The sequence below is a fragment of the Arenimonas sp. genome, assembly GCF_041913985.1.
Lineage (GTDB): Bacteria > Pseudomonadota > Gammaproteobacteria > Xanthomonadales > Xanthomonadaceae > Arenimonas.
Map to the genome: position 1 here is coordinate 1 of NZ_JAYSEG010000010.1, position 87,145 is coordinate 87,145.

Annotated in this window: 87 protein-coding genes, 4 tRNA genes and 5 pseudogenes; 56 read left to right on the plus strand and 40 right to left on the minus strand. The window is 70.0% G+C overall.

The features are described 5' to 3' along the window. Positions 1–80 precede the first annotated feature (80 nt). Positions 81–935, minus strand: a complete 855-nt coding sequence (nadC, locus tag ACE3Q2_RS04865) for a carboxylating nicotinate-nucleotide diphosphorylase (protein WP_374473200.1) — start codon at positions 933–935, stop codon at positions 81–83. A gap of 1 nt (position 936) precedes the next feature. After that, entirely contained in the window at positions 937–1,203 is a 267-nt protein-coding gene (locus tag ACE3Q2_RS04870; RefSeq protein WP_231697315.1) for a Trm112 family protein, read from the minus strand. Between the two features lie 65 nt (positions 1,204–1,268). Here ACE3Q2_RS04870 and purE point away from each other — a divergent pair, with 65 nt between their 5' ends. Continuing rightward, positions 1,269–1,775 (plus strand): 5-(carboxyamino)imidazole ribonucleotide mutase, encoded by a 507-nt coding sequence (gene purE / locus ACE3Q2_RS04875; protein WP_374473202.1) that lies wholly within the window; start codon positions 1,269–1,271, stop codon positions 1,773–1,775. After that, positions 1,772–2,917, plus strand: a complete 1,146-nt coding sequence (locus ACE3Q2_RS04880) for a 5-(carboxyamino)imidazole ribonucleotide synthase (RefSeq protein ID WP_374473204.1) — start codon at positions 1,772–1,774, stop codon at positions 2,915–2,917. Before purE ends, ACE3Q2_RS04880 begins: the two co-directional genes overlap by 4 nt. An 84-nt stretch (positions 2,918–3,001) precedes the next feature. On the opposite strand, the gene ACE3Q2_RS04885 is transcribed toward ACE3Q2_RS04880, so the two are convergent. Beyond that, positions 3,002–4,048, minus strand: a complete 1,047-nt coding sequence (locus ACE3Q2_RS04885; protein ID WP_231697312.1) for an ABC transporter ATP-binding protein — start codon at positions 4,046–4,048, stop codon at positions 3,002–3,004. After that, a complete protein-coding gene (locus ACE3Q2_RS04890; RefSeq protein ID WP_043801074.1) occupies positions 4,048–4,626 on the minus strand; it encodes a superoxide dismutase in 579 nt (192 codons plus the stop codon). Before ACE3Q2_RS04890 ends, ACE3Q2_RS04885 begins: the two co-directional genes overlap by 1 nt. A gap of 110 nt (positions 4,627–4,736) precedes the next feature. Here ACE3Q2_RS04890 and grxD point away from each other — a divergent pair, with 110 nt between their 5' ends. The 5 genes from grxD (at position 4,737) to ppnN (ending at position 11,381) form a co-directional block, all read left to right on the plus strand. Next, positions 4,737–5,060 (plus strand): Grx4 family monothiol glutaredoxin, encoded by a 324-nt coding sequence (grxD, locus tag ACE3Q2_RS04895; RefSeq protein WP_231697311.1) that lies wholly within the window; start codon positions 4,737–4,739, stop codon positions 5,058–5,060. Continuing rightward, on the plus strand, positions 5,057–5,815 hold the full coding sequence (locus tag ACE3Q2_RS04900) for an SDR family NAD(P)-dependent oxidoreductase (protein ID WP_374473207.1): 759 nt from the start codon (positions 5,057–5,059) through the stop codon (positions 5,813–5,815). Before grxD ends, ACE3Q2_RS04900 begins: the two co-directional genes overlap by 4 nt. Next, the gene (locus tag ACE3Q2_RS04905; RefSeq protein WP_231697309.1) at positions 5,812–6,411 is read left to right on the plus strand and encodes a YhgN family NAAT transporter; all 600 of its coding nucleotides are present in this window, start codon (positions 5,812–5,814) and stop codon (positions 6,409–6,411) included. Before ACE3Q2_RS04900 ends, ACE3Q2_RS04905 begins: the two co-directional genes overlap by 4 nt. Positions 6,412–6,601: 190 nt before the next feature. Then, on the plus strand, positions 6,602–9,877 hold the full coding sequence (locus tag ACE3Q2_RS04910; RefSeq protein ID WP_231697308.1) for a carboxypeptidase regulatory-like domain-containing protein: 3,276 nt from the start codon (positions 6,602–6,604) through the stop codon (positions 9,875–9,877). A gap of 118 nt (positions 9,878–9,995) precedes the next feature. Then, on the plus strand, positions 9,996–11,381 hold the full coding sequence (gene ppnN / locus ACE3Q2_RS04915) for a nucleotide 5'-monophosphate nucleosidase PpnN (RefSeq protein ID WP_231697307.1): 1,386 nt from the start codon (positions 9,996–9,998) through the stop codon (positions 11,379–11,381). Positions 11,382–11,384: 3 nt separating this feature from the next. Here the strand turns inward: ppnN and ACE3Q2_RS04920 are convergent, their stop codons facing one another. Beyond that, a complete protein-coding gene (locus tag ACE3Q2_RS04920) occupies positions 11,385–12,416 on the minus strand; it encodes a sensor histidine kinase (RefSeq protein WP_374473211.1) in 1,032 nt (343 codons plus the stop codon). Positions 12,417–12,577: 161 nt separating this feature from the next. Here ACE3Q2_RS04920 and ACE3Q2_RS04925 point away from each other — a divergent pair, with 161 nt between their 5' ends. From ACE3Q2_RS04925 to ACE3Q2_RS04965, 9 genes and pseudogenes are all read left to right on the plus strand, one after another. After that, a complete protein-coding gene (locus tag ACE3Q2_RS04925; protein ID WP_231697305.1) occupies positions 12,578–13,162 on the plus strand; it encodes a GspH/FimT family pseudopilin in 585 nt (194 codons plus the stop codon). Between the two features lie 11 nt (positions 13,163–13,173). After that, on the plus strand, positions 13,174–13,632 hold the full coding sequence (pilV, locus tag ACE3Q2_RS04930) for a type IV pilus modification protein PilV (protein WP_231697304.1): 459 nt from the start codon (positions 13,174–13,176) through the stop codon (positions 13,630–13,632). Positions 13,633–13,634: 2 nt separating this feature from the next. Beyond that, positions 13,635–14,744, plus strand: a complete 1,110-nt coding sequence (locus ACE3Q2_RS04935) for a PilW family protein (RefSeq protein ID WP_374473214.1) — start codon at positions 13,635–13,637, stop codon at positions 14,742–14,744. After that, on the plus strand, positions 14,741–15,289 hold the full coding sequence (locus tag ACE3Q2_RS04940; RefSeq protein WP_231697302.1) for a PilX N-terminal domain-containing pilus assembly protein: 549 nt from the start codon (positions 14,741–14,743) through the stop codon (positions 15,287–15,289). The genes ACE3Q2_RS04935 and ACE3Q2_RS04940 overlap by 4 nt, the downstream gene beginning before the upstream one ends. A 15-nt stretch (positions 15,290–15,304) precedes the next feature. Further along, positions 15,305–19,165, plus strand: coding sequence for a pilus assembly protein (locus ACE3Q2_RS04945; RefSeq protein ID WP_374473216.1), 3,861 nt, complete (start codon positions 15,305–15,307; stop codon positions 19,163–19,165). A 3-nt stretch (positions 19,166–19,168) separates the two neighbouring features. Further along, entirely contained in the window at positions 19,169–19,588 is a 420-nt protein-coding gene (locus ACE3Q2_RS04950) for a type IV pilin protein (RefSeq protein ID WP_231697300.1), read from the plus strand. A 1,682-nt stretch (positions 19,589–21,270) separates the two neighbouring features. Continuing rightward, a complete protein-coding gene (locus tag ACE3Q2_RS04955; protein WP_374473218.1) occupies positions 21,271–21,855 on the plus strand; it encodes a replication initiation factor domain-containing protein in 585 nt (194 codons plus the stop codon). Continuing rightward, positions 21,852–21,995, plus strand: a pseudogene (locus tag ACE3Q2_RS04960) (helix-turn-helix domain-containing protein); the annotation flags it as partial. The gene ACE3Q2_RS04955 and the pseudogene ACE3Q2_RS04960, both read left to right, overlap by 4 nt. 56 nt (positions 21,996–22,051) lie before the next feature. Continuing rightward, positions 22,052–23,149, plus strand: a complete 1,098-nt coding sequence (locus ACE3Q2_RS04965) for a tyrosine-type recombinase/integrase (RefSeq protein ID WP_374473220.1) — start codon at positions 22,052–22,054, stop codon at positions 23,147–23,149. Here ACE3Q2_RS04965 and ACE3Q2_RS04970 read toward each other — a convergent pair. Continuing rightward, positions 23,112–23,188, minus strand: a tRNA-Asn gene (locus ACE3Q2_RS04970). The genes ACE3Q2_RS04965 and ACE3Q2_RS04970 overlap by 38 nt on opposite strands. 49 nt (positions 23,189–23,237) lie before the next feature. Then, positions 23,238–23,780: a GspH/FimT family pseudopilin gene (locus ACE3Q2_RS04975; RefSeq protein WP_374473222.1), complete on the minus strand. Its 543-nt coding sequence runs from the start codon at positions 23,778–23,780 to the stop codon at positions 23,238–23,240. A gap of 150 nt (positions 23,781–23,930) precedes the next feature. Here ACE3Q2_RS04975 and uvrB point away from each other — a divergent pair, with 150 nt between their 5' ends. From uvrB to ACE3Q2_RS04990, 3 genes are all read left to right on the plus strand, one after another. After that, entirely contained in the window at positions 23,931–25,940 is a 2,010-nt protein-coding gene (gene uvrB, locus ACE3Q2_RS04980; RefSeq protein WP_374473224.1) for an excinuclease ABC subunit UvrB, read from the plus strand. A gap of 131 nt (positions 25,941–26,071) precedes the next feature. Further along, the gene (locus ACE3Q2_RS04985; protein WP_231697294.1) at positions 26,072–26,332 is read left to right on the plus strand and encodes a hypothetical protein; all 261 of its coding nucleotides are present in this window, start codon (positions 26,072–26,074) and stop codon (positions 26,330–26,332) included. Positions 26,333–26,379: 47 nt separating this feature from the next. After that, a tRNA-Val gene (locus tag ACE3Q2_RS04990) sits at positions 26,380–26,454 on the plus strand. A 76-nt stretch (positions 26,455–26,530) separates the two neighbouring features. Here ACE3Q2_RS04990 and ACE3Q2_RS04995 read toward each other — a convergent pair. Both ACE3Q2_RS04995 and ACE3Q2_RS05000 read right to left on the minus strand, forming a co-directional pair. After that, the gene (locus tag ACE3Q2_RS04995; protein WP_231697293.1) at positions 26,531–27,262 is read right to left on the minus strand and encodes an HAD family hydrolase; all 732 of its coding nucleotides are present in this window, start codon (positions 27,260–27,262) and stop codon (positions 26,531–26,533) included. After that, a complete protein-coding gene (locus tag ACE3Q2_RS05000; RefSeq protein ID WP_374473227.1) occupies positions 27,259–28,194 on the minus strand; it encodes an aminotransferase class IV in 936 nt (311 codons plus the stop codon). The genes ACE3Q2_RS04995 and ACE3Q2_RS05000 overlap by 4 nt, the downstream gene beginning before the upstream one ends. Positions 28,195–28,436: 242 nt before the next feature. Between ACE3Q2_RS05000 and thrS the strand changes: the two genes are divergently transcribed. From thrS to ACE3Q2_RS05045, 9 genes are all read left to right on the plus strand, one after another. After that, positions 28,437–30,344 carry a threonine--tRNA ligase gene (thrS, locus tag ACE3Q2_RS05005; RefSeq protein ID WP_231697291.1) on the plus strand — a complete coding sequence of 636 codons (1,908 nt, stop codon included), beginning with the start codon at positions 28,437–28,439 and terminating at the stop codon, positions 30,342–30,344. Between the two features lie 37 nt (positions 30,345–30,381). After that, complete coding sequence (gene infC / locus ACE3Q2_RS05010) at positions 30,382–30,909, plus strand: translation initiation factor IF-3 (RefSeq protein WP_374473286.1); 528 nt, start codon at positions 30,382–30,384, stop codon at positions 30,907–30,909. Between the two features lie 230 nt (positions 30,910–31,139). Continuing rightward, a complete protein-coding gene (gene rpmI / locus ACE3Q2_RS05015) occupies positions 31,140–31,343 on the plus strand; it encodes a 50S ribosomal protein L35 (protein WP_026816738.1) in 204 nt (67 codons plus the stop codon). A 12-nt stretch (positions 31,344–31,355) separates the two neighbouring features. Then, positions 31,356–31,715 (plus strand): 50S ribosomal protein L20, encoded by a 360-nt coding sequence (gene rplT, locus ACE3Q2_RS05020; protein WP_231697289.1) that lies wholly within the window; start codon positions 31,356–31,358, stop codon positions 31,713–31,715. Between the two features lie 103 nt (positions 31,716–31,818). Continuing rightward, positions 31,819–32,814, plus strand: a complete 996-nt coding sequence (gene pheS / locus ACE3Q2_RS05025) for a phenylalanine--tRNA ligase subunit alpha (RefSeq protein WP_374473231.1) — start codon at positions 31,819–31,821, stop codon at positions 32,812–32,814. A gap of 16 nt (positions 32,815–32,830) precedes the next feature. After that, complete coding sequence (gene pheT, locus ACE3Q2_RS05030) at positions 32,831–35,200, plus strand: phenylalanine--tRNA ligase subunit beta (RefSeq protein ID WP_374473233.1); 2,370 nt, start codon at positions 32,831–32,833, stop codon at positions 35,198–35,200. 34 nt (positions 35,201–35,234) lie between these two features. Then, complete coding sequence (locus ACE3Q2_RS05035; RefSeq protein WP_034222882.1) at positions 35,235–35,534, plus strand: integration host factor subunit alpha; 300 nt, start codon at positions 35,235–35,237, stop codon at positions 35,532–35,534. Beyond that, positions 35,515–35,871: a MerR family transcriptional regulator gene (locus tag ACE3Q2_RS05040; RefSeq protein ID WP_034210355.1), complete on the plus strand. Its 357-nt coding sequence runs from the start codon at positions 35,515–35,517 to the stop codon at positions 35,869–35,871. Before ACE3Q2_RS05035 ends, ACE3Q2_RS05040 begins: the two co-directional genes overlap by 20 nt. Positions 35,872–35,917: 46 nt before the next feature. After that, positions 35,918–35,994, plus strand: a tRNA-Pro gene (locus ACE3Q2_RS05045). Between the two features lie 93 nt (positions 35,995–36,087). Here the strand turns inward: ACE3Q2_RS05045 and ACE3Q2_RS05050 are convergent. From ACE3Q2_RS05050 to ACE3Q2_RS05070, 5 genes are all read right to left on the minus strand, one after another. Further along, positions 36,088–37,878, minus strand: a complete 1,791-nt coding sequence (locus ACE3Q2_RS05050) for an acyl-CoA dehydrogenase C-terminal domain-containing protein (protein ID WP_374473237.1) — start codon at positions 37,876–37,878, stop codon at positions 36,088–36,090. A 19-nt stretch (positions 37,879–37,897) separates the two neighbouring features. Next, positions 37,898–38,362, minus strand: coding sequence for a hypothetical protein (locus tag ACE3Q2_RS05055; RefSeq protein WP_374473239.1), 465 nt, complete (start codon positions 38,360–38,362; stop codon positions 37,898–37,900). Between the two features lie 73 nt (positions 38,363–38,435). Then, positions 38,436–38,966 (minus strand): lipocalin family protein, encoded by a 531-nt coding sequence (locus ACE3Q2_RS05060; protein WP_374473241.1) that lies wholly within the window; start codon positions 38,964–38,966, stop codon positions 38,436–38,438. 70 nt (positions 38,967–39,036) lie between these two features. After that, a complete protein-coding gene (locus ACE3Q2_RS05065) occupies positions 39,037–39,372 on the minus strand; it encodes a hypothetical protein (protein WP_374473243.1) in 336 nt (111 codons plus the stop codon). 11 nt (positions 39,373–39,383) lie between these two features. Continuing rightward, a complete protein-coding gene (locus ACE3Q2_RS05070; protein ID WP_374473245.1) occupies positions 39,384–39,932 on the minus strand; it encodes a DUF2058 domain-containing protein in 549 nt (182 codons plus the stop codon). Positions 39,933–40,004: 72 nt separating this feature from the next. Between ACE3Q2_RS05070 and ACE3Q2_RS05075 the strand changes: the two genes are divergently transcribed. From ACE3Q2_RS05075 to ACE3Q2_RS05085, 3 genes and pseudogenes are all read left to right on the plus strand, one after another. After that, entirely contained in the window at positions 40,005–40,151 is a 147-nt protein-coding gene (locus tag ACE3Q2_RS05075; RefSeq protein WP_374473247.1) for a hypothetical protein, read from the plus strand. 34 nt (positions 40,152–40,185) lie between these two features. Next, on the plus strand, positions 40,186–41,094 hold the full coding sequence (locus tag ACE3Q2_RS05080; RefSeq protein ID WP_374473249.1) for a hypothetical protein: 909 nt from the start codon (positions 40,186–40,188) through the stop codon (positions 41,092–41,094). 301 nt (positions 41,095–41,395) lie between these two features. Then, positions 41,396–41,611 (plus strand): annotated as a pseudogene (locus ACE3Q2_RS05085) (tyrosine-type recombinase/integrase); the annotation flags it as partial. Positions 41,612–41,625: 14 nt separating this feature from the next. Here ACE3Q2_RS05085 and ACE3Q2_RS05090 read toward each other — a convergent pair. Next, a tRNA-Phe gene (locus tag ACE3Q2_RS05090) sits at positions 41,626–41,701 on the minus strand. Between the two features lie 191 nt (positions 41,702–41,892). On the opposite strand from ACE3Q2_RS05090, the gene ACE3Q2_RS05095 reads away from it, so the two are divergent. After that, positions 41,893–42,363, plus strand: coding sequence for a DUF6491 family protein (locus ACE3Q2_RS05095; RefSeq protein WP_374473251.1), 471 nt, complete (start codon positions 41,893–41,895; stop codon positions 42,361–42,363). A 6-nt stretch (positions 42,364–42,369) separates the two neighbouring features. Here ACE3Q2_RS05095 and ACE3Q2_RS05100 read toward each other — a convergent pair whose 3' ends face one another. From ACE3Q2_RS05100 to ftsY, 4 genes are read right to left on the minus strand one after another with little or no spacing between them, the layout of a single operon-like run. Then, complete coding sequence (locus tag ACE3Q2_RS05100; RefSeq protein ID WP_374473253.1) at positions 42,370–42,642, minus strand: oxidative damage protection protein; 273 nt, start codon at positions 42,640–42,642, stop codon at positions 42,370–42,372. Further along, on the minus strand, positions 42,639–43,679 hold the full coding sequence (gene mutY, locus ACE3Q2_RS05105; RefSeq protein ID WP_231697276.1) for an A/G-specific adenine glycosylase: 1,041 nt from the start codon (positions 43,677–43,679) through the stop codon (positions 42,639–42,641). The genes ACE3Q2_RS05100 and mutY overlap by 4 nt, the downstream gene beginning before the upstream one ends. After that, positions 43,676–44,827 carry a hypothetical protein gene (locus ACE3Q2_RS05110; protein ID WP_374473255.1) on the minus strand — a complete coding sequence of 384 codons (1,152 nt, stop codon included), beginning with the start codon at positions 44,825–44,827 and terminating at the stop codon, positions 43,676–43,678. The genes mutY and ACE3Q2_RS05110 overlap by 4 nt, the downstream gene beginning before the upstream one ends. After that, positions 44,828–45,901, minus strand: coding sequence for a signal recognition particle-docking protein FtsY (ftsY, locus tag ACE3Q2_RS05115; RefSeq protein ID WP_374473256.1), 1,074 nt, complete (start codon positions 45,899–45,901; stop codon positions 44,828–44,830). Between the two features lie 57 nt (positions 45,902–45,958). Between ftsY and rsmD the strand changes: the two genes are divergently transcribed. The 9 genes from rsmD (at position 45,959) to ACE3Q2_RS05160 (ending at position 52,825) form a co-directional block, all read left to right on the plus strand. Further along, positions 45,959–46,576, plus strand: coding sequence for a 16S rRNA (guanine(966)-N(2))-methyltransferase RsmD (gene rsmD / locus ACE3Q2_RS05120; protein WP_374473257.1), 618 nt, complete (start codon positions 45,959–45,961; stop codon positions 46,574–46,576). Between the two features lie 5 nt (positions 46,577–46,581). Continuing rightward, positions 46,582–47,079 (plus strand): pantetheine-phosphate adenylyltransferase, encoded by a 498-nt coding sequence (gene coaD, locus ACE3Q2_RS05125; protein ID WP_231697272.1) that lies wholly within the window; start codon positions 46,582–46,584, stop codon positions 47,077–47,079. A 26-nt stretch (positions 47,080–47,105) separates the two neighbouring features. Then, positions 47,106–47,612: a hypothetical protein gene (locus tag ACE3Q2_RS05130; RefSeq protein WP_374473258.1), complete on the plus strand. Its 507-nt coding sequence runs from the start codon at positions 47,106–47,108 to the stop codon at positions 47,610–47,612. A gap of 61 nt (positions 47,613–47,673) precedes the next feature. Further along, positions 47,674–47,934 (plus strand): YfhL family 4Fe-4S dicluster ferredoxin, encoded by a 261-nt coding sequence (locus ACE3Q2_RS05135; protein WP_231697270.1) that lies wholly within the window; start codon positions 47,674–47,676, stop codon positions 47,932–47,934. Continuing rightward, positions 47,931–49,631 carry a gamma-glutamyltransferase gene (gene ggt / locus ACE3Q2_RS05140; protein WP_374473259.1) on the plus strand — a complete coding sequence of 567 codons (1,701 nt, stop codon included), beginning with the start codon at positions 47,931–47,933 and terminating at the stop codon, positions 49,629–49,631. Before ACE3Q2_RS05135 ends, ggt begins: the two co-directional genes overlap by 4 nt. Positions 49,632–49,641: 10 nt before the next feature. Further along, positions 49,642–50,532: an MBL fold metallo-hydrolase gene (locus ACE3Q2_RS05145; protein WP_231697268.1), complete on the plus strand. Its 891-nt coding sequence runs from the start codon at positions 49,642–49,644 to the stop codon at positions 50,530–50,532. Positions 50,533–50,544: 12 nt separating this feature from the next. Then, the gene (locus tag ACE3Q2_RS05150; protein ID WP_231697267.1) at positions 50,545–50,973 is read left to right on the plus strand and encodes a DUF4920 domain-containing protein; all 429 of its coding nucleotides are present in this window, start codon (positions 50,545–50,547) and stop codon (positions 50,971–50,973) included. Between the two features lie 46 nt (positions 50,974–51,019). Next, positions 51,020–52,426 carry an alkaline phosphatase PhoX gene (locus tag ACE3Q2_RS05155; RefSeq protein WP_374473260.1) on the plus strand — a complete coding sequence of 469 codons (1,407 nt, stop codon included), beginning with the start codon at positions 51,020–51,022 and terminating at the stop codon, positions 52,424–52,426. 9 nt (positions 52,427–52,435) lie between these two features. Beyond that, positions 52,436–52,825 carry an MAPEG family protein gene (locus tag ACE3Q2_RS05160; protein WP_231697265.1) on the plus strand — a complete coding sequence of 130 codons (390 nt, stop codon included), beginning with the start codon at positions 52,436–52,438 and terminating at the stop codon, positions 52,823–52,825. A gap of 19 nt (positions 52,826–52,844) precedes the next feature. On the opposite strand, the gene ACE3Q2_RS05165 is transcribed toward ACE3Q2_RS05160, so the two are convergent. Genes ACE3Q2_RS05165 through ACE3Q2_RS05185 form a run of 5 tightly spaced genes read right to left on the minus strand, consistent with a single transcriptional unit; the run spans position 52,845 to position 57,158 of the window. After that, entirely contained in the window at positions 52,845–53,165 is a 321-nt protein-coding gene (locus tag ACE3Q2_RS05165; RefSeq protein WP_231697264.1) for an EF-hand domain-containing protein, read from the minus strand. Beyond that, on the minus strand, positions 53,155–54,201 hold the full coding sequence (gene rlmM, locus ACE3Q2_RS05170) for a 23S rRNA (cytidine(2498)-2'-O)-methyltransferase RlmM (protein WP_374473261.1): 1,047 nt from the start codon (positions 54,199–54,201) through the stop codon (positions 53,155–53,157). The genes ACE3Q2_RS05165 and rlmM overlap by 11 nt, the downstream gene beginning before the upstream one ends. Then, the gene (locus tag ACE3Q2_RS05175) at positions 54,191–54,745 is read right to left on the minus strand and encodes a nucleoside deaminase (protein WP_374473262.1); all 555 of its coding nucleotides are present in this window, start codon (positions 54,743–54,745) and stop codon (positions 54,191–54,193) included. The genes rlmM and ACE3Q2_RS05175 overlap by 11 nt, the downstream gene beginning before the upstream one ends. Positions 54,746–54,756: 11 nt before the next feature. Then, positions 54,757–55,407: a type II CAAX prenyl endopeptidase Rce1 family protein gene (locus ACE3Q2_RS05180; RefSeq protein ID WP_374473263.1), complete on the minus strand. Its 651-nt coding sequence runs from the start codon at positions 55,405–55,407 to the stop codon at positions 54,757–54,759. Positions 55,408–55,418: 11 nt separating this feature from the next. Further along, complete coding sequence (locus ACE3Q2_RS05185) at positions 55,419–57,158, minus strand: glutamine--tRNA ligase/YqeY domain fusion protein (RefSeq protein ID WP_374473264.1); 1,740 nt, start codon at positions 57,156–57,158, stop codon at positions 55,419–55,421. A 152-nt stretch (positions 57,159–57,310) separates the two neighbouring features. On the opposite strand from ACE3Q2_RS05185, the gene ACE3Q2_RS05190 reads away from it, so the two are divergent. Genes ACE3Q2_RS05190 through ACE3Q2_RS05200 form a run of 3 tightly spaced genes read left to right on the plus strand, consistent with a single transcriptional unit; the run spans position 57,311 to position 60,671 of the window. Further along, positions 57,311–59,491 carry a GGDEF domain-containing protein gene (locus ACE3Q2_RS05190; RefSeq protein WP_374473265.1) on the plus strand — a complete coding sequence of 727 codons (2,181 nt, stop codon included), beginning with the start codon at positions 57,311–57,313 and terminating at the stop codon, positions 59,489–59,491. A gap of 9 nt (positions 59,492–59,500) precedes the next feature. Beyond that, positions 59,501–60,151, plus strand: coding sequence for a glutathione S-transferase family protein (locus tag ACE3Q2_RS05195; protein WP_231697258.1), 651 nt, complete (start codon positions 59,501–59,503; stop codon positions 60,149–60,151). 4 nt (positions 60,152–60,155) lie between these two features. Beyond that, positions 60,156–60,671 (plus strand): adenine phosphoribosyltransferase, encoded by a 516-nt coding sequence (locus tag ACE3Q2_RS05200; RefSeq protein WP_231697257.1) that lies wholly within the window; start codon positions 60,156–60,158, stop codon positions 60,669–60,671. A gap of 1 nt (position 60,672) precedes the next feature. Here ACE3Q2_RS05200 and ACE3Q2_RS05205 read toward each other — a convergent pair whose 3' ends face one another. The 5 genes from ACE3Q2_RS05205 to ACE3Q2_RS05225 form a co-directional block, all read right to left on the minus strand. Further along, positions 60,673–61,323, minus strand: a complete 651-nt coding sequence (locus ACE3Q2_RS05205) for a hypothetical protein (protein ID WP_231697256.1) — start codon at positions 61,321–61,323, stop codon at positions 60,673–60,675. A 47-nt stretch (positions 61,324–61,370) separates the two neighbouring features. Beyond that, positions 61,371–62,048 carry a DUF3501 family protein gene (locus tag ACE3Q2_RS05210; protein ID WP_374473266.1) on the minus strand — a complete coding sequence of 226 codons (678 nt, stop codon included), beginning with the start codon at positions 62,046–62,048 and terminating at the stop codon, positions 61,371–61,373. A gap of 22 nt (positions 62,049–62,070) precedes the next feature. Then, positions 62,071–62,490 (minus strand): rubrerythrin family protein, encoded by a 420-nt coding sequence (locus ACE3Q2_RS05215; protein ID WP_374473267.1) that lies wholly within the window; start codon positions 62,488–62,490, stop codon positions 62,071–62,073. Between the two features lie 37 nt (positions 62,491–62,527). Further along, complete coding sequence (gene rnk, locus ACE3Q2_RS05220) at positions 62,528–62,941, minus strand: nucleoside diphosphate kinase regulator (RefSeq protein ID WP_231697253.1); 414 nt, start codon at positions 62,939–62,941, stop codon at positions 62,528–62,530. Between the two features lie 96 nt (positions 62,942–63,037). Then, positions 63,038–63,994: a LysR substrate-binding domain-containing protein gene (locus ACE3Q2_RS05225; protein WP_374473268.1), complete on the minus strand. Its 957-nt coding sequence runs from the start codon at positions 63,992–63,994 to the stop codon at positions 63,038–63,040. Between the two features lie 162 nt (positions 63,995–64,156). On the opposite strand from ACE3Q2_RS05225, the gene ahpC reads away from it, so the two are divergent. The 4 genes from ahpC to prmC all read left to right on the plus strand — a co-directional run bounded on the left by ahpC (position 64,157) and on the right by prmC (position 67,925). After that, on the plus strand, positions 64,157–64,720 hold the full coding sequence (gene ahpC, locus ACE3Q2_RS05230) for an alkyl hydroperoxide reductase subunit C (protein WP_043801591.1): 564 nt from the start codon (positions 64,157–64,159) through the stop codon (positions 64,718–64,720). Between the two features lie 140 nt (positions 64,721–64,860). Then, entirely contained in the window at positions 64,861–66,456 is a 1,596-nt protein-coding gene (gene ahpF / locus ACE3Q2_RS05235) for an alkyl hydroperoxide reductase subunit F (RefSeq protein WP_374473269.1), read from the plus strand. A 66-nt stretch (positions 66,457–66,522) separates the two neighbouring features. Next, entirely contained in the window at positions 66,523–67,089 is a 567-nt protein-coding gene (locus ACE3Q2_RS05240; RefSeq protein ID WP_374473270.1) for a Pycsar system effector family protein, read from the plus strand. 2 nt (positions 67,090–67,091) lie between these two features. Further along, complete coding sequence (gene prmC / locus ACE3Q2_RS05245) at positions 67,092–67,925, plus strand: peptide chain release factor N(5)-glutamine methyltransferase (RefSeq protein ID WP_231697249.1); 834 nt, start codon at positions 67,092–67,094, stop codon at positions 67,923–67,925. Here prmC and ACE3Q2_RS05250 read toward each other — a convergent pair whose 3' ends face one another. From ACE3Q2_RS05250 to ACE3Q2_RS05265, 4 genes and pseudogenes are all read right to left on the minus strand, one after another. After that, on the minus strand, positions 67,926–69,728 hold the full coding sequence (locus ACE3Q2_RS05250) for an OmpA family protein (protein WP_374473271.1): 1,803 nt from the start codon (positions 69,726–69,728) through the stop codon (positions 67,926–67,928). 72 nt (positions 69,729–69,800) lie between these two features. Continuing rightward, on the minus strand, positions 69,801–71,702 hold the full coding sequence (dxs, locus tag ACE3Q2_RS05255; protein WP_374473272.1) for a 1-deoxy-D-xylulose-5-phosphate synthase: 1,902 nt from the start codon (positions 71,700–71,702) through the stop codon (positions 69,801–69,803). A 96-nt stretch (positions 71,703–71,798) separates the two neighbouring features. After that, a complete protein-coding gene (locus tag ACE3Q2_RS05260; protein ID WP_374473273.1) occupies positions 71,799–72,830 on the minus strand; it encodes a hypothetical protein in 1,032 nt (343 codons plus the stop codon). A gap of 84 nt (positions 72,831–72,914) precedes the next feature. Then, positions 72,915–73,469: pseudogene (locus tag ACE3Q2_RS05265) on the minus strand (HNH endonuclease); the annotation flags it as partial. 194 nt (positions 73,470–73,663) lie between these two features. On the opposite strand from ACE3Q2_RS05265, the gene pip reads away from it, so the two are divergent. After that, entirely contained in the window at positions 73,664–74,605 is a 942-nt protein-coding gene (pip, locus tag ACE3Q2_RS05270) for a prolyl aminopeptidase (RefSeq protein ID WP_374473274.1), read from the plus strand. A 64-nt stretch (positions 74,606–74,669) separates the two neighbouring features. Here pip and ACE3Q2_RS05275 read toward each other — a convergent pair whose 3' ends face one another. The 3 genes from ACE3Q2_RS05275 to ACE3Q2_RS05285 are packed head-to-tail and all read right to left on the minus strand — an operon-like array spanning position 74,670 to position 76,671. Continuing rightward, on the minus strand, positions 74,670–75,206 hold the full coding sequence (locus ACE3Q2_RS05275) for an NUDIX hydrolase (protein WP_374473275.1): 537 nt from the start codon (positions 75,204–75,206) through the stop codon (positions 74,670–74,672). A gap of 20 nt (positions 75,207–75,226) precedes the next feature. Continuing rightward, complete coding sequence (locus ACE3Q2_RS05280) at positions 75,227–76,108, minus strand: 5'-3' exonuclease H3TH domain-containing protein (RefSeq protein WP_374473276.1); 882 nt, start codon at positions 76,106–76,108, stop codon at positions 75,227–75,229. After that, on the minus strand, positions 76,105–76,671 hold the full coding sequence (locus ACE3Q2_RS05285; RefSeq protein WP_374473277.1) for a nitroreductase: 567 nt from the start codon (positions 76,669–76,671) through the stop codon (positions 76,105–76,107). Before ACE3Q2_RS05285 ends, ACE3Q2_RS05280 begins: the two co-directional genes overlap by 4 nt. A gap of 131 nt (positions 76,672–76,802) precedes the next feature. On the opposite strand from ACE3Q2_RS05285, the gene ACE3Q2_RS05290 reads away from it, so the two are divergent. Both ACE3Q2_RS05290 and ACE3Q2_RS05295 read left to right on the plus strand, forming a co-directional pair. Then, on the plus strand, positions 76,803–79,064 hold the full coding sequence (locus tag ACE3Q2_RS05290; RefSeq protein WP_374473278.1) for a DUF1631 family protein: 2,262 nt from the start codon (positions 76,803–76,805) through the stop codon (positions 79,062–79,064). A gap of 65 nt (positions 79,065–79,129) precedes the next feature. Continuing rightward, positions 79,130–80,227 carry an NAD(P) transhydrogenase subunit alpha gene (locus tag ACE3Q2_RS05295; RefSeq protein WP_374473279.1) on the plus strand — a complete coding sequence of 366 codons (1,098 nt, stop codon included), beginning with the start codon at positions 79,130–79,132 and terminating at the stop codon, positions 80,225–80,227. Here the strand turns inward: ACE3Q2_RS05295 and ACE3Q2_RS05300 are convergent, their stop codons facing one another. The 3 genes from ACE3Q2_RS05300 to ACE3Q2_RS05310 are packed head-to-tail and all read right to left on the minus strand — an operon-like array spanning position 80,228 to position 81,605. Next, positions 80,228–80,716, minus strand: a complete 489-nt coding sequence (locus ACE3Q2_RS05300) for a DUF3106 domain-containing protein (protein WP_374473280.1) — start codon at positions 80,714–80,716, stop codon at positions 80,228–80,230. Then, positions 80,713–81,057: a hypothetical protein gene (locus ACE3Q2_RS05305; RefSeq protein WP_374473281.1), complete on the minus strand. Its 345-nt coding sequence runs from the start codon at positions 81,055–81,057 to the stop codon at positions 80,713–80,715. Before ACE3Q2_RS05305 ends, ACE3Q2_RS05300 begins: the two co-directional genes overlap by 4 nt. Beyond that, the gene (locus ACE3Q2_RS05310) at positions 81,054–81,605 is read right to left on the minus strand and encodes an RNA polymerase sigma factor (protein ID WP_374473287.1); all 552 of its coding nucleotides are present in this window, start codon (positions 81,603–81,605) and stop codon (positions 81,054–81,056) included. The genes ACE3Q2_RS05305 and ACE3Q2_RS05310 overlap by 4 nt, the downstream gene beginning before the upstream one ends. 141 nt (positions 81,606–81,746) lie before the next feature. Here ACE3Q2_RS05310 and ACE3Q2_RS05315 point away from each other — a divergent pair, with 141 nt between their 5' ends. Then, positions 81,747–82,040, plus strand: coding sequence for an NAD(P) transhydrogenase subunit alpha (locus ACE3Q2_RS05315; protein ID WP_374473282.1), 294 nt, complete (start codon positions 81,747–81,749; stop codon positions 82,038–82,040). Next, positions 82,037–83,425: an NAD(P)(+) transhydrogenase (Re/Si-specific) subunit beta gene (locus tag ACE3Q2_RS05320; protein ID WP_374473283.1), complete on the plus strand. Its 1,389-nt coding sequence runs from the start codon at positions 82,037–82,039 to the stop codon at positions 83,423–83,425. The genes ACE3Q2_RS05315 and ACE3Q2_RS05320 overlap by 4 nt, the downstream gene beginning before the upstream one ends. A 15-nt stretch (positions 83,426–83,440) precedes the next feature. Here the strand turns inward: ACE3Q2_RS05320 and ACE3Q2_RS05325 are convergent, their stop codons facing one another. After that, positions 83,441–83,863 (minus strand): hypothetical protein, encoded by a 423-nt coding sequence (locus tag ACE3Q2_RS05325; protein WP_374473284.1) that lies wholly within the window; start codon positions 83,861–83,863, stop codon positions 83,441–83,443. A 61-nt stretch (positions 83,864–83,924) separates the two neighbouring features. Between ACE3Q2_RS05325 and sufT the strand changes: the two genes are divergently transcribed. From sufT to ACE3Q2_RS05340, 3 genes and pseudogenes are all read left to right on the plus strand, one after another. After that, positions 83,925–84,479 (plus strand): putative Fe-S cluster assembly protein SufT, encoded by a 555-nt coding sequence (gene sufT / locus ACE3Q2_RS05330; RefSeq protein ID WP_374473285.1) that lies wholly within the window; start codon positions 83,925–83,927, stop codon positions 84,477–84,479. A gap of 317 nt (positions 84,480–84,796) precedes the next feature. After that, a pseudogene (locus ACE3Q2_RS05335) lies at positions 84,797–86,560 on the plus strand (S8 family peptidase); the annotation flags it as partial. A gap of 147 nt (positions 86,561–86,707) precedes the next feature. Further along, a pseudogene (locus tag ACE3Q2_RS05340) lies at positions 86,708–86,935 on the plus strand (proprotein convertase P-domain-containing protein); the annotation flags it as partial. Between the last annotated feature and the right edge of the window lie 210 nt (positions 86,936–87,145).

Sequence of the window (87,145 nt, forward strand, 5' to 3'; positions counted from 1 at the left end):
CGGGGGTGTTCGGCGGGGGCCCCGCCGCCTGCTCCCCGCCGGCCGGGGCGGGGCGCTCCCCCCGCTCCTACAATGGCCCTTCAAGCCGGCGGGTCGCCCAGGCGCATCGAGAGGTCGAGCGCCTGCACGTGCTTGGTCAGGGCGCCGATCGAAACGCAGTCCACGCCGATTTCGGCAATGGCGCGCAGGCGTTCCAGCGTCACGCCGCCGGAAACTTCCAGCGGCGTGCGGCCGGCGGCGCGGCGCACGGCCTCGCGCAGGTCGGCTTCGCTGAAGTCGTCCACCAGGATGCGGTCGCAGCCGGTGGCCAGGGCCTGGTCCAGTTCGTCCAACGACTCCACTTCGATGATCAGCGGCAGCGCCGGGTGGCGGGCGCGCGCGGCCGCGGCCGCCGCGGCGATCGAGCCGGCGGCGTGGATGTGGTTTTCCTTCAGCATCACCGCGTCGTAAAGGCCCATGCGGTGGTTGCTGCCGCCGCCTGCGCGCACCGCGTATTTCTGGGCCTGGCGCAGGCCGGGCAGGGTCTTGCGGGTATCGAGCACGCGGGTGCGGCTGCCGGCCACCGCGGCCACGCATTCGGCGGTGCGGCTGGCGGTGGCGGAGAGCGTCTGCAGGAAGTTCAGGGCCGGGCGCTCGGCGCTCACCAGCGCGCGCGACCGGCCCGAAATCGTCACCAGGACGGTGCCCGCGGCCACGTGCTGGCCTTCGGCGACGCGCCAGTCGAGCTTCGCCGCCGGGTCCAGCGACCGGAAGCAGGCGTCGAACCAGGGCCGGCCGGCGATGACGCCCGCCTCCTTGGCGATGACGTAGGCGCGGGCGGGTTCGTCGGGCAGCAACTCGGCGGTGGCGTCGCCCGGGCCGATGTCCTCGGCCAGGGCGCGCGCAACGTCGGCGGCGACCACGTCCGCCGGCGGCGGGATCAGCGGCCCGGCCATGTCAGCGCGGGAAATCGGCGACCTGGGCGGTCGCGATGGCCTCGTCGGCCAGCAGCACGGGGATGCCGTCGTCGATGCGGTAGGCGGTGCGGCGGTCGCGCGTCACCAGGCCCTCGGCCAGCGGCTCGGACTGCGGGCTGCCGTCGGCCCGGGTGACGCCGCCGGCGGCGATGGCCCGGTTCAGGGCCTCGAGGTCGGCCGCGGCCAGCAGGGCCAGGGGCTGTTTGCTGGCCGGGCAGCAGAGGATGTCGAGCAGTTTGCGGTCCATGGGAAACGCCGGTGTCCGGGCTGGGAGCTTGGGTCTAGAATAGCCTTTTGCCGAAGCCGCCCGCCATGAACCAAGCCGCCGTAGCCCCGCTGGTCGGGGTCGTCATGGGTTCCCGGTCCGACTGGGAGACGATGCAGCACGCCGTCGCCAGGCTCGAGAAGCTGGGTGTGCCGCACGAGGTGCGCGTGGTCTCCGCGCACCGCACGCCCGACCTGCTCTGCGAATACGCCAAGGCCGCCGAGGGCCGCGGGCTGCGCGCGATCATCGCGGGCGCCGGCGGCGCCGCGCACCTGCCGGGCATGATCGCCGCCATGACGCCGGTGCCGGTGCTGGGCGTGCCGGTGCAGAGCAAGGCGCTCAGCGGCCTCGATTCGCTGCTGTCCATCGTGCAGATGCCGGCCGGCGTGCCGGTGGCCACCTTCGCCATCGGCGTCGCGGGCGCGGCCAATGCCGGCCTGTTCGCCGCCGCGCTGCTGGCAGCCGAGCTTCCGGCGGTGCGCGAGGCGCTGGCGCGCTTCCGCGCCGAGCAGACCCGCGACGTGCTCGAGCACGCGGACCCGCGCCTGCCATGACCACCGTCGGCATCCTCGGTGGCGGGCAGCTGGCCCGCATGATGGCGCTTTCCGGCGCGCCGCTGGGCCTGCGCTTCCTGGTGCTCGATTCCACCGCCGACGCCTGCGCCGCGCAGTTCGCGCCGCTGCTTCAGGCCGACTACCGCGACGAGGCCGGCCTGGCCGAATTCGCCCGCCGCGTGGACGTGGCCACCTTCGACTTCGAGAACGTGCCCGCCGAAAGCGCGCGCTGGCTGGCCGAACGCGTGCCGGTGTTCCCGAACCCGCGCGCGCTGGCCGTGGCGCAGGACCGGCTGGCCGAGAAGACGCTGTTCCAGGAACTCGGCATCCCGGTGCCGGAGTTCGCCGCCATCGATTCGCGCGAGGGGCTCGACGCCGCGCTCGCGCGCATCGGCACGCCCTGCATCCTCAAGACCCGGCGCCTGGGTTACGACGGCAAGGGCCAGTTCCGCCTGCGCACGCCGGCCGACGCCGAAGCCGCCTGGGCGGCGCTGGGCGCGCAGGCGGCCACGGTGGGACTGATCCTCGAAGGCTTCGTGGCCTTCCAGCGCGAGCTGTCGGTGGTGGCCGTGCGCGGCCGCGACGGCGAACTGCGCACCTGGCCGCTCACCGAGAACTGGCATGAAGAGGGCATCCTCTCCGCCAGCCTCGCGCCGGCCAGCGCCGGGGCGGCCCTGGAAGCGCAGGCGCTCGACACCGCGCGCCGCGTGGCCGAGGCGCTCGACTACGTCGGCGTGTTCGCGCTCGAGCTGTTCCTCAAGGACGGCGTGCTGATGGCCAACGAGATGGCGCCGCGCGTGCACAACTCCGGCCACTGGACCATCGAAGGCGCCGAAACCTCGCAGTTCCAGAACCACCTGCGCGCCGTGCTGGGCCTGCCGCTGGGCAGCACCCGCGCCATCGGCCACAGCGTGATGCTCAACTGGATCGGCGCCATGCCCGAGGCCGCGCCCTTGCTGGCCGAAGCCGGCGGCCACTGGCACGACTACGGCAAGTCGCCGCGCGAAGGCCGCAAGGTGGGCCACGCCACGCTGCGGGCGGACAGCCCGGCCGAACTGGCGGCGGCGCTGGCGCGCGTGGGCAAGGCCCTGGGCCGCGAGTCGCAAGTCGCGCCGCCCATCGCCCGCCTGCAAGGCGCTTGATCCCGGCTCCCCTGTAGGAGCGGCTTCAGCCGCGAAGCTTTTCGCGAAGAACTTCCCGGCTGAAGCCGCTCCTACAAGAGCGGTTCACGCCTCGGGCGGGAAGACCACCACGTGGGCCAGGTCGGGCCGGATGCGCACGCGCGCGCCGGGCTCGCGCTGCTGGTGGCTGGGGAACAGGGCGCTGAGCGTGGTGCCGTCGGCCAGCACCAGCGTGTGCAGCGATTCGGCGCCGCGGAAGGCCACCGCGCCGACTTCGGCTTCCATGCCTTCGCCCTCGCCGGGGCGCAGGTCGTCGGGGCGCAGCAGCACGCGCACCGCGCTGCCCACCGGGTAGTCCAGGCCGCCCGCCACGTCGAGTTCGCCGAGCGCGGTGGCCACGCGGCCGCCGGGCAGCACGCGCGCCGGCAGGAAGCGGCCTTCGCCCACGAACGAAGCCACGAACGGCGTGGCGGGGCGGTGGTAGAGCTCGAAGCCCGGCGCCCACTGCAGCAGGCGGCCGGCCTGCATCACGCCCACGGTGTCGGCGAAGGCGAAGGCCTCCTCCTGGTCGTGGGTGACCAGCAGCGCGGCGATGCCGAGTTGCCGCAGCAGCGCGCGCAGGTCGTCGCGCAGGCGGCCGCGCAGGTCGGCGTCGAGGCTGGAGAAGGGTTCGTCGAGCAGCAGCAGGTCGGGGCGGGGCGCCAGCGAACGCGCCAGCGCCACGCGCTGCTGCTGGCCGCCGGAAAGTTCATGCGGGTAACGCGCGGCGAAACCGTCGAGCCCGAGCAGGGCCAGCGTTTCCAGCGCACGCGCCCGGCGTTCGCCGCGGGGCAGCCGGTGCAGGCCGAAGGCCACGTTGTCCTCGACCGTGAGGTGCGGGAACAGCGCCAGGTCCTGGAACACGAAGCCCAGGCCGCGGCGCTCGGGCGGCAGGCGCAGCGCGTCGGCGCCGCGCAGCCGCAGCTGGCCCGAATCCGGCGCGTGGAAGCCGGCGATCGCGCGCAGCAGGGTGGTCTTGCCGCAGCCGCTGGGCCCGAGCAGGCAGCCCAGCTCGCCGGGGCGCAGCGCCAGGCTGAGCGAAACGACCGCCGGCTGCCCTGCGTGCGAGCAGGACAGCCGGTCGACCTCGAGCAGCGGCGCCGCGTCGGGCATCAGGCCATCTGGCCGGCGACGAAGTCCCAGTTCACCAGGTTCCAGAACGACTCGACGTACTTGGCGCGGGCGTTGCGGTAGTCGATGTAGTACGCGTGCTCCCAGACGTCGCAGGTGAGCAGCGGCTTGTCGGCGCCGGTGAGCGGGGTGGCGGCGTTGGGCGTGCTGACCAGGGCCAGCGAGCCGTCCGGGCGCTGCACCAGCCAGGCCCAGCCGGAACCGAAGGTGGTCAGCGCGGTCTGGGTGAACTGCTCCTTGAACGCCGCGAAGCTGCCGAAGGCCTTGTTGATGGCTTCGGCCAGCGCGCCGGTGGGCTCGCCGCCGCCGTTGGGCTTGAGGCAGTTCCAGTAGAAGGTGTGGTTCCACACCTGCGCGGCGTTGTTGAACATGCCGCCCTGCGACTTGCGCACGATGGCTTCCAGGTCCAGGGACTCGAACTCGGTGCCCTTGATCTGGTTGTTGAGGTTGGTGACGTAGGTCTGGTGGTGCTTGCCGTAGTGGAAATCGATGGTTTCGGCCGAGATGTGCGGCTCGAGGGCGGCGCGGTCGTAGGGCAGGGCGGGCAGTTCGATGGCCATGGGGCTCTCCTTTCGGGTGGGGTGGGGCGCCGGCGGGCGGCGTCCAAGCCGTATAATTCTAGCCCCAACGCGGCCCTTCCCCCCGGGCCGCCATCGCAACGGAGCTTCACATGAGCGTCATGGACCGCATCAAGGCCGAAGTCGAAGGCCACCCGATCGTGCTCTTCATGAAGGGCACGCCGCAGTTCCCGATGTGCGGCTTCTCCAGCCGCGCGGTGCAGGCGCTCAAGGGCGCCGGCGCCACCAGCTTCCACAGCGTGAACGTGCTCGAGGACCCGGAAATCCGCGCCAACCTGCCGCGTTATTCCGACTGGCCGACCTTCCCGCAGCTCTTCATCAACGGCGAACTGATCGGCGGCTGCGACATCACGGTCGACCTGCTGCAGAGCGGCGAGCTGGCCCGCATGGTGGCCGAGGCGCAGAAGGCGGCATGAGCACCGCGCCGGCGCCGCTGCCCCTGGTCGCGCCCGACGCGCTGGCCGGCCGGGTGGTCCTGGTCACGGGCGCGCACGGCGGCCTCGGCGCCGAGGCCGCCAAGGCCTGCGCGCGCGCCGGCGCCACCGTGGTGTTGGCCGGGCGCAAGGTGCCCAAGCTCAACCGGGTCTACGACGCGGTGAAGGCCCTGGGTCCGGAGCCGGCCATCTACCCGCTGGACCTCGCCGGCGCCGACCCGGCCGACTACGCCGCCCTGGCCGAAAAGGTCGCCACCGGGCTGGGCGGCCTGCACGGCCTGCTGCACTGTGCGGCCGAATTCAGCGGCCTGGCCCCGCTCGAGGCCACCGACCCCGAGGCCTTCGTGCGCACCCTGCACGTGAACCTCACCGCCCCCTGGCTGCTGACCCAGGCCTGCCTGCCCTGGATGCGCCGCCATGACGACGCCGCGGTGGTCTTCGTCACCGACGACCCGGCCCGCGTGGGCAAGGCCTACTGGGGCGCCTACGGCCTGGCCAAGCAGGGCCTGGCCGCCCTGGTGCGCCAGCTCAGCGCGGAAACCGACGCCACTTCCGTGCGCGTCGCCGGCCTGGAGCCGGGCCCCATGCGCACCGACCTGCGCGCCCGCGCCTATGCCGACGAGGCCCAGCTGCGGGTGCCCGCCCCGGCGGCCTACTCCCCGGCCTGCGTGCACCTGCTTTCCCCGGCCGGCGCCCCGCTGCGCGGCCAGGTCTGGGCGCCCCGGGTGCCGGCATGACCACGCTTTCCGCCGCCCTGCTGTTGTTCCTGATCCTGGACCCGCTGGGCAACATCCCGGTCTTCCTGGGCCTGCTCAAGCCCCTGCCGCCCGCCCGCCGGCGGGTGGTGCTGGCCCGCGAGCTGCTGATCGCCCTGGCGGTGCTGTTTGCCTTCCTCTGGGGCGGCAAGTACGTGCTCGAGGCCATGCACCTGCGCCAGGAGTCGGTCTCCATCGCCGGCGGCATCGTGCTGTTCCTGATCGGCCTGAAGATGATCTTCCCCAGCGCCGAGGGCATGTTCGGCGAGGTCCCGGACGGCGAGCCCTTCATCGTGCCCATGGCCATCCCGCTGGTGGCCGGTCCCTCGGGCATGGCCGCGGTGATGCTGCTGGCGGCCCAGGAGCCCCACCGCATGGCCGACTGGAGCCTGGCCCTGACCCTGGCCTGGCTGGGCACGGCCGCCCTGCTGTTCTCGGCCACCTACCTCTACAAGGTGCTGGGCATGCGGGTCCTGACCGCCGTGGAGCGCCTGATGGGCATGCTCCTGGTGGCCATTTCCGTGCAGATGCTGCTCGACGGCGTCGCGGCCTACCTGCGGGTGGGCCTGGCGGGGTGACGGCCGTCCCGGCGCCGTAACCTGAATGACATCTAAGCCGGTTAGCGTGTTAAACTCTTGTTATTGCTAAGGGGCCCAGGGGACACCCTCCCGGCAATTCATCAAGGAATAGCCGTGCCTGGCCCGTCAGGCACCGCGGCGGGACGCCGCAGTCTCTTTTTCGCCACTCCTAAAATCAGGGTTAACCACCATGACCAATCGCAACCGGGTTCGGCTTTCGCAGCTCTCCCTCGGCCTCGCCATCGCGCTCGCGGCGGCTCCGGCTTTCGCGCAGAACACCACCGCCGCCGTCGGCGGTCGCATCGTCGGCAATGACGAGCAGCCGGTGGCCGGCGCCCAGGTGACCATCGTCCACACCCCGTCGGGCACCGTCAGCAACGCCATGACCGGCGCCGACGGCCGCTACTCCGCGCGCGGCCTGCGCGTCGGCGGCCCGTACACGATCACCATCGTGAAGGACGGCGTGTCCGAGGTCCGCGAGGGCGTGTACCTGCAGCTGGCCGAAACCACCTCGGTGGACGCCACCCTGGGCGAAGACGTCGCCACCCTGGCTGCCGTCGAAGTGACCGGCTCGGCCGTCATGTCGGAAGTGTTCGCCGCCGACAAGATGGGCACCGGCACCAACGTCAACCGCGGCCAGATCGAGGCGCTGCCCTCGGCCAACCGCAACATCCAGGACTACATCCGCCTGGACCCGCGCATCGCCCAGACCAGCAAGGCCGACGGCGCCATCTCGGCCGGTGGCCAGAACACCCGCTACAACCTGATCAAGATCGACGGCGTCAGCAGCTCCGACCCGTTCGGCCTGGAGTCGAACAACCTGCCGACCGAGCGCCAGCCGGTCTCGATCGACGCGATCGAAGAAATCAACATCGACCTGGCCAACTACGACACCACCATCTCCGGCGGCACCGGCGCGGTGGTGAACGCGGTCACCAAGTCGGGCACCAACGAGTTCCACGGCTCGCTGTACTACACCCTGCGCGACGGTGACTGGGTCCGCCAGGACCTCAACGGCGTCGAGTTCAACGGCTTCGAGTCCGAGGACACCTACGGCGGCACCTTCGGTGGTCCGCTGGTCAAGGACCGCCTGTTCTTCTTCGTGAACTACGAGAACTACGTGCGCACCGCGCCGGCCACCGGCTTCGGCGCCACCCCGTACGGTTCGGGCCAGATCACCGACGCCGACATCTCGGCGGTGCAGGCCGCCGCCGCGGCCTATGGCTTCGACGCCGGTGGCGTGGACGGCCTGAACGCCGACACCGAGATCGAGGAATACGCGGTCAAGCTCGACTGGAACATCACCGAGAGCCACCGCGCCGCGCTGCGCTACAGCTTCCTCGAGCAGGGCGTGCTGCGCTTCCCGCAGGTGGACAACAACTCCATCTCGCTCGACACCTTCTGGTACAACTACGCGAAGGAATTCGAGTCGACCGTGTTCGAGCTGTTCAGCGACTGGACCGACAGCTTCTCGACCGAGTTCAAGGTGTCCCGCCGCGACTACGTCGCCGTGCGCGAGACCAACTCGAACCTGCCCCAGATCGAAATCCGCGGCTTCGGCACCGGCAACAACTCGATCTACCTCGGCACCGAGCAGAACAGCCACGTCAACCTGATCGACACCGAGCAGACCTCGATGTTCCTGGCCGGCAACCTCTTCGTGGGCGACCACGAGATGAAGTTCGGCGCGGACTACGAGAAGAACGACGTCATCAACTTCTACGGCCGCGACCTGAACGGTACCTACCAGTTCAACAACCTGGCCGACTTCATCGCCGGCAACCCGGCCACCTACGTCGTGCGCGCCCCGCGCCCGAACGGCGGCAGCTACGACGACATCCCGGCGGCCTACACCCAGAGCAACACGGGCCTGTTCATCCAGGACACCTGGTCGGTCAACTACAACCTGACCCTGATGTTCGGCCTGCGCTACGACGCCCCGGACTTCGACGAGCAGAAGCTGTACAACGAGTACGTCTCGAACATCTACGGCTACGACAACTCGAACACCGTCGACGTCTCGATCCTGCAGCCGCGCGTCGGCTTCAACTACACCTTCGACAGCGAGCGCCCGACCCAGGTCCGCGGCGGCCTCGGCCTGTTCCAGGGTGCCTCGCCGAACGTCTGGCTGGCCGGCGCCTACCAGAACACCGGCCTGAACTACGTGCAGTACGAAGAGCGCAACGGCGGCAACTTCGAGCCGGGCGTGCCCCCGTACATCCCGGGCACCGGCCTGAACCCGGCCTGCAACCCGGTGCCGACCCTGGCCAACTGCCCGCGCCAGAACGTCGACATCATCGCGCCCGACTTCGCGCTGCCGTCGGTCTGGAAGGCCAACGTCGCGTTCGACCACGAGCTGCCGTGGCACGGCATCGTGTTCAGCGCCGAGGCCCTGGTCACCAACGTCAAGGACGGCCTGTTCATCCAGCGCCTGGATCCGTTCAACGCCTCGGGCGCCGGCGTCACCGCCATCGGCCCGGACGGCCGCGAGCTGTTCTGGAACGCCAACGGCCTGAACCCGGACCGCCGCGGCAACTTCGGCATCGCCAACGGCACCAACGGCGCCTTCAACCGCGCCCTGCGCCCGAACGGCGTTGGCGACGTGTTCCTGATCAGCAACACCGACAAGGGCGAGAGCACCCAGCTGACCTTCGGCCTCGACAAGCCGCTGGTCGACACTTGGGGCTGGAGCCTGTACTACACCTACACCGAGGCGACCGACGTCAGCCCGATGACCAGCTCGACCAACTCGTCGAACTGGGGCGGCACGCTGATCGGCTCGATGAACGAGGACGTGGCCTATGACTCGCGCTACGCGATCAAGGACCGCATCACCGGCACGGTGACCTGGCGCCACAACTTCTTCGAGAACTACGAGACCCGCGTCTCCATGTTCTACGAAGGCCGTTCGGGCCGTCCGTTCAGCTACATCTTCCGCAACGACGCCAACGGCGACAACGGTGGCTTCAACGACCTGTTCTACGTGCCGAACGGCCCGGGCGACGTGGTCTTCACCGGCGGCGCGGCGATGGAAGCCTCGTTCTTCGCTTGGCTCGAGCAGAACCCGGAGCTGGCGGCCTACCAGGGCCAGATCGCCCCGGCCAACGCCTTCCGCACCGAGTGGGTGAACAGCTTCGACGTTCGCATCACCCAGGAGCTGCCGGGCTTCGCCAAGGGCCACAAGTCGATCCTGGCCCTCGACATCATGAACATCGGCAACCTCCTGAACAAGGAATGGGGCCTGATCGAGGACTACGGCTTCAACTCGACCCAGCAGCTGGCCAACTACGCCGGCATCTGCGGCCCGACCACCGTCCTGGCCGCCTGCGCGGGCAACGAGGGTCGTTACGTGTACCACTGGACTGGCCCGGGCACCGGCGCGCAGATCCAGGAAAACAACAACGACAAGGGCAACACCGCGGTCTCGCGCTGGTCGGTCATGCTGAGCTTCAAGTACCAGTTCTGATCGAAGCACCTTGAGTCACCTGGACGGCCGGCGGGAAACCGCCGGCCGTTTTCTTTTCCGCGACCCGGGCGGTGATAGAGTTCCGGGCTCGACAACGACAGACAGAAAAGCAGAGAAGATGAGCGAGACCCCCAAGGCTTCGGCCACCGTCAACGCCCGCATTTCCCCACGCGGCGGCCTGGACATCCTTTCCCGCGACGAGGTGGCCCGCCTCGCCGACGCCTCCACCGGCGGCCAGCGCGACCTGCTGCGCCGCTGCGCGCTGGCGGTGCTCACCAGCGGCAGCGATTCCGACGACCCGCGCGCCGCCGCGCAGCGTTTCCCCGACTTCGACATCGAGGTGCACCAGCAGGACCGCGGCATCAAGATCGAGCTGCGCAACGCGCCGGGCGAGGCCTTCGTCGAAGGCGAGATCATCCGCGGCATCGCCGAGAACCTGTTCGCGGTGGTGCGCGACATCGTCTACAACGCCAACGAGGTGGCCGGCAGCGGCCGCATCGACCTCAACACCGGCCCGGGCATGACCGAGGCGGTGTTCGAGATCCTGCGCAACGCGCGGGTGATGAAGAGCTACCAGGAGCCGAACCTGGTGGTGTGCTGGGGCGGCCACTCGATCAACCGCGACGAGTACCTCTACACCAAGAAGGTGGGCTACGAGCTGGGCCTGCGCGGCCTCGACATCTGCACCGGCTGCGGCCCGGGCGCCATGAAGGGCCCGATGAAGGGCGCCACCATCGCCCACGCCAAGCAGCGGCACTGGAAGCCGCGCTACATCGGCATCACCGAGCCGGGAATCATCGCGGCCGAATCGCCGAACCCGATCGTCAACCACCTGGTGATCATGCCGGACATCGAGAAGCGCCTGGAGGCCTTCGTGCGCCTGGGCCACGGCATCATCGTGTTCCCGGGCGGCGTGGGCACGGCAGAGGAAATCCTGTACATGCTGGGCCTGCTGCTGCACCCGGCCAACGAGGACCTGCCGTTCCCGCTGATCCTCACCGGGCCGAAGGCCTCGGCGGCCTACTTCGAGCAGATCGACCAGTTCCTGCAGCTCACCCTGGGCGAGCGCGGCCGCAGCCGCTACCGCATCATCGTGGACGACCCGGCGGCGGTGGCCAAGGAAATGCGCGCCGGCCTGAAGAAGGTGCGCGAGCACCGCCTGGGCGAGCACGACGCCTTCTTCTTCAACTGGTCGCTCACCATTCCCTTCGAGTTCCAGCAGCCGTTCGCGCCCACCCACCGCGCCATGGCCGAGCTGAACCTGCGCCGCGACCAGCCCCTGCACCTGCTGGCCGCCGACCTGCGCCGAGCCTTCTCGGGCATCGTCGCCGGCAACGTGAAGGAAGAGGGCATGCGCGAGATCGAAAAGCACGGCCCGTTCCGCATCGACGGCGACCGGGACATCATGCGGGCGCTCGACGCCCTGCTGCGCGCCTTCGTCGAACAGCGCCGCATGAAGATCGCCGGCACCTACGAACCCTGCTACCAGGTCGTCGGCGACTGAGGTTCAGGGCGCGTCGGGCAGGGTGATGGTGGCCACGTAGCGGCCGCCCTCGACCTTCGTCTCCAGCCGCCCGCGCCCCTCGCTCAGGGCCTCGATGCGTTCGCGCGCCGAGGCCAGGCCCACCTGGTGGCCGGCGGCCGGGCGCATGCCCGGGCCGGGCAGGTCGTTGCTCACCACCACCCGCACTTCGCCCTTGCCCCGGCTCACCCGCACGTCCAGCCGGCCGCCGGTGGGCGAGGGCTCGATGCCGTGGCGGATGGCGTTCTCCACCAGTGGCTGGATGGAAAGCGTGGGCACCTGCACCTCGGGCAGCGGTTCGGGCAGGTCCCAGGCCACGGCCAGGCGGTCGCCGAAACGCAGGCGTTCGATCTCCAGGTAGCGCCGGGCCAGGCCCAGTTCCTCCCGCAGCGGCAATTCCGAGGGGCCCGACAGCGCCGCCCGGAACAGGTCGGCCAGGTCCAGCAGCAGCTGCTCGGCCTCCTCGGGCCGGGCATGCACCAGGGCCGCGCCGGTGTTGAGCGTGTTGAACAGGAAATGCGGCCGGATGCGCGCCTGCAGCGCCTCCAGCTCCGCCTGCTTGGCGCGCACGGCCGCCAGCCGCCCCTTCCAGTGGTTGTGGAAGGCGGCCAGGCCCAGCAGGCCCACCGTGAGGGTGATGCCCGACACATGCCAGGCCAGGCCCAGCCAGTCGACGGGCCGGGCCGGGTCGCCGGGGCCCAGGTAGGTGCGCACCACCAGCGTGATCAGCCAGCACATGGCCAGGCCGATCGCCAGCGCGATGGCCGCCACCTGCGGCGGCCGCAGCCGGTTGAGCGGGCGCCGCAGCAGGTAGAGCACGGCCAGGGTGAGCAGGGCCGTCCACTGCACCCACAGCGAGGCCAGCCCGAAGTAGACCAGGCGTTCGCCTTCCAGCCCCGGGGCCAGCGCCAGCACCGCGGCCAGGCCTTCGCCGCCCAGGATCACCCAGATGATGGCCGTGGCCTGCCACAGCACGTCCAGCGGTCGGGAGGGGGTGGGAGCGGGCGGTGCGCGCATCGGGGCCGGGCAGGGGCGGAGAACCCCCATGATGCCCAGAAACGCCGCCGGCGTGGCGTCCCGCCGCCTGTTCGGACCGGCGGCCCGTTCGTCGGGGGCCGTTGGCCTTGGGGTCGGGCTTGGGGATAACTTTGTGCCATCAGCCTCCACAGGAAGGGACCATGGGGCGTTTCGCTAGCAACCAGGCACGCACGGCGGTCGGGGCGGGGAGCCCGCGGCCTTCCGGGTTCACGCTGCTCGAGCTGGTCATCACGGTGGCCGTGCTGGCCGTCGCGCTGGGCATCGCGATCCCGAGCTTCCAGGGCATCACCAACCGCAACCGGCTCACCTCGGTGGCCAACGAGGTGGTCGCGGCCATGCAGCTCGCGCGCATGGAAGCCATCCGCCGCAACCAGCGCGTGGTGATGTGCCCCAGCACCGACGGCAGCACCTGCAGCGGTGCCAACTGGCTTCGCATGGTCGTCCGCGAGGCCGACGCAGCCGGCGAGGTCATCCGCGAGTTCCAGTTCACGGGGCGTGGCCTGGCCATCAAGTCCAGCTCCAACGTGGACGACAACAACCAGATCGCCTTCACCTCCTCGGGCTTCGCGCGGGTGGGTGGAACCACCAATGCCTCCGGAGGCCTGTCCGTGTGCTCGTCGGTGCTGCCGGCGGCGGAAAACACCCGTGACGTGATGGTTGCCGTGAGCCGCATCAGCGTCGTCACCCGCAACGGCACCGCGGCCTGCACCGCGGCGACTGACTGAGGCCCCCGACCATGCAAGCAAGCATCGCCCCCCGTGGCCGCGCCACCCGCCAGTCCGGCGCCAGCCTGCTGGAAGTGCTGGTGTCCGTGCTCATCCTGGCCATCGGCCTGCTGGGCATCGCCGCCCTGCAGTCGATCACCCTCAAGAACACCCAGAGCTCGTCCGAGCGCACCGCCGCCATCATCCAGAGCTACGCCATGCTCGACATGATGCGCGCCAACCGCGACCAGGCACGCGCAGGCAACTACAACACAGGCCTGCTGTGCGAGGCGCCGGAAGACCCGGCGGCGTCCCGCGTGGCCGGCGACCAGGACCGTTGGATCGCCCAGCTCAAGCAGAGCATGGGCGACTCCGCCTGCGGCAGCATCAACTGCGGAGCCGTGGCTTGCTCGGTCACCGTGCAGTGGGACGACAGCCGCGCCAGTGACGGCGACGCCGAGCAGACGATCACGACCACGACCAGGCTCTGACCATGCGTACCTACCAGACCATTCGCAGCGGTTCCCGGGCCCTCCAGGCCGGCTTTTCGCTCATCGAGCTGATGATCGCCATGCTGCTCGGCCTGCTGGTGGTGGCGGCCGCGGGCGGCGTGTTCATCTCGAACAAGCGCATCTACAACGCCACCGAAACGCTGGGCCGCATCCAGGAGAACACCCGCGTCGGCTTCGAACTGATGTCGCGCGACCTGCGCGAGGCCGGCGGCAACCCTTGCTCCAGCGCCTCGGCCATCGTCAACCAGATGTCCAGCGGCGGCAACGACTGGTGGGCCGACTGGGGCAACGGCATCCAGGGTTACGACGGCGACGACGCCATGGCGGGCACCGTGGCCGGCATGGGCGTGTTCGGCACCGGCGTTGGCCAGCGTGTCGCCGGCACCGACGCCGTGGAAATCAACTCCGCGCTCGGCGGCGGCATCCGCGTGGTGGACCATGCCCAGCCCAGTGCCGTGGTCGAAGTCAGCGACCAGGGCGACATCGTCACCAATGACGTGCTGGTCATTTGCAACATGGACTATGCCTTCATCTTCCAGGTGACCCAGCTGCCGGGCGCGAACAAGCTCCAGCACAATGCAGGCACCAGCCTCAATTGCGCCCAGGAGTTCCAGTACGACGAGCCCTGCACCGGCAGCGGCGCCAGCGGCGCCTTCGGCTACTGCTTCGTGCCGGGTGCCACGCCCAGTGCCCAGTGCGTAGGCAGCAGCACCTCGCCGGCCTACGTGGCACGCGTCGGTTCGTTGCGCTGGTTCGTGGGCAACAATGCCCGCGGCGGCACGTCGCTTTACCGGGCGACGGTCACCAATCGCAGCAACACTGTCAATCCCGACACCCTGCTCGAGAACATCGAAGTGGTGGAAGGCGTGGAGGACATGACGGTGACTTACCTGGAACAGGGCGAGAATGCCTACACCGGCCCCGGCGACGTGGCCGATTGGTCGCGCGTGGTCGCAACCCGTGTTGAGCTGGTCATGCAGGGCACGCAGGGTGCGCTGACCGGCCGCGAGATCGAAGGAACCGACGGCGAGGCGCTGGCACGCACGCTCACCCACGTCGTGGCGCTGCGCAACCGGGAGGGCACCCTGTGAAGCCGAGCATCCATTCCCCGCGCGGCAAGCAGCGCGGCATCACCCTGGTGGTCGTGCTGCTCCTGCTGGTCATCGTCACGCTGCTGGGCCTGGCCGCCATGCGTGGCACGGTGATGCAGGAGCGCATGAGCGGCAACGCCGCCGCCCGGAGCATCGCCTTCCAGGCGGCCGAGGCGTTGCTGCGAGAGGCTGAGTTCTGGGCCTCCGGCAAGCCCACCGTGCCGTCCAGCGGCTGCAGTGGCGGCATCTGCGCCATGCCGGTCGCCGGCGCCGCCTCGGCCTGGGAGGCCGATGGTTTCTGGACCACCGCCGGCGGCTACCGTGTTTCCGCCCTCGAAGCCGACAACATCGAAGCGGCCCGTTACGTCGTCGAGTTCATGGGGCAGGGCATCGCGGGCCCCTCGGAGTGCACGAGTGACATCGACCTTTCCGCGCCGACCTGCACGTCCACGGGTGGCGGCGCCAACAACTATCGCATCACCGCCTTCGTCCGGATGGACAACGGCGCGCAGGTGATGCTCCAGTCTGCTTACCAGGTGCCGTAAAGGCAGGTGACCCGCATGAACACGCAAACCGCCCCGCAGTTCCGCAAGCGCTCCCTGCCCACGTTGGCTGCCTTCGCAGCCACGTTGCTGGCCTTGCCGGTGTCCTCGGCCCTGGCGCAGAGCTTCCCGTCCTACCCGCTGCAGACCGGCGCGGGCGACGTGGAGCCGAACATCATGTTCCTGCTCGACGACTCCGGTTCCATGGCCTTCGAGGAAATGCCGAATCCGGACGTGCCCCGCATCTGCCGCTGGACCAGCAACAGCAACTGCGCCAACAACACCACCGTCACCGACTTCAGCTACGTCGGCAACACGGTGTACTACAACCCGGCGGTCAACTACCTGCCCTGGCAGAACTCCGACGGTACCCGCATGACCGGCGGCACCACCCTGGGCTCGGTGTTTGGCTCGTACAACTTCGCCGGCCCGGGCACGGGCGGCGAGTACGACACCATCGACCTGACCAACAGCGGCGACTGCGAAGACTACGACCGCAACGGCAACAGTTCGACCGTCTGTGGCGGCACCCAGACCTTCTACGTCCCCAAGGACGTCACGCAGACTTCGGCCACCTACCTGCGCGAGCTGACGAACTACTACCGCTACCAGATCCGGCAGTACAACGGCGCCACCCGCATGATCCGCAGCGAGTTCGTGCAGGGCGGCGGTTATGGCGATTTCCCGCCGGTCGTCACCACCGAGCCGGTGGTCAACGAGCGCATCGCGGAGTGGGACAACGAGGATTTCGGCCGCAACGCCTCCCGCAACTTCCCGTTCACCATCAGTTTCACTGCAACGACACTTCGTGCCACGACGCGTGGCGATGACCCCAATGCGCAGTTGTTCCTCCAGCAGCGAACCGGCAACAACAGCTGGACCACCGTCTGCCAAGGCACGAACTCGACGAGCACCCGTACCAGTAACGAGGAATGCTCGGTCAACAACATGCCGCCGGGCGATTACCGCGTCCAGGTCACTACGCCCAACGGCCGGGACCCGGACGATTCAGCCAATGACGTGGATATCGACGTCTACGCCAGCTACAACCGCGAAACCTCAACGCCGCAGGACGTGGGCTGTTCCGTCGTGGGCGCCACCACCTACGCCTGGGGCAACTGCACCTTCGCCGTGCCGACGGCCGCGCGTAGCAGCGAGGCCGACGAGTTCACCAACTTCGCCACCTGGTTCTCCTACCACCGCACCCGCATGAAGACCGCGAAGGCGGGCGCCAGCCAGGCCTTCAACGAACTCGGCGACAACGTGCGAGTGGGCTACCGCACCATCTGGAACCGCAGCAACTACAACATCCCGGTCGAAGACGGCAACAACGGCGTCTTCGAGGGGACCGCGCGCACCACCTGGTTCAGTCGCCTGTTCGGCGCGCGTGGCCAGAACGGCACGCCGCTGCGCGCCGCGCTGTACGACACCGGCGAGTACTTCTCGCTCGACACCGCGAGCGGCCCCTATGGTCCGGCTGCCACGGCGGACCAGCTCGAGTGCCGCCAGAACTTCGCCATCCTGACCACGGACGGCTTCTGGAACGGCGATATCGGCAGCCGCACCATCGGCGACCAGGACGGCACCAGCGGCCTGGCCATCCTGAACCCGGATGACAACAGCAACACGGTGCGCTACACCCGCGTCCACCCGTACCGCGACACCAACAGCACCACGAACTACAGCAACACCCTGGCCGACGTGGCCATGAAGTACTGGAAGACCGACCTGCGCCCGGACCAGGACAACATCATCCCGACCGGCGCCAACAACCCGGCTTTCTGGCAGCACATGGTGACCTTCGGCATATCCATCGGCCTCAAGGGCACGGTGGACCAGGGTTCCGTGGCCGAAATCCTCCGCGACGGCCGCCCGCGCATCAACGGCTCGGCGGTGGACTGGCCGGATCCGACCGATACGGAGAACAACGAGCGCATCGACGACCTGCTGCATGCCGCGGTCAACGGCCACGGCGAGTTCATCGCCGCCAACAACGCCGAGACCTTCAGCACCGCGCTGACCGGCGTGCTGGGCATCATCCAGTCGCGCCTGGCCTCCGGTTCGAACGTGGCCACCAACAGCACGACCTTCCAGTCCGATACCCGCATGTACCAGGCGACCTACCGCTCGGGCGTGTGGACGGGCGACCTGGTGGCGCGCGACGTGACGGCGTCGGGTGGCATTTCCAACACCGAAGCCTGGCGGGTGACCACCCGGATCGACGTCAGCTACGACAACAACCAGACTGGCGACGACTACCACCGCCGTCCCGTGCTGACCTGGAGCGGAACCGGCGGCGCCGCCTTCCCGACGACCGCGCAGGCGACCGCCCTGGCCCGAAGCACGGGTCCGGCCATCGTCACCGGCGCCAACAACGCGGCCTACATCAAGGGCGACCAGGCCCAGGAAATCGCCGCTGGCGGCGTGCTGCGCAATCGCACCACGGTGTTCGGCGACATCATCAACTCCTCGCCGTTCTACATCCGCGACTCGGAGCACATCTTCGTCGGCGCCAATGACGGCATGCTGCACGCCATCGACGCGCTCACCGGCGACGTGACTTTCTCCTACGTGCCGGCGGGCCTGAACTGGAGCAAGCTGGCCAGCATCAGCGACCCGGCCTATACCCACGGCTTCTTCGTGGACGGCCCGGTGGCGGTGTCGAGCTACCGCCTGGTCTCGGGCACCAACTACCTGGTGGGCACGCTGGGCCGCGGCGGCAAGGGCGCCTTCGCGCTCGACGTCTCCGACCCGGATTCCATCGCCAACGCCGACGTGCTCTGGGACAAGACGGCGGCCAACGACGCCGACATGGGCTACGTCACCGGCCTGCCGCTGATCGTCAAGGGCAACAACGACGAGATCCTCGCCGTCGTTCCCAATGGCATCGACAGCACCAACGGCCACGCCGTGCTCTACATCTACGACGTGACCGACGGCACCCAGATCGCCAAGATCGACACCGGCGCCGGCAGCGGCAACGGCCTGTCGTCGCCGCGCGCGGCCGACATGAACGCCGATGGCAAGGCCGACTACATCTATGCCGGCGACCTCAAGGGCAACGTCTGGAAGTTCGACGTCACCTCGGCCGATGACGCGGACTGGGCGGTGGCCCTGGGTGGCCAGCCGTTGTTCACCGCTACCGACGCCGATGGCAATGCCCAGCCGATCACCGGTGGCCTTGCCCTGGCGCGCGAGTCCGCCAACCCGCGCATCTGGATCACCTTCGGCACCGGCCGCCTGATCTCGATCAGCGACCTGTCCTCGACGGATGTCCAGACCTGGTACGGCATCATCGACAACAACAGCACCACGATCGAGGGTCGCGACGACCTCACCGAGCGCGAGATCGCGATCGTCGGCACCAATGCGCAGGGCCGCAGCGTCCGCGCCTTCGAGGCCTACGATCCGCTCCCGGTGGGTTCGCGTGGCTGGTACGTCGACCTCGACGAGCCGACCCCGGGCGAGCGCGTGGTCAGCGGTGCCCGCGTCAACGGGCGCGCCGCGTTCATCTCCAGCGTCATTCCCTCGGAAGGCAATGGCTGCGAAGCGGGCGGCAGTGGCTACCTCAATGCCATCGACATCTTCACGGGCACCAGCCCGGAGGGCGCGGACGGCGGCGGCACCTCCTCGTCGTTCTTCGACATCGATGGCAGTGGTTCCGGCTCCAACGACACGGTCACCGAGGGCGAAACCACGCTTCCGGTGGGCTCCGTGGACCTGGGCGTCGGCATGCCGACCGAGTCGAGCCAGATCGACGACCTGGTGCTGGTCTGCGGTTCGGACGGCACCTGCGAAGAAGTGCCCGCCGCGCCGCAGGTGGGCGGGCCGGGTTCGCCGCGCCGCATGTCCTGGCGTGAACTGTACGGAGAGGATTGACCGATGACCCTGCACCAGAACAAGGAACGCGGTTTCACGCTGATCGAGCTGATGATCGCCGTGGCGATCGTCGCGGTGCTCGCCGGTATCGCCTATCCGTCCTACGTGAACTACGTCACCAACACCCGCCGCGCGGCCGCGGCGGCGTGCCTGACGGAGATGTCGCAGTTCATGGAGCGCTACTACACGACCAACATGGACTATGAGGATGCCAGCATCCCCGAGCGGGATTGCGAGGCGAACCTCGCGGACTTCTACACCATCGGGTTGTCGGGGGAGCCCACCAAGTCTGCCTATACCCTGACGGCCGTGCCCAAGGGGGCCCAGCTTTCCCGCGACACCAAGTGCGGCACGCTGGGCCTCGACCAGACCGGCGACAGGACCGAGACCGGTACTGCCGAGGATGCCTCCGAGTGCTGGTAGCGGGCGGGCCTGCGAACAGGTCGCGCAAAAAGAAAAAGGCTCGCATCGCTGCGAGCCTTTTTCATTTCATCTGGCGCCCGAAGTTGGACTCGAACCAACGACCCCCTGATTAACAGCTGTCCCGGACAACCTTACAACCCGCACTCTGCAAGGCTCGCCAGTAGTCCGGGGCCGCCAAATTCAGGGCAAACCAGCCACTGCTGGCTACGATCTGGCTACGTCAGCTCCTGTCGCAGACCACTCGATTGACGCCAGTCTCTGGTAAGAAAAATTCTCAAGGTGGCTGAATGGATGGGCCGACGCTCTCCGGCATTGATTTCGATTGGGTGTATAACCAGACCACGGCATCCGCAAGCGCGGGCGTCGGGCTTTAAAGTACAGCGGTGCCGGATTTTCCGTTTTGCCAACCCGCGCGAACCTGTCGCGTGCAACCATCGGAGGTCTGTATGTTTTCAGTTCTTCTTTCATTGGCGCTCGCAGCCGCTCAACCTGCGTCCTCTGCGACCGATCACCTTCCGCCAATGCCCGAGACGAGGGCCAGCGACGTAGCGGCATCTCTGAACGCGATTCTCAAGAAGGAAACCGGTAATGCGTCGGATGTCACAGACGGCACGTGGTTGGTTCTTTTCGGGTCCGAGAAAATCAGCCCTGAGCGTCTGTCGGCTATCAACTTGACGAAAGTCACTTCCATCGATGTGCTCACCCGACGCAATGGAAGCTTCCAGGGAACAGTTGTTCTGTCTGTATCCGAATAATTTCGGTTTAACACCCTGCTGGCATATTCAGACCGGCCAAGCTCTGTCGTAAGACTTGTGTATTGCGTTATCCACGGGCGACGCAGCCCGAAGCCCGCGCGGCGGTTCGGCGGTTACGTCGAACCGAACCGCTGCGCGGGTTGCTTCGCGGAGCGAAGCAAGGCTGTGGAGGCGGTGGGTAACGCACGCTTGACGGCCACATTTCCTCTGTGGCAGCTTAACGGCACACAAGCAGCTATATCGCATAGACAGTCTCCGGCGCGTTGGACGATGGCGTCGGGACGGCCCCACAAGGGTCGTTGAATAGCGGGACCACCGGCTCAGGCCGATGTGGAGCTACCGCAGCCCAGACAGTACGGATCGGAAATAGGCAGGATCCGTGGCCAGAGGCAAAGAACATTCCAGACCGGGCCTGCCCCCTCCTTGTGATTTCCCGCAGACATGCGGCGGAGTCATTTGGGCGCCCAATCGCGTAGCCGTGACTCCTCCGCGCCGACCGGAGTCACGCATATGCAAACAGAATCACCCCATACCGCGCAGGCATCCGCTGCCTGTGCAGACGCGCGGGCGACGCGCGGCAGCTCAGGCGGCGGCGCAGCGCCGGCTGAGTGCGAGCCCCGTCCAGTAACACGGGGCGAAAGTCACACGGGAATCGCGCACGTCGATTGGTTCGCTTGCACCTTTCTGCCGGGGGCAGGGGGCTTTGCCGCGATCATTGAGTCCGTTTTGCTGATCCCTCGGGACCAGTGGGTCTCCCGGCCCGGTGGCTGGCAGGGGTACGAGGTCCGCATTGACCTTGGGGGGCTTGGGTTGCTCGCCTACGGGGGCGAGCACCAGCGGGGAACTGTCCACTTGGAGCTCAACGCCCACGGCTGTGCTCGGGTTCGGGACTGGAACGCCGTACGAGTCTGGTGCGAGGCCTGCGGGGTGAAGATCACCCGCATCGACCTCGCTCACGACGACTTCAGTGGGCGCACCGTCAGCGTCCAGCAGGCCCGGAAGTGGTTCGCTGAGGGCCAGTTCATCACCAGTGGGCGGGCGCCGCTGGCCCGTCTTCTGGACGATCTCGGCTCCGGCAGGGGGAAGACCCTTTACGTCGGGCAACGCCAGAACGGGAAGCTCTGCCGAATCTACGAGAAGGGCAAGCAGCTGGGCGACCCCAGCAGCCCTTGGTGCCGCGTCGAAGTCGAGTTTCGGGCTAAGTCGCGGGTCATCCCGCCGGATGTGTTGGTGAAAGCGAGCAGCTACCTCGCGGGCGCTTATCCCTGCCTTGCCTACCTCTCTGAGCGCCAAGACAAGGTGCGTACCCTCAAGAAGTCCGCTGAGATCGAATACGCCCGCATGGTTGATTGCCTCCGCACCCAGTATGGGCCGGCGCTCAACGTGATGCTGAGGGCTGAGGGCGGCGATCCCTTTGCAGTTCTCTATCAGGCGATGCGCCCTGGGGTGCCGAAACGGCTGGTCCACCTTCCGCTGCCTGGAATGCCGCGGCGGGAAGGCTGCGGCCAGTGAAAACGCTCACCCTGCAAGAAGCCGCGCAAGTGCTGAAGCTGCATCCAGTTACGGTGGCAGAGCGGGCATCCGATGGACGTATCCCAGCCGCCAAGATCGGGCGGCGCTGGGTCTTTGTCGAAGATGACCTGATCGCCTACGTTCGGGCACACTACACGCGGCGAGCCTTGCAGGGTGGCAGCTCGGAGATTTCAGAATGTCACTCTACAAGCGCAAGGACTCACCGTATTGGTGGGTCAAACTCACGGTCAGCGGTCTTCGCGTGTCGGAAAGCACTGGGACTGCCAACAAGCGGCAAGCTCAGGAATACCACGACAAACGACGGGCTGAACTGTGGGAGCAGCAACGACTCGGCGTAAAGCCGCGTCGCTCGTGGGATGAAGCAGTACTTCGGTACTTGGGCGAGGAGGTGAAGAAGAAGTCTGTCGGCGATGACAAGCTGCATCTTCGTTGGTGGCAGCCTCGGCTCGAAGGCATGGACCTGACCCAGATCACCCGTGATGTGGTGGACAGGTACAAGCAGGAAAGCCAGCGCAGCGGCGTCAGTGATGCAACCACGAACCGTCGTCTTCAGGTCTTGCGTGCAATTCTCAGGCGTGCGGCTCTGGAGTGGGATTGGCTCGACAAGCTGCCTCGCTTCCGGTTGCTCAAGGAACCGCAAGGCCGCGTTCGTTACCTAACGCGCGAGGAGGCCGGGCGGTTGCTGGCTGAACTGCCGGAGCACTTGCGGGCCATGGCGCGTTTCTCGTTGGCAACGGGTCTGCGCCAAGGCAACGTCAAGGGGCTGCGTTGGGCGAAGGTCGATCTGGAGCGTTGCTCTGCGTGGGTCGAAGCATCGGAGGCAAAGGGCAAGCGGGCCATTCCCGTTCCCCTGAACGCCGAGGCGATGCGGGTCCTCGAAGAACAGCGCGGGAAGCATCCCGAGTGGGTCTTCACGTTCCGGGGCCGGCCCTTCGAGTTCAAGACCAGCACGAAGGCTTGGAGGAGGGCGCTAAAGCGGGCAGGGATCGAGAACTTCCGCTGGCACGATCTTCGGCATACCTGGGCAAGCTGGCACGCCCAGGGCGGGACGCCGATGCACGTGCTACAGAAGCTCGGCGGGTGGCAGACCCCGGCCATGGTCCAACGCTACGCGCACCTAGGCATGGATGACCTGAAGCGCTACGCAGAACAGGTTCGAATAGAGGAGGGCTACGATTTGGCTACGCCAGAAATGAAGAAGGGCCGCCGAAGCGACCCTAAATCATTGAATGCTATGGCGCCCGAAGTTGGACTCGAACCAACGACCCCCTGATTAACAGTCAAGTGCTCTAACCGGCTGAGCTATTCGGGCGGGGACGGGCATTTTAAACGACACGGCCCCCCGGTCAAGCCCTCGTGGCTCACGGAGCATAGGGGCAGGGCGTGTTTTGGCCTTCCCGGGCCCATTCCACGCGGGCGCGGCCGCCCACGTTGACCACCACCGCGCCCAGCAGGCGCGCGCCGCGCAGGCTGCAGGCGCGCAGGCTCAGGTTGTTGCCGCCGGAGAACCCGCTGGGCTGGTAGCGCACCCGGTGCCGGCCCACCGAGCTGCGCACCGCCACGGGGCCCGGCGCGCGCAGTTCCACCCACAGGATGGCGCCGGCGTCGGCGGGCTGGGGCGTCCGGCCCGGATCCCGGTACACGATCCAGCCCTGGTCCCAGCGCAGGTCGAGGCGGCAGGTGAGCCCATCGGCGCTCGGGCAGAGGGTGACGGGGCGCCCGTGGGTGATGGCGGCCATGCGCGCCGTCATCAGTGCCGTGGTGAGTGCGTGGAAGGTGTTCATGGCTGCGAAGCGCTCGCGCAGGGCCCCGAACGCCGGCAGGGCCACCGCCAGGGCGATGGCCAGCACCAGCACCGTCACCACCAGTTCCACCAGCGTGAAACCCTTGTGCCGCCTGGCCATGCGCGCCACCCCCGGGAAGCCGGCCGTCAGTGTCGCCGCCACCCGTCGCCGCTTGAACCGGAGGTCCCCGCGTCCCCATGTAGGCAGCACGCCCGGGCGCCCGTCGGCGCGCCGCTATACTGCTCGTTTGCCCCCGCGAGGACGTCCCCCGTGTCCGACCGCTTCCAGCTCGTCGCCCCCTACCAGCCCGCCGGCGACCAGCCGCAGGCCATCCGCCGCCTGGTGGACGGGTTCGAGGCGGGCCTGGCGCACCAGACCCTGCTGGGCGTCACCGGCTCGGGCAAGACCTACACCATCGCCAACGTCGTCGAGGCGGTGCAGAAGCCCACCCTGGTGCTGGCGCCGAACAAGACCCTGGCCGCCCAGCTTTACGGCGAGTTCAAGTCCTTCTTCCCGAACAACGCCGTCGAGTATTTCGTCAGCTACTACGACTACTACCAGCCCGAGGCCTACATCCCGAGCACGGACACCTTCATCGAGAAGGACAGCAACATCAACGAACACATCGAGCAGATGCGCCTGTCGGCCACCAAGGCCCTGCTCGAGCGCCGCGACGCCATCGTCGTGGCCAGCGTCTCGGCCATCTACGGCCTGGGCGACCCGAACGAGTATTTCCGCATGGTTCTGCACCTGGTGAAGGGCGACCGCATCGACCAGCGCGAGCTGATCCGCCGCCTCACCGAGATGCAGTACAGCCGCAACGAGACCGAACTGGTGCGCGGCGCCTTCCGCGTGCGCGGCGAGGTGGTGGACGTGCACCCGGCCGAATCCGAGATCGAGGCCCTGCGCATCGAGCTCTTCGACGGCGAGATCGAGAATCTGTCGCTGTTCGACCCGCTCACCGGCCACGTCACCCGCAAGCTGCCGCGCTACACGCTGTACCCGAAGTCGCACTACGTCACCACCCGCCGCACCGTGCTCGAGGCCATCGAGACCATCAAGGCCGAGTTCACCGAGCGCATGGAGGTGCTGTACAAGGCCAACAAGCTGCTCGAGGCCCAGCGCCTGCAGCAGCGCACCATGTACGACATCGAGATGATGGCCGAGGTGGGCTTCTGCTCGGGCATCGAGAACTACAGCCGGCACCTGACCGGGCAGATGCCGGGCGAGCCGCCGCCCTGCCTGTTCGACTACCTGCCGCCGGACGCGCTGCTGGTGGTGGACGAGTCGCACGTGACCATCCCGCAGATCGGCGCCATGTACAAGGGCGACCGCTCGCGCAAGGAAACCCTGGTGGAGTTCGGCTTCCGCCTGCCCTCGGCGCTGGACAACCGCCCGCTGAAGTTCGAGGAGTGGGAGCGCCGCTCGCCGCGCGCCATCTTCGTGTCCGCCACGCCCGGCAAGTACGAGCTGGAGAAGTCGGGCGACCAGGTCATCGAGCTGGTGGTGCGCCCGACCGGCCTGATCGACCCGGAGGTGGAGATCCGCCCGGTCGCCACCCAGGTGGACGACGTGCTGTCCGAGATCCACGTGCGGGTGAAGCAGGGCGACCGCGTGCTGATCACCACGCTCACCAAGAAGATGGCCGAGAACCTCACCGACTACCTGGCCGAGCACGACGTGAAGGTGCGCTACCTGCACAGCGACGTGGACACGGTGGAGCGCGTCGAGATCATCCGCGACCTGCGCCTGGGCGTATTCGACGTGCTGGTGGGCATCAACCTGCTGCGCGAGGGCCTGGACATGCCCGAGGTGTCGCTGGTGGCCATCCTCGACGCCGACAAGGAAGGCTTCCTGCGCTCCACCGGTTCGCTGATCCAGACCATCGGCCGCGCCGCCCGCAACCTGCGCGGCAAGGCCATCCTCTACGCCGACCGCGTCACCAACTCCATGAAGGCCGCGATCGACGAAACCGACCGCCGCCGCCAGAAGCAGGTCGAGTACAACCTGGCCCACGGCATCACCCCCAAGTCGGTGGTGCGCGCGGTGATGGACGTGATGGAAGGCGCCCGCAGCGAGCCCGAGGACGTGCGCGGCCGCGGCCGCAAGGTGGCCGACCAGGGCGCCGACTACGCCCTGCTCGACCCGGCCCAGCTCGCCGCCCGCCTCAAGCAGTTGGAGGCGAAGATGCACCAGCACGCCCGCGACCTGGAATTCGAGGAGGCGGCCCGCGTGCGCGACGAAATCCACCGCCTGCGCACCCAGGGGCTGATGGCCTGACCGGGCCGTTGCATTACTTCCGGCAGGGGGGTAGAAAGAACCTCGGGGGCGGGTAGGGGATCCGCCCCGGACGGTGACCCGCCCGGACCGGAGCGTCCGCAGAGGCCGGCCCGCGTGCTGGAGTCGAACCCATGGGGACCTTGGGTTTCAGGGGGCTGCTTGCCAGCCTGTTCGCCATGTCGCTGGGCCTGTTGGCCGGCGCCAGCCACGGCGCGTCCGCGCCGGGCGGCATCGAGCCAGGGCCCGTATTCGAGGCGCCCGCGCCGGGCCTGCTGGCCCGCGCCAAGGCCAAGGCCTGCGAGCTCAGCCACGCCGCCACCGGCCACGCCGACCAGCGCGCCGTGGCCGACCGCAAGGTCGAATGCGCCCGCCGCCACGGCCTGGGCCGCTGACGCCGTTGTCCTCCCGCGGGTCGCTTGTTATACTTCGCGGCCCTTGCGGGCGGTTAGCTCAGCGGTAGAGCACTACCTTGACATGGTAGGGGTCACAGGTTCGAAACCTGTACCGCCCACCATCCCTTCGAACCGGGATGGCACGCATCGGAACAGCCTTCGAAGCCGCCTCCGGGCGGCTTCTGTTTTTTCCGGCCCTCAGGGCCGCATCCGGTGGGCGCGCAGCCGCTCGTAGACCGGCCGGCAGGCCTCCGCCACGGCCTGGCCCCGCGCATCCAGCGCCACGGCCTTCGGGGCCGGCGCCTCGAACCCCGTCGAACGCCAGACCGCCTCGTACCAGTGCGGCGCCCACACGCCGTCGCTGTCGCGCGGGCCGGCGGGCCAGTGCAGCATCCGCTCGGTGAAGGCCAGGCCGAGCTCGGCGCACAGGGCGCGCAGGTGCGCCTCCGGCGCGGCCAGGAAATCGCCGGCGTCGATCACGGTGGGCGCGCGGCCGCTGGCCTCGGCGAGTTCGTCGAACAGCTCGCCCTGCTGCAGCAGCCCGATGTCGGCCGGCTCCACCGTGGCGCGCGAGCGCAGGTAGGAGGCCACCACTTCGGCCGGGTCGCGCACCAGGAAGACGTTGTGCAGGCCGTGGATCCAGCCGCGGTCCATGCCCGGCAGCAGGTGGTGGCTCATGTGCTTCTGGTACCAGACCGGCCGCCCGCCGGGCACCGGCCCGAGCAGGGCGTCGGCCACCTTGCGCCAGTCGGTCTCGCCGGCGGCGATCACCTCGTCGCGGCCGGGATGGTCGGCGCCGGTCATGGCCAGGTAGGCGGCGTACAGCGGCTCGTCGCTCACCGCGCAGTCCGGGCGGTTCTCCCAGGCCCGCATCATCGCCGTGGAAATGTTGCGCGGGCCGCTCCACATGGCGATCCGCAGCGGGCTCACGCCAGCTTCTCCCCGGCGCGCACCAGCACGTCGCGCTGCACCAGCTCGCGGTAAAGCCCCTGCAGGCGCGCCACCATCGGCCCCGGCCGGCCGTCGCCAAGGGTGCGGCCGTCGATCTCGCGCACCGGCACCACGCCGGCGAAGGTGCCGGTGCAGAAGGCCTCCTCGGCCGAATAGACCTCGGTAAGGCTGAAGTTCTTTTCGCGGGCCGGGATGCCGGCCTCGCGGCACACGTGCAGCACGTTGGCGCGGGTGATGCCACCCAGGCAGTAGTCGCCGGTCGAGGTCCACACCTCGCCCTTGCGCACGATGAAGAAGTGGGTGGAGTTGCAGGTGGCCACGAAGCCGTGCGGGTCGAGCATGAGCGCCTCGTCGGCGCCGGCGGCGGTGGCCTGGATGCAGGCGGTGATGCAGTTGAGCTTGCTGTGGCTGTTGAGCTTGGGGTCCTGCACGTCCGGGAAGCCGCGGCGCACGTGCACGGTGAACAGCTTCAGGCCGGTGGAGAGGGTTTCGGGCTTGGGGGTTTTGTGCTCGGGGATGATCACCACCGTGGCCGGGCCGATGGTGACGCGCGGGTCCTGGTAGGGCGTGCGCTTCACGCCGCGGGTCACCATCAGGCGCAGGTGCACGCCGTCGTGCATGTCGTTGGCGGCGAGGGTCTCGCGGATGGCGCGCTCCAGGCCGCGGCGGTCGAGGCCGATGTCGAGCGCGATGGCCTTCGCGCCCTCGAACAGCCGGTCGAGGTGCGCGTCCAGGAACACCGGTTGGCCGCCCACCACCCGCAGCCCCTCCCAGACGCCGTCGCCCAGCACGAAGCCGCTGTCGAACACCGACACCGTGGCCTCGGCCCGGGGCACCAGCCGGCCGTTGATCCAGACCCGGATGGCGGCGTTGCGGGGGTCGTCGTGGAAGTCGTGGATGCTCTGGGCCATGCGCGGGTCTCCCTGGAAAGCCCCGAGTCTAGCCCGGAAAGGCCTGTTTTCATTGACTTTCAGGCCCCCGGGGCCTACCTTTGGAGCCGTCAACGGCTGAGACAAGGTGGCTCCGGGAAACCGGCGTCGAGCGTGCGACATGAGCACTACCAGCACCCAGTAGACGACCTGCCAGGCTTCGCATCCGCGAGGGCGCCTGGCGCCCTTTTTTCTTGCCCGCGACCTCCAGCCCAAGACCCGAAATGATCAACATCACGCTCCCCGACGGCAGCCGCCGCCCGTTCGAACATCCCGTCACCGTCGCCGAGGTGGCCGCCTCCATCGGCGCCGGCCTGGCCAAGGCCGCGCTCGGCGGCAAGGTGGACGGCAGGCTGGTGGACGCCAGCTTCCGCATCGAGAACGACGCCTCGCTCGAGATCGTCACCGACAAGCACCCGGACGCGCTGGACGTGCTGCGCCACTCCACCGCCCACCTGCTGGCCCAGGCCGTGCAGCGCCTGTTCCCCGGCGCGCAGGTCACCATCGGCCCGGTGATCGACAACGGCTTCTACTACGACTTCGCCTACGAGCGCCCGTTCACGCCGGAAGACCTGCCGGCGATCGAGGCGGAGATGCAGAAGATCGTCAAGGAAGCGCTGCCGGTCACCCGCAGCGTCAAGAGCCGCGACGAGGCCGTGGCCTTCTTCAAGGGCCTGGGCGAGCACTACAAGGCCGAGATCATCGAATCGATCCCGGCCAACGAAGACCTGTCGCTGTACACCCAGGGCGAGTTCACCGACCTGTGCCGCGGCCCGCACGTGCCGGGCACCGACAAGCTGCGCGCGTTCAAGCTGATGAAGGTGGCCGGCGCCTACTGGCGCGGCGACAGCAACAACCAGATGCTCAGCCGCATCTACGGCACCGCCTGGCTCAACGACAAGGACCTCAAGGCCTACCTCACCCAGCTCGAGGAGGCCGAGAAGCGCGACCACCGCAAGATCGCCAGGCAGCTCGACCTGTTCCACATCCAGGAAGAGGCCCCGGGCCTGGTGTTCTGGCACCCGAAGGGCTGGCAGCTGTGGCAGGTGGTGGAGCAGTACATGCGCCGCGTCTACCGCGCCTCGGGCTACCAGGAAGTGCGCTGCCCGCAGATCCTCGACGTTTCCCTGTGGAAGAAGTCCGGCCACTGGGACAACTACAAGGAAAACATGTTCTTCACCGAGTCGGAGAAGCGCACCTACGCGCTCAAGCCGATGAACTGCCCGGGCCACGTGCAGGTGTTCAACCAGGGCCTGCACAGCTACCGCGACCTGCCGATCCGCTACGGCGAGTTCGGCGCCTGCCATCGCAACGAGCCTTCGGGCGCGCTGCACGGCATCCTGCGCGTGCGCGGCTTCACCCAGGACGACGGCCACGTGTTCTGCACCGAGGACCAGATCGAGTCCGAGGTCACCGCCTTCCACCGCCAAGCCCTGCGGGTCTACGCCGACTTCGGCTTCAGCGACGTTCAGATCAAGATCGCCCTGCGCCCGGACAACCGCCTGGGCGACGACGCCACCTGGGACAAGGCCGAGCACGCCCTGCGCGCCGCCCTGTCGGCCTGCGGCGTGGCCTGGGAGGAGCTGCCGGGCGAGGGCGCCTTCTACGGCCCGAAGATCGAATACCACCTCAAGGACGCCATCGGCCGCACCTGGCAGCTTGGCACCATGCAGGTGGACTTCATGATGCCGGGCCGCCTGGGCGCCGAGTACGTGGACGAGAGCTCGACCAAGCGGCACCCGGTCATGCTGCACCGCGCCATCGTCGGCTCCATGGAGCGCTTCATCGGCATCCTGGTCGAGAACCACGCCGGCGCCTTCCCGGCCTGGCTGGCCCCGGTCCAGGCGGTGGTGATGAACATCACCGACGCCCAGGCCGACTGGGCCGAGTCGGTCCGGAAAACCCTTGTGAATCAAGGCTTCCGGGTCCAGTCCGATTTGCGGAACGAGAAGATCGGCTATAAGATTCGCGAACACACCCTGCAAAAAGTCCCCTACCTGCTGGTCGTTGGCGACCGCGAGAAGGAAAATGGGATGATTGCGGTGCGCACGCGGTCAGGCGAGGACCTCGGGACCCTTTCGGTCGACGACTTCCTGGCCAGGCTGCGCGAAGAGAACGGCCCGGTCGCCTGAGGGCGGCCGGTTCAAACCACGAACAAGGAACACGCGAATCAATACTTCATCTTCCGACAAGGGCAACCGCAAGAACCTCGAGATCCGGGTCCCGCGCGTGCGCGTGATCGGCCTGGACGGCGAGATGATCGGCGTCCTGTCCCGCGACGAAGCGCTTGCGCTCGCCGAAGAATCCGGCGTCGACCTGGTGGAGATCCAGCCCACCGCGGATCCGCCGGTCTGCCGCATCATGGATTACGGCAAGTACAAGTTCGACCTGCAGAAGAAGGCGAACGCCGCCAAGAAGAAGCAGAAGATCGTCGAGATCAAGGAACTCAAGTTCCGCCCGACCACCGACGACGGCGACTACAACATCAAGCTGCGCAACCTCCGCCGGTTCCTGGAGGAGGGCGACAAGGTCAAGGTCAACATCCGCTTCAAGGGCCGCGAGATGGCCCACCAGGAGCTGGGCCTCGAGATGGCCAAGCGCATCGAGGCCGACCTGGGCGACGAGGTGATCATCGAGCAGCGTCCCCGCCTCGAGGGTCGCCAGATGATCATGATGGTCGCGCCCAAGAAGAAGTAACCGGGCGGGTCCTACCCAAAGCCTTGGTTTTGTTGCATAATTCGCGGCTCGCCGGGTTTCCGGCGGGCTCCCGGTGCGGCATCCGGGCCCAGTCCATCGGGCGAAGTCGTCATGGACCTGCCATTGGTTCCCTTGGGAATCAATGGCTTACAAGCCGGCACGGGCAGGAAGGAAAGCGTGGCATCCGCCACCGCCCAGGCCAGTAACCAATAAATCCCAAAGGGACTCCCATGGCCAAGATCAAGATCAAGACCAATCGGGCGGCGGCCAAGCGCTTCCGGAAGACCGCTTCCGGCAAGTACAAGGCTGGCCACGCGAACCGTAGCCACATCCTCACCAAGAAGGCGACCAAGCGGAAGCGCAACCTCCGGCAGACGAACCACGTTCGTGCCGAGGACGCGGGCCGTCTGGACCGCATGCTGCCGTACCTCTGAGGAGAATAAGAAATGGCACGAGTCAAGCGTGGTGTCACGGCGCGCCGCCGTCACAAGAAGATCATCAAGCTCGCGAAGGGCTACTACAACGCCCGCCGCAAGGTTTTCCGCGTTGCCAAGCAGGCCGTCACCAAGGCCCAGCAGTACGCGTACATCGGCCGCAAGCAGAAGAAGCGCCAGTTCCGCAGCCTGTGGATCGTGCGCATCAACGCCGCGGCCCGCATGCACGGCCTGAGCTACAGCCGCTTCATGAATGGCCTGCTGAAGGCGAACATCACCATGGACCGCAAGTCCCTGGCTGACATCGCCATCCACGATCCCGCCGCCTTCGGCGCGATCGCCGAGCAGGCCAAGCGCGCTCTCGCGGCGTAAGGCCACTGCCTGCGGCGGTTCGCCGCACGCAGGCAAGACCGAAGTGGGGAAGGGCGAGAGTCCTTCCCCATTTTGTTTTCTGGACCCGGAAGACGAGCCGAGAATGTCCGACATCGAATCCCTGACCCGCTCGGCCCTGGCCGAGGTCGAAGCCGCCGCCAGCCTCGAATCGCTGGACGCCCTGCGCGTCTCGCTGCTCGGCAAGAGCGGCACCATCACCGGCCAGCTCAAGCAGCTCGGCGCCCTGGCCCCGGAGCAGCGCAAGCTGGCCGGCGAAGCGGTGAACCGCGCCAAGGACGCGCTGTCGGCGGCCATCGCCACGCGCAAGTCGGCGCTGGAGGAAGCCGCGCTGGCGCAGCGCCTGGCCAGCGAGCGAATCGACGTGACCCTGCCGGGCTGCGGCGCTGCCGTGGGCAACCTGCACCCGGTGTCGCGCACGCTCGAGCGCATCACCGACATCTTCGCGCGCCTGGGCTACCAGCTGGCCGACGGCCCGGAGATCGAGGACGACTTCCACAACTTCGAGGCGCTGAACTTCCCGCCGCACCATCCGGCGCGCGCCATGCACGACACCTTCTACTGCCCGGACGGCCGCCTGCTGCGCACCCACACCTCGGGCGTGCAGGTGCGCTTCATGCAGGGGAACAAGCCGCCGCTGCGCATGATCGCCGCCGGCAAAGTCTACCGCAGCGACAGCGACCAGACCCACACGCCCATGTTCCACCAGGTCGAAGGCCTGCTGGTGGACGAGACCTCCAGCTTCGCCGACCTCAAGGGCACGCTGGCCGAATTCGTGCGCGCCTTCTTCGAGCGCGACTTCGAGATGCGCTTCCGCCCCAGCTACTTCCCCTTCACCGAGCCCTCGGCCGAAGTTGACATCGCCTGGCAGCAGCCGGACGGCAGCACGCGCTGGCTCGAGGTGCTGGGCTGCGGCATGGTGCACCCGAACGTGCTGCGCGCCTGCGGCATCGACCCGGAGAAGTACACCGGCTTCGCCTTCGGCCTGGGCGTCGAGCGCTTCGCCATGCTGCGCTACGGCGTGAACGACCTGCGCAGCTTCTTCGAGAACGACGGCCGCTTCCTGCGGCAGTTCGCCTGAGCCAAGGAGGGCAGAAATGAAATTCCCCGAAAGCTGGCTGCGCGAACACGTCGCCACCGCCGCCCCCCGCGAGGAGCTGTCCGCGCGCCTCACCGCCATCGGCCTGGAGGTCGAGGACCTGCAGGTGCTGGGCGAAGGCCTGGGCGGCGTGCTCGTGGCCGAGATCCTTTCCTGCGAAAAACACCCCGAGGCCGACCGCCTGCAGGTGTGCCAGGTCGCCACCGGCGCCGGCACCGTGCAGATCGTCTGCGGCGCGCCGAACGCGCGCCCGGGCCTGAAGGCGCCGCTGGCCACCGTGGGCGCGACGCTGCCCGGTGGCATCGCCATCAAGGCCGCCAAGCTGCGCGGCGTGGATTCGCAGGGCATGCTGTGTTCGGCCAAGGAGCTGGGCATCGACGCCGACGCCTCCGGCCTGCTCGAGCTGCCGGCGAATGCGCCGGTAGGCGAACCCATCGCCGCGTTCCTGGGCCTGCCCGACGCCAGTTTCGAGCTCAAGCTCACCCCGAATCGCGCCGACTGCTTCAGCGTGCGCGGCATCGCCTTCGACGTGGCCGCCGCCATGGGCGCCCAGGTCAGTCCGATGGCCATTCCCGAAGCCGTCGTCACCAGCCCCGCCGCGTTCGACGTGGTGCTGGGCGCCGGCGCCGACTGCCCGCGCTATTGCGGCCGCGTCGTCGAGGGCGTGGACGCGAAGGCGGCCTCGCCGCTGTGGATGACCGAGCGCCTCAAGCGCGCCGGCCTGCGCCCGATCAGCCCGCTGGTGGACATCACCAACTACGTGATGCTCGAACTGGGCCAGCCCATGCATGCCTTCGACGCCGCCACCCTGGCCGGCCCGGTGGGCGTGCGCCGCGCCCGCAAGGGCGAAACGCTGAACCTGCTCGACGAGCGCGAGGTTCCGCTCGATGAAGGTTTCCTGGCCATCACCGACGGCGACCGCCCGGTGGCGCTGGCCGGCGTGATGGGTGGCTTCGACACCCGCGTCACCGACGCCACCACCCGCGTCTTCCTCGAGAGCGCGCACTTCGCGCCCGACGCCATCATCGGCCGCGCCCGCAAGCTGGGCCTGCACACCGACGCCTCGCACCGCTTCGAGCGCGGCGTGGACCCGGAACTGCCGCGCCTGGCGCTCGAGCGCGCCACCGCGCTGGTGCTGGAGATCATGGGCGGCCAGGCCGGTGCCATCACCGAGGCCGTGCTGCCGGAATTCCTGCCCCAGCCCAAGCCCGTGGCCCTGCGCCGCGCGCGCCTGAAGCGCGTGCTGGGCGTGGCCGTGGCCGACGCCGAGGTCGAGCGCATCCTGCGCGCGCTGGGCATGCAGGTCAGCGCCACCGCCGACGGCTGGTCGGTGCTGCCGCCGAGCCGCCGCTTCGACATCGCCATCGAAGAGGACCTGGTCGAGGAAATCGCCCGCATCCACGGCTACGAGACCATCCCGACCACCACGCCCACCGGCGAGGTGCGGCTGGTGGCTCCGAGCGAGACCCGCGTGGCCGACGCCGTGCTGCGCCGGCAGATGACCGGCCGCGATTTCGTCGAGGCCATCAACTACGCCTTCCTCGACGCCGCCACGCTCGCCACCTGGCAGCTCGACGCCGGCGCCGTGGCCCTGGCCAACCCGCTCACCGCCGAGCTCGGCGTGATGCGCACGGCGCTGCTGCCCGGCCTGGTCGCGGCCCTGGGCCGCAACCGCGCGCGCCAGCAGCCGCGCGTGCGCCTGTTCGAGCTGGGCAAGGTGTTCCACCTGGCCGACGGCGCGCCGCGCGAGACCCCGCGCATCGCCGCCGTGGCCTGCGGCCCGCAGTCGGCCGAGCAGTGGGCGCTGGACGACCGCGAGGTGGACTTCTTCGACCTCAAGGCCGAGGTCGAGGGCCTGCTGGCCCTGGCCGGCGCCCGCGCCGAATTCCGCCCGGACGGCAGCCCCTGGGGCCACCCCGGCCGCAGCGCCTCGGTCTGGCGCGACGGCCAGCGCATCGGCTGGGTCGGCCACCTGCACCCGCGCCTGGCGAAGGCCCTGGACCTGGACGGCGAGGTGGTGGGCTTCGAGCTCGACCTGGCCCCGCTGGCCACCCGCGACGTGCCCCGGGCCGGCGAGTTGTCCCGCTTCCCGTCCGTCCGCCGGGACATCGCGCTCGTCGTCCCGGAAACCACCCCCTGGGCGGGCCTGGAAGCCAGCCTGCAGGCGGCCCTGGGCGGCCTGCTGCGCGAGGTGGTGCTGTTCGACCGCTACGTCGGGCCGGGCCTAGAGAGCGGCTCAAAGAGTCTGGCTATGGGCTTGATTCTGCAGGACGTTTCACGCACCCTAACTGACCGCGACGCCGACCAGGCCGTCGCCACCGCCCTCGAGGCGCTGGCCAGGGACTGCGGCGCGCGGTTGCGGTCATGATGGCCGCCGGCAACGGCGGGTTACAGGGGATGTTATGGCACTGACCAAGGCCGAGATGGCCGAGCGCCTGTTCGAGGAAGTTGGCTTGAACAAGCGCGAGGCCAAGGAATTCGTGGACTCCTTCTTCGATGCGCTGCGGGAGGCGCTGGAGCGTGGGCAGCAGGTCAAGCTGTCGGGCTTCGGCAACTTCGACCTGCGCCAGAAGAACCAGCGTCCGGGCCGGAACCCCAAGACCGGGGAGGAGATTCCCATCTCCGCCCGCACCGTGGTGACCTTCCGTCCGGGACAGAAGCTGAAGGAGCGAGTGGAAGCCTATGCTGGATCCAGGCAGTAACCGGGAACTCCCGCCGATCCCGGCCAAGCGCTACTTCACCATCGGTGAGGTGAGCGAGCTCTGCGACGTCAAGCCGCACGTGCTGCGCTACTGGGAAACCGAGTTCACCAGCCTCAAGCCGGTGAAGCGGCGCGGCAACCGCCGCTACTACCAGCGCCACGACGTGCTGATGATCCGCCAGATCCGCGGCCTGCTGTACGAGCAGGGCTACACCATCTCCGGTGCGCGCCAGCGCCTGGAAGGCGAGGCCGGCCGGGTCGAGACGAGCATGTCGGCCCAGATCGTCAAGCAGGTGCGCATGGAGCTGGAAGAAGTCCTGCAGCTCCTCCGCCGCTGAGGTTTCGCGTATACTTCGCAGCCCGGCCCCCGGCCGGGACACGAATCGGGGCGTAGCGCAGCCTGGTAGCGCACTAGCATGGGGTGCTAGGGGTCGTGAGTTCGAATCTCACCGTCCCGACCAATTCGTGAAGCCTGGCCCGTTCCCCGGGGCCGGCGAAAGAAGAAGCCCGCCAATCGGCGGGCTTCGTCGTTTCCGGGCAGGGAAAAGCCGCGGTCAGCTGTCGAACAGCGCCGCGTCCAGGCCCAGCAGGTTGCCGGCGCCGCTGCGCATCGCGGCCGCATGGGCCTGGGTGCGCGGCAGCAGGCGGGCGAAGTAGAAGCGGGCGGTTTCGCGCTTGGCCGCCTTGAAGCCGGCCGGGTGGTCGCCGGCTTCCGCCACCGCCACCGCCTTGGCCCACCAGAAGGCCAGGGCCACGTAGCCCGAGTAGAACAGGTAGTCCACCGAGGCCGCGCCCACTTCGTCGGCGTTGGCCATGGCCTTCTTGCCCACCTCCATGGTCAGTTCGCCCCACTGCTTGGCCACTTCGGCCAGCGGCAGCACGAACTCGGTGAGCGAGGCGTCCTTGGCGTGCTCGGTGCAGAACTCCTGGATCATCTTCAGGAACATCTGCAGGCCGGCGCCCTGCAGCTGCATGGTCTTGCGGCCCAGCAGGTCGAGCGCCTGGATGCCGGTGGTGCCTTCGTAGATGGTGGTGATGCGGGCGTCGCGCGCCAGCTGCTCCATGCCCCATTCGCGCACGTATCCGTGGCCGCCGAAGCACTGCAGCGCGTGATAGGCGCACTCATTGCCCCACTCGGTGAGCATGCCCTTCACGATGGGGGTGAGGAAGCCGAGCAGGGTGTCGGCATCCTTGCGCTCGGTTTCATCCTTCGAGCGTTCGAGCACGTCCACCAGGGTGGCGGCGTGCAGGGCCAGCATGCGCCCGCCCTCGGCCAGCGCCTTGCAGGTGAGCAGCATGCGGCGGATGTCCGGGTGCACGATGAGCGGGTCGGCCGGCTTCTCGGGGTTCTTGGCGCCGGAAAGCGAACGGCCCTGCAGGCGGTCGCGTGAGTAGGCCAGCGCGTTCTGGTAGCTGCGGTCGATCAGGGCCAGGCCCTGCAGGCCCACGGCCAGGCGCGCGGTGTTCATCATGGTGAACATCGCATTGAGGCCCTTGTTCGGCTGGCCGATCAGGTAGCCCTGGGCGCCGTCGAAGTTCATCACGCAGGTGGCCGAGCCGTGGATGCCCATCTTGTGTTCGATGGAGCCGCAGCGCACCGCGTTGCGTTCGCCCACGGTGCCGTCGCGCGCGGTGCGCAGCTTGGGCACGATGAACAGCGAGATGCCCTTGGTGCCCGCCGGCGCGTCCGGCAGGCGCGCCAGCACCAGGTGCACGATGTTCTCGGTGAAGTCGTGCTCGCCGCCGGTGATGAAGATCTTGGTGCCGGTGACGGCGTAGCTGCCGTCGGCCTGCGGTTCGGCCTTCGTCTTGAGCAGGCCCAGGTCGGAGCCGCAGTGCGGCTCGGTCAGGCACATGGTGCCGGTCCACTGGCCGCTGATGATGGGCTTGAGGAAGACTTCCTGCTGCCAGGCCTCGCCGTGGTGCTTGAGCGCCTCGGTGGCGCCGTGCGAGAGCAGCGGGTAGTTGCCCCAGCTCAGGCAGGCGGCGTCGATCATTTCCTTCAGCGCGGCGCCGAAGCTTTCCGGCAGCTCCTGGCCGCCGAAGCGCTCGGGCGCGGTGAGCGCGCTCCAGCCGCCTTCCACGAACTGCGCGTAGGCCTCCTTGTAGCCCGGCGGGGTCTTCACGCTGCCGGTGGCCTTGTCGAACTCGCAGCCGTGTTCGTCGCCGACGGCGTTGAGCGGCGCCAGCACGGTTTCGTTGAAGCGCGCGGCTTCCTCCATCACGGCGTCGAGCAGGTCGCGCTGGGCGTGTTCGATGCCGAGCTTCGCGTACAGCTTGTCGGCGCCGATGACGTCGTAGAGCGCGAACTTCATGTCGCGCACGGGGGCGGTGTAGCGGTTCATGCGTGGGGTCCTCGGTAAGTCAGCGCAGTACGCCCTCGAGCCCCGGGACGGGGTCGAGCGCGCTCTGGTATTCGAAGGGGTCGTCGGTGCCGGGGTCGGAGCTGGCCAGGCGGCCTTCCAGCGCGTAACGCACGCTGCGGCGGCTGGCCAGGGCGGCCTCCACGGCGGCCTTGGGGCCGGCGGCGGGGGCGAAGGCCTGCTCGATGATTTCGGTGGAGCCGGGGCCGACGCTCAGGCCCGGGTCGAAGTCGAAGCGGGTGGCTTCCGCGCCGCCCACCGTGAGCGTGGCCTGCAGGCGCGAGAAGCGCATGGGCACCGTGCTGAAGTTCTGGATGCGGATGCGGGCCAGCCAGCGGCCGTCTTCCTGCACGCGCAGCTCCTGCAGGCTGGCCTGGGGCGGGTAGACCCGCTTGGGCGGGCCGCCGGCGCATCCGGCGAGCAGGGCAAGCAGCAGCAGGGAGAGGGCGACGCTCAGTTTCCGCATGGCAGGCTCCGGTCCGGTCAGGGCAACCCCCGGAGCATACCAGTCCGTACGTTTCCGGCGCGTGCGGCCCGGCTCAGCGCGGCGGGTTCGCCACCACCAGTTCGTCCAGGTCGTAGCCCAGGGCGCGGGCACGGGCCTTGAGCGACTCGAAGGTGGCGGTGTCCACGGTGGGTTCGCGGGTGAGGAACCACAGGTAGTCGCGGTCGGGCTCGCCGACGATGGCCCACTGGTAGTCGCGGTCGATGGCGATGACCCAGTAGTCGGCCCAGACGAAGGGCAGGAAGGACAGCCAGGCCGGGGCGAAGCGCACTTCCAGTTCGGCGGCCCGCTCGCCGCTGCGGCGGGCCATGCCGTCCACCGACTGGCGGCTGCCATCGGCCTTGCGGCAGGCGTTCACCACGCGCATGCGGCCGTCTTCGAGCGGCGTGTAGGTGGCGGTGATGTCGCCGGCGCAGCGGTCTTCGAAGCGGTTGGGCAGGCGGGCGATCTCGTGCCAGGTGCCGGCGTAGCGCTGCAGGTCGAGTTCGGGCACGGCGCGGAGCGACTGCGCCGAGGCCAGCGAGGCGGCCAGCAGGCCGGTGAGCAGGACGAGGGTGCGGACCATGGCGCGCTCCTGGGGAAACCTGCCCCGAGGCTACGTCCGCGCTTGCCGCCAGGCCGTGAATTCGGCGCGATCAGGCGCCCGGCGTTGCCTGCGCGTTCATTTCCGCGGCCAGCTTTTCCTGGAACTGGTCGAAATCCAGGCCCTGCGCGGCGGCTTCCTGGTGCGCCGCGGCGCGCAGCGTGGCGGAAAACACCAGCGTGGCCTCGCGGCCCTCGGCGCGGGCCAGCGCGGCGGCGCGCTTGAGGATGGCCAGCACGTGCGCGGCGCTGTGCGATTCGCCCACGATCTTTCCGTCCAGGCCCAGCACCCACTGGCCGTCCTTGAACACGATGCCGCCGAGCAGCTTGCCCTGGGCGTCGCGCAGTTGCGCGTGCGGTTCGCCGAGTTTTTCCGCCGGGATGGCCATGGGGTTTCCTTTCACCAGATGAGGTCGTCGGGCACCTTGAACTGCGCGTAGTAGGCGTCGTCCTCGGAGCTCGTGGGGTCGGGGTCGCTGGCCTGGCCGTGGTCGAGCACCACCAGGCTGGCGTCGCGTTCGCGCACTTTTTCGCCGGCGGCGCGCGGCAGCAGTTCGTAGCGGTCGCCGGCGCGAACGATCACCACCGTGCCGGCGGCCAGGCGCTTGCGCTGGTCGTCGTCCACCAGCACGGTGCGGATGGCGCCGTCGGCGGGGAAGCGGTATTCGCTCTCACCCGTGCGCGGCAGCTTCTTGTCCTGGATGATCTGGCGGGCCTGCGCCGCCAGTTCGGCGGTGCGCGCCCTGGCCTTGCGCTCGGCTTCCAGGGCGCGGTCGCGTTCCACCTTCTCCAGGCGCGCGCGCTCGGCCTCGCGCTGGATTTCCGCGGAATCGGACGGCGCCTTGCCCAGCCGCGCCTTCTGCTGCTCGCGTGCCACCTCGGCCACCTTCGATTTCTTGGCCAGGCCGGCCTTGAGCAGCTGTTCCTGGAGGGGGTTGGGCTTGGCCATTTCGCTGTCGTGCCGGGGAATTCCGCGACATCATAGCCTCCGCCCGCCGCCGACGCCCCGCCCACGCCGCCCATGACCGCCCTGAAGTACCTTGCCGGTTACCCCGAGCCGCTGCTGGCGAAGGTGCGCGCGCTGCTGGGCGAAGGCCGGCTGGGGCCGATGCTGGCGGAAAAGTACCCGCAGGCCCACGCCGTGCGCAGCGACCCAATGATGAGCTGAACTCGGGTTCTTGCGGGTCCTCTCGGAGGAAGGTATGGCAAATGAGGAGCGAGCCAGAATGCCAAGATCGGCAACTAGTAATTCGGGCCGCCGAACGCAGCTCCCCGAGTGGCTTGAGAAGCACAGGGGGACCTATGGAAGCGCTTGGCCGAGATTCTTCCATCGACAGCCCAATGTCATTAAGTTCTGGACGAGCCTGGCTTCCCATATTGAAGACTTCGATAGCCACACCGCCCTTAGGTTGTTCGGTGCGATCGAAGAAGGGCTGAGACTGTCAGGATCAAAAGTTCAGACTTCGTCCCAGCGACGTCTTGTAGGCAGGAAAATTGCGAGCAAGGCTTCTGAGCTGGCGGAGCTAATTCGTCCAACGGACGTCCCCGGGTACTTGCCGGGTTTCGCGATCAATGACCCTCTGCAGAGGGTAATCCATGAACCATTTCAGCAACTTATGGATCGATTTCTCGATCAGATCGTTGAAGGTGGATGGATAAGCCCAAAGCCCGAGGGAAGAGAAGGCCTGATGTTGAGGGCAGGTGCTCGGTACGCAGTCTGGCATCTGCATAGCGCGATTGAGTCGCTCGCAACGGCTGGACGTCAGTGGGCGGAGACGCCCCCGATGCAAGGCCAACTTAAAGGGCCTCGGGCTCTTCGGCGCAGTGTGCTGTTTGAAGTATCAAAGTACATGATCTCGTTTACCGGGAGTCGACGCCCTGCACTTGAGGCGGCGACAGTAAACATTCTTTTCCAAGATGAAGGGTTCGAACCTCTCGGATCTCGACGCAGGGATGTGGACGAAGCCATGTCCAAGATTCACCGTAGAAAGCTTGACGCTGCGCAGGCTTCAAAGCTGAAGATGGAGAGGGATCGCGCCGAATGGCTGAAAAATCCAGAAAACGCTGCGTACCTCGAGAGAGTTATGAGTGGGGTAAAAAGTCGAGGGTGAGTGTCATTTACCCCCCTCTCGTCATATGGCGGGCCTTGAGCAACATCCTTCCTGAAGTCTGGTCGGGTTGATCGGACAAGGCAGGAAGGAGTGCTCTTGGTAAGTCAGTCGGGAAAGAGAAAATTTGGGCCGTGTCCCACGTGCAGGCGCAATCGTAGGATTGGTCATCAAGCCTCGCGATGGCCTATGCATGGGCGATGGGAAGATGTTCTGACTCTAGTGTTGCAATTGATCCGCATCATCGTTGCTCTTGGGAGCTTACTCGGTTGAGTTGCCGGACTTTCTTAAGCTCACTGCGGGCTTTCGTTGGCACGACCTGCGGCACACCTGGGCGTCTTGGCACGTCCAGAACGGAACGCCGCTGCAAGAGCTGATGGAGTTGGGTGGGTGGGCGAGCTACGAGATGGTGCTTCGGTACGCGCATTTGGCGGCCGATCACCTGCGGGGCGCGGCCAGCCGCATCGATGGCACGTTTTTGACACACAAACAAAAGCCGCAACTAGTGCGGCTTTCGTAAGTGCTTGAAGAATATGGTGGCCGAGGACGGAATCGAACCGCCGACACGGGGATTTTCAATCCCCTGCTCTACCAACTGAGCTACTCGGCCAGGAGTCTGGCGACGCGCGGGGCAGGGCCCGGGCGAGCGCGAGATCATAGCCGAGGCGGGCGGGCCGAGGCAAGCCGGGGGAGGCCGTAAATGCGTACTGAATGCCCGGCGGGCCGTGTCTGGGCGCTTCACGCGGGCGGGAGTAGGGTTGGGCGCATGGCCCTGCACGGCCATCGCCCAAGGAGACCGCCATGAACGCCCGCCTCGCCCTCTCTTCGCTCGCCTTCGCCCTGTCCCTCGGCCTGGCCCTGCCGGCCGCAGCCGCCGAGCCGCCCACCGAACCCGCCACCGCCGCGGCGCCGGCCGCCCCGGCCAGCAAGGCCGACAAGCGCCTGGAGCTGCTGCGCGCCAACGCCGGCGAATCGGTGGCGCGCGTGCGCTTCCTGGTGCCGATGCACGGTTACGAAGTGGTCGGCCCGCTGGAACTGCTGGTCTGGGAAACCCCGTTCAAGGCCTGGCTGGTCACCGTGCGCGACTCCCCGGCCTGCAACCGCCTGGAAAAGGAGTGGAAGCTGGGCTTCGACGTGCTCAACGACACGCTCAACACCAGCAACGGCTACGTGGTGGGTGACAACGGCCTGCGCTGCCGCATCGACGACCTGCGCGAGGTCAACGTGAAGGCCTGGCGCCAGGCCGAGCGCGACGCCGGCATCTCGGAATAATTCGCTTCAGCCCGCCGGCGGCACGTAGCCGGCGGGTTTTTCGGCGCCGTCGCCGAACAGGAACTTTTCCATCTCCGCCTCCAGGAAGGCCCGGTGCTTCGGGTCCATCGGCGAGAGGCGGTTCTCGTTGATCAGCATGGTCTGGTGCGCCAGCCACTGCTGCCAGGCCTCGCGGCCGATGTTCTCGAACACGCGCTTGCCCAGCGGGCCGGGCCAGGGCACGAAGGGCAGGCCCTCGGCCTCGGCCTGGGTCTTTTGGCAGAACACGGTGCGGCTCATGGCAGGTTTCCCAGCAGTTTCTTGACGGGGGCCGGCAGGCCCAGTTCGTGCAGCCGCTCGCGCGGCTGCCAGCGCAGTTCGTTATTGTCGCCGGTTTCAGCGGCGCTGTCGGCCACGCGCCAGCGCAGCGGTTCGATGTGCAGGCGGTAGTGGCTGAACACGTGTTCGATCAGCGGCAGCGCTTCGCCGGCATCGAAGGCGGCCGGCGCGTGCCTGGACAGGAACGCGCGCGCCTCGTCGTGGCTTTCGGCCTCCGGCAGCGACCACAGCCCCGACCACACGCCCTTGGCCGGGCGCCGCGCCAGCAGGATTCGGTCGGCGTCGTCGTGCACCAGCAGCATCAGCGTGCGCCGTTCGGGCAGGGGCTTGCCGGGCTTGGCCTCGGGCAGCTGTTCCACGCGGCCCTCGCGGCGCGCCACGCAGTCGTCCTGCAGCGGGCAGAGCATGCAGGCCGGGTCGTGGCGCGTGCACAGCGTGGCGCCGAAATCCATGATGGCCTGGGTGTAGTCGGCCAGCCGCGTTTCCGGCAGGTGGTTTTCGGCCAGCTCCCACATCGCCTTTTCCACGGCCGAGGCGCCGGGCCAGCCGCCGATGCCGTGGAAGCGCGCCAGCGTGCGCTTCACGTTGCCGTCGAGGATGGGGAAACGCAGGCCGTGCGCCTGCGCCAGGATGGCGCCGGCGGTGCTGCGGCCGATGCCGGGCAGGGCGGCCAGCTTGTCGAACTCAGCCGGCAGGTCGCCGCCGTGTTCGGCCACGCACACCTGCGCGGCCTTGTGCAGGTTGCGGGCTCGGGCGTAGTAGCCCAGGCCCGCCCACAGCGCCAGCACGCGGTCGGTGTCGGCGGCGGCCAGGTCGGGCAGGGTGGGCAGCGCGTCCAGGAAGCGCGCGTAGTAGGGAATCACGGTCTGCACCTGGGTCTGCTGCAGCATGATTTCCGACAGCCACACCCGGTAGGGCGTGCGCGGGTGCTGCCAGGGCAGGTCGTGGCGGCCGTCGCGGTCGAACCACTGCAGCAGGCGGTGCGCGAACTGGCTCATTCTTCGGAAGCGGCGTCTTCGGCGGGCTCGGAGAGCCTTACTTCTACGCCCTCGAGCGTGAAGCCCTCGACCACCAGCGCGGGCGTGGAGAGCGTGCCCTGCAGCGGCGGGAGCGGATTGCCGCCGTCGTTTTCCAGCCAGGCCAGCAGGCCGGTGAGCGAAAAGCGCGAATCCAGGCGCGTGTCTTCGCGCGACACGAGCAGCTTGAGCGGCGTGGAGAAATCGGTGGCACCGCCGTAGGTCAGTTCGTAGTCCAAAGGCATTGGCGTGGACGCAAAGGACTCCGGCAGCGGCGGCCAGTCGGCCGGCCAGTTCGCCAATTGGCCGGCCAGTTCCAGCAGCAGTTCGTCTCCGAGCGCGAGGCGGCCCCTGGCGTCGAGCTCCGGCAGCGGCGATTCGCCCTTGAAAGCGAGCGCGTCGATTTCGAGCACGCTGGCGGCACCGGTCAGGTCCATGCGGCCCGCGAGCGTGGCCGACCAGCGCGCGTCCAGTTCGCCGCTGCGCAGCTTGCCGCCGCCCTCGAAACGCAGCGGCGAATCGAGCCCGGCGGTTGCCAGGGCCAGCGGGCCGGTGAAGAGCAGGGTGGTGTCGCCTTGCACGAATTCGCCGGAAACGTCGGCTTTCGCGGCCTTGCCCGGCGCCAGCGCCGGCAGGTCCACCGACAGCGCCTGCAGGCGCCAGCCATCGCCCTGCACGGTGCCGGCCGTAAGGTGAAGGCCGCGGGTGAGCGTGGGCATTTCGGCCGGCCCGGTGTCGGGGCGCGTGGACAGCCAGGCGTCGAGCGCCGCCAGGTCGAGCGCGGGCTGCTGAAGTTCGATGCGGGTGATGACCACCGGGCCTTCGCCCAGCACCGTGTCCCAGGGCAAGGAGACTTCGGCGCGGGCGGCGGTGAGCAGCGGCGCGGCGGCACCGGGCTGGCGCACCACCACGCCTTCCAGCAGCAGGCGTGGCTCGGGGCGTAGCGCGTATTCGGGCGTGCCGGTGAAGCTGATCTCCAGGCCCTGCGACTCACCCACGCTGGCCAGCACGGTGGCGGCCAGGTGCTGCGGTTCGAGCGCGCGGTTCACCCACCAGGCGCCCAGCAGCAACGCCACGGCCAGCACCGCGAGGCAGAGCGGCCAGCGGCGCTTGCGCGGCGCCGTGCCCATTCAGGCCCCGAGCGTGCCGGGCAGCAGCGCGTCGACGAATCCTTCCGGGTCGAACACGCGCAGGTCCTCGGGCTTCTCGCCCAGGCCGATGAAGCGGATCGGCAGGCCGAATTCACGCGCCAGCGCGAACACCACGCCGCCCTTGGCGGTGCCGTCGAGCTTGGTCACCACCAGGCCGGTCACGCGCACGGCGGCGTGGAACTGGCGCAGCTGGTTGAGCGCGTTCTGGCCGGTGGTGCCGTCGATCACCAGCAGCACCTCGTGCGGCGCGCGTTCGTCGAGCTTGGCCAGCACGCGGCGGATCTTGCCCAGCTCGGCCATCAGGCCCTGCTGGGTGTGCAGGCGGCCGGCGGTGTCGGCGATCAGGATGTCCATGCCGCGCGCCTTGGCGGCCTGCAGGCCGTCGAAGGCCACCGAGGCCGGGTCGGCATCCTGGCCCTGGGCGATCACGGCCACGTTGTTGCGTTCGCCCCAGATCTTGAGCTGTTCCACCGCGGCGGCGCGGAAGGTGTCGCCGGCGGCCAGCATCAGGCTGTGGCCGTCGAGCTGGAAGCGCCGCGCCAGCTTGCCGATGGTGGTGGTCTTGCCGACGCCGTTCACGCCCACGGTGAGGATGACGAAGGGCTTGGCGGCCGGGTCGATCTCGAGCGGCTTGGCCACCGGCTTGAGCATGGCCAGCAGGTCGTTGCGCAGGGCGGTGAGCAGGGCCTGGGCGTCGGCGAAGTCGCGCGCCTTCATGCGCTTGCGCATGCGCTCGACGATCTCGGTGGTGGCGGTCACGCCCACGTCGGCGCCGATCAGGGCGGTTTCGATCTCGTCGAGCAGGTCCTCGTCGAGCCTTGGGTTGCGCGAGAACAGCCCGCCCAGGCTGCGCGCGAACAGGCTGCCGCCCAGCACGCCCTTCATGGCCTCGCGACCCTCGGCGCGCTCGGCTTCGGCGCGGGCGGCCTTTTCCTCCTGGTGCACGGTGAAGGCGCGGGCCAGGTCGTCGGGGCTGAAACCGGAGCGTGCGGGGGCCGCGGCGGGCTTGGCCGGCTCGGGTTTCTCGGGCTTCTTCTTCAGGAAATCGAACATCGCGCTGCTTTCGCGGACAATGGCCGGAATCTTACCACCCGGCCCCTTGCCTCCCCGATGAACCCGCGCCCTCCCGGCACCGTCCGGATCATCGCCGGCCAGCTGCGCGGCTCGAAGCTGCCCGTGCCCGACCGGCCGGGCCTGCGCCCCACCTCGGACCGGGTGCGCGAGACCCTGTTCAACTGGCTGCAGCCGAAGCTGCCGGGGGCGCGGGTGCTGGACCTGTTCGCGGGCACCGGCGCGCTGGGCTTCGAGGCCGCCTCGCGCGGCGCGGCCACGGTGCGGCTGGTCGAACGCGACCCCGGCCTGGCCCAGGCCCTTCGCGACAGCGCCACCCGGCTCAAGGCCACCCGCGTGGCCGTGGACACCGCCGACGCCCTGGCCTGGCTGCGGCGCAGCCCGGACCAGGCCTTCGACCTGGTCTTCCTGGACCCGCCCTTCGAGGCCGGCCTGTGGGAATCCGCGGCCGCCGCGCTGGGCCCGTGGCTGGCGCCCGGGGCGTGGATCTACGTCGAAACGCCGCAGAACGTGGCGCCTTCGCTGCCCCCGGGCTGGCTGCCGCACCGCGAGGGCCGCACCCGCGAGGTGCGATATGCGCTGTTGCGGGCGGAAGGGGGGCCGGCGCCGGATTCCGCTGCTACACTTCAGGCCGAATCCACCCCGCAGGGCGACTGATCGGCATGAGCCTGGCCCGAACCCGCGTCGCGGTTTATCCCGGCACGTTCGATCCCATCACCAACGGACACATCGACCTGGTCGCCCGGGCCGCGCCGCTGTTCGACAAGGTGATCGTGGGCATCGCCGAAAGCCCCGGCAAGGGCCCGGCCCTGCCGCTGGAGCAGCGCGTCGAGCTGGCGCGCATCGCCCTGGATGGCCACGCCAACGTCGAGGTGGTCGGCTTCCATTCGCTGCTGGCCCACTTCGTCCATGACATGGGCGCCGGCGTGCTGCTGCGCGGCCTGCGCGCGGTGTCCGACTTCGAATACGAATTCCAGATGGCCAGCATGAACCGCCACCTGATCCCGGACGTCGAAACGCTGTTCCTGACGCCCGCCGAACAACACAGCTTCATTTCTTCCAGCCTGGTGCGCGAGGTTGCGCGGCTCGGCGGCGACGTCTCCGGGTTCGTGCACCCGGCCGTCGCGCAGGCCCTGGCCGCCCGGTGGAAGCGTTCCTAAGCCCAACACACAAAAGAGGTACCGCCATGACCCGTGCTCTCGCTCCCGCCGCCCTGCTGCTCTCCGCCCTGCTGCTTTCCGCCTGCCAGAAGGCCGAGGAAGCCAAGCCCGCCGAACCCGCCGCGCTGGTGGCGCCGGCCGGCTCCGACGACATGGCCTGGAAGGACTACCTCGGCCAGGTCGTGGCCCGCAACCAGGCCGGCGTGACCGACCGCGTCTTCCCGTACTACCTGCCGATGAACGCCAGCACCCCGGCCGAAGGCGACCAGGACGGCAAGACCATGTACGACCGCCAGCTCGAGAACGTGGCCGCCGTCGTGCAGCGCACCGTGCTGCCGGGCAACATGCTGGCCTTCGGCTCGCCCGACAGCGCCAAGATGGCCGACCTGATCGTCACCGCCTTCACCGGCGCCGAGCCGAACGCCCTCAAGGGTTCGCAGGTGCTGTTCATCGGCGCCGCCGCCGACAACGAGCGCGTGAAGGCCGCCGTCGAGGCCGCCGGCGCCAAGTACATCTTCGTCGAGGCCAAGTAAGCCTGGCCCGCCGGGAACCCGCCCCCGCGGCGGGTTCCCGCGAACGGCCGGGACGCCCGCCATGTCCCTGCTGATCAACACCCTCTGCATCAACTGCGACGTCTGCGCCCCGGCCTGTCCGAACACCGCGATCAGCCAGGGCGAGACCATCTACGAAATCGACCCGAACCTGTGCACCGAGTGCGTGGGTCATTTCGACGAACCCCAGTGCGTGGTCGTCTGCCCGGTGGAGTGCATCGACCTCGACCCCGGCAACCCGGAAACGCGCGAGCAGCTGCTCGCCAAGTACCACGCGCTCACCCGAGGACAATCCGCCGCATGACCCGCCTGCTGTTGATCGGCCTGCTGCTGCTCGCGCCGCTGGCCCACGCCGACGCGCCCGCGCGCGCCGAACGCCCGGCCCAGGCCGGCATCGCCAGCGCCAACGCCTACGCCACCGACGCCGGCATGGAAGTGCTGGCCATGGGCGGCAACGCCTTCGACGCCGCCATCGCGGTCAGCGCCACGCTGGGCCTGGTGGAGCCGGAAAGCTCGGGCCTGGGCGGCGGCGGCTTCCTGCTGCTGCACGTGGCGAAGGACGGCCGCGACGTGTTCGTGGACGCCCGCGAACGCGCGCCGCTGGCCGCCACCCGCGACATGTACCTCGACGCCGCCGGCAACGCCGACCGCGACAAGTCGGTGAATGGCGCCCTGGCCGCGGCCATTCCCGGCATGCCCGCGGCGCTGGACCACCTGGCGGCGAAGTACGGCCGCCTGCCGCTGTCGAAATCACTGGCGCCGGCCATCCGACTGGCCCGCGAGGGCTGGCGCTTCGGCCCGAAGAACGCCGCCATGCTCGGCTGGCGCCGCGACGTGCTGGCGCGCAGCCCGGCCGCCGCGAAGCTCTTCCTGCGCAACGGCCAGGTGCCCGCCGAGGGCACGCTGATGCGCAACGAGGACTACGCCCGCACGCTCGAGCTGCTGGCGTCGCAGGGCGCGCGCGGCTTCTACCATGGTGCGTACGCGCGGAAGCTGGCGAAGGGCGTGCGCGCCGCCGGCGGCATCTGGAGCGAACGCGACCTGGCCGGATACGCCGTGGTCGAACGCGCGCCGCTGCGCCTGAGCCACCGCGGCCACGACATCGTCACCGCGCCGCCGCCGTCCTCGGGTGGCGTGGCCCTGGCCACCATCCTCAACGTGCTCGAAGGCTACGACTACCCGCGCCTGGGCAAGGTCGAACGCACCCACCTCACCGTGGAAGCCATGCGCCGCGCCTACCGCGACCGCGCGCTCTACCTGGGCGACCCGGACTTCGTGCAGGCGCCGGTGGCCATGCTCACCGGCAAGGACTACGCCGCCGGCCTGCGCGCCTCGATCCACCCGGACAAGGCCACGCCCAGCGACCTGCTGCCCGGCGTCAACGCCACGCCGCTGCGCCCCGACACCACGCACTTCTCCATCGTCGACGCCGAGGGCAACCTGGCCGCCGTCACCCAGACCGTGAACCTGCCCTACGGCAACGCGGTGGTGGTGCCGGGCACCGGCTTCCTGCTCAACAACGAGATGGACGACTTCTCGGTGAAGCCGGGCGTGCCCAACGCCTTCGGCCTGGTGGGCGAGGACGCCAACGCCATCGCGCCGGGCAAGCGGCCGCTGTCGTCGATGACCCCGACCTTCGTGATCGGCCCGGAGCGCACCGCGGTGCTCGGCACGCCGGGTGGCAGCCGCATCACCACCATGGTCCTGCTGGGCGTGCTGGAACTGCTCGACGGCAAGGGCGCGCAGGCCACCGCCGACGCCCCGCGCTACCACCACCAGTACCTGCCCGATGCGATCTCGGCCGAGCCGGGCGCCTTCACCGAATCCGAAATCGAGGCGCTCAAGGCGCGCGGCCATGCCATCGAGCTGGCCGACCGCCCCTGGGGCAACATGCAGGTGGTGCTGTGGAACCGCGCCACCGGCGAAGTGGAAGCCGGCACCGACCCGCGCTGGAAGGGCGTGGGCAAGGGTTCGTCCAGCGAAGCCTCGGTCTACCGATAAGGAGCCCGCCATGAAGCTCTGGTCCATCCTCGGCAACTCGCAGCGCCTCGACGGCGGCGCCATGTTCGGCAACGCGCCGCGCGCCATGTGGGCGCAGTGGTCGCCGCCCGACGACGCCAACCGCATCGACCTGGCCTGCCGCGCGCTGCTCGCCAGCCCGCTCAACGGCAAGACGGTGCTGTTCGAAACCGGCATCGGCGCGTTCTTCGAGCCGAAGCTGCGCGAACGCTACGGCGTGGTGGAGTCGCGCCACGTGCTGCTCGATTCGCTGGCCGAGGCCGGCTTCTCGCACGAGGACGTGGACGTGGTGGTGCTCAGCCACCTGCACTTCGACCACGCCGGCGGCCTGCTGGCGCCCTGGCGCGAAGGCCATGGCCCCGAGCTGCTGTTCCCGAACGCCACCTTCGTGGTGGGCGCCGAGCACTGGCAGCGCGCGCTCAACCCGCACCCGCGCGACCGCGCCAGCTTCATTCCCGAACTCACCGGCCTGCTCGAAGCCAGCGGCCGGCTGGAGCTGGTGTCGGGAGACCGCTGCGCGGCGCTCGGCGACAGCGTGCGCTTCCACTTCAGCCAGGGCCACACGCCCGGCCTGATGCTGGCCGAGATCTGCGGCGCGCCCGGCGCCGACGGCCAGGCGCACGGCGGCCTGGTGTTCTGCGCCGACCTGATCCCCGGCCGGCCCTGGGTGCACGTGCCCATCACCATGGGCTACGACCGCTTCCCGGAAATGCTCATCGACGAAAAGCGCGTGTTCCTGGAAGACAAGCTGGCGCGCAACGTGCACCTTTATTTCACCCACGACCCCGGCTGCGCCCTGGCCCAGCTGGCGAAGGACGCGAAAGGCAAGTTCACCACCACCCACGAGGTCGCCGCGCTGGCGGCCCGTTCCCTGGCCGCCTGAGGACCCGACACCATGCGCCTGCTGCTTCCGACCCTGCTGTTCCTGAGCCCGCTGGCCCTGGCCGCCGACTACGGCGAGCCCATGCCGGAAGGCGAGGCCGTGGCCATCGCCACCGCCGCCGCGAACCCGGCCGACTACGCCGGCAAGCCCGGCAAGTTCAGCGGCCGCATCACCGAGGTCTGCCAGAAGCAGGGCTGCTGGGTGGTGATGGAGCAGGACGGCCACAGCGCCCGCGTGATGGCCAAGGACCATGGCTTCGCGGTGCCGAAGGATGCCAGCGGCCCGGCCATTGCCTATGGCGTGCTCGAGGAAGAGCCCATCACCGAGGAGCACGCCCGGCACCTGGTCGAGGACGATGGCGCCAAGGCGCCGGCCGCGCGCGAGCTGCGCATCGTCGCCACCTCCATCAGCCTGCCTGGCGCCGCGCCGTCACAGGAGTGATACAGGCGGCTGCTGTAATCAGCGGTCGTCCATGCCAGGCAAGACCATGAGTTTCCATGACGACACGCCGCTGATTTCCCGCCGCCGCCTGCTGCAGGGCTGCCTTGGCCTCGGGGCCGCCGCGCTTGGCCTGAGCCCGGTGGGCCGGCTGCTCGCGCAGGCCGGCCACACGTCGCTGGAGCACCCGGGTTATGGCCCGCTGGCGCCGGTGAAGGACCAGGCCACCGGGCTGCCGCTGCTGCAGCTGCCGCAGGGATTCAGCTACACCACGTTCGGCTGGGAAGGCCAGGCGCTGTCCGACGGCCGGCCCTGCCCGGGCAAGCACGACGGCATGGGCGTGCTGGGCGCCGAGGGCGGCGTGGTCACCCTGGTGCGCAACCACGAGGTGAAGTACCAGCAGGTCGGCAGCTTCGCGCCGGCCGAGGCCACCTACGACCCGGACTGCGCCGGCGGCACGGTCACCCTTCGCTTCGACACCGCGCGCGGCGAATTGCTCGAGGCGCGGCCTTCGCTCTCGGGCACGCTGGTGAACTGCGCCGGCGGCACCACGCCCTGGGGCAGCTGGCTGTCGTGCGAGGAAATCGTTTCCGACGCCGGCGACCGCGTGCGCTTCGGCGACAACGCCTTCCGCCGGCTGGCGCGCAGCCACGGCTTCGTGTTCGAAGTGCCCGCGCACGGACTGGCGAGGCCCGAGCCGCTGCTGGGCCTGGGCCAGATGAAGCACGAGGCGGCCTCGGTCGACCCCGCCACCGGCATCGTCTACCTCACCGAAGACCACGAGCCCGAGGCCGGCTTCTACCGCTTCCTGCCCGCGAAGCCGGGCGAACTGCTGCGCGGCGGGCGGTTGCAGATGCTCAGGGCCGAGGGCGTGCCCGACCTGCGCACCGGCCGCCGGATGGGCGAGGTGTTCAAGGTGCGCTGGGTGGACATCGAACACCCGGAGCAGGGACGGGATTCGCAGGGCGGCCCGGCCGGCCTGTCGCGCCAGGGCGTGGCCAACGGCGCCTCGCTGTTCACGCGCCTCGAAGGCGTCATCGTCGGCGATGGCCGCGTGTTCTTCACCTCCACCAGCGGCGGCAACGCGGGCTGCGGCCAGCTGTGGTGCTACCGCCCGGGCGAGGAGACGCTGGAGCTGGTGTTCGAATCGCCCTCGCGCAAGGTGCTCGACTACCCCGACAACATCATCCTCAGCCCGCGCGGCGGGCTGGTGATCTGCGAGGACTCGGAGCAGCCGGTGCAGCGTCTGTACGGCATGACCGGCGACGGCGGGCTGTTCGAGTTCTGCCGCAACAACGTGGTGCTCGACGGCTTCCGCGGCTTCGACGGCGATTTCCGCGAGGAAGAATGGGCTGGCGCCTGCTTCTCGCCCGACGGACAATGGCTGTTCGCCAACGTCTACGAGCCGGGTTTCACCGTGGCCATCACCGGCCCCTGGAAACCCGGCCTCATCTGAGGAACGCCGATGATCACCCTGCTGTACGCCGCGCTCTGCACCCTGCTGGTCCTGGTACTGGCCGGGCGTGTCATGGCCTACCGGGTGAAGTTCAAGGTGGGCCTGGGCGACGGCGGCCACGGCGAACTCAACCGCCGCGTCCGCGCGCACGCCAATGCGGTGGAATACCTGCCGCTGGCGCTGCTGCTGCTCGGCGGCATGGAGCTCAATGGTTATCCCGACCCGGTCATCCACGGCTTCGGCGCCACCCTGCTGGTGTCGCGCCTGCTGCACGCCTGGGGCCTGAGCCGCAGCGCCGGCAGCAGCCCGGGCCGTTTCATCGGCACGCTGCTCACGCTGCTGCTGATGGTGGCGATGTCGATCTTCGCCATCGTCGGTTACCTGCAGCCGCTGCTCTGATTTACCTGTAGGAGCGGCTTCAGCGGCGGGGCGGGGCGAGCAGTTCGGCGCGGCTGAGGTAGCCGTCGCCGTCGGCGTCCTGGCGCCGGAACTGCGCGCCGAAGCGCTCGTGGTGCTGGGCAAGCGTGATCGTGCCGGCGTCGGGCAGGTGCTGCTCGTGCGGCTCCAGCACGTCGTCGCCATTGGCGTCCATCTGCCGGAAGGCGAAGCTCATGCGCTCGAGGAATTCGTGTCGCGACACGCGGCCGTCGCCGTCCAGGTCGACGCGCGCGAAATAATCGCCGGCCTGCGCCGCGGCCAGGCCCGGGGCCAGCAGCAGCGCGAGCAGGCTAGCCCGCATAGACCGTGATTTCCTCGCGGTCGTGGTAGAGCTGCTTGGCGCGCAGCGTCAGCGGCCGGCCGGCGTGGTCGACGAAGTGCTGCAGGCAGTCGCGGGTCTCGTCCCAGCGCTTCTTCATCGGCAGCTTGAGGTTGAAGATGGCGCGCTTGCACCAGCCCTCGCGGAACCAGGTGGCCATGCGGTCGGCCACCTTGGCCGGCGACTCGACCATGTCGCAGACCATCCAGTCCAGCGGCTTCGGCGGCTGCCAGCGGAAGCCGTCGGCGCGGATGTGTTCGATCACGCCGGTGTCGAGCGCGCTCTGCGCCAGCGGGCCGTTGTCGATGGCGGCCACGCGGATGTGCCGGCGCGCCAGCACCCAGCTCCAGCCGCCCGGCGCGGCGCCCAGGTCGGCGGCGTTCATGCCGGGCTGCAGGAATTCCTCGCGCTCCTGCGGCGTGAGCAGGCACATCAGCGCCTCCTCGAGCTTGAGCGCGGAGCGGCTGGGCGCGTCGGCGTGGGCGCGCAGGCGCGGAACGCCCAGCGGCCAGGGCGAGGCGTCCTTCGGGTCGGCGCTGCCGAGCAGGGCGTGGTTGCCGGCCAGCAGCAGCACGTGCAGGCGGGGCAGGCGCGGGTCGTCCTTGTCGGTCACCATGCCGCGCTGGCGCAGCGCCGGGCGCAGGGCGTTGCCCAGCGCGCGGGCCAGGCCGGCCAGCTGCTTGCCTTCGTCGGAATCGGGGTGCTCCACCCACACCTCGCCGTGGCGGCCGCGGCCGCCCAGCGCGTCCATGATCGGCGCGATGCGGTCCTTCGGGTCCAGGCCGGGCAGGTCGGCGAACAGGCGCAGCTTCTGCCGCGCGAAGATCAGCGTCGACCAGGGCAGGGCGCGCGACAGCGCGGCGCCGTCCTCCACGCCCAGGAACTGCACGTAGCCGGTGTTGCGCTCGGCGCGCGCGTAGCCGTGGAAGCCGGCCGCGGCGGCGCGTTCGCCCAGCTCGGCGGCGAGTTCGGGCTCGAAGCCCGGGCGGCAATAGGCCAGCAGGCCCTCAGTAGACAACGCCGCTCTCCCCGTAGTCGCGCAGCACGTCGCGGGCGTGGTCCCGCATCAGGTCGGTGTGCACGGCGATGCCGCGCTTCTCGAGTTCGCCCTTCCAGTCGGCGGGCAGCGGGCCTTCGTCGAAGCCGGCCAGGTCCTGCACGTCGTCGGCGCGGGCGGCGATGAGCAATTCGTCGATGCCGGCCCACACCACCGCGCCGTAGCACATCGAGCACGGCTGGGCCGAGGTGGCCAGGGTGATGCGCTCGCCGGCCTGGTTGAGGCGGTAGCTCTGCAGACGCTGCTGGCTGGTGGCCAGCGCCATCACCTCGGCGTGCGCGGCCGAGCAGTTGTGCGGCACCACGCGGTTCACGCCCACGCCCACCAGCCGGTCGCCACTGAACACGGCCGCGCCGAAGGGGCCGCCGCTGCGGTGGTCGACGTTGCGGCGCGAGAGCTGGATGGCCAGCGCCACCTTTTCTTCCGTGCCCGGGTAGCTGCGGCTGGCGTCCACTTCGTCGTGGATCCAGGCGGGCAGGGTGAGGTGGAGCTGGGCGTAGATCATCGAAGTCACCGTCAGGCGTACCAGGAAAGGCCGCCGGTGTAGGCCAGGAGCAGGAACAGCGTATCCACCAGCCCGTGCGCGCCGATGGTGACCCACAGGTTCCGGCCGGAAAGCAGGAAGACGCCGGCGAAGGCCAGGCCGAAGGCGAACGTGACCAGCAGGCCCGACAGCCCCTGGTAGGCGTGCGGCGCGGCGAACAGAAGGGCGCCGCCCAGCACCGCCACCGGCGCGCGTGCCGCGGCCGGCAGGCGGTCGGCCAGCAGGAAGACCTGGCCGCGGTAGTACAGCTCCTCGGCCAGCGCGGCGCTGAGCCACATGCCGGCGAGGTAGCGCAGCGTGGTGGGCGTGTTGCCCTGCAGCGCCGCGAACGCGGAGTAGTCGGTGGGCTCGCCGGTGGCGGCGGCGATGCCGGGCTGCACCAGCAGGTCCATCACCAGTTCTAGCACCACGAACGCGCCGAGCATCCAGGCCAGCGTGCGCCGCGGCCAGGGCCAGGCCAGGCCCAGCGGGCCCAGGCTGCGGTATTCGGCCCAGGTGGCGGCCAGCACCGCCAGCGCCACCAGGCCGCCGCGCCAGGGAAAGGACAGCCCCGGCACCAGCCACAGCGCGCCGATGGCGGCGAAGGCCAGCAGGGCCAGTGGCCACGGCCAGCGCGCGCGCATGGCCGCATCGGTCACTTGCCGCCCCAGGTGTCGCGCAGGGTGACGGTGCGGTTGAACACCGGCGCGCCGGGCGCGTGGTCGCGGCGGTCGGCGGTGAAATAACCGAGGCGCTCGAACTGCACGCTGTCCTCCGGCGCCAGCGCGGCGGCCGAGGGTTCCACCCAGCCGCGCACGACGCGCACGGAGGCCGGGTTGAGGTAGTCGCGGTAGGTCTTGCCGGCTTCGTCCTTGTCCGGGTCGGGCACCGAGAACAGGCGGTCGTACAGGCGCACCTCGGCGGCCACCGCGTGCGCGGCGCTGACCCAGTGGATGGTGCCCTTCACCTTGCGGTCGGCGCCCGGCAGGCCGGGGCGGGTGTCGGGGTCGAGCGTGCAGCGCACTTCCAGCACGGCATCGCCGTCCTTCACCACCTCGTCGCACTTCACGATGCCGACGCCGCGCAGGCGCACTTCGCCGCCAGGCACCAGGCGGTGGAAGCCCTTGGGCGGCACTTCCATGAAGTCCTCACGCTCGATCCACAGCTCGCGCGAGAACGGCACTTCGCGCTCGCCGAAGCTGGCGTCCTTGGGATGGTTGGCGAATCGCAGCGCTTCGGCATGGCCTTCCGGCAGGTTGGTGATGACGAGCCTGAGCGGCTCGACCACCGCCATGCGGCGCGGGCTGGCGGAATCCATCACTTCGCGGATGCAGCCTTCGAGCACCGAGAAGTCGATGAGCGAGTTCTGCTTGCTGATGCCGATGCGGTCGGCCAGCAGGCGCAGCGCCGCCGGCGGGCAGCCGCGGCGGCGCAGGCCCTGCAGGGTGGGCATGCGCGGGTCGTCCCAGCCGGCCACCAGGCCTTCCTGCACCAGCGCCAGCAGCTTGCGCTTGCTCATCACGGTGTAGTTGATGTTCAGGCGCGAGAATTCGATCTGGCGCGGCTTGGCGGCGGGCACGCTGAAGCCGGCGTCCACCAGCGGCTGGTACAGGTGCGGGTTGCGCACCAGGTCCACGTGGTCCACGAACCAGTCGTACAGCGGGCGGTGGTCCTCGAACTCGAGCGTGCACAGCGAATGGGTGATGCCCTCGAGCGCGTCCGACAGGCAGTGCGCGTAGTCGTACATCGGGTAGATCGGCCAGGCGTCGCCGGTGTTCTGGTGCGGCACGTGCTTGATGCGGTAGATGGCCGGGTCGCGCAGGTTGATGTTGCCGCTGGCCATGTCGATCCTGGCGCGCAGGGTGCGGGCGCCGTCCGGGAACTCGCCGGCGCGCATGCGCCGGAACAGGTCGAGGTTCTCTTCGACGCTGCGCTCGCGGAAGGGCGAATTGCGGCCCGGCTCGGTGAGCGTGCCGCGGTAGGCGCGCACCTGCTCGGCGTCGAGGTCGCAGACATAGGCCTTGCCGTCCTCCACCAGCTTGAGCGCGGCGCGGTAGAACACCTCGAAGTAGTCGGAGGCGTGGCGCAGCTCGGCCCATTCGAAGCCCAGCCAGCGCACGTCCTCCTTGATGGCCTCGACGTACTCGGGGTCTTCCTTGGCCGGGTTGGTGTCGTCGAAGCGCAGGTTCACGGGGCCGCCGAACTCGCGGCCGATGCCGAAGTTCAGGCAGATCGACTTGGCGTGGCCGATGTGCAGGTAGCCGTTGGGCTCGGGCGGGAACCGGGTGCGGATGGACGCATGCTTGCCGGAGGCCAGGTCCTCGCGGACGATCTGGCGGATGAAGTCGTTCTTTTCCGGCGCGGTGGCGTCGGCGGGGGCGGGGGTGGCGGTCATGCGTCCGGAGGGGCGTGGGAAGGCCGTTAGTTTACCGGCTCGGGGCGCCGGCGCGGCCCCGGCTGATTCCGGGCCGCGGCCGGGGTTAGAATCGGCCGGCAGGGGGCTGCATGCACAAACGGGGAGAGTGGCACTTGCGAACCGCATGGGCCTTGACCACGGGTATCGGCGCCATCGTCCTGGCCGCCGCCTTCTTGCTTGCCGGCCAGGCCGCGAGCGCCCAGGCGCCGGCCGACGAGCCTGTGCTCGACCTGGCGGTGATGGAGACGCCGGTCCTCACCACCCTCGACGACATCCTCAGTGGCCGCGCCCAGCCCGGCTTCACGCCGGTGCTCACCCCGGGCTTCCCGTTCACGGCCCGCGAGGGCCACGTGCTCTGGGTCCGCATCCGCACCGAACTGCCCGCCGACGGCCGCCAGTGGCGCCTGGGCGTGGCGCGGGTGCCGGTCGACCAGCTGCGCCTGCGGGTGCACCCACCGGGCGAGGTGGTGGCCCGGGACGGCTTCTTCCGCCGCACCAGCGAACGCGCGCCCTGGCCCGCCACCTTCGAGCTGGCGTTGCCCGAGGGCACGTCGGGCCCCACCGAGCTCTACCTCGAGCTCGAGGGCCAGGTGATGGGCGGCCTGCACCTGCGCCTGCGCGACACCGAGGCGGCGCGGGCGGAAAACGACAGCGCACGCTTCTGGTTCCGCGTGACCTACCTGCTGCTCCTGCTGGTGGCGGTGCTTTCGCTGGTGCGCCACGCCGAGGATTCCCGCGCCGGCGCGCTGGCCGTCGGCGGCGCGTCGTTCTGCGCCTGGCTGGCCTGCCTGGGCATCAACGGGCACCTGTATTCGCTGCCCGAGGTGGCGCTGCTGTCGGGCCTGGGCGCGGTGGTGCCGCAGGCGCTGTTCCTGCTCGGCGCCGGGCCGGTGGTGCTGGCCACGCGGCATTACAGCGGCCTGGCCAAGTCGGCGCCGCAGCTGGTGGGCTGGATGCGCGGCCTGGGCTGGGTGCTGGTGGCGGGCGCGCTGTTCGCGCTCACGCTGCCCGCCGCGGCCGCCACGACCCTGCAGTGGGTCGCCTGGTTCAGCTACCCGGTGGCCCTGGTGGCCTGCCTGTTCATGCTGGTGCTCGATCCACGCAGCACGCGCTGGGCGCCGCTGCTGACCCTGCTGGCGATGGCCGGCGCGGTGCTGGTGAACGTGCTGGCCGACCACCAGGTGCTGGCGGCGAACTGGTGGACGCTGCACGGCTGGCAGCTGCTGCTGGCCCTGGTGATGGTGCAGTACCTGGCGCTGCCCTGGGTGCGCGCCCGCCTGCAGCGCTGGGCCATCCAGCGCCGCGCCACGCCGCCCGAGCCCAGCACCGAGGAAAAGATCACCGCCGCGCGCGAGAAGCTCATCAAGAGCCTGCAGCACGGCCTCGAGCACGCCGACGACGACGATGTTTCCTGGATCGCCTACCGGCGCCTGCTCGACGGCCTCAAGGCCGTGTTGCCGCAGGATTCCTCCGCCGTGGTGGGCGAGCACGCCGACGGCGAGGAGCTGCTGCAGGTGGAGCCCAAGTCGGCCGAGCCGCGTTACCGCGACCTGCTGCGCGACCGCACCACGCTGCTGCGCAACCTCAGCAAGCTCAAGGCGCCCCAGCAGGTGGGCATGGACTTCGACGGCCCCGAGGGCCCGCTGGAAAAAGTGCAGCTGGCGGTGATCCCGCTGCCCATCCCCAAGCCGGGCTGGGGCGCGCTGCTGGTGGAACGCCCCGACGGCGTGACCTACAGCGATTCGGAACTCGCGCTCTGCGCCGAATTCGCCGCGGTGGCCGTGGTGGCCGGCGAGGAGGCTTCGGTCACGGTCAGCGCCCAGCGACAGGCGGAAACCGACCCGGGCACCGGCGTGTTCCGCGAGGAGCCGCTGCGCGAGCGCCTGCAGCAGATGATGGACATCGCCCGCCTGAAGCAGACGCCGTTCTGCCTGCTTTACGTGGTGGTCGACCAGCTGCCCGCGCTGCGCGAATCCGGCGGCGAAGTGGCGGCCGTGGCGGCCCTGCGCCCCGTGGCCGGGATGCTGCGCGAGGAGCTGAGCCACGGCGACCTGATCGGCCGCAGCGGCCCCGAGGGCTTCATGGTGCTGGCACCGGGCAAGAAGCTGCTGCAGGCGCGCGAATACGCCGACCGCCTGCGCGAGGCCGTCTCGCACATGGTGGTGGACCCGCGCGTCGCGCCGATGCTTTCCATCAGCGTCGGCATCGCCCAGGCCAGCCCGGACGAGCGCGACGTGCCCGGCCTGGTGGCACGCGCCGCCAACGCCGCGCGGGTGGCGTCGAAGAACGGCGGCAACCAGATCTTCAGCTGAGAAGGACGCATGGCAACCACGCTGGTCATCGGCAACAAGAACTACTCCTCCTGGTCGCTGCGGCCCTGGCTGCTGCTGCGTCATTTCGGCGTCGCCTTCGACGAGGTGAGGCTGCCGCTGGACACGCCCGAGTTCCACGAAAAGGTGTGGCAGTGGTCGCCCACCGGGCGCGTGCCGGCGCTGCGCGACGGCGGGCTGGCGGTGTGGGATTCGCTGGCGATCTGCGAATACGCCAACGAGCGCTGGCTCGACGGCCGCGGCTGGCCGGCCGACCCGGCCCGGCGCGCCCTGGCGCGCTGCGCCGCGGCGGAAATGCACTCGGGCTTCGGCGCACTGCGTGGCCAGCTGCCCATGAACGTGCGCCGGGTGCCGCGCGAACGCCACTGGGACGAGGCCGCCCAGCGCGACATCGACCGCGTGCAGGCGCTTTGGCGCGAACTGCGCGGCGCCGCGGCCGGGCAGGGCGACTACCTGTTCGGCGACTTCGGCATCGCCGACGCCATGTTCGCGCCGGTGTGCGTGCGCTTCCGCGGCTACGGCGTGCCCATGGACGCGACGGTGCAGGCCTACGTGGACGCCATCTACGCGCTGCCGGCCATGCGCGAATGGGTGGCCGCCGCGCTGGCCGAAACCGAGCGCGTCGGCGCGGACGAGGCCTGAGGGCATGGATTTCGCCGCCCTGATCCGCGAGATCCCCGACTTCCCCAAACCCGGCATCCGCTTCAAGGACTTCAGCCCGCTGCTGGCCAACGGCGCCGCCTTCGCCTCGGCGGTGGCGGCCATGGCCGCGCCCTGGCGCGAGGCCGGGCTGCAGGCCGCCGCCGGCATCGAGGCGCGCGGATTCATCCTGGGCGCGGCGGTGGCGCGCGAACTGGGCATCGGGTTCGTTCCGCTGCGCAAGCCGGGCAAATTGCCGGGCGCGGTGCACGAGGTGAGCTACGCGCTCGAATATGGCCAGGACCGCCTGCAGGCGCAGTCCGACGCGTTGCCCGGCGGCGCCCGCGTGCTGATCGTGGACGACGTGCTCGCCACCGGCGGCACCCTGGCCGCGGCCGCCGAACTGGTGGAAGGCCTGGGCGCCACGCTGGCCGGCGCGGCCGTGCTGCTGGAACTCACCGCGCTCGAGGGGCGCGCGCGCTGGCGGCGGGAGTCGCCGCTGCTGGCGACGCTGCGCTACTGAATCACTCGGCCGACAGCTCGCAGACGTAGATCAGTTCGCAGGCACCGTCGCCGGTGTCGTTGCGGCTGAGCGAACTGCGCCAGACGCTGCCGTCCTGGCCCTGCACCTCCACCAGCCAGCCGCGCAGGCGCACGCGCTGGTCGGGCTCGATGCGCGACAGCGCCGAAGCCACCGTGCTGTTGGCCGGCACCAGGTGCATGTTCGCGCTGGAGCGGACGATCTCTTCTTCGGGCAGCGGCGGGCCTTCGTTGCCCCAGCGGTAGCGGTACCAGCGGCCGGACTGCCAGAGGTCGAGCCGCGAGTAGAACGCCGGGTCGGACATGCGGCCCCAGCCCAGCGCCAGGTCGGTGGGCGAAATCGCGGCGCCGCGGTCGAAGCGGTAGTCCTCGCGCCCCAGTACCCGTGCCTGCAGGCTGAAGCCGGCCAGCGGGCGCACGCGGTAATCGCCCAGCTGGAAGTCGCCCACGCCCTCGGGCACCGGCCCCTGCAGGGGCGGCTCGAGTTCGGACGCGGGCAGCGGCCCCGGCAGGCGGCAGTCGAACGCGGGCAGGCCGGGCGCCGCCGAGGGCGACGCGACGTCCGGGTGGCGGCCCGCCGCCCAGAGCAGGGCGGCCAGGGCGCCGGCGATCAGCAGCCAGGTCCAGCGGTTCATGCCACGAGCCTAGCCGCCGGCCGGCGCGCCGAACAGACCCGCGGTGTTCAGGCGAAGTCGGCCAGCAGGGCCTGGCGGGTCGCCTCGGGTACGGCGAGCTGCACCGGCAGGCGCGCGTCGTCGATGCCGAAGGCCAGCCCGGCGCCGGCGCGCAGGGCCATGACGGCCGTGGGCGAAAATTCGAAGCGCAGGAAATGCACCGCCGCCGACTTGCCGGCCTCGCTGCGCTCGAGGTCCTCGTCGGCGACGGCCAGCACGCGGGCCAGGCCCTGCACCTGCGCGTACACGCGGTGCTCGATGCCGCACAGGCGCGCCAGCTCGCGCTTGCGTTCGCCGGGGTCGGGGAACTCGAGCAGCATCGTCGCCTTGAGGTTGGCGCCGTCGGGCACCAGCGGGTTGTAGGCGTCGAGCTCGTCCTGGATGGCGCGCGGCTCGAAGATGCGCTCGATGCGCAGCATTTCCTGCACCTGGTACTGCACCGTCAGCCGGTCCTCGAACAGCAGGTTGACGTTCGCGCCCAGCGGCACGCGCCGGGCCTGCTTGTGCGCGATCACGCGGGCGCGGAATTCGTCGCGCGCTTCGGCGTAGGCCTCGAGCGTGAACAGGTCGGCGCGCCTGAGCTTGTCCATCCTGCGGGTCCTCGTGGAATCGTCGGAGTGCACCAGCGCCAGGTGGCGGCGGGCGCGCAGCGCCTCGCGCCGGGCCGGGAAGGTGTCGTCGCGCATCGCCGGCGGACCCGGGCGTGGTTCAGGCCGCCAGGTCGTCCAGGGCTTTCTGGAAGCGGTTGGCGTGCGAGCGTTCGGCCTTGGCCAGGGTCTCGAACCAGTCGGCGATCTCGTCGAAGCCCTCGTCGCGCGCGACCTTGGCCATGCCGGGGTAGAGGTCGGCGTATTCGTGCGTCTCGCCGGCGATGGCCGAGCGCAGGTTGCTGGCGGTGTCGCCGATCGGTAGTCCGGTGGCGGGGTCGCCGCAGGCCTCGAGGTATTCCAGGTGGCCCAGGGCGTGGCCGGTTTCGCCCTCGGCGGTGGAGCGGAACACCGCGGCGATGTCGGCCAGGCCCTCGACGTCGGCCTTCTGCGCGAAGTACAGGTAGCGACGGTTGGCCTGCGCCTCGCTGGAGAAGGCGGCCTTGAGGTTGGCTTCGGTGCGGGAGCCTTTCAGTTCCATGGCGACGTCTTCCTCGTGCGGCGCGGGCCCCGCCAGCTTAGCGCTGCGGGTGGCCCGAGGCCTCGGGCTGGTAGCTGATGCCGGTGACGCGCACCCGCAGGGCGCGGCCGCCCGGCGCGGTCCAGTCGATGGACTGGCCGACCGACAGGCCCAGCAGGGCGCTGCCCACCGGGGCGAGCACCGACACTTTCTGCTGCAGCACGTCGGCGTCGTGTGGATAGACCAGGGTGATGCGGTGGGTCTCGCCGCTGAGCTCGTCCACGCAGGTGACGGTGGAGTTCATGGTGACCACGTCGGCCGGCATGTCGGCGGGCTCGACCACGGTGGCGCGCTCGAGTTCCGCCGCCAGGGCCTCGGCCGCCGGCAGGTGGCGCAGGGCCGGGGAGTCGAGCATCGCCTCGAGGCGGGCGAGGTCGCGGCTGGACACGGTGATCGGCGGCGGCAGGGACACGGCAGGCTCCAAAAAAGTGAACGGGCGGCACGCTTGGCGAGCCGCCCGGGGATCAACAGGTTGTGGCCACCACCATAGCCCGCGGCGGCCGGGGCTTCAAGCCTTGGCCCGTGGCCGGGGCGCCCTGGCGGCAGGGGCTTCGGCGGCGGCGGGCAGGTCCAGCAGGCCGGCCGGCAGGTCGCGCAGTTCGCCGGCCAGCTCGCGAAGGAAAGCGGCCATGGCCGAGCTGCGGCGCCAGACCAGGGCCAGGCGCCGGCTCGGGGGCGGGTTGCGGAAGGGCAGCAGGCGCAGGTTCGCCGAGGGCGGCACCGGCGGCTTCACGGCCAGCACCGGCAGCAGGGTGACGCCGACGCCGGCGGCCACCATCTGGCGCAGGGTTTCCAGGCTGGTGGCGCGGAAGCCTTCCTTTTCGCCGGCGCCGGCCAGGCCGCAGACCTCCAGGGCCTGGTCGCGCAGGCAGTGGCCTTCCTCGAGCAGCAGCAGGTGCTGGTCGCCCAGGTCGGCCAGGGTCAGGTCGTGCCGGCCCGAGAGCGGGTGGCCTTCGGGTACGGCGAGCAGGAAGGGCTCCTCGAACAGGAACTCGCTGTCGGCCCAGTCCTCGTGCAGCGGCAGCGCCAGCACGGCGGCGTCGAGCTTGCCGTCGCGCAGCATGTGCAGGAGGGTCTCGGTCTTCTCCTCGACCAGCAGCAGCTCCAGCCGCGGGAAACGCCGGCGGATGCGCGGCACCACGTGCGGCAGCAGGTAGGGGCCCAGGGTGGGGAACAGGCCCAGGCGCACGCTGCCAGCCTCGGGGTCGGCGGTCCGGCGGGCGGTTTCGCGCATCTGCTCCACCTCGGCCAGCACGCGCCGGGCGCGCAGGGCGATGTCCTGGCCCGCCGGCGTGAGCATCACGTGCCGGGGCGCGCGCTCGACCAGGGACACGCCCAGCTCCTCCTCGAGCTTGCGGATCTGGGTGGACAGCGTCGGCTGGCTGACGTGGCAGGCCTCGGCCGCCCGGCCGAAGTGGCGCAGGTCGGCCAGGGCCACCAGGTAACGCAGGTCGCGAAGGTTCATGGTGATGGCTATAGCCTATGGAATAGTCGATAGCAATATGCAGCGCAAAAATGATAGGCGCAGGCTATCGCGCCGATTGAGCAAAACGATTTCACACGACGATAGGTTTTGCCTAACATTATCTCAACTTCGATTCACCCTCCCCACCAAACGGAGCTTCACATGTCCCTCATCAACACCGAAATCAAGCCGTTCAAGGCCCAGGCCTTCCACAACGGCAAGTTCGTCGAAGTGACCGACGCCTCCCTGAAGGGCAAGTGGTCGGTGGTCGTGTTCATGCCGGCCGCCTTTACCTTCAACTGCCCGACCGAGGTCGAGGACGCCGCCGCGAACTACCCGGAGTTCCAGGCCGCCGGCGCCGAGATCTACATCGTCACCACCGACACCCACTTCTCGCACAAGGTCTGGCACGAGACCTCGCCGGCCGTGGGCAAGGCGAAGTTCCCGCTGGTCGGCGACCCGACCCACGCCCTGACCCGCGCCTTCGGCGTGCACATCGAGGAAGAGGGCCTGGCCCTGCGCGGCACCTTCGTGATCAACCCGAACGGCGTGATCAAGACCATGGAAGTCCATGACAACGCCATCGCCCGCGACATGAGCGAGACCCTGCGCAAGCTCAAGGCCGCCCAGTTCGTCGCCGCCAACCCGAACCAGGTCTGCCCGGCCAAGTGGAAGGAAGGCGAGAAGACCCTGGCTCCGTCGCTGGACCTGGTCGGCAAGATCTAAACCGTCCCGCGGTGCTTCCAACGCCCGGGCGGACCCACCGCCCGGGCGTTTTCACACCCACGCCCGGAACCTTGCGCCTGCCGCCACCGCGGGCCGCAGTCGCAAGCGCCCTTTCCCCTTTCGTTTCCAGGAGCCACGCCATGCTCGACGAGAACCTCAAGACCCAGCTCGCCGCCTACCTGCAGAAGCTGGTGATGCCGATCGAACTGGTCGCCTCGCTCGACGGCGGCGAGAAGTCGCGGGAGCTGCAGGCCCTGCTGGGCGACATCGCCGCGCTCTCGGACAAGATCAGCCTGCGCCTGGACGGCGACGACGCCCGCAAGCCCTCGTTCGCCATCGTGCGCACGGGCACCGACGTGCAGGTGCGCTTCGCCGGCCTGCCCATGGGCCATGAATTCACCTCGCTGGTGCTGGCCCTGCTGCAGGTGGGCGGCCACCCGTCGAAGGAGTCGCAGGAGCTGCTGGCGCAGGTCGCCGCGCTCGAGGGCGAGTTCGAATTCGAATCCTACTTCTCGCTCTCGTGCCAGAACTGCCCGGACGTGGTGCAGGCGCTGAACCTGATGGCGGTGGTGAACCCGCGCATCCGCCACGTGGCCATCGACGGCGCGCTGTTCCAGGACGAGGTGGAGCGCCGCGAGGTGATGGCGGTGCCGACCGTGTTCCTCAACGGCCAGGTGTTCGAGCAGGGCCGCGTCGACCTGGCGCAGATCGTCGCCAAGCTCGACACCAATTCGGCCGCGCGCGAAGCCGACAAGATCCGCGCCAAGGCCCCGTACGACGTGCTGGTGGTCGGCGGTGGCCCCGCCGGCGCGGCCGCGGCCATCTACGCCGCGCGCAAGGGCATCCGCACCGGCGTGGCGGCCGAGCGTTTCGGCGGCCAGGTGCTCGACACCATGGGCATCGAGAACCTGATCGCCGTGGACCACACCGAGGGCCCGAAGCTGGCTTCCGCGCTGGAAGCCAACGTGCGCGCCAACGACGTGGACGTGATGAACCTGCAGCGCGCCGAGGCCCTGGTGCCGGCCGCCGAGCCGGGCGGCCTGGTCGAGGTGAAGCTGGCCAACGGCGCCAGCCTGTTCTCGCGCAGCGTGATCCTGTCCACCGGCGCCCGCTGGCGGCAGATGGGCGTGCCCGGCGAGGACGAGTACCGCAACAAGGGCGTGGCCTACTGCCCGCACTGCGACGGCCCGCTGTTCAAGGGCAAGCGCGTGGCGGTGATCGGCGGCGGCAACTCCGGCGTCGAGGCGGCCATCGACCTGGCCGGCATCGTCGCCCACGTCACCCTGGTGGAGTTCGACGTGAAGCTGCGCGCCGACGAGGTGCTGCAGCGCAAGCTGCGCAGCCTGCCGAACGTGGAGATCGTGCTCAACGGCCAGAGCACCGAGGTGCTGGGCGACGGCCGCAAGGTGACCGGCCTGGCCCTGCGCGACCGCGCCAGCGGCGAAGAGCGCCGGATCGAGCTCGAGGGCATCTTCGTGCAGATCGGCCTGCTGCCCAACACCGAGTGGCTCCGGGACGTGGTCGAACTCAGCCCGCGCGGCGAGGTGGTGGTGGACGCCCACGGCCGCACCTCGGTGCCGGGCGTGTTCGCCGCCGGCGACGCCACCACCGTGCCCTACAAGCAGATCGTGATCGCGATGGGCGCGGGCGCCACCGCCAGCCTGGCCGCCTTCGACTACCTGATCCGCCACGCCGCGCCGGCCCCGGCGGCCACCGCGGCAGTCGCGGCGGTCTGAGCCCCGGCCCGGCGCCGGCCCCCGGGCCGGCGCGGTATCATGGCGCGGCCCCCCGAGGACCGCGCCATGCCCCCTGCAGAACAAGGCGCCGCGAACGACATCGATCGCCTGTTCGCGGCCATCCCCGAACGCAACACCAGCGACTGCCTGCTGCGCACGATGCAGCAGCACCACGTTTCGCTGTCGACCATGGCCGACACCAAGGCCAACATCATCATCACCATGTCGTCGATCACGCTGACGCTGGTGCTGGGCCGCATCAGCGACCCGATGCTGCGCAACGCCTCGATCACGCTCGCCGCCTTCACCATGCTGGCGCTGCTGCTGGCCGTGCTGGCGGTGCTGCCCAAGTACCGGCCGCTCAAGCTCCAGGACGGGCAGATCCCGCCGCAGTTCAACCTGATGTTCTTCGGCCACTTCGCCGAGCTCTCGCGCGAACGCTTCCTGAGCGAGATCGCCGGCGCGCTCAAGTCCGACGGCTCGGTGTACGAAACCATGGCGCGCGACACCTACGCCCTGGGCTGGTACCTGGCCCACCACAAGTACCGCTACCTGCGCCTGTCCTACCTGTTCTTCCTGGGCGGCTTCCTGCTGGCCTGCTTCGTCCAGGGCTGGCAGCTGCTGGCCGCCTGACGGTGACCACGCTCGCCAACGCCATCCGCGACGCCGCCACGCGCCTGCCCGGCGACGAGGCGCGGTTGGAAGCCGAGCTGCTGCTGGCGCACGCGCTGCAGCGGCCGCGCAGCTGGTTCTACGCGCATTCCGGCGACGTGCTCGACCCCGGCGAGGCGCGCGCCTTCGACGCCCTGCTGCGCCGGCGCGAGGGCGGCGAACCGGTGGCGCAGATCACCGGCCACCGCGGCTTCTGGTCGCTGGAACTGGCGGTCACCCGCGACACCCTGATCCCGCGCCCGGAAACCGAGCTGCTGGTCGAACTGGCGCTCGAGCGCCTGCCGGTGAACGAAATGGGCCAGGTGCTCGATCTGGGCACCGGCACCGGCGCCGTGGCCCTGGCCATCGCCAGCGAGCGCCCGCTGGTGGACGTGAGCGCGGTGGACGTAAGCGCCGCGGCGCTCGAGGTGGCGCGCGCGAATTCCGAGGACGCCGGCCTGCCGCTGCGCCTGCTGCATGGCAGCTGGTTCGAGCCGGTGGCGGGCGACGTGTACCGCATGATCGTTTCCAACCCGCCCTACATTGCCGACGCCGACCCGCACCTGGAGCAGGGCGACCTGCGCTACGAGCCGCGTTCGGCGCTGGCCTCGGGCCCCGACGGCCTGGACGCCATCCGCACCATCGCCGCCGGCGCGCCCAACCACCTGCTGCCCGGCGGCTGGCTGCTGGTCGAGCACGGGCACGAGCAGGGCGCCGCGGTGCGTTCGCTGTTCCAGGCCCAGGGCTTCGCCCACGTGGCCAGCGCCCGCGACCTGGAGCGCCGCGAGCGCGTCACGCTGGGCCAGTGGCTGGGCTGATCAGTCCGCCAGCCGCACCTCGACGCGGCGGTTGAGCGCGCGCCCGGCCTCGCTGGCGTTGTCGGCCACCGGCCGCGATTCGCCCAGGCCTTCCGAAGACAGCCGTTCGGACGCGATGCCCTTGCCGGTGAGCCAGGCCACCACCGCCGCGGCGCGGCGTTCCGAGAGCGACTGGTTGTAGGCGTCACCGCCCTCGCTGTCGGTGTGGCCGGCGATGACCAGGCGCAGCGGCGGGTCGGCCTCGAGCACGCCCAGCACCTGCTGCAGCGTGGCCTCCGATTCCGGCTTGAGCGTGGCCTTGGCGGTGTCGAAGTAGATGCCGTACAGGTCCACCTTGCGCTCGCGCTCGAGCTGTTCGGCCAGCGAGCTGCTGTCGGTCCCGAGCGGTTCGAGCTCCAGCACCAGGTCTAGCGTTTCGCCGGCGAGCAGGTCTTCGGCCTCGCTGTCGGGCGCGTAGCCGGGCTTGCTGCCGGTGGTCACCACCAGGCCCGCGGGCACCTCTTCCAGCGTGAAGCGGCCCTGCGCGTCGGTCTGCGCCTGGCGCACGTTCGAGGCCGACACCAGCACGCCGGCCAGCGGCTTGCCGGCGCCGGTGTCCACGGCGATGCCGCGCACGGTGCCGGTGTACTTGTAGCCCTTGGGGTTGATCAGCAGGCGCGCGAAGTCGAAGGCGTAGCCGTCGCCGGCGTCGTTGTCGGGGTCGTCGATGCGCACCACCAGCTTGCCGTCGCGCACCAGGTCGAGGTACTCGGGCAGCAGCTGCAGGGTGAGCAGCTTGCCGATCGGGCCGGTCTGGTCGAGCGCATTCAGCGTGACCGCCAGGTCGCCCGCCTCGGTGTCGTCGAGCCAGGCGCGGAAGCGGCTGCCCATGCGCTTCGATTGGAAGTCGTCCACGAACAGCTGCAGCGCCACGGTCTTCACTTCGATGCCGCCGGCGTCGAACTCGAAGGTGAGCGGCTGCGGCTGGTTGGCCGGCCGCTGGGTTTCGTAGGTGTAGCCGTCGCGGTGGGCGCCGTCGCCACCGGTGTAGCCGCTGACCACCATGATGCGGTCGGTGCCGGGCGGGTCGTCGGCTTCCGGCAGGTAGGGGAAGCGGTGCACCGGCGTGGACTTGCCGTTGAACGGGTCGAAGCCGCTGGGCCAGCCGAAGCCGAGGTTGTCGATGTCGCCCACCTGCACCAGCAACTCGGCCTCGGGGCCGTCGCGTTCGGTGCGGAAGGTTTGTTTCCACTGCCCGGGCAGGTTCTCGAGTTTGGCGGCGCGGCGGTCGGAGTCGGCCTGCAGGCGGGCGTCGCGCACGGCGCGCTGCGAGGCCTTGACGCGCTCCATGGCGGCTTCGCGCTTTTCCGGGTCGCTGCCGGCGGCGGCGAGCGCCTGCATGGCGGCCATCACTTCGGCCATGCGTGCCTTCTGGGCTTCGAGTTCGGCGCTGGCGTCGGCCAGTTCGGCCTGCGGGTCGCCGGGGGCGGGGCCCACTTCCTGCCGCGGGCTGTCGGGGCTGAATTCCTCCTCGCCGGCGGCGCGCGCCGCGTCGGCGATGGCCTGGCCGAAGGGCAGGTCGGCGATGTCGTCGAGGTCGGCGGCGCCTTCGGTGGGCAGGGCGTCGGCTTCTTCGAAGCCTTCATGGGCCGGGGCCGCTGCGGTGTCGTCGTCGGCGACGAGCGGCCCGGCGTCCGTGATTTCGGGCGGGGCGACTTCGGCGGAGGCTTCCGGGGCGGCGGGACCGGCCGGGGCGGGTTCACCCCCGCAGGCCGACAGCAGCGCGCCCAGGACCAGGGCGGGAACGACGCGGGCAAGGCGCATGGGCACTCACTCCGGCAACCGGGGGGTGGCCCACTCTAACAAAGCGGGGGCGCGCCGGAAGGCGCGCCCGGCTCAGCTCCCGGTGGCGCGGTTCGGGCCGGCGGCCAGGGCCGGCCAGCGCGCCAGCACGGCGCGGCGGATGCCGTCGACGTCCAGGCCGGCTTCGGCCAGCAGCTGCTCGCGGCTGGCGTGTTCCTGCCAGGCGTCGGGCAGGCCCAGGTGCAGCACCGGCAGCACCACGCCCTCGGCGGCCAGCAGTTCGGCCACGCCGCTGCCGGCGCCGCCCATGACCACGTTGTCCTCGAGCGTGACGAAGCCTTCGTGGGTCTTCGCCAGCTCCAGCAGCAGCGCGCGGTCGAGCGGCTTCACGAAGCGCATGTTCACGACGGTGAGGCCCAGCTCGGCGGCGACCTTCTCGGCCGCCGGCAGCACCGCGCCGAAGGCCAGCAGGGCGACGCGGCCGCCGCGCTGGCGCAGCTCGGCCTTGCCGATGGGCAGGACGTCGAGCGAGGGCTGCACGGCCACGCCCGGGCCGGTGCCGCGCGGGTAGCGCACGGCGGCGGGGCCGGGGTGGCGGTAGCCGGTGCTGAGCATCTGCCGGCATTCGTTTTCGTCGGCCGGCGCCATCACCACCATGTCGGGCACGCAGCGCAGGAAGCTCAGGTCGAAGCTGCCGGCGTGGGTGGCGCCGTCGGGGCCGACCACGCCGCCGCGGTCGATGGCGAACAGCACGTCGAGCTGCTGCAGCGCCACGTCGTGCACCAGCTGGTCGTAACCACGCTGCAGGAAGGTGGAGTAGATGGCGACGACCGGCTTGGCACCCTCGCAGGCCATGCCCGCGGCGAGCGTGACCGCGTGCTGCTCGGCGATGGCGACGTCGAAGTAGCGCTCCGGGAATTCCTTGCTGAAACGCACCAGGCCGGAACCTTCGCGCATGGCCGGGGTGATGCCCATCAGCAGCGGGTCGGCGGCGGCCATGTCGCAGAGCCAGTCGCCGAACACCTGGGTGTAGGTGGGCTTGGCCGGGCCGGCCTTCTTCACCACGCCCACGCTGGGGTCGAAGGGGCCGACCGCGTGGTACTCGATCTGGTCGCCCTCGGCGAGCTCGTAGCCCTTGCCCTTGGTGGTGATCACGTGCAGCAGCTGCGGACCCTTGAGGCCGCGCAGGGTGCGCAGGGTGGACACCAGGGCCGGCACGTCGTGGCCGTCGATGGGGCCGGTGTAGTGGAAGCCCATTTCCTCGAACAGGGTGGAGGGCACGAACATGCCCTTCCAGTGCTCTTCCCAGCGGCGCACGAACTTCGCGGCGGGGCGGTTCTTGTCGCCGAGCAGCTTCTTGCCGCCTTCGCGCAGGGCGTTGAGCGTCTTGCTGCCGGACATGCGGCCGAGCATCTTGGTCAGGCCGCCGACGTTTTCGGAAATGGACATCCGGTTGTCGTTGAGGATGACCAGCAGGTTCGGTTCCGGGTCCATGCCGCCGGCGTGGTTCAGGGCCTCGAAGGCCATGCCGGCGGTCATCGCGCCGTCGCCGATCACGGCCACCACCCGGCGGTCGTCGCCCTTGGCCTGGGCGGCGATGGCCATGCCCAGCGCGGCCGAGATGGAGGTGGAGCTGTGGCCGACGCCGAAGGTGTCGTATTCGCTTTCGTCGCGCTTGGGGAAAGGCGCCACGCCGTCCTTCTGCTTCACCGTGTGGATGGTGTCGCGGCGGCCGGTGAGGATCTTGTGCGGGTAGCACTGGTGGCCCACGTCCCAGACCAGGCGGTCTTCCGGCGTTTCGTACAGGTAGTGCAGGGCGACGGTGAGCTCGATCACGCCCAGGCCGGCGCCGAAGTGCCCGCCCGACTGGCTGACCGCCTCGATCAGGTAGGCGCGCAGCTCGTCGGCGATGGCGGGCAGCTCCGCTTCGGGGAACTGGCGCAGGTCGGCCGGGACGGCAATGCGGGAGAGGCGCGGGTAGCGCTGGGAGTCCATTCGGAAGTCGTGCGTGGGGGCAGGCGCCAATTGTCCGGCACCCTTCCGATGGGGGCAAGGCGAAGCGGACCGGCGTTCAGCCGGTCCACACGCGCGTCAGCGGCGGAAACGCCCCAGAAGGCCGCCCTTGGCGGCGTCCGGTGGCGGCGCCACGGCCACGTCCGGTTCGGCCACGCCGACCGCGAGGCTGGCGTTGACGAAGTCGATGACCTCGGCCAGCTCGGCGCCGCTGAGCTCGGCGATCTCGGTGAGCAGGGCCGGGCCCTTCATCATCACGGTGGCGATTCGGAAGTGGCGCGGGAACTCGCGCTCGGTCTGCGGCCACTTGAGCAGCTTGTAGCGGTCGTTCGGGTTGTAGCCCGCCGCCAGGCTGCCGTTGCCGCCGCCCAGCGCGCAGATCCAGGCCAGGCGCGCGAACGGGTGGCTGCCGCCAAGCTGGGTGGCGAGCGCCGGCAGTTCGGCCGGGTCCACCGGGGTGAAGTCGGCCGGGTGCACGATGGCCGTGCAGTAGGGCAGCAGCGGCTTGAGCGCGGCGCCGCCGAGGTAGGCCTGCTTGCCCGGGTCGAGCACCAGCAGGGGCGCGTCGGGCAACTGCAGCTTCACCGGGCCAGGCAGGGCGCCGGGGCGCAGGTAGTCGGCCAGGCGCGGGTCGGCGGGCGGCGCGGCGGCCACGACCGGCTGCGGTTCGGGTTCGGGGGTCGGCGCGGGGGCCGGTTCCGGCGGCGCTGCCGGGGCGGCCACGGCGGCCGGGGCGGGCGCGGGTTCGGGCGCGGCCGGCGCCGGGACCTCGGCCACGGGCGCCGGCGCGGGGGTCGCCGGGGCCTGGGCTTCGATCTGGGACAGCAGCGCGGACACGCCTTCGGCGGTGACCGGGCGGGCCAGTTGGTAGTCGGCGTCCACGCGGCCGCCGGCGGTGAGCGCCACCACGACCTTGCCGTTGCTCAGGGCCTTCATCAGGCTCATCTGGCCGTACATGGAGTCCATGTCCACGACCACCACGGCGGCTTCGTTCTCGTTCGCCAGCGACCAGCGGTTGCCATGCTGGGTATTGGCCTGCCTGAAGGCGGCCTCGATCCCGGCCTGCTCATCACGCGGCAGGCCGGCAAAACAGATGCTCTGCGTCGTCATTCCCTGTGTTCCCCCTGGTCACGCGGCGGTTGCCGCGTGAAGGCCGGCAGTGTCGGGCGCTGGGCGGGGCGGCGTCAAATGCCCTCAGGCAGGGCGGCCGCTGCGCCTGGGCAGGTGGCTTTTCAGGAAGGCCATCTGGTCGGCCAGGATGTGCCGGTTGGAAAGGATCAGGTGCTCCACCCAGCTTGGCCGGTAGGGCACGGCCAGCAGCGGCATGCCGGCCTGCTGCGGGGTGCGGTTGCCCTTGCGGGAATTGCAGTGGAAGCAGGCGCAGACCACGTTTTCCCAGACGTCCCGGCCGCCGCGCGACACCGGCATCACGTGGTCGCGGGTGAGCGAGTGCCGGCTGAACTCCTGGCCGCAGTACAGGCACAGGTTGGCGTCGCGGGCGAACAGGGCGGTGTTGGTGAGCGCGGGCGAGGGATCGAGCGCCTTGCCGTTGGCGTGGCTGCGGCCGGCGACGATGGGGTGCAGGGCGATGCTGCTCTGCAGTCCGGTCCGGCGGTTGGTGCCGCCGCGCACGGTGAGGCAGGGCTCGCCCAGGGTCCAGGCGACGGCGCCGCGCACGTACAGGCAGACCGCGTCCTGCCAGTGCATCCAGTCCAGGATGCGGCCGTGCGCGTCGAGCGAGAGCACGCGCGGCAGGGCGGTTTCGTGGGAAGACGGGGCCCCGGCCGGGTGGGTAGGCTTCCCGGTGCCCACCAGACTCAAACGGGTCGGCGGTGTTCCCATCTGGAACCGAGCATACACCTCGTCCATGACAGTTCAAGCCTTGGGGCAGGGGGCGTCGCGCGGGCTAGAATCGGGGCCCCCACCCCGGCACCGAGGCGAGCATGCGCGGCCTGTACCCCGAGATCGAACCCTACGACAGCGGCTTCCTGCAGGTGGACGCGCGGCACCGGCTCTACTACGAACAGTGCGGCAACCCGGACGGCAAGCCGGTGGTGCTGCTGCACGGCGGCCCGGGCGCGGGCTGCGGCGCCAAGATGCGCCGTTTCCACGACCCGGCGCGCTACCGGATCATCCTGTTCGACCAGCGCGGCTCCGGCCGCTCCACGCCGCACGCCGACCTCGTGGACAACACCACCTGGGACCTGGTGGCCGACATCGAGAAACTGCGCCGGCACCTGGGCATCAACCGCTGGCAGGTGTTCGGCGGCAGCTGGGGTTCGACCCTGGCGCTGGCCTATGCCGAGGCGCACCCCGGCCAGGTGACCGAACTGGTGCTTCGCGGCATCTTCATGCTGCGCCGCTGGGAGCTCGAATGGTTCTACCAGGAAGGCGCCTCGCGCCTGTTCCCCGAGGCCTGGCAGCGCTACCTCGAGCCCATCCCCGAAGTGGAGCGCCACGACCTGATGAGCGCCTACCACCGCCGCCTGACCTCGCACGACGAGGCGGTGCGGCTGTCGGCCGCGCGCGCCTGGTCGGTGTGGGAGGCCAGCACCAGCTTCCTGCGCCAGGACGAGGCCTTCATCGACAGCCACGAGGACGCGCACTTCGCGCTCAGCTTCGCGCGCATCGAGTGCCACTACTTCGTCAACGGCGGCTTCTTCGACGCCGACGACCAGCTGCTGCGCGACGCGCACCGCCTCAAGGGCATCCCGGGCGTGATCGCGCACGGTCGCTACGACGTGGTGTGCCCGGTGCAGAACGCCTGGGACCTGAAGCAGGCGTGGCCGGAGGCGAAGCTGGAGATCGCGCCGACCGCCGGGCACTCGGCCTTCGAGGAAGAGCTCACCGACATCCTGGTGCGCGCCACCGACTCGTTCCGCTGAGCACCAGGGTAGGAGGGCCTTCAGGCCCGACAGGCGGGTCGGGCCTGAAGGCCCTCCCACACAATCAGGCGGGGGACCCGTCCGGGTTGCGTTCCAAGAGCCACAGCCCCGCCCAGAGCTTGGGGTCCATGGAATAGCCCTCGGCCATCTTGGCCGAGAGCCAGCGCGGGGCGTCGTCCACCGGCACCTCGTGCACGGTGATGTCCTCGGTCTCGTCGCCGCCGCCGGCGTGCACGCGGGTGAGGCCGCGGGCGCGCACGAAGGCGATCAGCTCGTTGCTCATGCCCGAGCTGGTGGGCCCGACCATCAGCACCTTCACCTCGGACGCGAGCCAGCCGGTTTCCTCCAGCAGCTCGCGGCGCGCGGCGTCTTCCATGGTGTCGTGGGCGTCGAGGTCGCCGACCAGGCCGGCCGGCATCTCGATGGTGGGCGCGCCCAGCGGGATGCGGAACTGCTCGACGAACAGGAGCTTGCGCTCCGGCGTGACCGCGATGACGATCACCGCGCTGCCGGCGTTGGTCCGCTCGGCATATTCCCAGTGCCCGCGCTTCACCAGCCGCAGGTACTTGCCCTCGCACATCGTCTCGGCGTCGTCGCTCATGCGCCGATCCTAGCGCGGCTTCAGGCCGACATCAGCCGGCGGCGGGTCATGGGGCCGAAGCGCAGGTCTTCGCACAGGGCGTCGAGCGCGGCGGCATCGGGGGCGCGGCGCTCGGCCGTGCCCAGGTCGGGCGGCAGCGGCGCGGCCACGTCGATGGTGGCCAGGCGGCGCGAGAGCAGGGCGATGTCGCGGTGTTCACGCAGCCGGGCCGCGTGCTGGGCGCTGCCGCGCAGGCGCAGGTAGGGCACTTCGTCCAGGCGCTGGTAGATCTCGTCCAGGCTGCCGAAGTGGCCGAGCAGGGTGGCCGCGGTCTTGGGGCCGATGCCGGGCACGCCGGGGATGTTGTCGATGGCGTCGCCGGTGAGGCCCAGGTAGTCGGCCACCTGGTGCGCGTGCACGCCGTAGCGCGCCTTCACGCCGTCGGCGCGCCAGCGTTCGTTGCGGGCGTAGTCCCACTGTTCGTCGTCGGCGTCGAGCAGCTGCGACAGGTCCTTGTCGGCCGAAATGATCAGGCCGGCGTGGCCGGCGCGGCGTACCTGGCCGAGCGCGCTGCCGATCAGGTCGTCGGCCTCGTAGCGGCCGTCGGCCAGTACCGGCAGGCCCAGGGCCCGGCAGACGCGCTGGCAGTGCGCGAACTGGCGCTTGAGTTCCTCGGGCGCCGGCTCGCGGTTGGCCTTGTAGGCCGGGTAGATCTCGTTGCGGAAGTTGGTGTCGAGCGACTCGTCGAAGGCCACCGCGATGCGCGCGGGGCGCTGGCGTTCGAGCAGCTCGAGCAGGAAGCGGGTGAAGCCGTGCACGGCGTTCACCGGCCAGCCGTCGCGGTCTTCGAACTCGGGCGGCATGGAGTGCCAGGCCCGGAACACGTACAGGCTGGCGTCGACCAGGTGGACGGGGCCGCTCATGGCGCCCAGTCGGAAAGCAGGGCGTCCGGGTCGGGGCGCTGGCGCTCGGGGACTTCGCCCGAGGGCGTGCCCACGTGGATGAAGCCCAGCACCACCTCGTTCGCCTGCAGGCCCAGGCGCGCCGTCACCACCGGGTCGTAGGCGGCCCAGCCGGTGAGCCACTGCGCGCCGAAACCCAGGGCCTGGGCCGCCTGCAGCAGGGCGAAGCAGGCGGCGCCGCCCGAGAGCAGCTGCTCCTGCTCGGGCACCTTGTGGCCGGGGGTGAGCCGGCCGACCACCGCCAGCACCAGCGGCGCGTGCGAGAAGCGCAGCCGGTCCTTTTCCACCGCGGCGGCGGGCGCGGCCGGGTCGCGCTCGAGCGCGCGCGCGGCCAGGAGTTCGCCCAGGGCGTGGCGGGCGTCGCCGCGGATGGCCAGGAAGCGCCAGGGCGCGAGCTTGCCGTGGTCGGGCACGCGCACGGCCTCGGCCAGCATGGCGCGGAGCTGGGCGGCGTCGGGGCCGGGTTCGCCCAGCTGGCGGGAGGGCACCGAGCGGCGCCGGCGCAGGAAATGCAGGTCGTTCATCCCGCCAAGCCTACCATCCGTCCGCGGGTGCCCCTGGGGTCGTTTTCTGGGAATGAAGTCACAGTTATCTGTGGCAGGATTGGCCACAATCACCCCAAAGCGCGTAGTCCCCCCGACGTGCAGAGGATCCCATGAGCGACTTCCCCCTCCCAGGCAGCGAGCGTGCAGGCACCCCGCCGACGGCCAGGGACCTGGTTGCCGGCATGCATCGCCGCAGCACCGAACACCTTCAGTCCGTTCTGGCGCGCGTGTTCGCCCGCGCCGACGACTGGCTGTTCGACCTGGCCAAGAAGGACGGCGTGCCCGACGGTTCGCCCTACCTGTTCGCCATGCGCGCGCTGCGCACCTCGCGCGCGCCGATCGAGCGCGGTTTCCGCGAACACCTCGACCAGGGCTTCGCCAAGCTCGGCCGCCAGGCCGCGCCGGGCGCCACCGATGGCGCGCCCGAGCTGAGCCTGCTGGAGGAGAGCGAACTCGAGCAGCAGCTGGCCACCAACCTCACCGCCGAAGCCATCACCCGCATCCACGGCGCCCAGCTCGACGAGCTGTCGGCGCGCCTGGCCCGCATGGTCGGCGTGGCCAAGCTCGAAGCCGACGCCAACCCGCTCAGCGCCCACAGCCTGGCCGCCGCCATCAGCGACGCCCACCGCGGCGTCGACCTGCCGGCCGACGTGCGCATGGTGCTGTTCAAGTACTACGAGCGCGAGCTCATCCACGACCTGCGCGACCTGCTGGCCGACCTCAACGCCCGCCTCGAAGCCGCCGGCTTCCGCGCCGACGTGGCCGCCGCCAAGCCGGCCCCGCGCCCGGCCGCCCGGCCCGAGATGGCGCCGCCGCCGGCCACCGCCGACGGTTACGCTCCGGCTGCTTCCGCCTACCCGAACGCCGGCTTCGCCGCCGACCCGGGCGCCGGCGCGGCCGAGGACCGCGTCGTGTTCGATGCGCTGCGCCAACTGCTGCACGCCTGGCGCCCGGCCAACCAGTCGCAGCCCCAGGGCGGTCGCCAGACCGGCCGCGGTGGCCAGCGGCCGCTGCAGGCCGCCGAGATGATGTCGGTGCTGTCGCTGATGCAGAGCCAGGTGCCGGAGTCGGTGAACGAGGCGCTCGAGCGCCCCGAGGTGTCGCTGGCGGCCCTGCTCAAGAACGAGCTGCTGCGCGGCGCCGGCCAGATCGGCCTGCCGCCCGAGCAGGTCAGCATCAGCCAGGACGACGAGGACGCGGTCGACCTGGTCGGCATGCTGTTCGACGTGATGTTCGACGAGCGCGACTTCGAGCAGGCCGCGCGCAAGATGATCTCGCGCCTGGTGGTGCCGTTCGTGAAGGCCGCGGTGATGGACCGCCGCCTGTTCCTGTACAAGACCCACCCGGCGCGCCGCCTGCTCAACTCGCTGGCCGAGGCCGTCGAGGGCAACCGCGGCGAAGGCCCGCAGGAGCGCGAGCTGCTGCAGAAGGCCGAGTCCACCGTGGACCGCCTGATCGCCGAGTTCAACGAAGACCTGGCCATCTTCGAGACGCTGGAGCAGGAGCTTCGCCAGTTCCTCGAGCAGCACCGCCGCCGCGTCGAGCTGGCCGAGCGCCGCGCCGCCGAGGCCCAGCGCGGCCAGGAGCGCCTGGAGCAGGCCCGCGACCTGGCCAAGGTGGAGCTCGAGCAGCGCACCCGCGGCCTCGACCCGACCCCGGCCATGCGCGATTTCCTCGAGCGCAACTGGACCCACCACCTTTCCATGATCGCGCTGCGCGAAGGCCCGGACAGCGGTTCCTGGCAGTCGGCGCTGACCGTCGCCGACCGCCTGCTGGCGCTGCTGCCCAAGCCGGGCGATGGCGCCGGGCAGGTCGCGCCGGCGCTCAACGCCATGCGCGAGCCGATCGAAACCGTGCTCGCCAGCTCCGGCATCATCGGCGAGGCGGCGCAGGACGTGATGCGCGGCCTGGCCGACAGCCTCGAGCGCCGCGCCCGCGGCCTGGCCCCGGTGCCCGCGCCCGCGGCCGCCGCCGCGCCGGCCGAGGACAACGTGGTGCCGCTGCCCGGCCGCCGTTCGCCGGTGAACGACCTGCTGGGCGACCTCAAGCCGCGCCTGGAAGTGGTGGGCGGCAAGGCCAACCTCGACGTCAGCGACAGCGACGTGGAGCAGATGCGCCAGCTGAAGGTGGGCACCTGGATCCACATCGCCGGCGACGACGGCAAGCACCACCCGGTGAAGCTGTCGTGGGTGAGCCCGATCTCCTCGCGACTGATGTTCACCAACCGCCGCGGCGTGCGCGTGCTGGTCGCCTCGGTCGAGGAACTGGCGGCGATGAAGCAGGCCGGCAACCTGCTGGTGCGCGAGCAGGAGCAGGTGTTCGACCAGGTGCTGCACCGGGTCATGGGCAAGCTGCGCGAAGACCTGGCCTGAGGCCCCTGCCGCCCCGGCGGCGCTTCCGGTAGCATCCCCCGCATACCCAGCGGGGAGTGCTGCGCATGTCGGTCTGCATCGTGTTCGTCCGTGAGACCGCCGCCGGCGAGCGGCGCGTGGCGCTGACGCCCGAAACCGTGAAGAAGCTCGTCGCGCTCGGCGCGCGCGTGCTGCTGCAGCGCGGCGCCGGCGAACCGGCGTTTTTCCCCGACGCGGCCTACGCCGGCGCCGACTTCACCGACGACGCCGACGGCGCGCTGGCGCAGGCCGACGTGCTGGTGTGCGTGCAGCCGCCCTCGAACGAACGCCTGCGCAGGCTCAAGCCCGGCGCCGTGGTCATCGGCCTGCTGGCGCCGCACGCCGACCCGGCGCGGGTGGAGGCCTTCGTCGCCGGCAAGCTCACCGCCTTCCCGCTGGAAAAGCTGCCGCGCACCACGCGTGCGCAGGCCATGGACGTGCTGTCCTCGCAGGCCGGCATGGCCGGCTACAAGGCGGTGCTGCTGGCCGCGCAGCTGGCGCCGCGTTATTTCCCGATGCTCACCACCGCCGCGGGCACCATCCGCCCCTCGAAGGTGCTGGTGGTGGGCGCCGGCGTGGCCGGCCTGCAGGCCATCGCCACCGCGCGCCGGCTGGGCGCGCAGGTGGAAGGCTTCGACGTGCGCCCGGAAACGCGCGAGCAAATCGAATCGCTGGGCGGCAAGTTCCTCGACCTCGGCGTCAGCGCCGCGGGCGAAGGCGGCTATGCGCGCGAGCTCACCGCCGAAGAGCGCGCCGAACAGCAGCGCCGCCTCGGCGAGCACCTCAAGTCGGTGGACGTGGTGGTCACCACCGCCGCCGTGCCGGGCCGCCCGGCGCCGAAGATCATCACCGCCGCCATGGTGGCCGGCATGAAGCCCGGCAGCGTGGTGGTGGACCTGGCCGCGGAAACCGGCGGCAACTGCGAGGCCACGCGCCCGGGCGAAACCTACGAGCAGGGTGGCGTCACCTTCGCCGGCCCGCTCCACCTGGCCAGCCAGGGCGCCATGCACGCCAGCGAGATGTACGCGCGCAACGTGTTCAACTTCCTGGCGCTGTCGCTCAAGGGCGGCGCGCTGTCTCTGGACTGGGACGACGAGCTCATCGCCCGCACCTGCCTTGCCCACGCGGGCGAGAAGCGCGCCTGATCAGTCCACGCGCACCGGCACGGGTTCCGGCGCCACGCCGGGGCCGCCCACTTCCAGCCAGGCGCGGCGCTGCTGCGGGCTGAGCTGGCGCCAGCGCTCGCGCAGGGCCTTGCGTTCGGCGTCCGGCAGCGCGCGCACGGCGCGCATCGATTCCCGCATCTTCTCGCGCAGCGGCGGCGGCAGGTCGCGGTAGTTGCGCATGCCTTCGCGCATGCGCTCGCGCTGCCCGGGCGTCATCGCTTCCCAGCGCGCGCGTCGTTCGGCGCGTTCCAGCGCCACCACGCGGCGCGAGGCCGGCAGCGTGTCCCAGCTCTCGCGCAGCGGCGCCAGCGCCTGCTGCTGCGCCGGCGTGAGCTGCGCCCAGTCGGGCACCGACACGCCTTCGGGCACGGCCGCCTGGTGGTGCCGCGGGCCGTCGCCGCGGCCGTGCGCCGCGGCCGGGCTGGCCAGCGCGGCGGCCAGCAGGGCGAGGGCGAGCAGGCGCCTCACCGGCGCACCTCGGCCACGGCCACCGGGGCTTCGGCCAGCCAGGCGTAGAGGTCGGGGTCTTCTTCCAGCACCAGCGCGTCGACCTCGCTGGCGGCGAGCGGATCGGCGGGCCGTGCTTCGCCGGCCGGGCGCTGCGGCAGCCACCAGGCCAGGCCGAGCGCGAGCACGGCGGCGGCGAAGGCACCGGCCGGCAGCAGCCGCTGGCCGGCGTGCGTGCGCGCCGGCTGCTGCGCGGCCTGGCGGGCGCGGCGCAGGCGGAAGGCCATGCCGTGGTCGAGGCGGTCGCTGGCGCGGTCGAACAGGTCGCGCGGGTGCGGGGTGGTCGGGTCGGGGCGGCTCATCGCCAGTCCTCCAGGTGTTTGCGCAGGGCGGCCATCGCCCGCGACAGGTGGGTCTTCACGGAGCCTTCGGAGCAGCCCATCGCGGCCGCGGTCTCGCGCACGTCCAGGCCCTGCAGCTCGCGCAGCAGGTAGGCCTCGCGCTGGCGCCGCGGCAGCGCGCGCACGGCCCTGCCCAGGGCCGACCAGGCGGCGGCGTCGGCGAGCCGGCGCTCCGGGTCCTCGTTCGGGTCGGGCAGCATTTCCAGCGGGTCTTCGCGCTCCTCGCCGGCCATGCCCAGCACCGACAGCACGCGCCGGCGGACGGCGTTGCGGCGGTGCCGGTCGGTCACCTGGCGGCGCAGGATGGACCAGAACAGCGGGGTCCATTCCGCCGGCGGCCGGTCGCGGTAGCCGACCAGCCTGATCATGGCTTCCTGCACCGCGTCGAGCGCGTCCTCGCGGTGGCCCAGCGCCAGCTCGGCCATGCGGAAGCCGCGGCGCTCCACGGAGGCCAGGAAGGCGTCCAGGGTCGGGGCGTCGTTCGCGGCCGGGGCGGCGTCGAAGGGCATCACGGGCGGGCGGCGGGGCCGGTCATGCCGCCTTATAACGCATCGCCGCCGGGGCGGTTGACCGTGGCGGGGAACCGGCTGGCCGGCGCCCACGCTGCGGTTATGATGCCCCGGGAGCGCGCCTTCGCGCGGGGAGGGGACATGGACGGTTTCGTCGCGCTGTACATCTTCATGCTGGCGGCCTTCACGGGCTACGAAATCATCGGCCGCGTGCCGGTGATCCTGCACACGCCGCTGATGTCGGGTTCGAACTTCGTGCACGGCATCGTGCTGGTCGGCGCGATGGTGGTGCTGGGCCACGCCGACACCACGGCCGAGAAGGTCATCGGCTTCATCGCGGTGCTGATGGGCGCGGGCAACGCCGCCGGCGGCTACGTGGTGACCGAGCGCATGCTCGAGATGTTCAAGTCCTCGAAGAAGGGGGGCAGCGCATGAGCTGGCTGCCGATGCTGGTGAAGGCCAGCTATTTCGCTGCGGCGCTGCTGTTCATCCTGGGCATCAAGCGCATGGCCTCGCCGGTGACCGCGCGCAGCGGCATCCAGTGGGCCGGCGCCGGCATGGTGGTGGCCACGCTCGCCACCTTCGGCACGGCGGGCATGCACAACATCGCGCTCATCGTCGCCGCGCTCGTGCTTGGCACCGTGGTGGCCTGGTGGTCGGGCAAGCGCGTGGCCATGACCGACATGCCGCAGATGGTGGCCCTGTACAACGGCCTGGGCGGCGGCTCGGCGGCGGCGATCGGCGCGGTGGAACTGCTGAAGTTCGCCGACGCGGGCACCGCGCCCTCGCAGACGGCGCTGGTGCTGGGCGTGGTCGGCGCGCTCATCGGCTCGATCTCGCTCACCGGTTCGGTGATCGCCTGGGCCAAGCTCGACGGCCGGCTCGACAAGCGCTTCACCTTCCCCGGCCAGCAGGCCTTCAACGCCCTCGTCTTCCTGGTGGCCGTGGCACTCGGCGTGCTCACGGTGGTTGGCCTGCAGCAGCCGGTGATCATCGGTTTCTTCGTGGCCGCGCTGGCGGTGGGCGTGCTGATGACGCTGCCGATCGGCGGCGCCGACATGCCGGTGGTGATCTCGCTCTACAACGCGCTTACCGGCCTGGCCGTGGCCTTCGAAGGCTACGTGCTGCAGAACGAGGCGCTCATCATCGCCGGCATGGTGGTGGGCGCGGCCGGCACCATGCTCACCCAGCTGATGGCCAAGGCCATGAACCGTTCCATCGCCAGCGTGCTGTTCGGCAGCTTCGGCGCCGGCGGCGAGGCGAAGGAAATCACCGGCGCGCAGAAGCCCATCGAGGCCGGCGACGTGGCGGCGATGATGGCCTACGCCGAGCGCGTGGTGATCGTGCCCGGCTACGGCATGGCCGTGGCCCAGGCCCAGCACAAGGTCTGGGAGCTCACGCAGGCGCTGCTCAAGCGCGGCGTGAAGGTGAAGTTCGCCATCCACCCGGTGGCGGGCCGCATGCCCGGGCACATGAACGTGCTGCTGGCGGAGGCGGGCGTGCCCTACGACCTGATCGCCGACATGGACGACATCAACCCGGAATTCCCGACCACCGACGTCTCCCTGGTGATCGGCGCCAACGACGTGGTCAACCCGGTGGCGAAGACCGACCCGGCCTCGCCGATCTACGGCATGCCCATCCTGGACGTGGCCGACTCGAAGAACACCATCGTCATCAAGCGCGGCAAGGGCACCGGCTTCGCCGGCATCGAGAACGCGCTCTTCTACGCCGACAACACCCGCATGCTCTATGGCGACGGCGCAGCGGCCGTGGCGCAGCTGGTGGCCGAACTCAAGGCGGTGGACGGCGGGCACTGAGCCCGCCGGGCAGCCTCAGCGCGACAGGCGCCAGGCCAGGGGCAGGGCCAGCAGGGCCCAGGCCAGGTCCCAGCCGCTGGTGGCATGGCGCAGCAGTTCGCCGGCCAGCACCGGGCCCATCCGCAGGGCCGAATCCAGCGGTCGCAGGCCCAGGCTCAGGCCCATCAGGCTGGCGGCATAGATCCAGTAGCTGGCCGTGATCGCCAGCGTGGTGCCCGCCACCGCCGCCAGCGCCCGCGCGCGCCCCGGCGGGGTCGCGGCCAGCCGCAGCATCAGCGCCAGGTCGGCGGCGGCCACCAGGGCCAACCAGCCGGCCGGGCTGCGCAGCGCCAGCGACACCGCCAGCCAGGCCGCCACCATGCCCAGCACGCCCGCGGCCCAGGCCAGTGCCGGCAGCAGCCATCGCAACGCGGGGGTGGAACGGTCCGTTGGATGCAAGGCGGTTTCCCGGGGGCAGGGCGGGCTAAAATAGCCGCGTTTCCGCCCAGGCGATACCCGAGTGAGTTATTCCCGTACCAGCGAGCCGGTGAAGTTCGAACGCGACTGCGAGGCCGTGATGGTGCCGCAGGGCGAAGAGGTGAACCTGCCGGCCGGCACCACCGGCTACATCACCCAGGCGCTGGGCGGCTCGTTCACGGTGTTCGTGGACGGCAACCTGTTCCGCATCGCCGGCCGCGACGCCGACGCCATCGGCAAGACCGCGCCGGCGCCGCTGGTGCTGCCCGAGGGCGCGGGCGACGCCGAGGTCGAGAAACTGGTGTGGGACCAGCTGCGCACCTGCTTCGACCCGGAAATCCCGGTCAACATCGTCGAGCTGGGCCTGGTGTACGACTGCGACCTGGGCCGCAACGCCGAGGGCGAGCGCACCGTCGCCATCCGCATGACCCTCACCGCCCCCGGCTGCGGCATGGGCGACATCCTGGTGCAGGACGTGCGCGACAAGGTGGAGCAGGTGCCCACCATCGCCGAGGCCGACGTCGAGCTGGTGTTCGACCCGCCCTGGAACCAGAGCATGATGTCGGACGCCGCGCGCCTCGAGACCGGCATGTTCTGAACGCCGGCAGGCAGCGGCCCTGTCCCTGCCGCCGCTTTGTAGTGGTGCTCTAACCAATTCGCCCGCTGGCCGACGAACGGTCGGCAAAAACCCGGCTTGGCCCGTTGACCCGTGACTTTCGTCACGTTAGCGTCGGTTGGGTGTGATGCAGGCGTGAACTGCGTCACACATCCGGGTGGTAGAACTCCCCCCACGTTCATTCGAGGCCCATGAGGGCCCGGTGGGGAGGGGTTGTTCCAGGGGACCCGGGGCATGGATGCAAACACGGCCGCCCAGCGGCCCTCGTTGTCACCATCTTTTTCGGGGATCCAACCACCGTGAGCAATAACTCTCGCAAGCTCCGCCTGCGCGGCATCGTCGTGGCCACTTCGCTGGCCCTCGCCGGTACGTCCGCCTTCGCCGCCCAGGTCCAGACCGCCGGCCTCGAGCCGGGCCAGCAGTACGACCGTTTCATCGTGAAGTTCCGCGACAACGCGCCGGAAGCGCAGAACCCGGCCGCCGTGCAGCGCGCGCTGGAGACCGCCGCGGTGGGTGCGAACCAGGCCATCCAGGCCGCGCGCCTGCAGCGTGGCGAGCGCGCCGCCAAGTCGGCCAAGCCGCTGGCTGCCCGCCACATGCGCCGCATGTCGCTGGGCGCCGACGTGTTCTCGGTGTCGCAGAAGCTGGGCCGCGCCGAGGCCGAGGCGCTGATGCAGGAGATCGCCGCGAACCCGAACGTCGAGTTCGTGCAGGTCGACCGCCTGATGAAGCACACCCTGGTGCCGAACGACACCAACTACAGCCAGCAGTGGGGCTACAACGACGCCGACGCCGGCATCCGCGCCGACCAGGCCTGGGACATCGCCAACGGCAGCGGCATCATCGTGGCCGTGCTCGACACCGGCATCACCAACCACAGCGACCTCAACGCCAATGTCGTGGCCGGCTATGACTTCATCGCCGACACCGCCGTGGCCGCCGACGGCAACGGCCGCGACGCCGACGCCAGCGACCCGGGCGACGCCGACGGCGGCTACCCGTCCAGCTGGCACGGCACGCACGTGGCCGGCACCGTGGCCGCGGTGACCAACAACGCCAAGGGCGTGGCCGGTACCGCGTGGGGCGCCAAGGTCATGCCGGTGCGCGTGCTGGGCAAGGGCGGCGGCTACACCTCCGACATCGCCGACGCCATCACCTGGGCTTCGGGCGGCACCGTCTCCGGCGTGCCGAGCCTGTCGGCCGCCAACGTCGCCGACGTGATCAACATGTCGCTCGGCGGCAGCGGCAGCTGCGACACGCTGACCCAGAACGCCATCAACGGCGCCGTCAGCCGCGGCACCACCGTGGTGGTGGCCGCCGGCAACAGCAACGCCAACGTGTCCGGCTTCTCGCCGGCGAGCTGCAACAACGTGGTCGCGGTCGCCTCGGTGACCAACGCCTCGGCGCGTTCCAGCTTCTCCAACTACGGCACGCTGATCGACGTCTCGGCCCCGGGCTCGAACATCCTCTCGACCCTCAACGCCGGCACCGCGGGCCCGACCACCGAGAACTACGCCTCGTACAACGGCACCTCGATGGCCTCGCCGCACGTGGCCGGCGCCGTGGCGCTGGCGCAGAGCCGCCGCCTCGCCCTGGGCCAGGCCCTGTGGACCCCGTCCGAGGTCGAGGCCCAGCTCAAGGCCACCGCGTACGCGCTCGCCGGCGCCTGCTCGGGCGGCTGCGGCGCGGGCATCATCAACGCCAAGGCCCTTGTCGACGCCGCCGGTGGCAGCACCCCGCCGCCGCCGCCGCCGACCGGCGGCACCCTGACCAAGGGCGTCGCGGTCACCGGCCTCACCGCCACCACCGGCAACTCGCTCAACTACACGATGGCCGTCCCGGCCGGCGCCACCAACCTGACCTTCACCATGTCGGGCGGCACCGGTGACGCCGACCTTTACGTGCAGTTCGGCAGCGCGCCGACCGACACCTCGTACGTCTGCCGCCCGTACCTGAGCGGCAACGCCGAGACCTGCACCATCGCGGCCCCGTCGGCCGGCACCTACTACGTGCGCGTGAAGGCCTACTCGAGCTTCAGCGGCGTGAGCCTGGTGGGCAACTACACCGAGGGTGGCGGTGGCGGCGGCGGCACGACCCCGCAGACCTACAGCAACACCGCGGACTACACCATCAGCGACAACGCCACGGTGGACAGCCCGATCACGGTCTCCGGCCGCAGTGGCAACGCCCCGAGCAGCGCCTCGATCTCGGTCAACATCGTGCACACCTACAAGGGCGACCTGAAGGTGGACCTGGTGGCTCCGGACGGCACGCTGTACAACATCCACAACCGCAGCGGTGGTAGCGCCAACAACATCGTCGGCACCTACACCAAGAACCTGTCCAGCGAAGCCCTGAACGGCACCTGGAAGCTGCGCGTCAACGACAACGCCGGTGGTGACACCGGTTACATCAACAGCTGGTCGATCACCTTCTGATCCAGCGGTTGAAGCAACACCCCCTGACCCCGGCCTCGCGCCGGGGTCTTTTTTTGGTTCTTGTCCCAAGTTCGGGATGGTTTGGTCGGTTCTTCGCTGGCCAGCGATCTGGCGCCGGCCCCACCGCGAAGGCGAGGGTCGATTCCCGCTCAGTAGAGCGGCGGTCTCAACCGGTCGACGCAACACACTCGCTCAGCCGATAGGCTGGCG

Excerpts from the sequence above, each read along its gene's own strand:
- nadC (WP_374473200.1), bottom strand. The coding sequence starts at position 935 with ATGGCCGGGCCGCTGATCCCGCCGCCGGCGGACGTGGTCGCCGCCGAC.
- ACE3Q2_RS04870 (WP_231697315.1), bottom strand. The coding sequence starts at position 1,203 with ATGGACCGCAAACTGCTCGACATCCTCTGCTGCCCGGCCAGCAAACAG.
- purE (WP_374473202.1), top strand. The coding sequence starts at position 1,269 with ATGAACCAAGCCGCCGTAGCCCCGCTGGTCGGGGTCGTCATGGGTTCC.
- ACE3Q2_RS04880 (WP_374473204.1), top strand. The coding sequence starts at position 1,772 with ATGACCACCGTCGGCATCCTCGGTGGCGGGCAGCTGGCCCGCATGATG.
- ACE3Q2_RS04885 (WP_231697312.1), bottom strand. The coding sequence starts at position 4,048 with ATGCCCGACGCGGCGCCGCTGCTCGAGGTCGACCGGCTGTCCTGCTCG.
- ACE3Q2_RS04890 (WP_043801074.1), bottom strand. The coding sequence starts at position 4,626 with ATGGCCATCGAACTGCCCGCCCTGCCCTACGACCGCGCCGCCCTCGAG.
- grxD (WP_231697311.1), top strand. The coding sequence starts at position 4,737 with ATGAGCGTCATGGACCGCATCAAGGCCGAAGTCGAAGGCCACCCGATC.
- ACE3Q2_RS04900 (WP_374473207.1), top strand. The coding sequence starts at position 5,057 with ATGAGCACCGCGCCGGCGCCGCTGCCCCTGGTCGCGCCCGACGCGCTG.
- ACE3Q2_RS04905 (WP_231697309.1), top strand. The coding sequence starts at position 5,812 with ATGACCACGCTTTCCGCCGCCCTGCTGTTGTTCCTGATCCTGGACCCG.
- ACE3Q2_RS04910 (WP_231697308.1), top strand. The coding sequence starts at position 6,602 with ATGACCAATCGCAACCGGGTTCGGCTTTCGCAGCTCTCCCTCGGCCTC.
- ppnN (WP_231697307.1), top strand. The coding sequence starts at position 9,996 with ATGAGCGAGACCCCCAAGGCTTCGGCCACCGTCAACGCCCGCATTTCC.
- ACE3Q2_RS04920 (WP_374473211.1), bottom strand. The coding sequence starts at position 12,416 with ATGCGCGCACCGCCCGCTCCCACCCCCTCCCGACCGCTGGACGTGCTG.
- ACE3Q2_RS04925 (WP_231697305.1), top strand. The coding sequence starts at position 12,578 with ATGGGGCGTTTCGCTAGCAACCAGGCACGCACGGCGGTCGGGGCGGGG.
- pilV (WP_231697304.1), top strand. The coding sequence starts at position 13,174 with ATGCAAGCAAGCATCGCCCCCCGTGGCCGCGCCACCCGCCAGTCCGGC.
- ACE3Q2_RS04935 (WP_374473214.1), top strand. The coding sequence starts at position 13,635 with ATGCGTACCTACCAGACCATTCGCAGCGGTTCCCGGGCCCTCCAGGCC.
- ACE3Q2_RS04945 (WP_374473216.1), top strand. The coding sequence starts at position 15,305 with ATGAACACGCAAACCGCCCCGCAGTTCCGCAAGCGCTCCCTGCCCACG.
- ACE3Q2_RS04950 (WP_231697300.1), top strand. The coding sequence starts at position 19,169 with ATGACCCTGCACCAGAACAAGGAACGCGGTTTCACGCTGATCGAGCTG.
- ACE3Q2_RS04965 (WP_374473220.1), top strand. The coding sequence starts at position 22,052 with ATGTCACTCTACAAGCGCAAGGACTCACCGTATTGGTGGGTCAAACTC.
- ACE3Q2_RS04975 (WP_374473222.1), bottom strand. The coding sequence starts at position 23,780 with ATGGCCAGGCGGCACAAGGGTTTCACGCTGGTGGAACTGGTGGTGACG.
- ACE3Q2_RS04985 (WP_231697294.1), top strand. The coding sequence starts at position 26,072 with ATGGGGACCTTGGGTTTCAGGGGGCTGCTTGCCAGCCTGTTCGCCATG.
- ACE3Q2_RS05000 (WP_374473227.1), bottom strand. The coding sequence starts at position 28,194 with ATGGCCCAGAGCATCCACGACTTCCACGACGACCCCCGCAACGCCGCC.
- thrS (WP_231697291.1), top strand. The coding sequence starts at position 28,437 with ATGATCAACATCACGCTCCCCGACGGCAGCCGCCGCCCGTTCGAACAT.
- rpmI (WP_026816738.1), top strand. The coding sequence starts at position 31,140 with ATGGCCAAGATCAAGATCAAGACCAATCGGGCGGCGGCCAAGCGCTTC.
- rplT (WP_231697289.1), top strand. The coding sequence starts at position 31,356 with ATGGCACGAGTCAAGCGTGGTGTCACGGCGCGCCGCCGTCACAAGAAG.
- pheS (WP_374473231.1), top strand. The coding sequence starts at position 31,819 with ATGTCCGACATCGAATCCCTGACCCGCTCGGCCCTGGCCGAGGTCGAA.
- pheT (WP_374473233.1), top strand. The coding sequence starts at position 32,831 with ATGAAATTCCCCGAAAGCTGGCTGCGCGAACACGTCGCCACCGCCGCC.
- ACE3Q2_RS05035 (WP_034222882.1), top strand. The coding sequence starts at position 35,235 with ATGGCACTGACCAAGGCCGAGATGGCCGAGCGCCTGTTCGAGGAAGTT.
- ACE3Q2_RS05040 (WP_034210355.1), top strand. The coding sequence starts at position 35,515 with ATGCTGGATCCAGGCAGTAACCGGGAACTCCCGCCGATCCCGGCCAAG.
- ACE3Q2_RS05050 (WP_374473237.1), bottom strand. The coding sequence starts at position 37,878 with ATGAACCGCTACACCGCCCCCGTGCGCGACATGAAGTTCGCGCTCTAC.
- ACE3Q2_RS05055 (WP_374473239.1), bottom strand. The coding sequence starts at position 38,362 with ATGCGGAAACTGAGCGTCGCCCTCTCCCTGCTGCTGCTTGCCCTGCTC.
- ACE3Q2_RS05060 (WP_374473241.1), bottom strand. The coding sequence starts at position 38,966 with ATGGTCCGCACCCTCGTCCTGCTCACCGGCCTGCTGGCCGCCTCGCTG.
- ACE3Q2_RS05065 (WP_374473243.1), bottom strand. The coding sequence starts at position 39,372 with ATGGCCATCCCGGCGGAAAAACTCGGCGAACCGCACGCGCAACTGCGC.
- ACE3Q2_RS05070 (WP_374473245.1), bottom strand. The coding sequence starts at position 39,932 with ATGGCCAAGCCCAACCCCCTCCAGGAACAGCTGCTCAAGGCCGGCCTG.
- ACE3Q2_RS05075 (WP_374473247.1), top strand. The coding sequence starts at position 40,005 with ATGACCGCCCTGAAGTACCTTGCCGGTTACCCCGAGCCGCTGCTGGCG.
- ACE3Q2_RS05080 (WP_374473249.1), top strand. The coding sequence starts at position 40,186 with ATGGCAAATGAGGAGCGAGCCAGAATGCCAAGATCGGCAACTAGTAAT.
- ACE3Q2_RS05095 (WP_374473251.1), top strand. The coding sequence starts at position 41,893 with ATGAACGCCCGCCTCGCCCTCTCTTCGCTCGCCTTCGCCCTGTCCCTC.
- ACE3Q2_RS05100 (WP_374473253.1), bottom strand. The coding sequence starts at position 42,642 with ATGAGCCGCACCGTGTTCTGCCAAAAGACCCAGGCCGAGGCCGAGGGC.
- mutY (WP_231697276.1), bottom strand. The coding sequence starts at position 43,679 with ATGAGCCAGTTCGCGCACCGCCTGCTGCAGTGGTTCGACCGCGACGGC.
- ACE3Q2_RS05110 (WP_374473255.1), bottom strand. The coding sequence starts at position 44,827 with ATGGGCACGGCGCCGCGCAAGCGCCGCTGGCCGCTCTGCCTCGCGGTG.
- ftsY (WP_374473256.1), bottom strand. The coding sequence starts at position 45,901 with ATGTTCGATTTCCTGAAGAAGAAGCCCGAGAAACCCGAGCCGGCCAAG.
- rsmD (WP_374473257.1), top strand. The coding sequence starts at position 45,959 with ATGAACCCGCGCCCTCCCGGCACCGTCCGGATCATCGCCGGCCAGCTG.
- coaD (WP_231697272.1), top strand. The coding sequence starts at position 46,582 with ATGAGCCTGGCCCGAACCCGCGTCGCGGTTTATCCCGGCACGTTCGAT.
- ACE3Q2_RS05130 (WP_374473258.1), top strand. The coding sequence starts at position 47,106 with ATGACCCGTGCTCTCGCTCCCGCCGCCCTGCTGCTCTCCGCCCTGCTG.
- ACE3Q2_RS05135 (WP_231697270.1), top strand. The coding sequence starts at position 47,674 with ATGTCCCTGCTGATCAACACCCTCTGCATCAACTGCGACGTCTGCGCC.
- ggt (WP_374473259.1), top strand. The coding sequence starts at position 47,931 with ATGACCCGCCTGCTGTTGATCGGCCTGCTGCTGCTCGCGCCGCTGGCC.
- ACE3Q2_RS05145 (WP_231697268.1), top strand. The coding sequence starts at position 49,642 with ATGAAGCTCTGGTCCATCCTCGGCAACTCGCAGCGCCTCGACGGCGGC.
- ACE3Q2_RS05150 (WP_231697267.1), top strand. The coding sequence starts at position 50,545 with ATGCGCCTGCTGCTTCCGACCCTGCTGTTCCTGAGCCCGCTGGCCCTG.
- ACE3Q2_RS05155 (WP_374473260.1), top strand. The coding sequence starts at position 51,020 with ATGAGTTTCCATGACGACACGCCGCTGATTTCCCGCCGCCGCCTGCTG.
- ACE3Q2_RS05160 (WP_231697265.1), top strand. The coding sequence starts at position 52,436 with ATGATCACCCTGCTGTACGCCGCGCTCTGCACCCTGCTGGTCCTGGTA.
- ACE3Q2_RS05165 (WP_231697264.1), bottom strand. The coding sequence starts at position 53,165 with ATGCGGGCTAGCCTGCTCGCGCTGCTGCTGGCCCCGGGCCTGGCCGCG.
- ACE3Q2_RS05175 (WP_374473262.1), bottom strand. The coding sequence starts at position 54,745 with ATGATCTACGCCCAGCTCCACCTCACCCTGCCCGCCTGGATCCACGAC.
- ACE3Q2_RS05180 (WP_374473263.1), bottom strand. The coding sequence starts at position 55,407 with ATGCGCGCGCGCTGGCCGTGGCCACTGGCCCTGCTGGCCTTCGCCGCC.
- ACE3Q2_RS05185 (WP_374473264.1), bottom strand. The coding sequence starts at position 57,158 with ATGACCGCCACCCCCGCCCCCGCCGACGCCACCGCGCCGGAAAAGAAC.
- ACE3Q2_RS05195 (WP_231697258.1), top strand. The coding sequence starts at position 59,501 with ATGGCAACCACGCTGGTCATCGGCAACAAGAACTACTCCTCCTGGTCG.
- ACE3Q2_RS05200 (WP_231697257.1), top strand. The coding sequence starts at position 60,156 with ATGGATTTCGCCGCCCTGATCCGCGAGATCCCCGACTTCCCCAAACCC.
- ACE3Q2_RS05205 (WP_231697256.1), bottom strand. The coding sequence starts at position 61,323 with ATGAACCGCTGGACCTGGCTGCTGATCGCCGGCGCCCTGGCCGCCCTG.
- ACE3Q2_RS05210 (WP_374473266.1), bottom strand. The coding sequence starts at position 62,048 with ATGCGCGACGACACCTTCCCGGCCCGGCGCGAGGCGCTGCGCGCCCGC.
- ACE3Q2_RS05215 (WP_374473267.1), bottom strand. The coding sequence starts at position 62,490 with ATGGAACTGAAAGGCTCCCGCACCGAAGCCAACCTCAAGGCCGCCTTC.
- ACE3Q2_RS05225 (WP_374473268.1), bottom strand. The coding sequence starts at position 63,994 with ATGAACCTTCGCGACCTGCGTTACCTGGTGGCCCTGGCCGACCTGCGC.
- ahpC (WP_043801591.1), top strand. The coding sequence starts at position 64,157 with ATGTCCCTCATCAACACCGAAATCAAGCCGTTCAAGGCCCAGGCCTTC.
- ahpF (WP_374473269.1), top strand. The coding sequence starts at position 64,861 with ATGCTCGACGAGAACCTCAAGACCCAGCTCGCCGCCTACCTGCAGAAG.
- ACE3Q2_RS05240 (WP_374473270.1), top strand. The coding sequence starts at position 66,523 with ATGCCCCCTGCAGAACAAGGCGCCGCGAACGACATCGATCGCCTGTTC.
- ACE3Q2_RS05250 (WP_374473271.1), bottom strand. The coding sequence starts at position 69,728 with ATGCGCCTTGCCCGCGTCGTTCCCGCCCTGGTCCTGGGCGCGCTGCTG.
- dxs (WP_374473272.1), bottom strand. The coding sequence starts at position 71,702 with ATGGACTCCCAGCGCTACCCGCGCCTCTCCCGCATTGCCGTCCCGGCC.
- ACE3Q2_RS05260 (WP_374473273.1), bottom strand. The coding sequence starts at position 72,830 with ATGACGACGCAGAGCATCTGTTTTGCCGGCCTGCCGCGTGATGAGCAG.
- pip (WP_374473274.1), top strand. The coding sequence starts at position 73,664 with ATGCGCGGCCTGTACCCCGAGATCGAACCCTACGACAGCGGCTTCCTG.
- ACE3Q2_RS05275 (WP_374473275.1), bottom strand. The coding sequence starts at position 75,206 with ATGAGCGACGACGCCGAGACGATGTGCGAGGGCAAGTACCTGCGGCTG.
- ACE3Q2_RS05280 (WP_374473276.1), bottom strand. The coding sequence starts at position 76,108 with ATGAGCGGCCCCGTCCACCTGGTCGACGCCAGCCTGTACGTGTTCCGG.
- ACE3Q2_RS05285 (WP_374473277.1), bottom strand. The coding sequence starts at position 76,671 with ATGAACGACCTGCATTTCCTGCGCCGGCGCCGCTCGGTGCCCTCCCGC.
- ACE3Q2_RS05290 (WP_374473278.1), top strand. The coding sequence starts at position 76,803 with ATGAGCGACTTCCCCCTCCCAGGCAGCGAGCGTGCAGGCACCCCGCCG.
- ACE3Q2_RS05295 (WP_374473279.1), top strand. The coding sequence starts at position 79,130 with ATGTCGGTCTGCATCGTGTTCGTCCGTGAGACCGCCGCCGGCGAGCGG.
- ACE3Q2_RS05305 (WP_374473281.1), bottom strand. The coding sequence starts at position 81,057 with ATGAGCCGCCCCGACCCGACCACCCCGCACCCGCGCGACCTGTTCGAC.
- ACE3Q2_RS05310 (WP_374473287.1), bottom strand. The coding sequence starts at position 81,605 with ATGCCCTTCGACGCCGCCCCGGCCGCGAACGACGCCCCGACCCTGGAC.
- ACE3Q2_RS05315 (WP_374473282.1), top strand. The coding sequence starts at position 81,747 with ATGGACGGTTTCGTCGCGCTGTACATCTTCATGCTGGCGGCCTTCACG.
- ACE3Q2_RS05320 (WP_374473283.1), top strand. The coding sequence starts at position 82,037 with ATGAGCTGGCTGCCGATGCTGGTGAAGGCCAGCTATTTCGCTGCGGCG.